Origin of the sequence: Saliniferula longa (assembly GCF_050789285.1) — a bacterium.
Lineage (GTDB): Bacteria > Pseudomonadota > Alphaproteobacteria > Rhodobacterales > Rhodobacteraceae > CAVPWP01.
Window position 1 is genome coordinate 1,010,929 of the sequence record NZ_JBOUVX010000001.1, and the last position, 112,027, is coordinate 1,122,955.

107 protein-coding genes and 1 pseudogene (2 of these 108 running past the window's edge) are annotated in these 112,027 nt (G+C 68.1%); 60 read left to right on the forward strand and 48 right to left on the reverse strand.

Annotation, left to right across the window (positions count from 1 at the left end; all coding sequences use genetic code 11):
* The 5 genes in view from ACRDNQ_RS04735 to ACRDNQ_RS04755 are tightly spaced (at most 3 nt apart) and all read left to right on the forward strand, a layout consistent with a single transcriptional unit that may run on beyond the window.
* Positions 1-779, forward strand: partial view of an ABC transporter permease gene (locus ACRDNQ_RS04735; protein WP_431827479.1) — the 3' portion only. 235 nt of this gene lie to the left of the window's left edge; 779 of the gene's 1,014 nt are visible here — the last part of the coding sequence; its start codon lies beyond the left edge, outside the window; its stop codon occupies positions 777-779.
* 3 nt (positions 780-782) lie between these two features.
* Positions 783-1,715, forward strand: coding sequence for an ABC transporter permease (locus tag ACRDNQ_RS04740; protein ID WP_431827480.1), 933 nt, complete (start codon positions 783-785; stop codon positions 1,713-1,715).
* On the forward strand, positions 1,715-3,028 hold the full coding sequence (locus ACRDNQ_RS04745) for an ABC transporter ATP-binding protein (protein ID WP_431827481.1): 1,314 nt from the start codon (positions 1,715-1,717) through the stop codon (positions 3,026-3,028). Before ACRDNQ_RS04740 ends, ACRDNQ_RS04745 begins: the two co-directional genes overlap by 1 nt.
* Positions 3,025-4,404, forward strand: coding sequence for an ABC transporter ATP-binding protein (locus ACRDNQ_RS04750; protein WP_431827482.1), 1,380 nt, complete (start codon positions 3,025-3,027; stop codon positions 4,402-4,404). Before ACRDNQ_RS04745 ends, ACRDNQ_RS04750 begins: the two co-directional genes overlap by 4 nt.
* Positions 4,401-5,309, forward strand: coding sequence for an alpha/beta hydrolase family protein (locus ACRDNQ_RS04755; RefSeq protein ID WP_431827483.1), 909 nt, complete (start codon positions 4,401-4,403; stop codon positions 5,307-5,309). The genes ACRDNQ_RS04750 and ACRDNQ_RS04755 overlap by 4 nt, the downstream gene beginning before the upstream one ends.
* 50 nt (positions 5,310-5,359) lie before the next feature.
* On the opposite strand, the gene ACRDNQ_RS04760 is transcribed toward ACRDNQ_RS04755, so the two are convergent.
* Positions 5,360-6,328 carry an amidohydrolase family protein gene (locus tag ACRDNQ_RS04760; RefSeq protein WP_431827484.1) on the reverse strand — a complete coding sequence of 323 codons (969 nt, stop codon included), beginning with the start codon at positions 6,326-6,328 and terminating at the stop codon, positions 5,360-5,362.
* Between the two features lie 318 nt (positions 6,329-6,646).
* Between ACRDNQ_RS04760 and ACRDNQ_RS04765 the strand changes: the two genes are divergently transcribed.
* Together ACRDNQ_RS04765 and ACRDNQ_RS04770 are read left to right on the forward strand one after the other, a co-directional pair.
* Complete coding sequence (locus tag ACRDNQ_RS04765; RefSeq protein WP_431827485.1) at positions 6,647-7,309, forward strand: J domain-containing protein; 663 nt, start codon at positions 6,647-6,649, stop codon at positions 7,307-7,309.
* A gap of 223 nt (positions 7,310-7,532) precedes the next feature.
* The gene (locus ACRDNQ_RS04770) at positions 7,533-8,036 is read left to right on the forward strand and encodes a Crp/Fnr family transcriptional regulator (RefSeq protein ID WP_431827486.1); all 504 of its coding nucleotides are present in this window, start codon (positions 7,533-7,535) and stop codon (positions 8,034-8,036) included.
* Positions 8,037-8,039: 3 nt separating this feature from the next.
* Here ACRDNQ_RS04770 and ACRDNQ_RS04775 read toward each other — a convergent pair whose 3' ends face one another.
* The 9 genes from ACRDNQ_RS04775 to ACRDNQ_RS04815 form a co-directional block, all read right to left on the reverse strand.
* Positions 8,040-8,816, reverse strand: a complete 777-nt coding sequence (locus tag ACRDNQ_RS04775) for a metallophosphoesterase family protein (protein ID WP_431827487.1) — start codon at positions 8,814-8,816, stop codon at positions 8,040-8,042.
* A gap of 52 nt (positions 8,817-8,868) precedes the next feature.
* Positions 8,869-10,233, reverse strand: a complete 1,365-nt coding sequence (locus ACRDNQ_RS04780) for an enolase C-terminal domain-like protein (protein WP_431827488.1) — start codon at positions 10,231-10,233, stop codon at positions 8,869-8,871.
* Positions 10,230-11,072, reverse strand: a complete 843-nt coding sequence (locus tag ACRDNQ_RS04785) for a sugar phosphate isomerase/epimerase family protein (RefSeq protein WP_431827489.1) — start codon at positions 11,070-11,072, stop codon at positions 10,230-10,232. The genes ACRDNQ_RS04780 and ACRDNQ_RS04785 overlap by 4 nt, the downstream gene beginning before the upstream one ends.
* A 5-nt stretch (positions 11,073-11,077) precedes the next feature.
* On the reverse strand, positions 11,078-11,740 hold the full coding sequence (locus ACRDNQ_RS04790) for a TetR/AcrR family transcriptional regulator (RefSeq protein WP_431827490.1): 663 nt from the start codon (positions 11,738-11,740) through the stop codon (positions 11,078-11,080).
* A gap of 51 nt (positions 11,741-11,791) precedes the next feature.
* Positions 11,792-13,315 carry a tripartite tricarboxylate transporter permease gene (locus tag ACRDNQ_RS04795; RefSeq protein WP_431827491.1) on the reverse strand — a complete coding sequence of 508 codons (1,524 nt, stop codon included), beginning with the start codon at positions 13,313-13,315 and terminating at the stop codon, positions 11,792-11,794.
* Positions 13,315-13,842, reverse strand: a complete 528-nt coding sequence (locus tag ACRDNQ_RS04800) for a tripartite tricarboxylate transporter TctB family protein (protein ID WP_431827492.1) — start codon at positions 13,840-13,842, stop codon at positions 13,315-13,317. The genes ACRDNQ_RS04795 and ACRDNQ_RS04800 overlap by 1 nt, the downstream gene beginning before the upstream one ends.
* An 80-nt stretch (positions 13,843-13,922) precedes the next feature.
* Positions 13,923-14,936 carry a Bug family tripartite tricarboxylate transporter substrate binding protein gene (locus ACRDNQ_RS04805; RefSeq protein ID WP_431827493.1) on the reverse strand — a complete coding sequence of 338 codons (1,014 nt, stop codon included), beginning with the start codon at positions 14,934-14,936 and terminating at the stop codon, positions 13,923-13,925.
* A 178-nt stretch (positions 14,937-15,114) separates the two neighbouring features.
* Positions 15,115-16,275, reverse strand: coding sequence for a dihydrodipicolinate synthase family protein (locus ACRDNQ_RS04810; protein ID WP_431827494.1), 1,161 nt, complete (start codon positions 16,273-16,275; stop codon positions 15,115-15,117).
* A gap of 3 nt (positions 16,276-16,278) precedes the next feature.
* A complete protein-coding gene (locus ACRDNQ_RS04815; protein WP_431827495.1) occupies positions 16,279-17,439 on the reverse strand; it encodes a Gfo/Idh/MocA family protein in 1,161 nt (386 codons plus the stop codon).
* A 260-nt stretch (positions 17,440-17,699) separates the two neighbouring features.
* On the opposite strand from ACRDNQ_RS04815, the gene ACRDNQ_RS04820 reads away from it, so the two are divergent.
* The 4 genes from ACRDNQ_RS04820 to ACRDNQ_RS04835 are packed head-to-tail and all read left to right on the forward strand — an operon-like array spanning position 17,700 to position 22,663.
* Positions 17,700-18,725 (forward strand): BMP family lipoprotein, encoded by a 1,026-nt coding sequence (locus tag ACRDNQ_RS04820; protein ID WP_431827496.1) that lies wholly within the window; start codon positions 17,700-17,702, stop codon positions 18,723-18,725.
* Between the two features lie 13 nt (positions 18,726-18,738).
* Positions 18,739-20,250, forward strand: a complete 1,512-nt coding sequence (locus ACRDNQ_RS04825) for an ABC transporter ATP-binding protein (RefSeq protein ID WP_431827497.1) — start codon at positions 18,739-18,741, stop codon at positions 20,248-20,250.
* Positions 20,247-21,392: an ABC transporter permease gene (locus tag ACRDNQ_RS04830; protein ID WP_431827498.1), complete on the forward strand. Its 1,146-nt coding sequence runs from the start codon at positions 20,247-20,249 to the stop codon at positions 21,390-21,392. Before ACRDNQ_RS04825 ends, ACRDNQ_RS04830 begins: the two co-directional genes overlap by 4 nt.
* Positions 21,389-22,663, forward strand: a complete 1,275-nt coding sequence (locus ACRDNQ_RS04835; RefSeq protein ID WP_431827499.1) for an ABC transporter permease — start codon at positions 21,389-21,391, stop codon at positions 22,661-22,663. Before ACRDNQ_RS04830 ends, ACRDNQ_RS04835 begins: the two co-directional genes overlap by 4 nt.
* Before the next feature lie 7 nt (positions 22,664-22,670).
* On the opposite strand, the gene ACRDNQ_RS04840 is transcribed toward ACRDNQ_RS04835, so the two are convergent.
* A complete protein-coding gene (locus tag ACRDNQ_RS04840; protein ID WP_431827500.1) occupies positions 22,671-24,845 on the reverse strand; it encodes a cyclic nucleotide-binding domain-containing protein in 2,175 nt (724 codons plus the stop codon).
* Positions 24,846-25,112: 267 nt separating this feature from the next.
* Between ACRDNQ_RS04840 and ACRDNQ_RS04845 the strand changes: the two genes are divergently transcribed.
* Positions 25,113-25,508 (forward strand): DUF3307 domain-containing protein, encoded by a 396-nt coding sequence (locus ACRDNQ_RS04845; protein WP_431827501.1) that lies wholly within the window; start codon positions 25,113-25,115, stop codon positions 25,506-25,508.
* Here the strand turns inward: ACRDNQ_RS04845 and ACRDNQ_RS04850 are convergent.
* From ACRDNQ_RS04850 to ACRDNQ_RS04865, 4 genes are all read right to left on the reverse strand, one after another.
* Positions 25,481-27,688, reverse strand: coding sequence for a CHASE2 domain-containing protein (locus tag ACRDNQ_RS04850; protein ID WP_431827502.1), 2,208 nt, complete (start codon positions 27,686-27,688; stop codon positions 25,481-25,483). The genes ACRDNQ_RS04845 and ACRDNQ_RS04850 overlap by 28 nt on opposite strands.
* A gap of 56 nt (positions 27,689-27,744) precedes the next feature.
* Positions 27,745-28,527 (reverse strand): FecR family protein, encoded by a 783-nt coding sequence (locus tag ACRDNQ_RS04855; RefSeq protein ID WP_431827503.1) that lies wholly within the window; start codon positions 28,525-28,527, stop codon positions 27,745-27,747.
* Entirely contained in the window at positions 28,524-29,603 is a 1,080-nt protein-coding gene (locus ACRDNQ_RS04860) for a hypothetical protein (RefSeq protein WP_431827504.1), read from the reverse strand. The genes ACRDNQ_RS04855 and ACRDNQ_RS04860 overlap by 4 nt, the downstream gene beginning before the upstream one ends.
* Before the next feature lie 328 nt (positions 29,604-29,931).
* Positions 29,932-30,636 carry a Crp/Fnr family transcriptional regulator gene (locus ACRDNQ_RS04865; RefSeq protein WP_431827847.1) on the reverse strand — a complete coding sequence of 235 codons (705 nt, stop codon included), beginning with the start codon at positions 30,634-30,636 and terminating at the stop codon, positions 29,932-29,934.
* Between the two features lie 145 nt (positions 30,637-30,781).
* Here ACRDNQ_RS04865 and ACRDNQ_RS04870 point away from each other — a divergent pair, with 145 nt between their 5' ends.
* Positions 30,782-31,642, forward strand: coding sequence for an IclR family transcriptional regulator (locus tag ACRDNQ_RS04870; protein WP_431827505.1), 861 nt, complete (start codon positions 30,782-30,784; stop codon positions 31,640-31,642).
* Here the strand turns inward: ACRDNQ_RS04870 and ACRDNQ_RS04875 are convergent.
* Entirely contained in the window at positions 31,629-32,702 is a 1,074-nt protein-coding gene (locus tag ACRDNQ_RS04875) for a Gfo/Idh/MocA family protein (protein ID WP_431827506.1), read from the reverse strand. The genes ACRDNQ_RS04870 and ACRDNQ_RS04875 overlap by 14 nt on opposite strands.
* Positions 32,699-33,151 (reverse strand): MaoC family dehydratase, encoded by a 453-nt coding sequence (locus ACRDNQ_RS04880; RefSeq protein WP_431827507.1) that lies wholly within the window; start codon positions 33,149-33,151, stop codon positions 32,699-32,701. The genes ACRDNQ_RS04875 and ACRDNQ_RS04880 overlap by 4 nt, the downstream gene beginning before the upstream one ends.
* A 133-nt stretch (positions 33,152-33,284) precedes the next feature.
* Between ACRDNQ_RS04880 and ACRDNQ_RS04885 the strand changes: the two genes are divergently transcribed.
* The 19 genes from ACRDNQ_RS04885 to ACRDNQ_RS04975 all read left to right on the forward strand — a co-directional run bounded on the left by ACRDNQ_RS04885 (position 33,285) and on the right by ACRDNQ_RS04975 (position 50,324).
* Complete coding sequence (locus ACRDNQ_RS04885; protein WP_431827508.1) at positions 33,285-33,851, forward strand: MaoC family dehydratase; 567 nt, start codon at positions 33,285-33,287, stop codon at positions 33,849-33,851.
* A complete protein-coding gene (locus tag ACRDNQ_RS04890; RefSeq protein ID WP_431827509.1) occupies positions 33,844-34,971 on the forward strand; it encodes an extracellular solute-binding protein in 1,128 nt (375 codons plus the stop codon). Before ACRDNQ_RS04885 ends, ACRDNQ_RS04890 begins: the two co-directional genes overlap by 8 nt.
* Positions 34,968-36,188: a CaiB/BaiF CoA transferase family protein gene (locus ACRDNQ_RS04895; protein ID WP_431827510.1), complete on the forward strand. Its 1,221-nt coding sequence runs from the start codon at positions 34,968-34,970 to the stop codon at positions 36,186-36,188. Before ACRDNQ_RS04890 ends, ACRDNQ_RS04895 begins: the two co-directional genes overlap by 4 nt.
* 26 nt (positions 36,189-36,214) lie before the next feature.
* Positions 36,215-37,537 (forward strand): extracellular solute-binding protein, encoded by a 1,323-nt coding sequence (locus tag ACRDNQ_RS04900; RefSeq protein WP_431827511.1) that lies wholly within the window; start codon positions 36,215-36,217, stop codon positions 37,535-37,537.
* A 73-nt stretch (positions 37,538-37,610) separates the two neighbouring features.
* Positions 37,611-38,522, forward strand: a complete 912-nt coding sequence (locus tag ACRDNQ_RS04905) for a carbohydrate ABC transporter permease (RefSeq protein ID WP_431827512.1) — start codon at positions 37,611-37,613, stop codon at positions 38,520-38,522.
* An 8-nt stretch (positions 38,523-38,530) separates the two neighbouring features.
* The gene (locus ACRDNQ_RS04910; protein WP_431827513.1) at positions 38,531-39,376 is read left to right on the forward strand and encodes a carbohydrate ABC transporter permease; all 846 of its coding nucleotides are present in this window, start codon (positions 38,531-38,533) and stop codon (positions 39,374-39,376) included.
* A 2-nt stretch (positions 39,377-39,378) separates the two neighbouring features.
* On the forward strand, positions 39,379-40,473 hold the full coding sequence (locus tag ACRDNQ_RS04915; RefSeq protein WP_431827514.1) for an ABC transporter ATP-binding protein: 1,095 nt from the start codon (positions 39,379-39,381) through the stop codon (positions 40,471-40,473).
* The gene (locus ACRDNQ_RS04920; RefSeq protein WP_431827515.1) at positions 40,473-41,633 is read left to right on the forward strand and encodes a mandelate racemase/muconate lactonizing enzyme family protein; all 1,161 of its coding nucleotides are present in this window, start codon (positions 40,473-40,475) and stop codon (positions 41,631-41,633) included. The genes ACRDNQ_RS04915 and ACRDNQ_RS04920 overlap by 1 nt, the downstream gene beginning before the upstream one ends.
* A complete protein-coding gene (locus ACRDNQ_RS04925) occupies positions 41,596-41,925 on the forward strand; it encodes an L-rhamnose mutarotase (RefSeq protein ID WP_431827516.1) in 330 nt (109 codons plus the stop codon). Before ACRDNQ_RS04920 ends, ACRDNQ_RS04925 begins: the two co-directional genes overlap by 38 nt.
* On the forward strand, positions 41,918-42,571 hold the full coding sequence (locus ACRDNQ_RS04930) for an RraA family protein (protein WP_431827517.1): 654 nt from the start codon (positions 41,918-41,920) through the stop codon (positions 42,569-42,571). Before ACRDNQ_RS04925 ends, ACRDNQ_RS04930 begins: the two co-directional genes overlap by 8 nt.
* 4 nt (positions 42,572-42,575) lie before the next feature.
* A complete protein-coding gene (locus ACRDNQ_RS04935; protein WP_431827518.1) occupies positions 42,576-43,688 on the forward strand; it encodes an enolase C-terminal domain-like protein in 1,113 nt (370 codons plus the stop codon).
* Positions 43,689-43,997 carry a UxaA family hydrolase gene (locus ACRDNQ_RS04940; RefSeq protein WP_431827519.1) on the forward strand — a complete coding sequence of 103 codons (309 nt, stop codon included), beginning with the start codon at positions 43,689-43,691 and terminating at the stop codon, positions 43,995-43,997. It begins immediately after the preceding gene.
* Positions 43,994-45,178, forward strand: coding sequence for a UxaA family hydrolase (locus tag ACRDNQ_RS04945; protein ID WP_431827520.1), 1,185 nt, complete (start codon positions 43,994-43,996; stop codon positions 45,176-45,178). The genes ACRDNQ_RS04940 and ACRDNQ_RS04945 overlap by 4 nt, the downstream gene beginning before the upstream one ends.
* A 19-nt stretch (positions 45,179-45,197) precedes the next feature.
* A complete protein-coding gene (locus ACRDNQ_RS04950; RefSeq protein ID WP_431827521.1) occupies positions 45,198-45,929 on the forward strand; it encodes an SDR family oxidoreductase in 732 nt (243 codons plus the stop codon).
* Between the two features lie 15 nt (positions 45,930-45,944).
* Positions 45,945-46,805 (forward strand): fumarylacetoacetate hydrolase family protein, encoded by an 861-nt coding sequence (locus tag ACRDNQ_RS04955; RefSeq protein WP_431827522.1) that lies wholly within the window; start codon positions 45,945-45,947, stop codon positions 46,803-46,805.
* Positions 46,802-47,650, forward strand: coding sequence for an amidohydrolase family protein (locus ACRDNQ_RS04960; protein WP_431827523.1), 849 nt, complete (start codon positions 46,802-46,804; stop codon positions 47,648-47,650). Before ACRDNQ_RS04955 ends, ACRDNQ_RS04960 begins: the two co-directional genes overlap by 4 nt.
* Before the next feature lie 95 nt (positions 47,651-47,745).
* Positions 47,746-48,057, forward strand: coding sequence for a Dabb family protein (locus ACRDNQ_RS04965; protein ID WP_431827524.1), 312 nt, complete (start codon positions 47,746-47,748; stop codon positions 48,055-48,057).
* Positions 48,054-49,358 carry a glycerate kinase type-2 family protein gene (locus tag ACRDNQ_RS04970; RefSeq protein ID WP_431827525.1) on the forward strand — a complete coding sequence of 435 codons (1,305 nt, stop codon included), beginning with the start codon at positions 48,054-48,056 and terminating at the stop codon, positions 49,356-49,358. The genes ACRDNQ_RS04965 and ACRDNQ_RS04970 overlap by 4 nt, the downstream gene beginning before the upstream one ends.
* A 120-nt stretch (positions 49,359-49,478) precedes the next feature.
* Positions 49,479-50,324: a sugar phosphate isomerase/epimerase family protein gene (locus ACRDNQ_RS04975; protein WP_431827526.1), complete on the forward strand. Its 846-nt coding sequence runs from the start codon at positions 49,479-49,481 to the stop codon at positions 50,322-50,324.
* A 28-nt stretch (positions 50,325-50,352) separates the two neighbouring features.
* Here ACRDNQ_RS04975 and ACRDNQ_RS04980 read toward each other — a convergent pair whose 3' ends face one another.
* Entirely contained in the window at positions 50,353-50,796 is a 444-nt protein-coding gene (locus tag ACRDNQ_RS04980; protein ID WP_431827527.1) for a DUF3775 domain-containing protein, read from the reverse strand.
* 192 nt (positions 50,797-50,988) lie between these two features.
* On the opposite strand from ACRDNQ_RS04980, the gene ACRDNQ_RS04985 reads away from it, so the two are divergent.
* On the forward strand, positions 50,989-51,447 hold the full coding sequence (locus ACRDNQ_RS04985; protein WP_431827528.1) for a host attachment protein: 459 nt from the start codon (positions 50,989-50,991) through the stop codon (positions 51,445-51,447).
* Positions 51,448-51,454: 7 nt separating this feature from the next.
* Here the strand turns inward: ACRDNQ_RS04985 and ACRDNQ_RS04990 are convergent, their stop codons facing one another.
* The 5 genes from ACRDNQ_RS04990 to ACRDNQ_RS05010 all read right to left on the reverse strand — a co-directional run bounded on the left by ACRDNQ_RS04990 (position 51,455) and on the right by ACRDNQ_RS05010 (position 55,230).
* The gene (locus ACRDNQ_RS04990) at positions 51,455-52,480 is read right to left on the reverse strand and encodes a hypothetical protein (RefSeq protein WP_431827529.1); all 1,026 of its coding nucleotides are present in this window, start codon (positions 52,478-52,480) and stop codon (positions 51,455-51,457) included.
* A gap of 23 nt (positions 52,481-52,503) precedes the next feature.
* Positions 52,504-52,929 carry a DUF2267 domain-containing protein gene (locus ACRDNQ_RS04995; protein ID WP_431827530.1) on the reverse strand — a complete coding sequence of 142 codons (426 nt, stop codon included), beginning with the start codon at positions 52,927-52,929 and terminating at the stop codon, positions 52,504-52,506.
* A 65-nt stretch (positions 52,930-52,994) separates the two neighbouring features.
* Entirely contained in the window at positions 52,995-53,642 is a 648-nt protein-coding gene (locus tag ACRDNQ_RS05000) for a BON domain-containing protein (RefSeq protein WP_431827531.1), read from the reverse strand.
* Between the two features lie 32 nt (positions 53,643-53,674).
* Positions 53,675-54,247 (reverse strand): Hsp20/alpha crystallin family protein, encoded by a 573-nt coding sequence (locus ACRDNQ_RS05005; protein WP_431827532.1) that lies wholly within the window; start codon positions 54,245-54,247, stop codon positions 53,675-53,677.
* A 137-nt stretch (positions 54,248-54,384) separates the two neighbouring features.
* The gene (locus ACRDNQ_RS05010; RefSeq protein ID WP_431827533.1) at positions 54,385-55,230 is read right to left on the reverse strand and encodes a Crp/Fnr family transcriptional regulator; all 846 of its coding nucleotides are present in this window, start codon (positions 55,228-55,230) and stop codon (positions 54,385-54,387) included.
* Positions 55,231-55,500: 270 nt separating this feature from the next.
* On the opposite strand from ACRDNQ_RS05010, the gene ACRDNQ_RS05015 reads away from it, so the two are divergent.
* Positions 55,501-56,256, forward strand: a complete 756-nt coding sequence (locus ACRDNQ_RS05015) for a Crp/Fnr family transcriptional regulator (protein WP_431827534.1) — start codon at positions 55,501-55,503, stop codon at positions 56,254-56,256.
* 13 nt (positions 56,257-56,269) lie between these two features.
* On the opposite strand, the gene ACRDNQ_RS05020 is transcribed toward ACRDNQ_RS05015, so the two are convergent.
* From ACRDNQ_RS05020 to ACRDNQ_RS05035, 4 genes are all read right to left on the reverse strand, one after another.
* Positions 56,270-57,661, reverse strand: a complete 1,392-nt coding sequence (locus tag ACRDNQ_RS05020) for a sensor histidine kinase (protein WP_431827535.1) — start codon at positions 57,659-57,661, stop codon at positions 56,270-56,272.
* Positions 57,661-58,320 (reverse strand): response regulator transcription factor, encoded by a 660-nt coding sequence (locus ACRDNQ_RS05025; RefSeq protein WP_431827536.1) that lies wholly within the window; start codon positions 58,318-58,320, stop codon positions 57,661-57,663. The genes ACRDNQ_RS05020 and ACRDNQ_RS05025 overlap by 1 nt, the downstream gene beginning before the upstream one ends.
* 45 nt (positions 58,321-58,365) lie before the next feature.
* Positions 58,366-58,956: a PepSY domain-containing protein gene (locus ACRDNQ_RS05030; protein ID WP_431827537.1), complete on the reverse strand. Its 591-nt coding sequence runs from the start codon at positions 58,954-58,956 to the stop codon at positions 58,366-58,368.
* Positions 58,957-59,285: 329 nt separating this feature from the next.
* Positions 59,286-60,476 (reverse strand): hypothetical protein, encoded by a 1,191-nt coding sequence (locus ACRDNQ_RS05035; protein ID WP_431827538.1) that lies wholly within the window; start codon positions 60,474-60,476, stop codon positions 59,286-59,288.
* Positions 60,477-60,978: 502 nt separating this feature from the next.
* Here ACRDNQ_RS05035 and ACRDNQ_RS05040 point away from each other — a divergent pair.
* From ACRDNQ_RS05040 to ACRDNQ_RS05050, 3 genes are all read left to right on the forward strand, one after another.
* A complete protein-coding gene (locus ACRDNQ_RS05040; RefSeq protein ID WP_431827539.1) occupies positions 60,979-61,359 on the forward strand; it encodes a TadE/TadG family type IV pilus assembly protein in 381 nt (126 codons plus the stop codon).
* Positions 61,359-62,828 (forward strand): TadE/TadG family type IV pilus assembly protein, encoded by a 1,470-nt coding sequence (locus ACRDNQ_RS05045; RefSeq protein WP_431827540.1) that lies wholly within the window; start codon positions 61,359-61,361, stop codon positions 62,826-62,828. The genes ACRDNQ_RS05040 and ACRDNQ_RS05045 overlap by 1 nt, the downstream gene beginning before the upstream one ends.
* Positions 62,829-63,005: 177 nt before the next feature.
* On the forward strand, positions 63,006-64,400 hold the full coding sequence (locus ACRDNQ_RS05050) for an efflux transporter outer membrane subunit (protein WP_431827541.1): 1,395 nt from the start codon (positions 63,006-63,008) through the stop codon (positions 64,398-64,400).
* 45 nt (positions 64,401-64,445) lie between these two features.
* On the opposite strand, the gene ACRDNQ_RS05055 is transcribed toward ACRDNQ_RS05050, so the two are convergent.
* The 4 genes from ACRDNQ_RS05055 to ACRDNQ_RS05070 all read right to left on the reverse strand — a co-directional run bounded on the left by ACRDNQ_RS05055 (position 64,446) and on the right by ACRDNQ_RS05070 (position 72,900).
* Complete coding sequence (locus ACRDNQ_RS05055) at positions 64,446-65,813, reverse strand: HlyD family type I secretion periplasmic adaptor subunit (RefSeq protein WP_431827542.1); 1,368 nt, start codon at positions 65,811-65,813, stop codon at positions 64,446-64,448.
* Between the two features lie 4 nt (positions 65,814-65,817).
* Entirely contained in the window at positions 65,818-67,917 is a 2,100-nt protein-coding gene (locus ACRDNQ_RS05060) for a type I secretion system permease/ATPase (protein ID WP_431827543.1), read from the reverse strand.
* Positions 67,918-67,944: 27 nt separating this feature from the next.
* Positions 67,945-70,089, reverse strand: coding sequence for a hypothetical protein (locus ACRDNQ_RS05065; protein WP_431827544.1), 2,145 nt, complete (start codon positions 70,087-70,089; stop codon positions 67,945-67,947).
* 105 nt (positions 70,090-70,194) lie between these two features.
* Entirely contained in the window at positions 70,195-72,900 is a 2,706-nt protein-coding gene (locus tag ACRDNQ_RS05070; RefSeq protein WP_431827545.1) for a hypothetical protein, read from the reverse strand.
* 703 nt (positions 72,901-73,603) lie between these two features.
* Between ACRDNQ_RS05070 and ACRDNQ_RS05075 the strand changes: the two genes are divergently transcribed.
* The 3 genes from ACRDNQ_RS05075 to ACRDNQ_RS05085 are packed head-to-tail and all read left to right on the forward strand — an operon-like array spanning position 73,604 to position 75,878.
* Positions 73,604-74,437: a helix-turn-helix transcriptional regulator gene (locus tag ACRDNQ_RS05075; protein ID WP_431827546.1), complete on the forward strand. Its 834-nt coding sequence runs from the start codon at positions 73,604-73,606 to the stop codon at positions 74,435-74,437.
* Positions 74,434-75,006 carry a hypothetical protein gene (locus tag ACRDNQ_RS05080; RefSeq protein WP_431827547.1) on the forward strand — a complete coding sequence of 191 codons (573 nt, stop codon included), beginning with the start codon at positions 74,434-74,436 and terminating at the stop codon, positions 75,004-75,006. The genes ACRDNQ_RS05075 and ACRDNQ_RS05080 overlap by 4 nt, the downstream gene beginning before the upstream one ends.
* A gap of 32 nt (positions 75,007-75,038) precedes the next feature.
* Positions 75,039-75,878 (forward strand): ExeA family protein, encoded by an 840-nt coding sequence (locus ACRDNQ_RS05085; protein ID WP_431827548.1) that lies wholly within the window; start codon positions 75,039-75,041, stop codon positions 75,876-75,878.
* A gap of 4 nt (positions 75,879-75,882) precedes the next feature.
* On the opposite strand, the gene urtE is transcribed toward ACRDNQ_RS05085, so the two are convergent.
* From urtE to ACRDNQ_RS05130, 9 genes are all read right to left on the reverse strand, one after another.
* The gene (gene urtE, locus ACRDNQ_RS05090) at positions 75,883-76,578 is read right to left on the reverse strand and encodes an urea ABC transporter ATP-binding subunit UrtE (RefSeq protein ID WP_431827549.1); all 696 of its coding nucleotides are present in this window, start codon (positions 76,576-76,578) and stop codon (positions 75,883-75,885) included.
* Positions 76,579-76,581: 3 nt separating this feature from the next.
* Positions 76,582-77,322: an urea ABC transporter ATP-binding protein UrtD gene (urtD, locus tag ACRDNQ_RS05095; protein WP_431827550.1), complete on the reverse strand. Its 741-nt coding sequence runs from the start codon at positions 77,320-77,322 to the stop codon at positions 76,582-76,584.
* Positions 77,319-78,548, reverse strand: coding sequence for an urea ABC transporter permease subunit UrtC (urtC, locus tag ACRDNQ_RS05100; RefSeq protein ID WP_431827551.1), 1,230 nt, complete (start codon positions 78,546-78,548; stop codon positions 77,319-77,321). The genes urtD and urtC overlap by 4 nt, the downstream gene beginning before the upstream one ends.
* A 133-nt stretch (positions 78,549-78,681) precedes the next feature.
* Positions 78,682-80,673: an urea ABC transporter permease subunit UrtB gene (urtB, locus tag ACRDNQ_RS05105; protein WP_431827552.1), complete on the reverse strand. Its 1,992-nt coding sequence runs from the start codon at positions 80,671-80,673 to the stop codon at positions 78,682-78,684.
* A gap of 93 nt (positions 80,674-80,766) precedes the next feature.
* Complete coding sequence (urtA, locus tag ACRDNQ_RS05110) at positions 80,767-82,053, reverse strand: urea ABC transporter substrate-binding protein (protein WP_431827553.1); 1,287 nt, start codon at positions 82,051-82,053, stop codon at positions 80,767-80,769.
* Positions 82,054-82,373: 320 nt separating this feature from the next.
* Positions 82,374-84,392, reverse strand: a complete 2,019-nt coding sequence (locus ACRDNQ_RS05115; RefSeq protein WP_431827554.1) for a TRAP transporter permease — start codon at positions 84,390-84,392, stop codon at positions 82,374-82,376.
* Positions 84,389-84,856, reverse strand: a complete 468-nt coding sequence (locus ACRDNQ_RS05120) for a DUF1850 domain-containing protein (protein WP_431827555.1) — start codon at positions 84,854-84,856, stop codon at positions 84,389-84,391. The genes ACRDNQ_RS05115 and ACRDNQ_RS05120 overlap by 4 nt, the downstream gene beginning before the upstream one ends.
* Positions 84,853-85,812 carry a TAXI family TRAP transporter solute-binding subunit gene (locus ACRDNQ_RS05125; protein ID WP_431827556.1) on the reverse strand — a complete coding sequence of 320 codons (960 nt, stop codon included), beginning with the start codon at positions 85,810-85,812 and terminating at the stop codon, positions 84,853-84,855. The genes ACRDNQ_RS05120 and ACRDNQ_RS05125 overlap by 4 nt, the downstream gene beginning before the upstream one ends.
* 109 nt (positions 85,813-85,921) lie before the next feature.
* The gene (locus ACRDNQ_RS05130; protein ID WP_431827557.1) at positions 85,922-86,875 is read right to left on the reverse strand and encodes a TAXI family TRAP transporter solute-binding subunit; all 954 of its coding nucleotides are present in this window, start codon (positions 86,873-86,875) and stop codon (positions 85,922-85,924) included.
* A gap of 201 nt (positions 86,876-87,076) precedes the next feature.
* Here ACRDNQ_RS05130 and cls point away from each other — a divergent pair, with 201 nt between their 5' ends.
* Together cls and ACRDNQ_RS05140 are read left to right on the forward strand one after the other, a co-directional pair.
* Entirely contained in the window at positions 87,077-88,483 is a 1,407-nt protein-coding gene (gene cls / locus ACRDNQ_RS05135; protein ID WP_431827558.1) for a cardiolipin synthase, read from the forward strand.
* Between the two features lie 254 nt (positions 88,484-88,737).
* Complete coding sequence (locus tag ACRDNQ_RS05140) at positions 88,738-89,424, forward strand: Crp/Fnr family transcriptional regulator (RefSeq protein WP_431827559.1); 687 nt, start codon at positions 88,738-88,740, stop codon at positions 89,422-89,424.
* A 189-nt stretch (positions 89,425-89,613) separates the two neighbouring features.
* On the opposite strand, the pseudogene ACRDNQ_RS05145 reads toward ACRDNQ_RS05140, so the two are convergent.
* The 8 genes and pseudogenes from ACRDNQ_RS05145 to ACRDNQ_RS05180 all read right to left on the reverse strand — a co-directional run.
* Positions 89,614-90,213 (reverse strand): annotated as a pseudogene (locus ACRDNQ_RS05145) (adenylate/guanylate cyclase domain-containing protein); the annotation flags it as partial.
* A gap of 3 nt (positions 90,214-90,216) precedes the next feature.
* On the reverse strand, positions 90,217-91,011 hold the full coding sequence (locus ACRDNQ_RS05150; protein ID WP_431827560.1) for a hypothetical protein: 795 nt from the start codon (positions 91,009-91,011) through the stop codon (positions 90,217-90,219).
* Between the two features lie 175 nt (positions 91,012-91,186).
* A complete protein-coding gene (locus ACRDNQ_RS05155; RefSeq protein WP_431827561.1) occupies positions 91,187-91,777 on the reverse strand; it encodes a hypothetical protein in 591 nt (196 codons plus the stop codon).
* Complete coding sequence (locus tag ACRDNQ_RS05160) at positions 91,774-92,721, reverse strand: pyridoxal-dependent decarboxylase (protein ID WP_431827562.1); 948 nt, start codon at positions 92,719-92,721, stop codon at positions 91,774-91,776. Before ACRDNQ_RS05160 ends, ACRDNQ_RS05155 begins: the two co-directional genes overlap by 4 nt.
* Positions 92,722-93,023: 302 nt before the next feature.
* Entirely contained in the window at positions 93,024-94,079 is a 1,056-nt protein-coding gene (locus ACRDNQ_RS05165; RefSeq protein ID WP_431827563.1) for a YeeE/YedE family protein, read from the reverse strand.
* A gap of 68 nt (positions 94,080-94,147) precedes the next feature.
* Positions 94,148-94,483, reverse strand: coding sequence for an ArsR/SmtB family transcription factor (locus tag ACRDNQ_RS05170; RefSeq protein WP_431827564.1), 336 nt, complete (start codon positions 94,481-94,483; stop codon positions 94,148-94,150).
* Between the two features lie 16 nt (positions 94,484-94,499).
* Entirely contained in the window at positions 94,500-95,012 is a 513-nt protein-coding gene (locus ACRDNQ_RS05175) for a GlcG/HbpS family heme-binding protein (protein WP_431827565.1), read from the reverse strand.
* Positions 95,009-95,386 carry a thioredoxin family protein gene (locus ACRDNQ_RS05180; RefSeq protein WP_431827566.1) on the reverse strand — a complete coding sequence of 126 codons (378 nt, stop codon included), beginning with the start codon at positions 95,384-95,386 and terminating at the stop codon, positions 95,009-95,011. The genes ACRDNQ_RS05175 and ACRDNQ_RS05180 overlap by 4 nt, the downstream gene beginning before the upstream one ends.
* A 65-nt stretch (positions 95,387-95,451) precedes the next feature.
* Between ACRDNQ_RS05180 and ACRDNQ_RS05185 the strand changes: the two genes are divergently transcribed.
* From ACRDNQ_RS05185 to ACRDNQ_RS05270, 18 genes are all read left to right on the forward strand, one after another.
* The gene (locus tag ACRDNQ_RS05185; RefSeq protein ID WP_431827567.1) at positions 95,452-96,183 is read left to right on the forward strand and encodes a cytochrome c biogenesis CcdA family protein; all 732 of its coding nucleotides are present in this window, start codon (positions 95,452-95,454) and stop codon (positions 96,181-96,183) included.
* Between the two features lie 17 nt (positions 96,184-96,200).
* On the forward strand, positions 96,201-96,791 hold the full coding sequence (locus tag ACRDNQ_RS05190; RefSeq protein WP_431827568.1) for a thioredoxin family protein: 591 nt from the start codon (positions 96,201-96,203) through the stop codon (positions 96,789-96,791).
* 125 nt (positions 96,792-96,916) lie between these two features.
* Positions 96,917-97,396, forward strand: a complete 480-nt coding sequence (gene soxX / locus ACRDNQ_RS05195) for a sulfur oxidation c-type cytochrome SoxX (RefSeq protein WP_431827569.1) — start codon at positions 96,917-96,919, stop codon at positions 97,394-97,396.
* Positions 97,397-97,430: 34 nt separating this feature from the next.
* Complete coding sequence (gene soxY / locus ACRDNQ_RS05200; protein ID WP_431827570.1) at positions 97,431-97,850, forward strand: thiosulfate oxidation carrier protein SoxY; 420 nt, start codon at positions 97,431-97,433, stop codon at positions 97,848-97,850.
* A gap of 14 nt (positions 97,851-97,864) precedes the next feature.
* Entirely contained in the window at positions 97,865-98,194 is a 330-nt protein-coding gene (soxZ, locus tag ACRDNQ_RS05205; RefSeq protein ID WP_431827848.1) for a thiosulfate oxidation carrier complex protein SoxZ, read from the forward strand.
* 30 nt (positions 98,195-98,224) lie between these two features.
* Entirely contained in the window at positions 98,225-99,079 is an 855-nt protein-coding gene (gene soxA, locus ACRDNQ_RS05210) for a sulfur oxidation c-type cytochrome SoxA (protein ID WP_431827571.1), read from the forward strand.
* 90 nt (positions 99,080-99,169) lie between these two features.
* The gene (gene soxB, locus ACRDNQ_RS05215; RefSeq protein WP_431827572.1) at positions 99,170-100,867 is read left to right on the forward strand and encodes a thiosulfohydrolase SoxB; all 1,698 of its coding nucleotides are present in this window, start codon (positions 99,170-99,172) and stop codon (positions 100,865-100,867) included.
* Between the two features lie 25 nt (positions 100,868-100,892).
* The gene (gene soxC, locus ACRDNQ_RS05220) at positions 100,893-102,161 is read left to right on the forward strand and encodes a sulfite dehydrogenase (protein ID WP_431827573.1); all 1,269 of its coding nucleotides are present in this window, start codon (positions 100,893-100,895) and stop codon (positions 102,159-102,161) included.
* The gene (locus tag ACRDNQ_RS05225) at positions 102,145-103,269 is read left to right on the forward strand and encodes a c-type cytochrome (RefSeq protein WP_431827574.1); all 1,125 of its coding nucleotides are present in this window, start codon (positions 102,145-102,147) and stop codon (positions 103,267-103,269) included. The genes soxC and ACRDNQ_RS05225 overlap by 17 nt, the downstream gene beginning before the upstream one ends.
* A 54-nt stretch (positions 103,270-103,323) precedes the next feature.
* Positions 103,324-103,992: a c-type cytochrome gene (locus ACRDNQ_RS05230; protein ID WP_431827849.1), complete on the forward strand. Its 669-nt coding sequence runs from the start codon at positions 103,324-103,326 to the stop codon at positions 103,990-103,992.
* A gap of 38 nt (positions 103,993-104,030) precedes the next feature.
* Entirely contained in the window at positions 104,031-105,293 is a 1,263-nt protein-coding gene (locus ACRDNQ_RS05235) for an FCSD flavin-binding domain-containing protein (RefSeq protein ID WP_431827575.1), read from the forward strand.
* A gap of 56 nt (positions 105,294-105,349) precedes the next feature.
* Positions 105,350-105,793 carry a DUF302 domain-containing protein gene (locus ACRDNQ_RS05240; protein WP_431827576.1) on the forward strand — a complete coding sequence of 148 codons (444 nt, stop codon included), beginning with the start codon at positions 105,350-105,352 and terminating at the stop codon, positions 105,791-105,793.
* Positions 105,794-105,878: 85 nt separating this feature from the next.
* Positions 105,879-106,952 (forward strand): YeeE/YedE family protein, encoded by a 1,074-nt coding sequence (locus ACRDNQ_RS05245; protein ID WP_431827577.1) that lies wholly within the window; start codon positions 105,879-105,881, stop codon positions 106,950-106,952.
* Positions 106,949-107,605, forward strand: coding sequence for a Crp/Fnr family transcriptional regulator (locus ACRDNQ_RS05250; RefSeq protein WP_431827578.1), 657 nt, complete (start codon positions 106,949-106,951; stop codon positions 107,603-107,605). The genes ACRDNQ_RS05245 and ACRDNQ_RS05250 overlap by 4 nt, the downstream gene beginning before the upstream one ends.
* 82 nt (positions 107,606-107,687) lie before the next feature.
* Positions 107,688-107,897, forward strand: coding sequence for a YgaP family membrane protein (locus ACRDNQ_RS05255; RefSeq protein ID WP_431827579.1), 210 nt, complete (start codon positions 107,688-107,690; stop codon positions 107,895-107,897).
* Positions 107,898-107,927: 30 nt separating this feature from the next.
* A complete protein-coding gene (locus tag ACRDNQ_RS05260; RefSeq protein WP_431827580.1) occupies positions 107,928-108,809 on the forward strand; it encodes an MBL fold metallo-hydrolase in 882 nt (293 codons plus the stop codon).
* Positions 108,810-108,826: 17 nt separating this feature from the next.
* On the forward strand, positions 108,827-110,500 hold the full coding sequence (locus ACRDNQ_RS05265; protein WP_431827581.1) for a bifunctional protein tyrosine phosphatase family protein/NAD(P)/FAD-dependent oxidoreductase: 1,674 nt from the start codon (positions 108,827-108,829) through the stop codon (positions 110,498-110,500).
* A gap of 59 nt (positions 110,501-110,559) precedes the next feature.
* Positions 110,560-112,027 carry the 5' portion of a SulP family inorganic anion transporter gene (locus ACRDNQ_RS05270; RefSeq protein ID WP_431827582.1) on the forward strand. It continues 293 nt past the right edge of the window, so the window shows 1,468 of its 1,761 coding nt (coding positions 1-1,468); it begins with the start codon at positions 110,560-110,562; its stop codon lies off the right edge, out of view.

The following is a 112,027-nucleotide window of genomic DNA, read 5'->3' on the forward strand; positions in this document are numbered from 1 at the left end:
GCTGGTCGGGCGTTTCGGCCGCACCGGTCGCCGATGTCTTCCCCGAGAAATTCGCCGCCACGATGGAGCTTGCCATCGCTGCGGGCCTTGTCGCCGTCGCCATCGGCATCTTCCTTGGGACCTATGCCGGCGCGCGACGCAATCGATTGCCCGATCACATCACCCGCGTCGTGGCGGTCAGCGGGTCGAGCCTTCCGATGTTCTGGTTCGGCATTCTGCTGCTGATCGTCTTCTGGGCGCAGCTTGGCTGGGCGCCGATCGGACGAAGCACGGCCGAGATCTGGTCCTCGATCCCGCATCCCACCGGCTTCTACACGGTCGACGCCATCCTCGCGGGCAGTCCGACGGCCCTGTGGGACGCGATTTGGCACCTGCTTCTTCCCGCGATCACGCTGGGCTACGGCGCAACCGCGATCATCGCGCGGATGATGCGCTCGGCCCTGGTCGAGGAGTTGCAGCAGGACTACGTGGACGCGGCCCGCGCCAAGGGCCTGGCCGAGCGGCTTGTGCTGCGCCGTCACGCGCGCCGCAACGCCATGGTGCCGACGGTCACGGTGATCGGCCTGACCTTCGGCTTCCTGCTGCAGGGCACCATCACCGCCGAGATCATCTTCCGCTGGCCGGGCCTCGGCCGCTGGATGGCGGCCTCGGTGGTGCGGGGCGACCAGGCCACGCTGATGACCTATGTGCTGTTCACCAGCGTCCTCTTCCTTCTCGTGAACCTGATCGTCGACGTGGTCTACGCCCACCTCGACCGTCGCGTCACGCTTGGAGACTGATCCATGGCAGATATCACGACTTCCAGCCCTTCGGCCGCACGCCCCGCCACGCGCGAGACGGCGTTCCGGGTCCGGATGCGCCGCCTCAACGGCGTGCTCCTGCGGCTGCTGTCCGACCCGAGCGCGGCCCTGGGCCTTGCCATCATCGCGGCGCTGCTTGGCATGGCGATCTTCGCCCCGCTGATCGCGCCGCCGAACATTCCCGATCCCTACCAGATGCCCCGCGACTGGAGCGCGGTGCGGATGCCGCCGGGCACGCCGGGCTTCCCGCTGGGCACCACGAACGAAGGCGGCGATGTCTTCTACGGCGTGGTCTGGGGCAGCCGCACCTCGCTGCAGCTGTCGCTGATGGTGGTCGGGATCACGGTGGTCATCGGAACGATCGTCGGGTCGCTCGCCGGCCTTCTGGGCGGCTGGGTCGACGAGGTGCTGATGCGCGTCGTCGACGTCTTCCTGTCGATCCCCGAACTGATCTTCGCGCTGGCGATCGCCGCGGTGCTTGGCCCGTCGTTCACCAACATCATCATCGCGCTGTCGATGGTGCTATGGGTGAAGTACGCCCGGATCATGCGGGCGCAGGTCATCCAGATCAAGCAGAACGACTATGTCGATGCGGCCCGGGTCATCGGGGATTCGAAGCTCAACATCTACCTGCGCGACATCCTGCCCAACTCGATCACGCCGGTCTCGGTGCAGGCGACGCTCGACATGGGCAACGTGGTGCTGATCGGCGCGACGCTGTCCTTCATCGGGCTGAGCCAGGCTGGCATCGCCGAATGGGGGGTGCTGGTGTCCGAAGGCCAGGCGGGGATCGCCTCGGGCCGGTGGTGGGCCTCGACCTTCCCGGGCCTGATGATCTTCCTCTGGGCGCTTGCCTTCAACCTTGTGGGTGACGGTCTTCGTGACGCCCTCGATCCGCGGACGGAGGGGCGGTGATGATGCAAAGAAAGCTTGACCCCACGGGCGAGGCGCATTCGGTGCCCGCGACCGTCGCCACGGTCCAGGACCTCAAGGTTCATTTCCAGTCGAAGCGCGGGATCGTCCATTCGGTCGATGGCGTCAGCTTCGAGATCCGCGACGGCGAGACGCTTGGCCTCGTGGGCGAGACCGGCTGCGGCAAGAGCGTGACCGGCCGGTCCTTCCTGCGCCTGCTGCCGGTGCCGCCCGGCATCATCGCGGGCGGCGCGGTGACGTTCCGTCCCCACGCCGTCTGCGCCGACTGCGAAGGTTCGGGCTGCGCGAAATGCAGCGAGACGGGCCGCCGCGCGGTGGCCTGCCCGAAGTGCGCGGGGCAGGGCTGCAAGACCTGCGACGGGACCGGGGCCGAGACGATCGACCTTCTGGGGCTTTCGGACGACGACATGCGGGCGATCCGCGGCGACCGGATCGCGATGATCTTCCAGGACCCCGGCAAGGCGCTGAACCCCACGATGACCATCGGGATGCAGCTGTCCGAGGTGTTCCTGCAGCACCGCAGCGCCGAGATCCTCGAACGCGCCGGGCTGTCGCCAAAGGACGCCGGGCCGCTTCTGCGCTATGCCTCGCAGCGCGATCGGTTCCTTGACCGGCTGCTGCTGAGGTTCCCGCCGCTGCGCGGGCGCAAGGCGCGGATCGACGCGGCGCTGGCCGACATGGTGGCCGACGCGCTGGCCGAAACGCAGGTGCCGAACCCGGCGAAGCTGATGGGGCGCTATCCGCACGAGTTGTCGGGCGGCATGAAGCAGCGCGTGATGATCGCGCAGGCGCTGTCGTGCAACCCCGACCTGCTGATCGCCGACGAACCGACGACGGCGCTCGATGTGACGGTCGAGGCCCGCATCCTCGAGCTGATCCGCGACCTTCAGATCCGCCGCCGCACCAGCGTGCTCTACATCAGCCATGACCTGTCGCTGGTGCGCCGGGTCTGCGACCGGGTCGCGGTGATGTATGCCGGCCGCGTGGTCGAGATCGGGCCCACCGACGAGATCTTCCGCAATCCCCGCCACCCCTACACACGGGGCCTGCTGGCGGCCGTGCCGACGGCCGGCACGCCGCGCGGCGGGCTTGCGGCGATCCGCGGCACGGTGCCCGAGCTTGTCAATCCGCCCGCGGCCTGTCGCTTCGGCGGCCGCTGCCCGCATGAGACCCAGGCCTGCCGCAGCTTCGACCCAGGTCTTGCCCAGGTGTCGGATGGCCATTCGGTGGCCTGCTTCATCGATCACGCGCCGCCCTCGGGGCCGCGTCCAAGCTTCGAGGAGGTGACGGAATGAGCGCCGATCCCCAACCGTTCGATCCGGCGAACCGGGCCGGCGCGGCCGACGACGTCGTTCTGGCCGTGCGCAACCTGCGCAAGTACTACCCGATCCGCGAAGGCGCGTTGCAGCGGGTGGTGGGCCATGTCCGCGCCGTCGATGGCGTCAGCTTCGACATCCGCCGGGGCGAGACCCTGGGCCTTGTCGGCGAAAGCGGCTGCGGCAAGACCACGCTGGGCCGCTGCGTGAGCGGCCTGTCTTCGGCCACCATGGGCGGGGTCTACTACGACATCTCGTCGTCGGAAGCCGACCGTCTGGACCGCCTGACCAGCGTCGCCGAGACCGCGCTGGATGCCGCCGACGCGCGCGAGTTGCAGCGCCTTGACGCCGGCCATCGGATCGACCGGCTTGAGGGACAGACGGCGCGACGCTTCCGCCGGAACTGCCAGATGGTGTTCCAGGATAGCTTCGCCTCGCTCAATCCCCGGCATCTGGTGGTCGACCTCGTGGGCCGGCCGCTCAAGGTCTATAACGAGGCCTCGGGCGCGGACCTGACCGAACGCGTGGTCGAGCTGCTTGAACAGGTGGGTCTTGGCCGCCAACACCTTTATCGCTATCCGCACCAGTTCTCGGGCGGCCAGCGCCAGCGCATCTCGATCGCGCGCGCGCTGGCGTTGAACCCCGAGGTCATCGTCCTGGACGAACCGACAAGCGCGCTCGACGTGTCCGTTCAGGCGCAGATCCTGAACCTTCTCAGCGAGTTGCAGCGCGAACGTAATCTTGCCTATCTGTTCGTCACGCACGATCTTTCGGTCGTCCGGCACATGGCCGACCGGCTGGTGGTCATGTATCTGGGCAAGGTGGCCGAGGCGGGCGAGACCCAGCAGGTCTTCGACGCGCCGCAGCATCCCTATACCCGCGCGCTGATGGACGCAAAGCCCGACCTCGAGGAACAGGACGACGGCACCGAGGTGCGTGGCCTCGAAGGCACCGTGCCCGACCCGGCGCGACCGCCGCAGGGCTGCCGCTTCCACACGCGCTGCCGAATGGCCACATCCGATTGCGGCTGGGAAATCGACGATGTCGTGCGCTGGCTCGAGGACGAGGGCGGCCACTTCGACCGCCTGTCCGGCGTGGCCCGTTCGACCGAGTTTGCCGCGGACCTCACCTTCGAGAACGACGTGGCGGCATCGGGCCTCGTCTCGGCGCTGCGCTCGGACGCTGTGCCCGGGGCGATGCGCGGGGCGCTCGAGACGCTGGAACAGAAAGGCACGACCGTGCGGATTGCTTTCCGCGAGGTTCCCGAGGTGCCGCTGACGTGGCGCGGGGCGTCTCATCAGGCGGCCTGCCTTCTTGACCCAGACACCACCCCGGAACTTGGAAAGACCACATGACCCAGATCGACCCCGAACACGTGCATCTGACCGAAGAGGTGGACGGCAAGACCATCCACCTGATGTATGTCGAGACCTGGGATGGGCTTTACGCTCCGATCGGCCTGCGCCTGCCCGAAGGCGAGGGGCCGTTTCCCGTGGTGCTGATGGCCGCCGGCAATGGCGGCGAAGGGATGCGCTGGATCCGCGACGCGGTGCGCAACCGCGCCTATACCATGGACAAGCTTGCCGAGGCGGGAATGGCCGCTGTCTGGCTGCGCTATCGCACCGAGGTCGAACTTGGCTACAACAACGGCGGCCCGCTGGTGCGCGACAAGCGGCAGGGGCGCGAGATGTTCAACCGCTCGCCCCTCGAGTACGAGGACGAGATCGCGATCATCGAGTATCTCAAGACGCTGCCCTTCATCGACGGCGACAAGGTCGGCCTGATCGGCATGAGCCACGGCGGCGAGATGACGCTGAAGATCGCGTCGGAATACCATGGCGTCGCGGCGGCGGTGGCGAGCGAGCCTGCATCGCACGAGTATCTTGCCCTTACGCCGGACGACACGGCCTTCGTCAACGAGGAAACCCAGCTTCGCAACATCGAGAACATGGAGATGGCCGAGGTTGACAAGGTGCGCCGGCGCATCGACATGGATATCGCGAAAAAAAGGATCGCGCCGATCGACACGCCGTTCCTGGTGATGGGGCGCGACGAGGACCATCTTCAGGGCATCTTCCGCACGTCCTACGACCTTCTGGCCGAGGCCGGCAAGGACGCCGAATGGGTCAGCTATGACCACGACTACCACGGCTACGTCTTCCCGATCCGCGGGGCCGACGGGAACTACATCCTGAACGACGTCCAGGTCGCCGCGATCGACCACGTCATCGCCTGGTTGAAGCGCCGCCTCGGCGCCTGAACCGAAAGCCCCCGCCGATCAGGCGGGGGCCTTGCCTGCCGCGGGCAGGCTCAGAGCCGCAGAAGCTTCTTCGCGTTCCCGTTGAAGACATCGGCCTTCAGGCCGTCGTCGATATCCATCGCGTCCAGCCAGTCGACCCCGTCGGCGTTGTCCATGTAGGGCCAGTCGATCGCGAAGAGCACGCGGTCGCGCGGCATCACGTCGAGGCAGAACCGCAGCGACGCGTCCGAGAAGAAGCCGCTGGTCGTGATCCAGAAGTTCCGGAAGAAGGTCTCGGCGAAGCGCACCGGCGCGTTGCCGGGGCGGGTCAGGGATTCGTCCACGCGGGGCAGCAGGAAGGGGATGCCTTCGCCCAGGTGACCCAGCACGACCTTGAGGTTGGGATGTTCCTCGAAGACGCCGCTCAGGATCAGGCGCACCGCCTGCGTGCCGGTCTCGACGCCAAAGCCCCAGGCCGAGCGGACGAAGGCCGAGTGGCTTTCGTCGTAAGGCGCATAGTAGCGCTGGATCACCGCGCGGTCGGGCATCGCGGGGTGCAGATAGACCGGCACGCCAAGGCGTTCGGCCCGGGCGAAGATCGGCCAGTATCTTTTTCCGTCGATGAACTCGCCATTGCTCAGGCCGTGGACCAGCGCCCCCTTCAGCCCCAGGTCTTCGACCGCGCGCTGCAATTCGTCGGCCGCGGCGGCGGGCTGGGTCGTGGGGATCATGGCGAAGCCGGCGAACCGGTCGGGGGCGTCCGCGATCACCGCCGCGAGTGCGTCGTTCGAAGCCCGGCAGGCCGCCACGGCGATGTCCTCGGGCAGGCGCTGACTGCCGGGCGACTGGTGCGAAAGCACCTGCATGTCGACGCCGGCGGCGTCCATCTCGGCCAGCCGGATGCCCGCGAAGTCATAGAGCCGTTCCTTGATCCGTTCGGGCTGATGCAGCGCTCCGGGGTTGAAGTGGTCGGTGAGGGCCGGGTGCATGAAATGCTCTTCGACCGCGATCACCTGGTGCGTCAGCCTCTTGCGCGTCATGGGTCTTGTCCTTCCTGCCTTTTGTCCGTCAGCGGTGGGGTGCCTGCGACTCGGCCAGCGCCGCCGTGTCGTCCCAGCTGACTCTATCCGTTGCCCGATGTATCCGCAAACGATTGCGCGCGGCATCCCTGCGTCTGAAGAAGCCTTTGCGCGGGCAACGACACGCCATCCTGTCGCCGCATTTTGCACCGCGATCGGAACCTTTCCGCCAGATGGCGGCAGACTGTCGCACGATGCAGGACAGTCTGACAAGAAATTGGACTTTCCGGGCCTGGCCGGGCAGGGTCGGGGCCGTAACCAGTTGCCGAGTTTGTAGAAATGACGCCGATCGAGAGAACGCGGGCAAAGTCCGTCGCCTTGCAGACGCTTGGCCTTGGGCTTTACGCCAATCCTTCCGAAATCCGTGACGCCTGGCGTCGCATCGCGTTCGAAACGCATCCCGATCGCAACGCCGAGGCGCAGGCCGAATTCGCCCGCGCGAAAGAGGCGTACGACTATCTGCGCAACGAGATCCCCGGCGGATACGACGCGAACGGCGGCGCCTGGGGGCGTCCGCGTTCGGCGGCCCAGAAAGTGGCCAGCCGCCCCGCGATCATGGCGCGCATCACGCGGCTGCCCGAAACGGCCATCGACGAATGCGCCGGCATTCTTGCGGCCGAAACCACGCCGCGTCAGGTCATCGACCTGCGCGGCGCAGACCGGGCCGCCGCCGATCCGGCCCGCGCGACCGATCACGTTCCCGATGCCGTTCACCGCCACGGCCGGCACCTGACCTTCATCGTCGAAGCGCCGACCGGCCAGGGTCTGAACCGCGTCGCCCTGCCGACTGCGCTTCTCGAGGACAGCCGCAAGGTGAAGCCCGTGATCGTCTGCTTCGAAGCCAGGCTTGAAGGCGAGGGCGAGGTGCGTCTGCCGGACGAGGTCGTGGCTTCGGTCTTTCCCGGCGCGCGCGGGGTCGAGATCCGCTTTTCACACCGCTGACGGTCCGATCGGGCGCCGGGCGTCGTTCCGGGCAGGCCGGGCTGACTTCAGCGCGCAATGGGCGGGGTGTCGCCCCTGGCGTTCCCGAACGCCCGGCGCGGTTCCCCGCAATCGATCAATCTGCCGCGACCGGCCGGGGATCTCTGCGACCAACGGGAAAGCGGCTTGAGCCCGGCGCGGCGCTTGCGTAGCCTTCGCCGTGGCGGGGCCGACCCGTCCGACCGTGAAGGAGACCCCGGCGATGGAATGGATCGTGCGCGCGTCCGCAGCCCACCCCGAGGTCCGGTTCGCGGAGGGCGAGATCCTGATCCGCGAAGGCGAGGCCACGCCCAGCCTGCATGTCCTTCTCGACGGGACCGTGTCGATCTATCGCGGCGCGGTGCGCGTGAACCGCACCAGCGTTCCGGGCGCGCTTTTTGGCGAGATGTCGTCGCTCCTGTCGATTCCAAGCAGCGCCTCGGTCGTCGCCGAAGGTCCGGTGCGGGCGCTGCGGATCGTCGATGGTGGGGCTTTCCTGGCCTCGGACCCCGAGATCGCGCTGCACGCCGCACGCCTTCTGGCGCAGCGGCTTTATGACGCCACGACCTATCTGGCCGACCTGAAGGTGCAGTTCCAGGACGAGGCGTCGCATCTGGGGATGGTCGACCGGATTCTCGGCTCGCTTCTCAACCAGCAGGTCGAAGGCGCGGCCGCCCCCGATGAGACCCGCCACGACCCCAGGCTGTGAGCGTCAGGCCTTGAGCCAGTCCGGGACGGCGGAAAGGCTGGCATAGGGGCGTTCAGGCGTGTCGCCCATCGACACGATCTCGGCCCCGGCAAGCGAGAACCAGACGGCTTCGCCTGATTCGAGGTTGAGCGCGACATGCGCGGGCGTCGCGCCGATCTGCTGGCCCGAGTTGAAGACCCAGGTCCGTCCGATCCGGTCGGCCCATGACCCGCCGTCGATGAAGGGCGACTGGTGAACGTGGCCGCTCAGCACGAGGTCGGGCTGATGCGTCCCGATCCAGGCGGAAAGGTCGGCGTCTCCGAAATGGCGCTTGCCGCCCCAACTGACCGGGCTGTCCGAAGGCGGCGCGTGATAGACCCAGATCCAGCGGTCCTTGGCGATGGCGGCGTCGGCGGCAAGCTGCTGGCCGATCGCGTCGCGCGTGGCCGGGCCGTCCCACCATGGACAGACGGTGATCAGCGTCGTGCCGACCATGACCCGGCCCCAGTCCGTGACGATGCCAAGTTCGTTGAGGTCCTGCACCCAGCCGGCCACAAGCTCGCCCCGCGCGTCGTGGGTATCGAGGTCGTGATTGCCCGAACAGACGACCACGCGCGTGGTCCGCGCCAGCTCTTCCAGATAGGTGCGCACGACGACGATCTGCGTGCGCTTCTCGACCGCCGACGAGATCTCGAGCAGGTCGCCCGCCAGCACGACAAGGTCGAAATCTGCGGACACGCTTTGCAGCCAGTCGAACTGCTTGAGCGCATAGTGAAGATCGGCGACCAGAAGGCATTTCATGGCGTGACGCTAGGCGTCGGCCACGGCGCTGTCGAGGGGGTTGCTGCCGGCCTCAGGGCGCAAGACCCACGCCTGCAAGCGAGCCAAGCGCCACCTCGCCGTCGCGGATCGCCAGATGAACGCGGCCGGCCGCGTCGGTTCGGTAGAGATCCGGGTGGGCGGCCACCAGCGCGGCCTGGGATTTGGGCGCATAGCCCTGCATCCCGCCGCCGTGGAAATGGCCGTTGCGCTCGATGTCCGGGCAACCCAGAGTCGCCGCGATCCAGGTGTCCTGCTGCCAGGCAAGGCCAAGCTGGCAGGTCAGGTCCTCGGCGCTCAGGAACAGCGGCTGGCCGATCGACCGGCCCTGCATCACGCGCGCATGGTTGAGCAGCGCGCGCAACACGCCCTTGCATGTCTTGATCGACGTGCCGCTCCACCCCTGGCCGATGGCCGTCGCGAAGGCGCCTTCGTGGTCGTCGCTTTCGTCGATCATCAGGGGCAGCCCGACAAGGCGGGGGGCAAGGGGGGCGGCCAGCGCGGCCTCGCGCGCGAAGGGCTGTTCGATCGCGACAAGGCCGGCGCGCAGGGGCGCAAGGCCCGCGTCGGCGTCCAGCGCGTCAAGGAAGGCGGCGAAGGCCGGGGCGCCGTATTGCTCGTTGGCGTCCAGCGTGACGCGCAGGCCGGGCAGGGGGCCGATCAGGCCGGTGATGGCGCGCAGCCGCGCGATGTCGGCGTCGGGGTCGCCCTTCAGCTTCAGCTTGAAGGCGCGAATGCCGGTTTCGGCGATCACGTCCTGAAGGCATACGGGCGCGCCGTCGCGCGGATGATCCTCGGTCAGGTCGGCCCGCGACAGCGGCGCGTCGTAGCCCACGGTATGGCGGATCGCGATGCGGTCGTGTGGGCCAAGCGCGCCAAGCGCCGTCTGGACCGCCCCGGTGCTCAGGTCGGGCGGCGCGTCTTCGGCCAGACCGAAGAGGTCGGCCCGTGCGGCAGCCGCGAAGGGCAGGCCGTGGGCGCCGCACAGCGCGTCGATCAGCGCGACCTCGAGAAGCGAGGGGCCGAAGCCGGCCGCAAGGCGGGGCGTGTCGGGGGCAAGGCGCGCGGTGGCGTCGGCCCGCAGCGCCGTCATGGCCCTGGCCAGCAGGGCCGGGCGCTGCCATACGCCGGCGGCGGCAAGGGCGGCGTCGCAGGTGGCGCGCAGATCGGCGACGGTCTGGTCGTTCGTGCGCTCGGGCCGCTTGTCGAACCAGCGCGGCACGAGCAACTGGGCCGAGCGGCCGGTGGCGCGGGTTCCGTTCGCTTCGATCTCGACTGTCGCGAAGGCCTGGTCGGTGCCGGTCACGCGGGTATCGCCGAAGCGGAACGGCAGGCGGAAGCGGACCGGGGCGTAGTCGATGCGGGCCGAAAGGATGCGAAGGGCGCGGCTGTCGGTCATGGCGTCCGTCCAAGGGTGGAAAGATGCGCGCGCACCGTGGCCGCGCCGATGGCAAGGGTCGCGGTGCCGTTCACGGCGATCACGAAGGGCTCGATCGAGAGCGGCCCCTGCCAGCCCGCATCGGCGAGCGCGGCAAGGATTGCATGGAAATCGTCCTGGCCCATCCCGGGCGCGCCGCGGTTCGTGTCATTGAGGTGGACATGCCCGATCAGGCCCGTGGGCAGCCAGCGGCGGATCAGGTCGGGCACCGCTTCGGCCTCGGCAAGGCCGGCTGACGACGTGTCGATCATGGTGACGAAGGCGGGATGATCGACGCGGGCGACAAGCTGGGCGGCCTCGGCCAAAGTGGTCAGGAACGGCGTCTGGTCCGGCGACAGGGCCTCGATGCAGTAGGTCAGGCCAAGGGCGCCTGCATGCTCGGCCACCGGGCGGAAGAGCCTGCCGACCCGGTCCAGAAGCGCCTCCGTCGCCTCGTCCGGCGGCGGCACGCGCTGCCGGGGCGAGCCATGGACCATCACGCTGCCGCCAAGCGCCGCGCAGATGTCGCAAAGCCGCAGCATAGCAGCCTGCGTGGCGGCGGCGCGGGCGGGATCGGTGATCGACAGGTCGGGGAAGGGCGTAAGGAGCCAGTGCAGCCCGGCGATGATCAGCCCGTGGTCGGCGGCGATACGCGCCATCCTTGCCAGCGCCGCGTCGCTGACCCCAAGGGGATCGGGGCCAAGGGTGGCCGGGGCCAGCTCGAGCCCGCCATAGCCAAGCGCCGCCGCCACCCGGCACTGTCCTTCGAAATCCAGGCCGTCGCCGGCCAGCAACTCGTTGCAGGCGACGAGCGGGCCCATCCCGCTCAGGTCTTTCGCTCGAGCCAGGCCAGAACGATGTCGGCCGCGCGCAGGGCATGGTCGCGCAGGGTCTCGGGCGTGAACTCGACCCCGAAGACGGCGGCCAGCGTGAACCGGTTCGACACCGGAAAATAGCACAGCGACGCGATGTAGATGTACAGCGTCACCGGGGTCACGTCGTCGCGGAAGCGTCCTTCGGCCACGCCGCGTTCCAGCACGCGGCCCAGCTTTTCCAGAAGCTTCGACTGCACCTCGCGTCGGTCCTCGAGCTTCGAGATCGTGGCGCCGTGGCGCAGGTTCTCGGTGTTGAGCATCGTGATGAACCAGGGGTTCGTGCGGAAATGCTCCATCGTGAAGGTGCACAGTTCGCGGATCGCCGTGGCGGGGTCGAGCGCGTCGAGGTCAAGCGCCATCTCGCCCGAGCGGATCTGGACATAGGCCTCGCGCAGGGCGACGGCGTAAAGCTCGTCCTTGTCGCCGAAGTAGTCGTAGAGAAGCGGTTTGCTGACCCCGGCCTTCGCGGCGATCCGGTCGATCCGGGCCCCGTCGAAGCCGACGCTCGAGAATTCGTCGAGGGCCGCGTGCAGGATCGCGGCGCGCGAGGCGTCGGCATTGCGCACGCCGCGCTTCTTCTTGGCGACAGGGCGCAGGGAACTTGAGATCGGCACGGTTGGCTGCTCCTCTTTTCCTGCCCTATGGACCTGTCCCGGCACGCGGCGTCAATGCCCCCCGGTGTCCGGGGCCGTGCGGCGCCTGCGCCGAAACAGCCCACGCACGGCGGGAATGCTGAAGACGATCGTCACAAGGATCAGGATCGCGAAACCGGCCGAGATGGGCCGGGTGAAGAAGGGCGACAGGTCCCCGTCGCTCAGCGTGAGGCCCCGGCGCAGCGACTTGTCGAGCAGATCGCCCAGGATGATGCCCAGAACCAGCGGCGCCATCGGATAGTCGAGGCGGCGCAGGACATAGCCGATCAGCCCGAAGGCCAGCATCACCCATACGTCGAAGAGCCGCTGGGTCAGGGCGAAGGGCCCGATCACGCACATGACGAAGACCACGGGCATGAGCCAGCTGCGCGGGACCCGCAGCACCTGGATGAAAAGCGGCGTCAGAGCCAGGCCGAAGACAAGGATCGCGACGGTCGCGAAGACCAGCATGACCGCCACGCGATAGATGAAGTCCGGCTGGTCGAACATGATCATCGGGCCGGGCCGGACGCCATGGATGTAAAGCGCCGCGATCAGAACGGCCGCCGCAGCGGACCCCGGGATGCCCAGCGTCAGCGTCGGGATGAGCGATCCGGGCACCACCGCGCTGTTGCCGGTTTCGGCGGCGGTCAGCCCCTCGACGCTGCCCTTGCCGAAGTCCGCGCGCTCGGGCGAGGTACGCTTGGCGGCGGCATAGCTGCCCCAGGCGCCGATATCCTCGCCCACGCCGGGGATGATGCCGATGCTGGTGCCGATCGCGCCCGACCGCACGATCGTTCCCTTGTAGCGCCAGGCGCGGTTCCACAACTCGCGCAGGCGGACAGGCTCGGGCTTGCGGTCGGTCACTTCGGCGGCGGGGCGGGTCATCGTGAACAGGATCTCGGCAAAGCCGAAGGCGCCGACCATGGCGGGGATCAGCCCGATGCCGCCGTTCAGCTCGGGAAAGCCCATGTTGAAGCGGATGTGCGAATGGATGCCGTCGCTGCCGATCATCGCGACCGACAGGCCGATCACGCCGGCAAGATACCCCTTCACTGGCGATCCCGCCTGGGTCAGCTGGCCCGAGATGATGATCCCGAACAGCGCAAGCCAAAAGAACTCGAACGACCCGAAGTTGAGCGCGGCCTCGGCCAGGGGCGGGGCCAGCACGATCAGCAGGACGATGCCCACGAGGGTGCCAAGCGCCGAGCCCATCGTCGCCACCCCAAGCGCCAGACCTGCCTTGCCCTGCTTGGCAAGCGGAAACCCGTCAAGCGTTGAGGCCGCGCTGGCGGGCGTGCCGGGGATGTTCAGAAGGATGGCGCTGCGCGAGCCGCCATAGATCGCACCCACGTACATGCAGATCAGGACAAGGATCGCCGCGTCGCGGTCAAGCGAATAGGTCAGCGTGGTCAGAAGCGCCACGCCCATGGTGGCGGTCAGGCCGGGCAGGGCGCCCACGAAGATACCCAGAAGCGTCGCCCAGACGACGTGAAACAGCATCGTCGGCGCAAGGAAGTCGGCGAAGGCCCCGCCCAGGGTCGCAAGCACCCCCATCACGGCAACCTCACCAGGAAGGCCTTCTCGAACAGGATCGAGATCGCGCCGCCCATCACCACCGCGAAGAGGGCGATGGCAGCCAGGCGCAGCGCCTTCCGGCGCGAGGCAAGGTCGGGCGCGGCGTCGAAAAGCGATGTGAAGACCCCGATGAAAAGGCTTGAGGCCAGCCAGAAATGGACATTTCCGACAAGGACAAGGGCATAGAACAGGCACAGCCCGCCCACCGCCGCAAGGCGCCGGATCTCGTCGCGCGCGAAGTCGCCGTCGTCGCCCGTTGCAGCGGCGCCCGTTGCAGCGGCGCCGGTGGTCGTGCCGGTCGGTGCGCGGCGCAGCCCGATCAGCAGCAAGACCGACATGCCCGACATCACCGCGCCCAGGATCATCGGCACGAGGCCCGGAAAGCTGGCCGGATGAATGTGGCGGTTCTCGAGCCGGTCCATCGTCAGACCGCCCGTGAACAGCGCGATCCCGATGGTCAGAAGGATGAGGGCGACGCCGATATCGGCCGCGCGCTTGGTCAGCACGTCAAGGCTCTCCCCGGTTGTGATGCGGGGCCGGCGTGAGGCCGGCCCCGCGTGTCATGCGAAAGGGCAGGCGCTGCGGCCTACTCGCAGGTGATGCCGAACTCGGACGGGTCGCGCACGGCTTCGCCTCGGCCCTTGAGCGCGCAGGCTTCGCCCGCGATGACCGGCATCGCCGCGGCCATGGCGCCTTCGCCGAAGCTCGGGGCGAAGATCGCGCCGCGTTCGCGGGCATAGGACTGAAGCTCGGGCGAGGTCATGATCCGCTCTTCCCAAACCTTCGACACGGTCGCATAGACCTCGGCGGGCGCGCCCTTCGGGATAAGGATGCCGAAGTAGTCCGACGCCACCTCCATGTCGGGGATGAATTCGGTGATCGGCGGCACCGGGTCGAGGCCCTCGATCTCAAGCGGGGTCGATGCCAGAACGGCCAGTGGGCGCACGCGTCCGGCGCGGACCATCTCGGTCTGCTCGACCGCAAGCTGCGTGGTCGCGACCACTTCGCCCGAGGCCGTCGCGGTCACCGCCGGCGCGCCGCCGTCATAGGTGACCATGCGCGCGCCAAGCGCGCCGCCCATCGCGTCGTTGATCGCCGCCAGCGCCATGCCGCCCGACGAGGTCACGCCGGCGGTGCCGACAGTGACATCCGAACCCTTCATCGCCTCGAGCAGTTCGCCGAAGTTCTGGTAGGGGGCGTCGACGTTCACGCTGACCATCGGCACGTTGGCGACGTGCAGGTAGATCTCGTAGTCGTCGATGCTGGTGTTCTCGAGCAGGCCCGAGATCGCGTAGGTCGCGTTGTTGGCGACCGCGTTCGCGGTCCAGGTGTAGCCATCGCGGGGCGCGTCGAGCGCGGCCTGCGTGCCGATCGAGCCCGAGGCCCCCGGCTGGTTGACGACCACGACCGGCACGCCCAGTGCCTCTTCCAGGATCGGGGCGACGACGCGGGTGACCTGGTCGGTCGATCCGCCCGCCGACCAGGGCACGATGATGTTGATCGGGCGGTCCGGGGTCCACTCCTGCGCGACGGCGGCGCCGCCGGCGAACGAGGTGAAGACTGCCAGGGCAACGCCCTGCAACAGGTGACGACGGTTCATGAGGCTCCTCCCAAGTTACCTACTGGTAGGCTAGGTTGCCGAAGGGTTAAGTGTCAAGGGCTCGTTTTTATTTGTTTACAGTCGGTTATGTGGCGGTTCAGGCGGGCGGGCGAATGCCGGAAAGGCCCCCCTTTCGGAAGGCTTGCGCTGGGCGGTCGGGGTCTGGCGTGGCCGCGCGTCAGCCGGCGACGCCCCGAACCGCCATCGCCGCCGCCGCGCGCCGTGCGGCCAGGTCGGGGTCGGGGAACAGGCCCGCCGCGCTGCCCAGCCGCACGATGTCGGCCAGATGCAGGGTCGAGCGCGCGCTTTCCTGCCCGCCCAGCATCGTGAAATGGTCCTGGTGGCCGTTGAGATAGGCCAGGAAGACCACCCCGGTCTTGTAAAAGCGCGTGGGCGCCTGGAAGACATGGCGCGACAGCGGCACCGTGGGATCGAAGGCGGCGCGATAGGCCGCGCGGTCACCCGTGGCAAGCGCGGACAAGGCCCGCGCGGCCGCCCCGGCGATCGGATCGAAGATCCCCAGAAGCGCGTGCGAGAAGCCCGTTGCATCGCCTTCGATCAGGTCGGGGTAGTTGAAGTCGTCGCCGGTGTACATCCGCACGCCTTCGGGCAGGCGGCGGCGCATCGCCACCTCCTTTTCCGCCGAGAGAAGCGAGATCTTGATGCCGTCGACCTTCGCGGCATTGGCCGCGATCACGTCAAGGCAGGCGTCCATCGCTGCGGCGTGGTCGGCCGATCCCCAATAGCCTTTCAGCGCGGGGTCGAACATCTCGCCCAGCCAGTGCAGGATCGCGGGCTGCGCCAGCCCTGACAGCACCCGATCATAGACGCGCTGGTAGTCCTCGGGTCCGCGCGCGATCGCCGCCAGCGCGCGCGAGGCCATCAGGATCACGCGCCCGCCGGTGGCCTCGACCGCCTCGCACTGGTGCTCGTAGGCCGCGATCACGTCGTCGATCGAAAGGTCGGGTGCGGGGGCCAGGTGATCGGTGCCCGCGCCGCAGGCGATGAGGTGCCCATCCGCCTTCGCTTCCGCCACGCTGCGCCGGATCAGGTCAAGCGAGGTGGGCCAGTCCATCCCCATGCCGCGCTGCGCGGTGTCCATCGCCTCGGCCACGCCGAACCCCAGCGACCAGAGGTGGCGGCGAAAGGCCAGAGTCCGGTCCCAGTCGACCGCGCAATCCAGCCAGGGCGAGGCGTCGGCCAGCGGATCGGCCACGACATGCGCCGCGGCATAGGCCGTGCGTGTCCACGGGGCAGCGCCGGGGGTGGGGGTGGGACCGGCGGCGATCTCGAAGGTCTCGAGGTGGCGGTCGGCGGTGGGAAGGATCACGCGTGCCATGGCTCAGATCTTCAGGTCCGGAAGGTCGACCCAGCGGCGTTCCCGCGCGCTTTGATAGCCGGCTTCGGCCAGCTGCACGCCCTTGGCGCCTTCGGTCAGGGTATAGCTCCACGGCCCGTCCTCCAGCACGTGGCGCAGGAACTGCTCCCACTGGACCTTGAAGCCGTTGTCGAAGACCTGGTTGTCGGGCACTTCCTCCCAGTCCGAGAAGAAGTCCATCGTCTGCGGTTCGTCGGGGTTCCAGACGGGCTTCGGGGTGTTCACGCGATGCTGCGAGAAGCAGCGATGCAGCCCGGCCACGGCCGAGCCATGCGTGCCGTCGATCTGGAAGGTGACAAGGTCGTCGCGGCGCACGCGGGTGCACCAGCTCGAGTTGATCTGGGCGATGATGTCGCCGTCCAGAAGGAAGGTCGCGTAGGCCGCATCGTCGGCGGTGGCCTCATAGGGCGCGCCGGCCTCGTCCCAGCGCTTGGGGATGTGGGTCGCGGTGGTGCACATCACCGACCGCACCGGCGCCACGACGTTGTCGAGCACATAGCGCCAATGGCACAGCATGTCCGACACGATGCCGCCGCCGTCCGCGGCGCGATAGTTCCACGACGGACGCTGCGCGGGCATCCAGTCGCCCTCGAACACCCAGTAACCGAAATCGCCCTTCACCGAGAGGATGCGCCCGAAGAAGCCTGAATCGCGCAGCCGCTTCAGCTTGCGCAGGCCGGGCAGGTCGAGCTTGTCGTGGACGATGCCGTTCTTCACGCCCTTCGCCTTGGCATAGCGCGCGATCTCGACCGCCTCTGTCAGCCCTTCCGACACGGGCTTCTCGGAATAGACATGCTTGCCCGCGTCGATGGCCTTCTTCAGAAGCCCCGGCCGCAGCTTGGTCGAGGCGGCGTCGAAAAAGATCGTGTCGTCGGGGTTCGCGAGGGCCGCGTCGAGGTCGGCGCTCCACCGCTCGATGCCAAGGCGCCGGGCCAGGGCTTCGATCTTGGCGGCGTTGCGGCCGACGATGATCGGGTCGGGAAGGACGCGCCGTCCGTCCGACAGAAGCACGCCGCCCTCCTTGCGGATGGCCAGCACCGAGCGGACAAGATGCTGGTTCAGGCCCATGCGTCCGGTGACGCCGTGCATGATGATTCCGATGCGGGCAGCTTGCGCCATTTTCATCACTCCTCCCTGTGCTTAGCCATGTTACTTACTTGTTAGTAGCAAGTATGGCAAGCCACTTGGAACATCCTTCGCCACCCTTGTTCGGAGGGCCGCGCGGGCGGGGGTCCGGGCGGCGTTGACGGCGGTCAATGCGGGTCCAGGACCGGGCCCCTAGCCTTCGATCGAGCGTCCGTCACGGACGCCCGCGGGGTCGATGCGGCCCTGGCGCGCCATCCGTCGCGCGCCGGCCCAGCCTGCGGAACCGGGAGGAGGGAACGATGCATGCATTTCGCCTGAACACGCTTGCCGCGGCCATCGCCGCGGGGCTGGCGGCCTTTGCCCCGCAGGGCGCGGCCGCCTTCACCGCCTGCCAGGTCACCGACACCGGCGGGATCGACGACAACAGCTTCAACCAGACTGCCTGGAAGGGGGTTCAGGACGCGATGTCCGGGCTTGGGATCGAAGGGCGCTTCCTCGAAAGCCAGGCCGAGACCGACTATGAGGCGAACATCAACTCGCTTCTGGGCGGGGGCTGCGACATCATCGTGACGGTGGGCTTCCTTCTGGGCGATGCGACCAAGACCGCCGCCGAGGCCAACCCCGACCAGAAGTTCTCGATCGTCGACTTCGCCTATGACCCGCCGATCCCGAACGTGCTGGGCCAGGTCTATGCCACCGACGAAGCCGCCTTCCTTGCGGGCTACCTGTCGGCCGGAATGACCAAGTCGGGCATCGTCGGCACCTTCGGCGGGATCAACATCCCGCCGGTGACGATCTTCATGGACGGCTTCGCGCGCGGCGTGGCGCATCACAACGCCACCAAAGGTACCGAGGTGCGCGTCCTGGGCTGGAACCCCGACACGCGCGAGGGGCTGTTCACCAACAACTTCGAGTCGCTCGACGACGGCCGGGCTTTCGCACAGAACCTTTATGACGAGGGCGCCGACATCGTGCTTCCGGTCGCGGGGCCCGTGGGCCTTGGTTCGGCCGCTCTGGCGAATGAACTGGGCACCGAGGCGCTGAAGATCATCGGCGTCGACGCCGATCTTTACCTGACCGACCCCGAAAGGGGCGATGTCTATCTGACCTCGATCATGAAGAACATGGATGCCACCGTGTTCAACGTGATCAAGGCCGCGATGGACGGCAGTTTCGAAGGCGGGGTGATCGTCGGCACTCTGGCCAATGGCGGCGTCGGCCTTGCCCCCTTCCACGATTTCGAGGGCGCCGTGCCCGAGGGTCTCAAGGCCGAACTCGACGCCATCCGCGAGGCCATCGTCGCGGGCGAGTTGTCCGTGAACTGACCGGCAGGGCCCCTTGGACATCGACCTGATCGGGATCACGAAGCGCTTCGGGCCGGTGACGGCCAACGAAGAGGTCGATCTGTCGATCCGCGGCGGCGAGGTCCTTGGCCTGCTCGGTGAAAACGGCGCCGGCAAGTCGACGCTGATGAACGTGCTGTCGGGCCTTTACCGGCCCGACGCGGGCGAGATCCGCGTCGATGGCCGCCCGGTCAGCTTCGCCGGCCCGGGCGATTCGATCGCGGCCGGAATCGGCATGGTGCACCAGCACTTCATGCTCGTGCCGGTCTTCACGGTGGCCGAAAACGTGGTGCTGGGGGTGGAACCGACCGGGCGGTTCGACCGCCTTGACCTTGGGCGTGCGCGCGCGCAGGTGCGCACGATCAACCAGACCTACGGGCTGGAAGTCGACCCCGACACCCGGATCGAGGATCTGCCCGTTGGCCTTCAGCAGCGGGTCGAGATCATCAAGGTCCTCTTCCGCGAGGCCGAGGTGCTGATCCTCGATGAACCCACGGCCGTTCTGACCCCGCAGGAGGTCGACGAGTTCTTCGGCATCGTCAGGGGCCTGCGCGATCAGGGCAAGGCCATCGTCTTCATCACCCACAAGCTGCGCGAGATCCTCGAGATCGCGGACCGCATCTCGGTGCTGCGCGCCGGCCGCATCGTCGGCGGCGGACGCCCCGGAGAGATGACGCCGGAAAGCCTGGCCGTGATGATGGTCGGCCGCCCGGTTCATTTCGACGTCGAGAAGGCGCCGCGCGCCCCGGGCGAGCCGATCCTCGAGGTCGCCGACCTCACCGTTCTGGGCGAGGACGGCAAGACCACGGTCGACACCCTGTCGCTGACCGTGCACAGCGGCGAGATCGTGGGCATCGCCGGCGTTCAGGGCAACGGCCAGTCCGCGCTGGTCGAATGTCTGACCGGGCTTTCGCCCGCCCTTTCGGGCAGCGTGCGCTACCAGGGGCAGGACATCACCGGGGCCAGTCCCCGCGCGCGCCATCGCATGGGCATCGCCCATATCCCCGAGGACCGTCAGCGCATGGGCCTGATCGGCAGCTTCAGCGTGGCCGAGAACATGGTGCTCGACAGCTATTACGGCCCGCCCTACGCGAAGGGACCCGTCATCGACTGGCCCGAGGTCGAGCGCCGCGCCGCGCGCAACGCGGTGGACTTCGACGTGCGCACGCCGTCGGTCTTTCTCGAGGCGCGGGCGCTGTCGGGCGGCAACCAGCAGAAGCTGATCGTCGCCCGCGAACTGATGCGCGACACCAAGCTGGTGATCGCCGCGCAACCGACCCGCGGCCTTGACGTGGGTTCGATCGAATACATCCATGCCCGCCTTGTCGCCGCGCGCGACGAAGGCGACGGTGTGCTGATCGTGTCGTCCGAACTCGACGAGATCCTGGGCCTGTCCGACCGCGTCCTCGTCATGTTCAAGGGCCGCATCGTGGCCGAGTTCGACAATGCCGGCGGGGCGGCCGACCGGGGGCGTGTGGGTCTTGCGATGGCGGGGGCGGCGGCATGAGCCTGTCTGACGCCAACGCCCGCGTCGACGAGGCCGTGCAGGCGCTCTTGACCCGCGCCGCGCCGGGCCGGGCGCGCTTCGAGGATCTGGTGGTCGTCCCGGTCTTCGCCGTGATCGTGGCGTTGATCCTAGGCGCGCTCGTGATGCTGGCGACAGGGGTCGATCCGGCGACTGTGGGCCAGTCCTACGTCGCGCTCCTGCGCGGGTCGCTTGGCTCGGTCAACGCGCTGTCGGAAACCGTGACGTCGGCGATTCCGCTTGTGATCTGCGGCCTGGGCCTGGCGCTGGGGTTCCAGGCCGGGCTGTTCAACATCGGGGCCGAGGGGCAGCTTCTGATGGGTGGCATCGCGGCGGTGATCGCGGGCTTCACCTTCGCGGGTCTTCCCGCGGGGCTTCTGCTGCCGCTCTGCCTTCTGGTCGGCGCGGCGGTGGGCGCCGCCTACGCCTCGATCGCGGGGGTGCTTCGGGCGGTCACTGGCGCGCACGAGGTGATCACCACGATCATGCTCAACCTCACGTCCTACCGCATTCTCGACTACCTCCTGCGCCTGCCCTATGTGCAGCGCGAAGGGCGCTCGGACCCGATCTCGAAATCGGTGCCCGACGGGGCGGGCCTGCCGCGACTTCTGTCGGCGATCGACCCGAACCTCAGGCTGCATGCCGGGGTCTTCCTGATGCTGGCCTGCGTCGCGCTGGTCTGGTTCGTCATCTACCGCACGCGGCTTGGGTTCGAGTTCCGCGCCAGCGGCGCCAATCCCGACGCGGCGCGCTATGCCGGCATCCGGGCGGGCGTCATCATCGTCGCGGCCATGGCGGCGGCGGGCGCGCTGGCGGGGCTTGCGGGCGCCAACCAGGTGCTGGGGGTGCTGGGCCGGGCATCGCCGGGCTTCTCGGCCGGGATCGGGTTCGATGCCATCGCGGTGGCCCTGTTGGGGCGGTCGCACCCGGTGGGGGTGCTCTTCGCGGGGCTTCTCTTCGGCGCGCTCGAGGCCGGCGGGCGGCAGATGCAGGTCGACGCGGGCGTCAGCGTCGACCTGATCGGCATCATCCAGTCGCTCATCATCGTCTTCATCGCGGCGCCGCTGCTGGTCCGGGCGCTGTTCCCCTGGGGCTTCCGGCGGAACGGAGGAGGGGCGCGATGACCGACGTCGCAACCCCCGGCTTCGGCACCCCCGGCGCGGCCGACCCGGTGCGGATGCGCCAGACCCGCGTGGTGGGCGTGATCCTGCTGCTGCTCTCTGCCTTCGTGGCCTGGGTCTTCGGCGGCGGGAGCGAGGGGGTCGCGACCTTCAACCTGACCCGCCCGACCGACGCCCTGCCGATCGGGCCGCTGGTCGTGCCGGCCGCGCCCTTCGCCTATGCTGCCTCGGCGATCCTCGCCTTTCTGGGCGCGCGGCAGTTCCTGCGCGGCGGCGGGCGCTGGACCGGGCTGTCGCTGGGCCTGGGCCTGGCGCTTGCGGTCTTCGCCTTTCTGGTCTGGGCGACGGCGGGCAAGTCCTTTTCGCTGACGGGCATGTTGCAGGCCACGGTCGTGCGCGCGGTGCCGATCGCGCTGGGGGGGCTCGCCGGCACGCTCTGCGAACGTTCGGGCGTGGTGAACATCGCGATCGAGGGGATGCTGCTGGCCGGCGCCTTCACCGGCGCGCTGGTCGGCTCGGTGCTGGGCGGGATCGGCGGGCTTGCCGCCGCGGTCGCCATCGGCGGGCTTTTCGGCTTCATCCTGGCACTTCTGGTCGTCACCTACCGGATGGATCAGATCATCGCGGGCGTGGTGATCAACCTCTTCGTGCTTGGGCTTACGTCCTATGTCTCAAGCCAGGTCTTCGCCGAGGCGCGATGGCTGAACAACGCCCCCGTCTTTCGCGCGATCCCCATCCCGATCCTTTCGGACATTCCGGTGATCGGGCCGACGCTCTTCCAGCAGAATATCTTCGTCTACGGCGCGCTGGTGATGGTCGCGGTCGCGACCTACTACCTTTTCCACACGCGGATCGGCCTGCGCACCCGCGCGGTGGGCGAACACCCCCGCGCCGCCGATACCCTTGGCGTCAACGTCTATCGCATCCGCTATCTCAACGTGACGCTGGGCGGCATGGTGGCGGGCTTCGGGGGCGCCTGGTTCACGCTGGGCTCGGTCGGCCGCTTCGACGAGAACATGACCGGCGGGCGCGGCTTCATCGGGCTTGCCGCGATGATCTTCGGACGCTGGCACCCGGTGGGCGCGCTGGCCGCCGCGCTCGTGTTCGGCTTCGCGGATTCGCTTCAGCAGAAGCTCGCACTTCTGGGCACGCCGATCCCGTCCGAGTTCCTGGCCATGGCGCCCTACATCGCCACCATCGTGGTCGTTGCGGGGCTGGTCGGGCGGGCGAAGCCGCCGGCCGCGGACGGCAAGCCCTACGTCAAGGAAGAGTGATCCCGCCTCAGGCGTCCATCGCGAAGACAAGCGCCGTCGTTCGCCCCAGGCGTTCGGCCAGAAGCCGGGCGATCGCCGCCTGGAAGCGCGCGGCAAGGGCCGGGTCCTCGGCCGCCGCCCGTTCGAGCGAGCCGCGCGAGACGCGCAGGATGACCGAAGGTTCGTCCGCGACCACGCTGGCGGTCCGGCTGGTGCCGGCGGCGAAGGCGATCTCGCCCACGACGGCGCCGGGCAGGAAGCTTGCCACCCGCGCCCGGCTTCCGTCGGCCTGGGTGATCCAGGCCGACAGGCGCCCTTCTGCCAGATAGGCCAGGTCGTCGCCCGGATCGCCCTGGGCGTAAAGCACCCCGCCGGCGCCAAGCGCGGCACGTTCCTCGACCAGCGGCAACCCGCGCGCCGTCGCCTCGGCCAAAAGCGCGCCGAAGGCGGACATCGGGTCGTCGTGGCCGCCCCCCTCGGTCCCGTCGCCGCCGGCCAGCAGGTCGTCCTCGGCCCGCTGCAAGCCGTCGGCAAGGGTCGGATAAAGCGCAAGTCCCGCGTGCCCGGCGAGCGGGCCCAGCGTGTCGCGCAGCCGGTCCGAGACGCCGGTGAACCCGACCTGAACGCCGCGTTGCACCGCAAGGTCGACCAGCCGCCCCAGCGCGAAGGAGGCCGAGACATCCAGCCCGCTGACCCGGCGGAAATCGATCAGCAGGTGATGGATGCTTGCGCCAGGGCGGGTGATCTCGGCGCTGACGCGCTCGAACAGGCCGTTCGCCGTGCCGAAGAACAGGAACCCCTGCAACTCGAAGATCAGCGTCTGCTCGCCCTTGGCCACAAGCGTCGCGATATCGCGTTCGGGGCGCTCGGTCGGCGACAGGCGCAGCCGGCCCGAGACCCGGTTGCGCACCACGTCCACCCGGGAATAGGCCAGCGTGAACAGCACCGAAGCCGCGATCGTTCCCAGGATGATCGCCACGACGAAATCGAAGGCGATCGCCGTTGCAAGGATCGTCGCCACGATGGCGAAGTCGATCCGCGGCATCGACCGCCGCGCGACCACCAGCCAGTGCCACAGGAACTCGATCCCCAGAAAGACGAGGATCAGCGCGATCGCCCCCTTGGGCACGAAGGCGACATAGCCAAGCCCGCCCCACAGCACCGCCACGATCACCGCCCCGGCTGTCAGCCCGATGGCGGGCACCGGCACCCGCACCAGCGCGCGGCTCAGCTGATAGACCGACACCGAATGAAAGCCCACGAAGCCGCAGCCGGCCGAGGCGGCCATGCTGGCCAGCCCCGCGCGCGTCATCTCGCGGTCAAGGTCGAAGGACCGGCCCATCTGCACCTCAAGGGCCGAGACGCTCATCACGATGCCGAGGATGGTCAGAAAGGCGATCGCCCCGATCGTCCAGACCTGCCCCGTGACTGCGGCGAAATCCGCCCGGCCGGCCTCGGACAGCGCCAGCACGATCCCGGTCCCGTCGCCCGGCCCGCCCAGAAGTAGGCCCATCGACGCCGCCTCGGCCAGGCCCAGCCCGTTGAACGCAAGGAAGGCCGCGAAGCCAAGCAGATACAGCGCCACGCCGCCAAGCAGCGTCGCCGACGGGCCAAGCCAGCGCGACGCCAGCATCATGCCCGCCCCAGCAATCACAAGGGGACCCCACCGGAAAAGCGCCGCGGGATCGGCAAGCGACGCAAGGCCAAGGGGCGCGCCGGTCACAAGCTCGATCCCGCCTTCGAGAAGGAAATAGCCGGTCGCCGCCAGGAAGCCGCCGATCACCGGGTAGGGGATGAACCGTGCCTGCTGGCCAAGGCGTGCCCGCCCGATCAGGAAGATGGCAAGGCCCGCGACGAAGGTCGACAGCGCGGTGAAGACCGCCACGGTGGCGAACAGGGTGGCCGGCGCCGCGTCCGCCAGCGCCGCCGCGATCCCGGACGCGGCCAGGGCGACCAGCACGACGGGCGAGGCCTGGTTGCCCCACCACGTTCCCGGCACCGACCCGGACAGGGCCGAGGCGAAGGCATAGACCGCGCTGCCGAAGACCGCCATCGAGATGCCGGCGTCCCGGAAGGGCGCAAGCGGGCCGCTGAACACCACCGCCGCATAGGACATCGAGAAGGCCAGCGACATCAGCGCGACAAGGACGCCGGTCCCGGCGGCGCGAAGCAGACCTGGCCCTGCGGCAGGTTCGGTCGCCAATCGTCGGTCCCTCGTGTCTTGTTCAAGGCGTCTTCGGGGGTCACAGCATAAGCGCGCAGGGCGATCTGTAAACCGTTAATCCGCTTTGGCTTTTCTCGTCGGGACATGGGGGCCTTGCGGGGGCGTCCGGCGCGGCGGCGCATGGCGGCGTCGTGTCTGTCGTGCTTCCCTTGCGTCACCCTGCCGACAAAGGCCGCGCCGCGGGGTGCATCGCGGTCCAACATGTGCTTGTGTGCCGAAAAACATACAGGCAAAGGAAAGGTGCGAGTGAGAGACGTCCTTGTTCCGACGCTGGGTCTACTGGCGTTACTTCAGCTGAAACACGTCCTTGCGGACTTCGTCTTCCAGTCGCCCTACATCATCTCGAACCGCTGGATCTACGGGCACCCCGGGGGGCTGCTGCATGTCGCGGTACATGCGGCCGGCAGTCTTGCGGCCGTCGCGATCATGGGGCTTCCGGGTCTTGCCGCGCTGTCGGTCCTGCTGATCGGCGAGGCGGTGGTGCATTACCATATCGACTGGACCAAGGACAACGTCGTGCGGCGCTATGCGTGGACGCCGAAGGACGCGAAGTTCTGGTATGCCACCGGGGTCGACCAGGGGCTGCACCAGGCGACCTACCTTGCCATGGCGGGTTACTGGGCGGCCAGCCTGCCGCTTTGACGCGCGGGGCGGCCTGACACCGCGTCGCCGCCGGGCGCGTCGGCGATGAAGTCCGCGATCCGCCCCGGCAGCCTGTCGTAAAAGCCCGCCAGACCGGGGCACAGCGCCTCGCCCGCCTCGGCGCAGCGCGCCCTGAGTTCGGCATCGTCCTGCCCGGACGCAAGGCCGGCCAGAAGGGCGCCATGCATCTCGCGCAGGCGCACGAAGGCTGGGCTTGCGGCCATGGCCTCGTCGCCCACGGCGATTGCCACCGGGATGCGGTCGCTCACCCCCTTCAGGGCCAGATCGCCGGCCTCGAGCATCGCGAACCCCGGCACCGCGCGCGCCACCTCGTCGCTGACGAGGATGTCGAAGGCCACATGGCGGCAGTTGGCCTCGATCCGCGCCGCCTGGTTCACGGTCTCGCCGATCACCGAATAGTTGTAGCGCGCCCGCGACCCCATGTTGCCCACGCAGGCGCTACCCGAGGCAAGGCCGAAGGCCACGTCGATCGTGCGCAGACCCTGCGCCTGGCGCGCCGCGTTGAAGCGCGCAAGCGCCGCGCGCATCGCCAGCGTCGCCCGGCAGGCCGCGACCGGGTGATCGGGCATGTCGAGCGGCGCGTTCCAGAACGCCATGATCGAATCGCCGACATACTTGTCGATCGTGCCGCGGGTCTTCAGGATCTCGTCCGTCAGATCGGTGAACAGCGCGTTGAGCAGCGCCACCAGATCATGCGCGGGCATGGATTCGCTCAGCGGCGTGAAGCCGCGGATGTCGCTGAACAGGATCGTGACCTCGCGCACCTCGCCGCCAAGCTCGAGGCTGTGTCCCCGCTTCTCGATCTCGCCCAGGACGTCTTCCGAGACGTACTTCGAGAAGGACCGCCGGATCAGGCGCTTCTCGCGGTCCGAGGCGACGAACTGAAGCATCGCAAGGCCCGAAAAGGCCAGAAACCCGCCCAGCATCGGAAAGGTCACGTCGAAGAGCACGCCCATGCGGTTGAACATGAACCAGCTCGACGACAGCAGAAGCGCGCCCGCCGAGGTCCCCGCAAGAAGCGATCCGCCCGCCGTCGTGACCGCCATCACCACCGATACGATCACGCCGATCAGGATCAGCGCGAGGATCTCGAACCCGCCGATCAGGTCCGAGCGGATCAGGTAGGTGTCGGTCAGGATCTGCTCGATGATCTGCGCGTGGATCGACACGCCGGGCACGGATTCGCCCAGCGCCGTGGTGCGGATGTCGAGAAGCCCGGCCGCCGAGGTGCCGATCAGCACGACATGCCCCTCGATCGCGGGCAGAAGCGCCTCGGTCAGCTCCGGGTTCAAAAGATCGACCGCCGAGACATAAAGCGACGGGTCGTCGCGGCGATAGCGGACGCGCAGTTGCCCGTCGTCGTCGGTGGGGATGTCGTAGCCCGCCACCCGCAGGAAGCTCAGCCCGCTCGTGTCCTCGTTGCCCATCAGGACATAGGTGGATTCCCCCAACGCCAGGCGGATCGCCTCGACCGCCAGCGCCGGGATCGGACCGTTCGGGCCCGCCCAGACCAGCGGCACCGTGCGCACGATGCCGGAATCGTTGCCCTCGGGGCTTACGTTGATGGCGCCAAGCCCAAGCGCGGCCTCTTCCAGCATCGGCACGATGGGGGTCGTGGTCGGCATCTGCGCCAGATAGGCCGACGGCGCCGGTCCGACCTCGACGAAGCCTGCAAGCGTGCGCGTATCGGTGCTGCCCGCCGCGCCGGCCGAGGCCGTGCCGAGGCTGACGAAGCCCTGCAGCATCGCATCGGCGAAGACGCGGTCGTTGTCGACCGACGCCAGGCTTTCCAGCCAGGGCGCCGACCCCGCGGCCGCCCGCACCAGCGGGTCATCGACCAGCCGCGCCGCGGACAGGCGGTCGGGTTCGGCGAAGATCACGTCGAAACTGACCGAGGCCGCGCCCAGAGCGGTCAGCCGCTCGACGATCTCGGCCATCCGGTAGCGCGGCCAGGGCCACTGTCCCAGCGCGGCGAGCGAGGCCTCGTCGATGTCGATGACGCGCACCGGGATGCCGGGCTCAAGCTGCCGCGGCGCCAGGCGCTGCAGCAGGTCGAAATAGCTTTCGCGCACCGCTTTGACCGGCCAGGGATCGGCCGCGCGCACGGCCACCAGCGCGGCCAGAAGTCCCAGGGCGACAAGCAGAACCAGACGGCGCATGGGATCAGCCCCCTGGCCTTGCCGGGCGCGGGTCGCGTGGCCGCGCCCTCATCGGATCAGTCCGCCGGGTTTCCGGTCTGCGGCTCGTCCGCAGGGGCGCTGTCGCGGGTGTTGACGCTTGACGCTGCGGGAAGGGCGATCTGGCGCACTGGCTCCAGCGCAGCCGACGAGCCGCGGCTGTCGCGGCAGTTCACGGTCGAGGCCCGGAAGACCGGCCGCAGGCGCTCTTGGTCGTCGACATAGGGAAAGCGCGCATCGAGCTTGGCGTCCCGTTCGCCGACCGTCGCCGGCTGGGTGAAGACGCCGCGGCGATCAAGGCGCACGGCCTGGCAACCGCCGGGAACACGGGCGCAGCGGCCGCGTCCGCACATGCGCACTTCGCCGTTGTAGACGACAAGATCGGTGTCGTCGCGTCCGGCGACCGCGAAGTCGAACTCGGTCCCGCGCACGCCCATCGTCGCGGTGGGGGTGCGGATGTTGTAGGCGCTTGGCGGGCTTTCGCCGCTGAGGAAGCGGAAGGTTCCCCGAACCGCGTTCACCGACAGCCGCCGCGCGGTGCCGTTGTCGCGGAACAGAAGCCGGGTGATCGAAAGCTGCGAGTTCGGCCCGACGACGATGCGCGTCTGGTCGGGGAAGATGATCTGCGCCTCGCCGCCTTCGCCCGTGGCGATCGTGTCGCCAAGGGCGACCGGGGCGCCTTCGCTTAGCGTCACGGTATTGCCGTCGCTGTTGAGGACCGCGCGCTGCACGACTGCGACCGCCTCACCCGTAACGGCCAGGGCGGGCAGGCCGGCAAATGCCACGGCCGCGACCGCAAGCCAGAGTTTCAGTCCAGTCATCGCTGTGGTCTCCTTTGGGGGCGTCGAAAACCCATGCCGGCCAGCATCGCGAGCCCCGCGATCAGCCCAAGCGCCGGGGCCGGCAGCGGAACCGGCGGAACCGGCGGGTATGGGTCATAAAGCGAGTACCGGAAGTTTCCGTAGGCGAAGCCTCGGGTGGCAAGGCTGCTCTGGTCAATCAGCTGGATATGCGAGATTCCGGCGAAGCCGAAGAAGCTGACCAGCCCGGCCGAGGTGATCGTGCGTTCCGTCAGCAGCAGATCGCCCGAGAACAGACGCACCAGCGCCTGGTCGCCCCTGCGGAAGAAGTAGGTCTCGAAGGACAGGTCCTTGATCAATTGGTCGAACACGACCAGGGCGTTGCCAAGGCAGTTGAAGCCTTCGTCAAGCGCGCAGAAGCCGCCAGGCGCGGGCATGAACTCGTCGCCGCGATAGACGAAGATGCCGTCGCCCGCCGTCAACGACACCGTCGCCCCCGGAAGGCGGATGGTGCGCGCGCCGTTGCGAATGCCCAGGGCCTTGCTGAAGTCGAGGAACTCGGTCTGGATCGGGGGCACCGCGGGGGGCGGCGTGCCCGGGGCGGGCACGATCGGCGCAAAGCCGGGCAGGGGCGGGGCGCTGGTGTCGTAGGTGATCGACCTCAGGCTGCCGCCCGCGCGCGGCATCGTCGCGGGGATGCCCGAGAAGTCGAGCTGGGCGCGCGTCACCTGGCCCGAGGTTCCCGACACCGGCAGCGCGACGGTTCCGCCGCCCACGGTTCCCTGCGCCACGATGCGCGTGCCGTCGAACAGGGTCAGCGCGACGGCCTTTGCGGGGATCTTCGGATCAAGCGAGAAACGCAGGTTCGTGACAGGGCCGAAGAAGATGATGCTCATCTCCGCGCGGCAGGCACGCGCCCCCGCGCTTGCACAGGCGCCGGGCAGGGTGGCGTTGGGGGCATAGACGATGATCGATCCGCCGGCGGTCGCCGCGACAAGGCCATGCTGAAATCCGATGGCGGTGCCCCGGTTGCCTGCGGCGAAGTCGGCGAAATCCACGGTGCTGGCCGCCGCGGCCACCGCCAGGCTCCAAAACATCACCGCCAGACCAATCACCAAGCGCACCGAACAGCCCCCTATGGCGCAACTCCTGACTTGTAAGTCAAATCGCGAAATTGATCAAATACAATGATTTCACTTTCGACCCCGCTGACGGCGAATTGGCTGGACTCACCCGTCAAAACGTCGCCTGCGCGGGCCGCCCCCTATGCGTCGGCAGCCCGACGGATCGGACAGACGCGCGCCCTTTGGCGTGTCCAAAGACAATCGGCGATCTGCCGGTCGATTGTTGATGAAATTGGGAGAATCGATTGCCCGTTGCGCTGGCTCGGGTCGCCCCCGCCCGCAGGCCCCGGACCCGCGACGCTCAGCCAGCCCTGTGCTTGCCCGCGGCGCGGGGCGCGATCGTGTCGGCGTCAGGGGGCGCGAGAGGCCCGTTCCGCATCTCCGGCGCCGCGTCCTCGAGGACGCGCGAGTTCCTCAGAAGGCGGGCGGTGATGATGCGGATCAGGCTGTAGGCGAAGCGGGGATTGTCGAAGTAAAGTTCGCGCACGCGCCGGTCGGTCAGTTCTGCGACCTCGACCGGCCCATCGGCCTCAGCGCTCAAGGTGCGGATCCCGTCGCCCGAAAACAGGCTGATCTCGCCCAGCAGGGCGCCCTTTTCCAGCGTCACGCCGATCTCGGGCAGGCGAATTCGTCCCTTGGTCAGGATGTACATGCTGCGCCCCCGATCGCCCTTGCGAAAGATCGTCTCGCCCGCGGAAAACCGTCGACGCCGGCCGATGGGCACCAGCCAGTCGAAGGATTCCTCACCCCCGGTATGCTCTTCGGCCGCCCGGGCGGCGCGAACGAAGGCGTGAAGCTGCCAGAGCCGGGCAAGGTTCAGCGGCAGGAGCAGCCCGTGCAGCACGAGGATGGGCGCAAGTCCGGCCGATGCCGCGTAAAGGATGAAGGCAATGTTGCTGGCGATCGCAATGATCCGCAGCGTGACCATCGTCTTCATCAGGAAGGTCAGAAAGACCAGCGCCGCGGCGACGTATCCCAGCGCGTCGGCCGAAACCGTTTCGAACATGGTCACTGTCCGCTCATCCGGTCGATCCCCCCACGAAGCCAAAGGAATATCGCGCCCGGCGCGTCCTGCATAGATCCACGGAAACAAATGCGACCGTCGCATCCGGCATTTGCCAATCGGTCCCGCGCACCGGTATTCTTCCGCCATGAAGGACAGCGACCCCGCACCGAAGCCCCCGAAGCCCCCGAAGCCCGCGCGCTACTCGGCGCCCGCGCTCGAGAAGGGTCTCGACATCATCGAGCTTCTCGCCCGCGAGGAACGCGGCCTCAGCCAAAGCGAGATCGCCCGGGCCATGGGCCGGTCGGTGGGCGAGATCTTCCGCATGCTGGTCGTCCTGACCGAGCGCGGCTATGTCGTTCAGGACCCCGATACCGACCGCTACGGCCTGACGACGAAGCTGTTCGAGGTGGCCCATCGCACCCCGCTCATCCGGCGCCTGACGGCGCTGGCGGGGCCGCTCATGCGGCGACTCACCGCGGCGATCAACCAGTCGGCGCACTTGGCGATCATCAGCGACGACGCGGTGCTGATCGTGGGGCAGGTGGACCCGCCCGGGCACCACGTCATGTCGATCCGCCTTGGCGCACGTATCGATCTCTGGCGGGCGTCCTCGGGCCGGGTCATCCTTGCCTTCGCCGACGACGAGACGCTGTCCGAGTTCTTCGCCACCGTTCCGCTGCCGCCCGACAAGTCCGAGGCGCAGGTGCGCGCCGAACTGGGACAGATCCGCGCGCGCGGGCACGAGATCACCGACAGCTTCACCGCGCGTGGCATCGTCAACATCGCCGCACCGGTCTGCGACCATACCGGCCATGCCATCGCCGCGCTGACCGTGCCGCATCTGGAACGCTTCGACGACCCGGTCAGCTTCCAGACCTGCGCGCGCCAGGTGATCGACACGGCGAACGCGCTCAGTGTCTCGCTGGGCGGTCCGACGGTGCCCGCCTACGACGGCCCCCACGGCGGCCCCAATGGCAGCCCCAGCGGCGGCCTCAGTCGAGCGTGAGGGGCTCGGACGGGCGCTCCATCGCGCGGAAGCAGGCCTCGACCAGCGCCATGGTCTGATACGCGTCCTCGACCCCCGAGTGCAGGTGGTCGTCCTCGCCCGCGTCGAATCGCTGGACGTTGCGCATCGGGCCCATGAAGGCCTCGATGAACCAGCTTCCCGAAAGCGGGATCTGGTGCCACTCGCCGCCGTTCGGGCAGAACCACAGCTCGTCCGCCTCGCCGTTGGGATAGTCGTAGCAGACGCCCAGCTTGACCATCATTGCGCCCGCGGTCCCCTCGAACCGGAACCAGGCCGACTGGAACTTTCGCCCGCATTGGTGGTTGTGGTTGATCGACATCAGGCCGCGCAGTTTCGGCCCGTAGTCTAGGATCACCGAGGTGCGGGTTTGCTTGAAGTCGCCGGCGCGCGGGTCGTGCAGGCTGCGCGCGAAGACGCCCCGCGGGTTGCCCGCCACCGCGCGTATCGCGTCGAGGTAGTGGATCGAATGCACCGCGATCTCGACCCGCTGCATCGGGATGAGGAAGGGAAACAGCGTCCAGGGCGTGAAGATGTTCAGGTGCACCTCGATCTCGAGCAGCTCGCCCAGCATCCCGCGCCGCACCGCGTCCTGCACCGCCAGCATCATCGGCGAAAAGCGCAGCTGGAAGTTGACCGCCGCCTTCAGCCCCTTGTCGCGGCAGATCGCGCGGATCTGGCGGGCCTGCGCCTGATCTGCCCCCATCGGTTTCTGCATCAGCACCGCGGCCCCGTCGGGCAGATGCGGCAGGATGTCGGTCAGCGCGTGCGGCGGGACCGCGATATCATAGACCGCGCCCTTCCCCTGATCGGCCACGGCGGCGGCAAGGTCGGGGTAAAGGTTCGGCAGACCATAGTCCGACGCCAGCGCGCTGGCCCGCGCGCCATCCACGTCGGTGACGCCGGTCACGGTCAGCCCGGCCTTCGCGTAGGCCGGCATGTGCGCGTCGCGGATGATGCCGCCCGCGCCCACGATGACGATGGGCTTGGGGGTGGCCGGGGCCGGCCAGTCCTGGGCGAGATCCTTCGTCAGATCGGTCATTGCGCGGCCTCCCTCCGTTCGGCAAGCAGGATATGCTCGCAATACATCACCGTCTTGCCGTTCTGGTTCTTCGTCTCGCAGATTTCGGTCACGCGGCCGTAGCCGGGCCGCTTGGGGTCGTCGTCAAGCGCGCCGATCGTCACCGTGGTGCGGATCGTGTCGCCGGCATGGACCGGCGTGGGAAAACGCAGCCGTTCGTAGCCATAGGTGAAGGCGCGCGGATTGATCTGGGTGGCGGTCAGGCCGATGCCGATGGCGAAGGTCATGGTGCCATGGGCGATGCGCGCCCCGAAGGGCTGGGTCCGGCACCACTCGGCGTCCATGTGATGGGGGAAGAAATCCCCCGAATGGCCGGCGTGAAAGACGATGTCGGCCTCGGTGATCGTGCGGCCGAATGTCTGGCGCGCTTCGCCCAGCACGTAATCCTCGAAGAACTGTTCGCGTTCCATCGCCCCTCCCTGACCGGCCCTGCGCGGTTTGGCGCCACTGCTGCTTTTACATATACAAAAACATTTGACAGATGAAAAGCAATCCGTGACGATATAGCCAACCCGCAGGAAGCGGGACGACAGGGGGGAAGCGATGGCCGAGATCGGAGTGCACGCGCGGGGGCTTCCCGGCCTGCCCGAAGGGCATGCCGAGATCCCGGTCTGGAACGCCGAGAACTGGTATTTCGAGGATTTCGAGGTCGGCGACAAAATCCGCTCGATCCGCCGGACGATCTCGGAAGGCGAATCGATGCTCTTCAATTCTCTGGTCATGGACCATCACCCCTATGTCAGCGACGAACGCTTCGCCGCCGAGGAAGGCGTCTTCGGCCGCCGTCTTGTCGCCGGGGCCATGGTCTTTTCCTACGGGCTGGGCCTTGCGGCGACCAATTGCCTGAACTCGTTCTCCTACGGCTACGACCGGCTGCGCTTCATCGCGCCGGTGTTCATCGGCGACACGATCTACACAATCCGCGAGAACCTGTCGAAAGAGGTCAAGGACCACCGCATGGGCAAGGTTCGCGTCAGCTATTCGGTCTTCAAGGGCGAGGGCGAGCAGGTGCTTTACTGCGAACACCTGATGACCGCGCTCTACCGCGACCCGGCGAAGTTCAAGGACGACGCCGACGCCGCGATCAAGGCGAAGACGCGCCGTGGCTGAGCTTCTTGGCATGACCTGGGATCATTCCCGCGGCTTCGACCCGATGGTCGCCACGTCGCGGGCCTGGGCCGACGCGCATCCCGGCGTCACGATCCGCTGGGAAAAGCGGTCGCTTCAGGCCTTCGCGGACCGCCCGATTGAGGAGATGGCCGACCGCTATGACCTGATGGTCATCGACCACCCACATGTGGGCGAGGTGGCGCGCTCGGGGCTGCTGATGGCCTTCGGCGGGATCGGGCGCGACGACGATCTGGCGACGCTTGCGGCGCAGTCGGTGGGTGTTTCGCACCCGTCCTACGACTTCGACGGCCGGCAGTGGGCGCTGGCGATCGACGCGGCCACGCCGGTCGCCGCGCACCGGCCCGACCTACTGGCCGAGGCCCCGCGCGACTGGGCTGGCGTGATTGCACTCGCGCGGCAGGGCAGGGTGGCCTTCGCCCTGATCCCGATCAACGCGTTGATGACTGTCATGGGGCTCGCGCGCAACATCGGTGCCGAGGTGGCCGCCGGCGCGCAGTTCCTCGACGCGGCGGCAGGCGACGAGGTGCTGGGCTGTCTGGCCGACATCCTGCCGCTGATGGACGCGCGCTGCCTCACGCTTGACCCGATCGGGATCTACGAATGGATGGGCCGCACCGCCGAGGCGCCGGCCTATTCGCCTTTCGGCTATGGCTACACGAACTACAGCCGCGAGGGGTACTGCCGCTTTCCGCTGCAGTTCACCGACGCCCCCGGCGTCCATGCCGACGACCCCTCGGGCACCGTGATCGGCGGCACCGGCATCGCTGTCAGCGCCGCGTCGCCCCACCGCGACCTTGCCGCCGACTATGCCTTCTGGATCGCCGGGGCCGACTGCCAGAAGGGGCTTTACGTCGACGCGGGCGGTCAGCCCGGCAACGCCGCCGCCTGGGAGGACGACCGCTGCAACGCCCTGACGCGGGATTTCTTCCGCGCCACGCGGCGCACGCTCGACACCGCGTGGCTGCGGCCGCGGTATGACGGCTACATGGGCTTCCAGGACCGGGGCGGCGACATCGTCCATGCTTTCCTGCGGGGCGAGGCCACGCGCGCGGCGACGCTCGATGCGCTGCAGGCGGCCTACGAGGAGAGCCGGTCATGAACGTAATGCCGGACGCCGACCGTCCCCTTGCGGGCCTCGTGGTGCTTGATTTCAGCCAGTTCCTGTCGGGGCCGCTGGCCTCGCTGAAACTGGCCGATCTTGGCGCGCGGGTGATCAAGGTCGAACGCCCCGGCACCGGCGACCTGTGCCGCAACCTCTACCTGTCGGACACCGACATCGACGGCGACAACTCGCTGTTCCACGCGATCAACCGCAACAAGGAAAGCCTGTCCGCCGATCTGCGCGACGAGGCCGACCGCGCCATGCTGCGCGGCCTGATCGCGCGGGCCGACGTGATGATCCAGAACTTCCGCCCCGGCGTGATCGAACGCCAGGGCTTCGGCTATGACGACGTGCGCGCGATCAATCCGCGCATCGTCTATGGCTCGATCTCGGGCTATGGCGAGGACGGGCCCTGGGCCGCGCTGCCCGGGCAGGACCTGCTGGCGCAGGCGCGGTCGGGGCTTTTGTGGCTGACCGGGTCGCAGGACGATCCGCCGATGCCCATGGGGCTTGCGGTGGCCGACATGCTGGCCGGAAACGCGCTGGCGCAGGGCATCCTTGCGGCGCTTGTCGGACGCGGGCTTCACGGGCGCGGTGCGCACGTGCAGACCAGCCTTTTCGAGGCCATGATCGACTTCCAGTTCGAGGTGCTGACCACGCATCTGAACGATGGCCGGCGGATGCCCCGGCGCAGCGCCGTCAACGGCGCGCACGCCTATCTGGGCGCGCCCTACGGCGTCTATCGCACGGCCGACGGATACCTCGCGCTGGCGATGACCCCTTCGCTCGACCGGCTGGCGGGGCTGATGGGGATCGCGGGGCTCGAGCGGTTCTTCGGCGACGCGGGCGCGCTCATGCGGCATCGCGACGAGATCAAGCGCGTGATCGCCGACGCGGTCGCGACCCGGACCACCGCCGACTGGCTGGCGGTGCTGCAACCGGCCGACATCTGGTGTTCGGAAGTGCTCGACTGGCCGCAGATGCTGGCCTCCGAAGCGTTCCGAAGCCTCGATCTGACCCAGGTGATCCGCCGCAACGGCGCGGTCGAGCTTGCCGCCCTGCGCGGCCCGATCCGCGTCGACGGCCAGACCCTGAAAAGCGCGCGCGCGGCGCCCGCCCTTGGCGCGGACCGCGACGCGATCCTGAAAGACCTGCTTCCCGATTTTCCGCCGGCGGGAAGCGGTGCCAACCAGAAGGCCCGGCAGCGGGCATGAACCGGCAGTCAACCAGGGAGGACCACATGTCCAGACTGACAGCGAAGGCCCTTGTCGCCACGGCGCTTGTCCCGCTTCTTGCGGGGCCGCTCGCGGCGCAGGACTATGGCAATTTCGACGGCTACACCCTGCGGGTGAAGCTGATCGGCGGCGCGCAGTACGAACCGCTTTACGCCGAGATCGCGAAATGGGAGGAGATGACCGGCGCCAAGGTCGAAATCCTGAGCCGGAAGAACCACTTCGAGCTTGATCGTGAGATCAAGCAGGACATCGCGGCCGGCACGCTTGACTGGTGCGTGGGCTCGAACCACACCAGCTTCGCGCCGCAATACGGCAACATCTATGCCGACCTGAACGAGCTGATCGACGCCGAGACGCTGGCCGGGTTCGTGCCGCTTGTGCTGGAGCACTCCACCGTCGACGGACGGCTGGTGCAGTTGCCCCGGCATTCGGACGTCTCGAACCTGTTCTACATCAAGTCGCTTTACGAAGACACTGAAAAACAGGCGGCTTTCAAGGCCGAGTACGGCTATGACCTGGCCCCGCCCGAGACCTGGGCGCAGGTCGCCGACCAGGCCAAGTTCTTCGCCAACCCGCCCGATTTCTACGGCACCCAGTACGTCGGCAAGGACGAGGCGATCACCGGCCGCTTCTACGAAATGCTCGTCGCCGAGGGCGGCCAGCTTTTCACCGAGGACTGGGAACCCGCCTTCAACTCCGAGGCGGGCGTGCGCGCGCTCAACTGGTTCGTCGATCTCTACAACGCGAACGCGGTGCCCAAGGGCGTGCCGAACTACCTGTGGGACGACACCGGTCTTGGCTTCGCCAGCGGCACGGTCGCCATGAACCTTGACTGGGGCGGCTGGTCGGCCTTCTTCAACGATCCCGCGAACTCGAAGGTCGCGGGCGACGTCGGGCTGATCCGCGCGCCCAAGGGCAGTTCGGGCCTGCGCACGGGCTGGTCGGGATCGCACACCTTCTCGATCACCGAGACCTGCGACAACAAGGAGGCGGCAGCGTCCTTCGTGTCGTTCCTGACCGACTACGACCGTCAGATGGTCGAGGCGCGCAAGGGCCTTCTGCCGACGCGCACGCAGGTCTGGGAAGACGCCAAGGCCGAGTTCCAGTCCAGCGGGCAGGACTTCCTCGTGGAGGTCTTCGACACCTTCCAGGCGTCGATGGCCGAGGATGCCTTCACCCCGCCGCTGATCCCCGAGTGGATCGAGGTCTCGAACGTGCTCTGGCCGCGCCTTCAGGCCGCGATCGTGGGTGACATGACCGCGCAGGAGGCGCTCGACGAGGCCGCCGCCGAGGCGCTGATCATCATGGAAGACGCGGGCTACCGCTAGGCCCGCGGACGCCGGCGCGGCGGTCGTTCTCCCGCTGCCGCGCCGGCCCCCGAACAAGACAGGTTGAAGGCCCGTGATCCGCTATTTCCGAACCCGGCAGGCGGCGATGACACCGCTTCTGTTGTTGGCGCCCGCGATCCTCACCATGATCCTGGTCGTGGCGCTTCCGCTTGTCTTCTCGTTCTATACCTCCCTCACGCCCTATCGCCTGACCCGGCCCGAGACGCTGAACACCTTCATTGGCTTTCGCAACTATGCGCGCCTGTTCACGGATTGGGATTTCTGGGAGGTCTTCGGCCGCACCATCCTGTTCCTGACGATCGCGCTCAACGTCGAGTTCCTTCTGGGCCTCGGCATCGCGCTGCTGATCAACAAGATCACCTGGGGCCAGCGCACGCTGCGCACCATCATGATGTTTCCGATGATGTTCTCGCCCATCCTGGTGGGGTTCCAGTTCAAGTTCATCTTCAACGACAACATCGGAATTCTCAACAACGCCCTGCAAAGCCTTGGTTTCACTGACCAGGCGATCCCCTGGCTGGTCGACGGCCGGCTGGCGATGTTCTCGATCATCTTCGCCGAGGTCTGGATGAGCACCTCGGTCTTCGCGATCCTGCTGCTGGCGGGCCTTTTCGCGATGCCGCGCGATCCGCTCGAGGCCGCCAAGGTCGACGGCTGCAACCCGTGGCAGGTCTTCCGGCACATCACGCTGCCGTTCATCATGCCCTTCGCCTTCATCGCGATGACCATCCGGTCGCTCGACGTGGCGCGCGCCTATGACATTGTGGCGGTGATGACCGACGGCGGCCCGGCGGGGCGGACCGAGCTGCTGTGGACGCTGATCGCGCGCGTGGGCTACGAGAACGCGCGCATGGGGCAGGCGAACGCCATGGCCTATGTCTCGACCCTGCTGTCGATCGCCTTCACCTATTACTTCTTCCGCAAGCTTGTCGCTGCGCGCCGCTACATGGGGGGCGCGGAATGAGCCGGGCGATGAAGAAAAAGCTCCGCGCGACAGGCCTTTGGATCACGACATTCGTCTTGATGGTGATCATGTGCGTGCCTGGCCTGTGGGTAGTGCTGTCGGCCTTCCGCCCCAACCGCGAGATCCTGGCGAAACCCCCGGTCTGGATTCCGCAGGAACTGACGCTCGACAACTTCGCCAAGATCTTCGGCTTCGGGCAGGAGCAGGTGGCGATCCCGGTCCTGTGGTATTTCTGGAACTCGCTGGTGATCGCCACGACATCCACCCTGATCGCGCTGACCATCGGCATGGCGGGCGGATACGCCTTCGCGCGCTTCCGCTTCCGCTACAAGAACGCGTGGTTCCTGTCGCTGATGCTCTTCCGCACGGTGCCGGGCATCGCGCTGTCGCTGCCGGTCTTCATGATCTGGTCGCGGCTGGGCATCATCGACACGCAGATCGGGCTGATCATCGTCTATGTCTCGCTCAACGTGCCGTTCACGATCTGGCTGATCGACGGCTTCTTCCGGCAGATCCCGATCTCGCTCAGCGAGGCCGCGCAGGTCGACGGCTGCACGCGCTGGCAGGCGTTCTGGAAGATCGAGTTTCCGCTGGCGCGCTCCGGCATCGCGGCGGCAGGCGTCTTCGCCTTCCTGACAAGCTGGAACGAATTCGCGCTGGCCAGCCAGCTGACCCGCTCGACCGACAGCAAGACGCTGCCGGTGGGGCTGATGGACTTCACCGCACAGTTCACGATCGACTGGGCGGGCATGTGCGCGATGGCGGTGATCATCATCGTGCCGGCCCTGATCCTGACGTTCCTCGTGCAGAAACACCTGATCGCCGGGCTGACCTTCGGCGGAGTGAAAGGCTGACAATGGCAGGCATCACGCTGGACAACGTGGTCAAGCGCTACGGGCGGCTCGAGGTCGTGCACGGCATCGACCTTGAGATCGCGCATAACGAATTCGTCGTGCTGGTCGGGCCGTCGGGCTGCGGCAAGTCGACGACGCTGCGCATGATCGCGGGGCTCGAGGATATCTCGGACGGCGAGGTGCGGATCGGCGACCGCGTCGTGAACGACCTGCCGCCCAGAAAGCGCAACATCTCGATGGTGTTCCAGAACTACGCGCTTTATCCGCACATGAACGTGCGCGACAACTTGGGTTTCGGCCTGAAGATCGCCGGCCAAAGTCCTGCGGTTATTGAGGAACGCGTGAACGAGGCGGCCGAGATCCTGGGCCTGTCCGAGCTTCTCGAACGGATCCCGGCCGAGCTGTCGGGCGGCCAGCGCCAGCGCGTCGCCATGGGCCGCGCGATCGTGCGCCACCCCGACGCCTTTCTCTTCGACGAGCCGCTGTCGAACCTTGACGCCAAGCTGCGGGTGCAGATGCGCACCGAGATCAAGAAGCTGCACGCCAAGGTCCGCACCACCGTGGTCTACGTCACTCATGACCAGGTCGAGGCGATGACGCTGGCCGATCGCATCGTGGTGATGAAGGACGGCCACATCGAACAGGTCGGCCGCCCGATGGAGGTCTTCAACCATCCGGTCAACACCTTCGTGGCCAGCTTCATCGGTTCGCCGCCGATGAACCTGATCCCCGCGACCGTGGCGGCGGGGCAGGTGCGGTTCTCGGATGGCACGACCGTGCCGGTGCCCACGCGCCTGGCCGATCTGGTGGCCGAGGGGCAGGACGTCGTCTTCGGCATCCGCCCCGACGATCTGACGCCGGTGGGCCACGGCATCCACGAGGCGCGCGAGACCGCCGACATCGAGCTGACCGTCGAACTGGCCGAGCTTCTGGGAACCGAGACGCTGATCTACACCCGCTTCGCCGGGCAGGAGGTGCAGGGCAAGATGTTCGACCCGCGCGACGTCGTCCCGGGCGAGCGGCTGACCTTCCGCCTGTCGCTCGACAAGGCGCACGTCTTCGACGCGACCACGCAGAAATCGGTGAGGGCGCTCTGATGGCGCGGATCGACCACGTCGAGATCCTGATGGTTGACCTGCCACCCGCCGTCGAGCGGGTCGACGCCATCCAGTCCTTCGTCAGCCAGGAAACGCCCATCGTGCGGATCACCGACGCCGACGGGGCCGTCGGCACCGGCTATGCCTATACCATCGGGACCGGCGGGCCGGCGGTCATCAGCCTGCTCGAACGCACGCTGGTCCCCCGACTTCTGGGGCGCGAGGCCGAGGCGGTCGAGGGCATCTGGCGCGATCTGCTGTTCGCCACCCACGCCACGGCGGTGGGGGCGATCACCTCGCTGGCGCTGGCGGCCGTCGACACCGCGCTGTGGGACCTGCGCTGCCGCCGGGCCGGCTTGCCGCTTTGGCGCATGGCGGGGGGCGCGAAGGCGTCGGTCCCGCTTTACACCACCGAAGGCGGCTGGCTGCACCTGCCGGCCCAGGCCCTGGCCCAGGACGCGGCGGCGATGAAGGGCCGGGGCTTCGCCGGCGCGAAGCTCAAGATCGGCAAACCCTCCATCGCCGAGGACCGCGCCCGCCTGCGCGCGGTGCGCGACGCCGTGGGCGAGGATTTCCGCCTCATGGTCGACGCAAACCAGGCCTTCGATCTGGCCGAGGCCCTGCGCCGCGCCGACATGCTGGCCGAGGCCGGCATCCACTGGTTCGAGGAACCGATGCCCGCCGACGACGTCGGCGCGCACGCCCGCCTTGCGCGGCACTCGCGCGTGCCGATCGCGGTGGGCGAAAGCCTGTATTCGCTGTCGCAGTTCAAGGATTACCTCGAACAGGGCGCGGCCAGCATCGTGCAGGCCGACGTCGCGCGCATTGGGGGCATCACGCCCTGGCTCAAGGCGGCGCACCTGGCCGAGGCGTTCAGCGTCCCCGTCTGTCCGCATTTCCTGATGGAACTGCACGTCAGTCTTGTCTGCGCGGTGCCGAACGCGCCGATGCTCGAATACATCCCCCAGCTTGACGCGATCACCACCTCGCGCCTCGATATCCGCGAGGGGCGCGCGCATCCGCCCGACAGCCCCGGCCTTGGCATCGACTGGGACTGGGACGTGATCCGCGGGCGCATCGTGCCGGGCACGCATCACAGGTTCACCACAACGGGAGGGGCACATGCAGCGCATGGGCATGGTCATCGGGCTGAAGCCTGAGAAGGTCGCAGAGTACAAGCGCCTGCACGCCGCGGTCTGGCCCGAGATCCTGACCATGATCTCGGCCTGCAACATCACCAACTACTCGATCTACCTGAAGGAACCCGAGAACCTGCTTTTCGGCTACTGGGAATACACCGGCACCGACTTCGCCGCCGACGCCGCCAAGATGGCCGCCGATCCCAGAACGCAGGACTGGTGGGACGTCTGCATGCCCTGCCAGCAGCCGCTCGACACCCGCAAGCAGGGCGAGTGGTGGGCGATGATGGACGAGGTCTTCCACCATGACTGACGCCGACCGCCTGAACGCGCTGCGGGGCTGCTATACCTCGGTCCTGCACGACGTGATGCGCGCGCGCGGGCTGCGCAACTTCACGCTGCCGCCGCGCCTGCGGCCGCTGCAGCCCGAGACGGTGCTGACCGGGCCGGCCTGGACCGTCGAGGGCCGCATCGACGAGACCGCCGATCCCCACGAGACGCTGCTGGCCTGGACCGGGCTTCTGTCGAAGGCGCCCGCGGGCCATGTCTGGACCGCCCAGCCGCACACCCAGCTTGTCGCGCAGATGGGCGAGTTGTCGGCCGAGACGCTGCACCGCAAGGGCGTTCTGGGCTGCGTCGTCGACGGGGGCCTGCGCGACACGAACTTCATCCTGCGGCTGGGCTTTCCCTGCTGGGGCACCTTCCACACGCCGCGCGACGTGGTGGGCCTGTGGCTGCCCACCGCGACGGATGTCGAGATCATGATCGGCGAGGTTGCGATCGCGCCGGGCGACTGGCTGCACGGCGACCGCGACGGCATGGTGCGCATCCCGGGCGCGGCGCTGGACGAGGTGATCCCCGCCGCCGTCACCGCGATGAACACCGAAAGCAAGGTCCGCCGCGCCATCCTGGACGGGATGGACCCGCAGGAGGCCTATCTGAAATGGGGGAAATTCTAGGGCCATGAAGATCGCGGCCCTCGATATCCGCGCCTGCCGCCACGATGGCGCGGCCATCGCCGGCGCGGCGATGCGCGACGGTCAGGCGCGGCAGGGCCTCGAGTTCCTGGTCTTCACCCTGCGGACCGAGGACGGCCGCGAGGCGTCGATGTTCGGCTTCGCGGGCCGGTCGGCGGTGGGGGCGGCGCACACCGCCGCGGCCTCGCTCCGTCCGTTCCTTCTGGGCCGCGACGCCCGCGACCGCGAGGCGATCTGGCATGACTGGCGCACCGCCGACCGCTGGTGGCACCACCTGCCGATCCATGCCTTCGGTCCGGTCGACTGCTGTCTCTGGCTTCTGGCGGCCGAGGCGGCGGGCCAGCCGCTCTGGCGGTTCATCGGCGGTGCGCGGAACAGCGTGCCCACCTATGCCTCGTCGCTGGTGCTGGCCGATGCCGACGCCTATGCCGCCGAGGCGCTGGCGGTGCGCGCGGCGGGTCTGAAGGCCTACAAGATCCATCCCCCGGGCAAGTCGCTGGCCGAGGATATCGAGATCCACCGCGCGGTCCGCGCCGCCGTGGGCGACGACTTCCCGCTGATGTCCGACCCGGTGCAGCCCTATGCCTTCGACGAGGCGCTGCGGCTGGGGCGCGAGCTTGAGCGGCTGAACTTCCTCTGGCTGGAAGAACCGCTGCCGGACGAGGCGTTCGGCGCGCTGCGCGAACTGACGCGCCGCCTCGACATTCCCGTGGTGGGGACCGAGGTGCTGGCCAAGCATCCCTATTCGGTGGCCGAATGCATCGCCACCCGCGTGGTCGACGCCGTGCGCGCCGATCCAAGCTGGAGCGGGGGGGTGACCGGCACGCTCAAGACCGCGCGGCTTGCCGAGGCGTTCCACATGAATTGCGAACTGCACACCACGATCTTCCACCCGCTCGAGATGGTATCCCTTCACCTCGCGGGCGCGGTCCGGAACAACACCTATTTCGAAGTTCTCTGGCCGATCCAGACCTTCGCTTTCGGGCTTGACCGGCCGCTGCCCGTCGAGAACGGCGTGGCGCACCTGCCGGATACGCCGGGGCTGGGCGCCGCGCTTGACTGGGACATGATCGACGATGCAACGATTGCGAGGGTCTGAATGACCGATACGCGCCTTCTGCTGCTGTCCCCCGACGACAACGTCTTCGTCCTGCGCGGTGCCATCGACGCGGGCGAGACGGTCGCGCTGGAGGCCGGGCAGGCCACGGTGCCGGTGCGCCTTGGCCTTGGCCACAAGATCGCCCGGCGCGCCATCGCGGCGGGCGAGAAGATCGTGAAGTACGGCGCGCCCATCGGATCGGCCACGCAGGCGATCCCGGCCGGCGCCCATGTCCATCTGCACAACGTCAAAAGCGACTATACGCCGACCTACGCGCTGGAAGCGACGTCCGAGGAGGTGCCGCGATGAAGGGCTATCTGCGCAGCGACGGGCGCAAGGGCATCCGCAACCTTGTCGCCGTGGCCTATCTTGTGGAATGCGCCCACCACGTCGCGCGACAGATCGTGGCGCCGCAGGGCGACGTTGCGCACCTGATCGGGTTTCCGGGTTGCTTTCCAAACCCTTACGCCCAGAAGATGATGGAGCGGCTCTGCACCCATCCGAACGTCGGCGGCGTCGTCCTTGTCTCGCTTGGCTGCGAAAGCTTCGACCGGCACGCCCTGTCGCAGGTCATCGCGGCCACGGGCCGCCCGGTCGAGACGCTGGTGATCCAGCGCGACGGCGGCACGCGCGCCACGATTCAGGCGGGGCGCGCGGCGGTGGCGCGGATCGCGGCGCAGATCGCTGAGGCGCCGACGGTGCCGATGGAGATCTCCGACCTGGTGGTCGGCACCGTCTGCGGCGGCTCGGACGGCACCAGCGGGATCACCGGCAACCCCGCCGTCGGCCGCGCCTTCGATCTTCTGGTCGAGGCCGGCGCGACCTGCATCTTCGAGGAGACGGGCGAACTGATCGGCTGCGAGGGCATCATGGCCGGGCGCGCCGTGACGCCCGAGCTTGGGCAGGCGATCCGCGCCTCGGTCGACAAGGCCGCGGCCTATTACGCCACGCTGGGCTACGGCAGCTTCGCGGCGGGCAACGCCGAGGGCGGGCTGACCACGATCGAGGAAAAGTCGCTGGGCGCCTATGCCAAGTCCGGCCAGTCGCGGATCTCGGGACTGATCAAGCCCGGCGACATCCCGCCCAAGGGCGGGCTTTACCTCATGGACGTGGTGCCCGACGGCGAGGTGCGCTTCGGCTTTCCGAACATCTCGGACAATGCCGAGATCGTCGAGATGATGGCCTCGGGCGCGCATCTGACGCTGTTCGTCACCGGGCGCGGATCGGTCGTGGGCTCGGCGCTGGCGCCGGTCATCAAGATCGCCGCGAACCCGCACATGTACGACCGCCTGCGCGAGGACATGGACGTGAACGCCGGCCGCATCATCAGCGAGGGCGCGACCGTGGACGAGGTCGGACGCGAGATCGTGGACCTTGTCGCAGGCGTCGCCGCCGGCGCGCGCACGAAATCCGAGGATCTCGGCCACACCGAGTTCATCCTGACCTACAAGAGCTTCGAACCGATCGGGCCGGCCTGTCTGCCGGTCTGAGACACGCAAGGGACACACAATGGGACGACTGGACGGCAAGACCTGCCTCGTGACGGCGGCGGCGCAGGGGATCGGGCGGGCCTCGGCGCTGGCGATGGCGGCCGAGGGCGCGCGGGTGATCGCGACCGACGTGAATGAAGCCGCGCTGGCGGGCCTTGAGGGGTGCCAGACGCGGCGGCTCGACGTGCGCGACGGCGCCGCGATCGCCGCGCTGGCCGCCGAGATCGGCGCACCGGACGCGCTGTTCAACTGCGCGGGCTTCGTGGCGCACGGCACGATCCTTGACTGCGACGAGGCGCAGTGGGCCTTCTCGGTCGATTTGAACGTCACCGCGATGTACCGGATGATCCGCGCCTTCCTGCCGGCCATGATCGCCAACGGCGGCGGCTCGATCATCAACATGTCCTCGGTCGCCTCGTCGATCATCGCCGCGCCGAACCGCTTCGTCTACGGCGCGACCAAGGCGGCCGTCATCGGCCTGACCAAGTCGGTCGCGGCCGATTTCGTAGGGCAGGGCATCCGCTGCAACGCGATCTGCCCGGGCACCGTGGAATCGCCTTCGCTCGAGGACAGGCTCAAGGCCACGGGCGACTATGCCGCCGCCCGCGCCGCCTTCACCGCGCGCCAGCCGATGGGCCGGATCGCCCGCGCCGACGAGATCGCGGCGCTTGTGGTCTATCTTGCCTCGGACGAATCTTCCTATACGACCGGGGCCGCGCATGTCATCGACGGCGGCTGGTCGAATGTCTGAACGAGGGAGAACACGATGAAACTGATCCGCTTCGGCGAACCCGGCGCCGAGAGACCCGGCCTGATCGATGCCCAGGGCGTCGCCCGGGACCTGGGCGGCGTCGTCCCCGACATCGCCGGTGCCGTGCTGTCGGACGCGGGGCTTGCCGCGCTGCGCAAGATCGATCCGGCAGGCCTGCCGAAGGTGCCCGAGGGCGCGCGGCTTGGTCCCTGCGTGGCGGGGACGACGAAGTTCATCTGCATCGGGCTCAACTATTCCGACCATGCCGCGGAATCCGGCATGGAGGTGCCGAAGGAGCCGATCCTCTTCATGAAGGCCAACAGCGCCATCTGCGGGCCCGACGACCCGATCATCGTGCCGAAGGGATCGCAGAAGACCGACTGGGAGGTCGAGTTGGCCGTGATCATCGGCACGCGCGCCAAATACGTCTCCGAGGCGGAGGCGCTGAACCACGTCGCCGGCTACGCGGTGACGAACGACGTGTCCGAGCGTGAATTCCAGATCGAACGCGCCGGCCAGTGGACCAAGGGCAAGAGCTGCGACAACTTCGGGCAGATCGGCCCCTGGCTTGTGACCCGCGACGAGGTCGCCGATCCGCAGGACCTGCCGATGTGGCTGACCGTCAACGGCGAGACGATGCAGAAGGGGTCGACCCGGACCATGGTCTATGGGGTCGCGCATCTGGTCAGCTACATCAGCCAGTTCATGACCCTGCACCCGGGCGACGTGATCTCGACCGGGACGCCGCCGGGCGTGGGGCTGGGCATGAAGCCGCCGCGCTATCTCAAGGCCGGTGACGTGGTCGAGCTTGGCATCGAAGGCCTTGGCCGGCAGCGGCAGGAGGTCATCGCCGACCCCGAGGGAGGACCCGCATGATCGAACTGATCGATACCCACCAGCATCTCGTCTATCCCGAGGTCGCGGGCTATGGCTGGACAAGCGGCATCCCCGCGCTGGAAGGGCAGGCCTTCACGCTGGAGGATTACCAGGCGCTGACCGCGGGCCTTGGGATCGGCGGCAGTCTCTTCATGGAGACGGCCGTGGACGAGGGCGACATCCGTGTCGAGACGGCCCATGTCGCGGCCCTTGCGCGCGACCCGGCCAGCGGCATCCGCGGCCTCATCGTTTCGGCCCGGCCGGAAGAGGACGACTGCTTCGCCGAGTGGCTGGACGAGGCGGTGGAGATGGGCGCGGTGGGTGTCCGGCGCGTGCTGCACGTGGTCGACGACGCGTTGTCCACCTCGGACGTGTTCCGCGCCAACGTGCGCCGGATCGGCGCGGCGGGGCTGGCCTTCGACATTTGCGTTCTGGCGCGCCAGCTTCCGCTGGCGGTCGAGCTTGCGAAGGCCTGCCCGGACACGCGGCTTGTCCTCGACCATTGCGGCGTGCCCGACATCGCGGGCGGCGGCCTCGATCCCTGGCGCGACGTCATCTCGGCGCTGGCCGAACTGCCGAACGTCACCTGCAAGCTGTCGGGCCTTCCGGCCTATTGCGCGCCCGGCGCCGCCACCTACGAAGCGATCGAGCCCTACGTCGCGCATGTCCTTGACCGGTTCGGTCCGGCGCGAATGCTGTGGGGCAGCGACTGGCCGGTGGTGAACCTTGCGCGCGGCGTGCAGGACTGGATCGCGGCGACGCGGCGCATCCTGGACGGCCTGTCGCAGGACGAGGCCTGCGCCATCGCCAACGGCACCGCGACCAGCGTCTATCGGCTGGGCTGATTGGTGCGGGCAGGGGCGCGGGGGATTGCGGTCGGCCGCGCGGGTCGTGTAGGCGCAATGCGGGAACGCGAGGGCAGGGCGCAAGAGGGCATGGCATGATCCGGCATCTGGTTGCGCTGAGGTTCCCTGCGTGCACGCCAGCGGCGGCGAAGGCCGCGCTGATGCAGGATCTGTCTGGCCTGTCGGACCGGATCGACGGCATCCTCGACTTCCAGGTCCGCGCCAACCTCAGCCCCGAGGACGCCATGGTGCGCGGCTTTCGCGACCTGTTCTGGTTCGATTTCCGGGATGCCGCCGCGCGCGACGCCTATCTGTCCGATCCCGGACACCGCGCCATCGGCGCGCGCCTGGTGGCGGCGCTTGACGGTGGTGCGGACGGGGTCCTTGTCTGCGATTTCGCGCCATGACCGACACACCGATCGACCCCGCCGACCGCGCCTTCCTGACCGGCCTCTTCGATGCCGCCGTCGCCGCCGCTGACCCCAGGACGGCGCTTGCGCGGGCCTTGCCCAAGCGTCCGCGCGGTCGCACCGTGGTGATCGGCGCGGGCAAGGGGGCGGCGCAGATGGCGGCCGCCTTCGAGGATCTCTGGGGCGACCCGGTCGAGGGGGTGGTCGTCACCCGCTATGGCTATGGCGCCCCCTGCCGCCACATCCGGGTGATCGAGGCCGCGCATCCCGTCCCCGACGCGGCGGGGCTTCAGGCCTCGGCCGCGCTGCTGGCGGCGGTGGCGGGGCTTGGGCCGGACGATCTGGTGGTGGCGCTGATCTGCGGCGGAGGCTCGGCGCTTCTGCCGGCGCCGCCCGCGGGTCTGACGCTCGAGGACGAGGCGGCGCTGAACCGCGCGCTGCTGCGCTCGGGCGCGCCGATCTCGGCGATGAACGCGATCCGCAAGCAGGCAAGCCGCATCAAGGGCGGCCGGCTGGCGGCCGCCGCCCATCCCGCGCGCGTGGTCAGCCTTGTGGTCTCGGACGTGCCGGGGGATGACCCGGCCGAGGTCGCCTCGGGCCCGACGGTGCCAAGCGTCACCGATCGCGCCCATGCGCTGCGTCTGGTCGGGGCCTATCGCATCGACCTGCCGGCCGCCCTTCGCCGCCACCTCGAGACCGCGCCCGAGGATGCGCCGCACCCCGGCGACGCGGCCTTCGCACGCGACGAGGTGCGGGTCATCGCCTCGTCTTCCCTGTCGCTCGAGGCGGCGGCGGCCGCTGCGAAGGCCGCGGGCATCGACGCGGTGATCCTGTCGGACGCGATCGAGGGCGAGGCACGGGACGTGGGCCTTGTCCACGCCGCCATCGCTGCCGAGGTGCGGCTGCGCGCGCGTCCCTTCGCGCCGCCGGTCGTGATCCTGTCGGGCGGGGAAACCACCGTGACGATCACCGGCGCGGGTGGCAAGGGCGGGCGCAACACCGAGTTCCTGCTGTCCTTCGCCCGGGCCATCGAGGGGCGCGGGGGCGCTTCCGGGGCCGGGCAGGGCAGCCTTGTGGCGCTTGCCGCGGATACCGATGGGATCGACGGGTCCGAGGACAACGCCGGCGCCTTCGCCGACGGGCGGACCGCGGCGCGTCTGCGCGCCCGCGGCCTCGACCCCGCCGCGCTGCTGGCCGCCCATGACGCGTGGAGCGCCTTCGACGCGCTGGGCGATCTCTTCGTGCCGGGTCCCACGGGCACCAACGTCAACGACTTCCGCGCGATCCTGATCCGGTGATCGGGGGCGCGGAGTGCCTGTGCGGCGGTCGCGCCGGGTGGCGCGCGGGCGATCCGCCCGCTAGGCTGCCGCGACCGGGTCGTTCGGCCCCCTGACTTTTCCCAATCCTGACGGTGCCCGATGCGCAACTTCTCGAACGATCATTCCGCCCTTGCCCTGAACACGGCCACGCTGGGCCACAACCTTGACGGCCGCGGCGCCGGCTGGTCGCCCGAACAGGTGATCGACGCCTGCGCGGCGCGCGGCATGGCCGGGATCGTGTTCTGGCGGCGCGAGATCGGCCCCCGCGCCGTCGAGATCGGCGAGCGGGTGCGCGCGGCCGGGATGGAGGTGGTGGGCCTGTGCCGCACGCCCTACATCGTGGGCGCGGAGGCGCCGCGCGATCTGGACGAGGCGCGCGCCTCGATCGACATGGCCGCGGGGCTGGGCACCTCGATCCTGACCATCGTCAGCGGCGGGACCGAGCCGGGGACGAAGGGCGTCCTCGAAAGCCAGAAGATCCTGGCCGACCGACTTGCGTCGCTGGCCCCCTATGCCGCCGAGCGCGGGGTCAAGCTGGCGCTTGAGCCGCTAAACCCGATGTTCGGCGGCAACCGCACCGTGCTGATGACCGTGCGCGACGCGCTGCGGGTCTGCGAAATGGTGGGTGCGCCGAACCTGGGCGTGGCCGTCGACGTCTACCATGTCTGGTGGGACGCCGACCTGCGCGACAGCTGCGCCAGGGCCGGCGACCGTATTCTTGGCTATCACCTGTGCGACTGGCTCGAGACGACGCGGGACATGCTGCTGGACCGCGGCATGATGGGCGACGGGGTGGCCGACCTCAAGGCGATCCGCGCCGCGGTCGAGGATGCGGGCTATGCCGGGGCCTGCGAGGTCGAGATCTTCTCGGCCGCCGACTGGTGGATGCGCGATCCCGCCGAGGTGCTGGACGTCATGGTCGAGCGGTTCCGCGCGGTCTGCTGATGCCCTTCGCGCTGCGCCGCGCCCCCGTTCAGGGGTGGTCGCGCTCGAAGGCCCGGCAATCGAGGCCAAGCGTGTCCAGCCCCGCCGACAGGTGGTCGGACAGAAGCGGTGTCCCCATCAGATACTCTGCCGTGTGCCCGGTGTGTTCGCTTTCGGCGGTCGCGCGGTAGTCGTCCCATTCCGCCAGGTCCGCGCCTTCGCGGCCCAGCCACATGAGCGTGACAAGGTCGATCTGCCCGTCGTCGGACAGGTCCGAGATGGCCGCGACCAGTTCCTCGAAGACCGGGTCCGAGGGGCGGTCCTCGAGAACCGCTGCGGGCATGTCGTCCTCGTCGAGGGCGTCGGCGTCGGGGTCGCTCTGGGCGGTCTTGACGTCGAACTCGCGGGCGCGCGCGATGATGCGGCAGATCGTGTCAAGGTCGACGGAAAGCTCGGGCAGGTCGGTCTCGGTCTCGGTGTCGGTCTCGGGCATGGCTGTGCTCCTGCGCGGGGTGCCCCTGACTTGCGCGGGGGGCGGCGTGCGTCATTGACCGGCGTCAAGGGCGGCCATGGGTCGAATGGCTTGACGGTGGTCAATGAAAGATCGGCCCGCCGCGCGAGGATGGAGCCGATCCCGATACGCAAGGATGTCGGGCGTCCCGATCATGAGGAAGGCCGATCTGCGATGGACAAGAAACACACCTGGGCGCTGGTCATGAACGCGACGGTCGCGCGGATCCTGCGGGGGTTTGCCGATGGCGATTTCGTGCCGCCCCCGGAACTGGTGCTGAAGACCGAACACCGGAACCTCAAGGAGATCATGGCCGACAAGCGCGGCCGAAGCTTTCAATCCACCGCCGACGGACGACGCTCGGCGATGGAATATGCCTCGGACCCGCTGCACGACGACGTCGTGGCCTTCGCGCGCAAGGCCGTGGAGTTGCTGAATTCCCATGTGCTGGCCGGCGATTTCACCGCGCTTGCGATCATCGCCGACCCCAAGGTGCTTGGCATCCTGCGCGAGGAGCTGCCCGAGCGTCTGCGCAAGCGCAGCATCCTCGAGGTGCCCAAGAACCTTCTCCACTTGTCCGAGGCCGATCTTTCGGACGCCGTCGAGGCGGAATTGCGGGCGGTCGGGACCTGATCGGGGTCTAGGCGTCGGTCGCGGCGACGATCCGGCGGGCTTCGTCGACATAGGCCATGGCGCGGGCGGGCCATTTCGCCGGCGTCCGCGGGTCGGCGTCCAGCAGATGGTCGATGGTCAGCCGCGCCCGCGTCAGGCAACGGTTCAACGCATAGGTCGCCAGAAGCGGCGGCGAAGGCGTGGGGAAGCCTGCCGTGACCAACCGGGCGGCCAGGTCCGGCCCAAGCGAGGCGTCGCCCATAAGCCGCGCCTCGAGGCCGAGAAACCCGATCTCGTCATGCACGTCGACAAGGCGCACCAGCTTCGAGAACTCGACGCGGTCGAAGATCACCGGCGGATCGGTCAGGCAGACGTGTTCGGGCCGAAGATCGCCATGGCCGTCGACCACAAGACCCGCGGCCTCGCGCGCGGCGATCTCGTCCGCCGCCAGGTCAAGCCGGCGCAGGGCCTCGGCGCAAAGGGCGCGCCCGTCGGGGCCCAGGGCGCCTTCCCAGCACAGAAGGTGGCGTTCGTTAAGCAGACCCTCGTGCCGAAGCCGCTCGAGATAGCGCCCGCGGTCGGTCGGTTTCGCCCGATGGTGGCGGTAGAAGGGCGTCAGCAGCGCAGCAAGCGCGTCGAGGTCGCCGGGGGTCGGCCTCTCGCCCCGCGCCAGCATCCGGTCGAGCAGGCGGTCGTCGGGCAGACGGCGCATCACGACCAGCCAGTCGATCGGCTGCGTCCGGTCGCCGGCCGGGGCGTCGGGCAAGTTGTGGGGCAAATCATCGGGCGCGTCGACAAGGTCGACCTGTCCGGCAGGATTGCGCACGACGGCCTTCAGCCCAAGATAGACATGCGGGGCCAGCGCGCGGTTCACCGCGATCTCGGCCTTGCAGCCCTTCAGCCGGCTGGCGACATCCAGATTGTCGGCGAAGGGGGTGCGCGCTGTCCGGCGCAGCTTGTAGGCATGCGTGTCGTTCAGAAAGACATAGGCCGCATGCGTTTCGATCACGCGTCGCGGCTGCAGGAGCCGCACCAGCCCCTGCGGCACCGGCATGGGGGCCGGCAGGGGAGATGGCGTCACAACCAGAGGTCGCGGAGCGGCTTGCGCATTGCGTTGGCGACCTGACCGAACTCACCTTCCGAGATCTTGCGGCGCAGGACGTCGAACACGGCGCTGGCGGCGCGTTCGGCGTCGTCAAGCGGCGTCTCGGTGAAGGGCGCCGAGATGCGGCCAAGGAAGTCCTCCTTGCTGCGCGGATGGGCCGGGGTCCGCGACGGAATCCAGCCGTCGAAGTAGATCCCCCGGATCAGCACCGGAAGCTGCGCCGACAGGTCGGCCGCCTCGTCCACGCTGAGATAGTCGCGGACCGCATGCAGCGTTTCGCGCAAAAGCATGTAGGCCCGCCCCTGATCGTCCCATTCGAGATCCTCGCAGATCAGGTTGACCCATTCGGCCACGACCTGCGGCGCATGGTTGACGGTGCTCAAGGCATGGTTGGCCATTGTCGTTCTTCCCTTTCCTGATGTTGGCGCGCGCGACGGTCCGGGGCAGGGGCCGGGGCAGGGGCTCAGGCCACCTGCAGCCGGTCCTCGACCCGCTTCACCCCCGGGGCGGCCCAAGCCGCGTTTTCGACGGCGCGTCGCTCGGCATAGCTGTGCACCTTGCCCTCGAGCGTCACGGTCCCGTCGCTGATCGAGACGGTGATGCCCTGCGCCTCGATCTCGGCGTCGCGTCGAAGCGCCTTCTCGATGCGCTCGCGCACGTCCCCGACCGAGGCACGCGGGCTGACCGCCAGCTGGTTGATCAGGCCGGTGAGCCCCGTCATACTGCGCAAGGCGCGTTCGGCGGCTTCGCGCTGATAGTGCCACTCGACGCTGCCCTTCAGCGTGACGATGCCATCCGAGACGCGGACCTGGATGCGGTCTTCGGGCACGGCGGTGTTCCAGCGCAGAAGGTTGACCGCGCGCGCGGCGATCTCGTCGTCGGCGGTCAGGTCGCTGTCATGCGGGCGCACCTCGATTTCTTCGGCGATGCCGCGCACGCCCTTCACGCGCGCGACCACGCGTTCGGCGCGAGCACGCTCGGCGAAGGTCGCCACATGGCCGGTCAGCGTGACGATGCCATTCTCGACGGTGACGCCGATATGGGCGGCCTCGAGGCTGGGGTCGAAGTCGAGCGCGTCGAGAATGTCTTGCTTGAGAGACAGATCGCTCATCCTTAGCTCCTGTGCTGAGGGCGGGGCCGCCCTCAGGCGGCCGTCACCTTGATCGTGCGCTCGCTCTCGCGCGCCTCGTCGGTCTTCGGCATCCGCACCTTGAGCACGCCGTTCTCGAACCGCGCCTCGACCTTGTCGGCCGCGATCCCGCCGGGCAGGCGGAAGGCGCGCTGGAAGCTGCCGTAGCTGCGCTCGGAGATGTGGGTGTTCTCGTGCTCTTCCTTGTGTTCGGCGGTCTTCTCGCCGCTGATCACAAGGGTGCCGTCGGTCATGCGGATGTCGATCTCGTCGGCCGATAGGCCCGGAAGCTCGACCTGCACTTCGTATTCGCCGGCGCGCTCGACCAGATCCATCGCGGGCGCGCCGCCCCGCATCAGCGACCGCCACGCCGGTGGCAGGCCGCGGCCGAGTTCGCGGCCGGTCTGGGCGCCGAATTCGGGCCAGGAGAAGTCGTCGAACAGGCGGTCGATCTCGTGGCGCAGCATCCCGAAGGCCGAGGGTCGGGGTGCGGGCTCGGGGGACGGCGCACCGGACGCGCCCGCCTGTCCAGCGGGCTGATCCTTCGCCGTGTCGGTCCTTACGGTGACGTTCCTGGGATCGGTCATGTCAGTTCCCTCTGCGATGAAACGCTCGTGCACGGTCACGCACCGAAAGGCGCCGGACACCGGCAAATCGCCGATGCGGATCTTTCGGGCCGTGCCCTGCCTCAGGCCGGAACCGATGGCGGCGCCGGCCTGCGCGGTCAGCTTGCGCGGGCTGGCGCCCCGTCCGCATTGATCGGCATCATCGCGCGAAGCTCGCGCAGCGGCAGCGGCCGGGCCGATCGCGCCATCCGCACGATCCGCGGAAAGCTTGGCCGGTCGCCCAACCGCTGGATTGCCCCGCGTTCGGCCAGGGCGGCAAGGTCGGGGATGTGGATGTTGCGGGGATCGAGCATCTCGATCAGGCCGTCGCGCTCGAGGCTCTTGAGGATGCGGCAGGTCGATTCGACCGTGGTCGCAAGAAGATCGGCGATGTCGCGCCGTCCCAGCATCACGCTCAGCACGCAGCCGCCCTCGGGGTGGGGCTGAACCGGCATGTAGTCGGTGCCGATGACGAGGAAGGCCGCCACACGTTCTTCCGGCGACAGCGCGCCGATTGCCCAGGTCAGCCAGCGCAGGCGCTCCAGTCGGTTCACGTTCTGGCGATAGACCTCGGCCCGAAGCCGGCGATCCTTGGGCATCAGGCGGTCGAAGACATGGGCGTCGAACCGGCACAGCCGCACATCCGTCGCCGCCTCGATCGTATAGCCCGCGCCCAGTTCGTTCTCGACCCCGAAGATCTCGCCCGGCAGAAGCAGGTTCAGCACCTGCCGCCGGCCCTGGCTGTTCGAGCGTTCGAAGCGCAGGATGCCGCTGAGAACCACGCCGACGAAGGCCGGCGCGTGATCGTCATGCCACAGGATCCGGTCGGCGGGCAGGTCCTCGAAATGGGCCGAGGCCGACAGCGCCTGGAACGTGGCCGGGTCGATCCGGCCGCACAGGCCCAGCCGGTACGAGATGCATTCGGGCGCAAGCCCCGCGCATTTGCAGGCTGGCGATCTTGTCATGACTCCCCCTTTTCCACGGTTTCCCGCGCAGGTTCGCGGCGCGGGCGGTGCCGGCAGCGAAAGGGGCGCATGCAAGCGCCGTCTCTGCCCCAGTCACCAATGCGTCGGCGGCAGCGCCGACGCCCATACCACGCCCGTTGGTTTTCCTAGCACGTCCGTCGGCTTCTCGAATTGATGGAGATCAACAAATTCATACTTTGAGATACTTTTACGCTGGAGTAGATTATCCGCGTGGTGCGGATTTCCGGTTCGCGACAGGGGGAATGGGAAGTGTTCGACGACAACCTTCCGCACGAATTGCGCGGCCATCGCAGCCGCCTGCACCAGATGCTTGAACTGCTTGCCCCGCAAGTGCGCGACGACCTTCTTCAGACCGGGTTGGTCCACCGCTTTTCCGAAGGCGAGGTGGTCGTGCCCGAGGGTGTCCACGCCGAGCGCATCGGCTATGTGCTTGACGGAGCGCTTGGAATGCAGAAGCGGCTGTCGGACGGGCGCACGCATCTGATCGGCCTTCTGGTTCCCACGGACATGTATGGCAGGGTCTTCGACGGCGAGTCAGGCTATGATCTGGTCGCCCTGTCCGAGACGCGGGCCTTCAGCTTTCCCCGAGACGCCTTCGAAGAGGCGATGGGCAGTTCCCCCGAGGTCGAGCGGCGGTTCCTTGTCAGCCTTCTTGACGAGCTTGACGCCGCGCGCGAATGGATCCTGCTTCTGGGCGGCCACAAGGTGATCGAACGGGTCGCCTCGTTCCTTCTGGTGATGCTGCGCCGGACGCTGAGGGCCGAGACCGGGCATGGCCCGGCCGGCGCGGGGGCGGGCGGCAAGGTGCTGAAGGTGCGCATCCCGATCCGGCGCAAGGATCTTGCCCACCACCTTGGCGCGCGCTCCGAAAGCATCAGCCGGGCTCTGCACGAGCTTGAGGACCGCGGCACGATCGTGCTCGAGGATGCCTATACGGTCCGGGTGACGAATGTTCCCGCCCTGGTCGAGGTTTCCGGCGTCGACCTTATCGTCGACGATCTCTGAGCGGGCGCGCGGCTCAGGCCGCGCCGACCGCGGGGCGGCCCGGCGCGCCTTCGGTCGAAGCCGCGGGAAGACGCTCGGACCGGGGCAGGGCGGCCAAAACGTGCAGTCCGCCCAGACGATCGGACCGGTCAAGGACAAGGCGCCCGCCGTAGGCGTGCACGAGATCGCTGACGATGGCGAGGCCAAGGCCGGTGCCGGGTTTCGCGGTGTCCAGCCGGAAGCCGGAATCGATCACCTTGGCGCGGTCTGCCGCGGGGATGCCGGGGCCGTCATCCTCGACCTCGATGCGGGCCTCGGCGCCTTCGGCGGACAGGCTGACGCGGATCGTGCCGCTGGCCCATTTCACCGCGTTCTCAAGCAGGTTGCCTAGGATTTCCTCGACGTCCTGGGCGTCCGCCGCGGCGAAGACCGCGGTGCCGCAGGGGGGAAGATCGAACTGCAGGGCGCGGGCGTCGGGCATGGTGCGGAACAGCCGCATGAGCCGGTCGCGGGCATGACCGAGGTCGGTGGAAAGGCGCACCGTGCCGCGGCTGCTTTCGGCGCGGAAGCGCGCGAGCGAGCGGCTGATCTGCGCGTCGATCCGCCCCATCGCCTCAAGCGCCGGATCCACGGCGTGGCCCTGCGCGCCCAGGCTCTCGATCTCGTTGCGCAGGGCCGCCGACGGGGTCTTCAGCGCGTGGGCAAGGTCCGAGGATTGCCGGCGGGCGCGGTCGACCACCGACTGGTTGCGCAGAAGAAGGTCGTTGATCTCGGTCACGAGAGGGCCGATCTCGTCGGGGTAGTTGTCCGGCACAAGCGCCGCCCCGCTGTCCGAGCGGCGCGCCAGATCGCGGCCGAGCCGGCCAAGCGGCTGCAGGATCGCGGTGGTCAGCAACAGCGCCCCGGCGACACCCAGCGCACCGACCAAGCCGAACGCCACGACGACGCTTCGCCTGAGCTGCGCCTGGTCGGCCCGCAGCGCGGCCAGGCTTTCGGCCACATCGACGGTCCAGGTGGACCCGTCGTCCAGCGTCACCGCCTGCCGCAGGCCGCGCAGGGCGCCGTCCGGCCCGGCGCCGTCCCAAAGCCGTGGCGTGGGCCCGGGCGCGGGCGCGCCCTCGAGCACCGAGTCGAACAGCGAGCGTGACGCAAACGTCCGCTCGTCCGGACCCGTGATCTGCCAGTAGCGGCCGCTGTAGACGCGCCCGTAGGCCGGATCGGTCAGCAGAAGCTCGATCCCGTTTTCGGGGTCGCCGATGGTTCCCAGCGCCACGATCACCTGCAGGTGCCGGTCGGCGAGGGTCTGGTCGAAGCGCCGGTTCGCCGCGGCGTCAAGGATCGTGGTCAGGGCGATCGCGCCGACGACGGTCGACAGCACCGCCCAGAGGACGGCGCCAAGGATCGTCCGGGAGCGAAGCGAGCGCATCACTCGAGCGAGATGCTGTAGCCCCGGCCGCGGACGGTTTCGATCAGGTCCTTGCCCAGCTTGTTGCGCAGGCGGTTCACGAAGACGGCGATGGTGTTCGAGTCGCGGTCGCCATCGTATTCGTAGATGTGCTCGCTCAGCTCCGTGCGCGAGACATTGCGGCCCGCGTTGTGGAACAGATAGCTCAGCACCGCGACTTCCTGCGCTGTGAGCGTCACCGGCACGCCGTTCTTCAGCACCCGCGCGTTGCGGGTGTCGAAGGTGACCGGGCCCTTGGTGAAGACCGGGTTCACATGCCCCGCCTGCCGGCGCAGCATGGCCCGGATGCGGGCGCTGAGTTCGGGCATGTGAAAGGGCTTCGACATGTAGTCGTCGGCCCCGGCATCAAGACCGTCCACGCGTTCCGACCAGGCGTCGCGGGCGGTCAGGATCAGCACCGGGGTCGTCACGTTCGACCGGCGCCATTCCTTCAGAACGGACAGGCCGTCGCGTTCGGGCAGGCCGATGTCGAGGACGACAAGATCATAGGGTTCCGTCGAGCCGAGGAAAAACGCCTCCTCGCCATCACGGGCGGTGTCGACCGCACGCCCTTCCAGCGTCAGGATCGACTTGATCTGATCGCTCAGGGCCTGGTCGTCTTCTGCAAGCAAGATACGCATGCCCCCCGAATATTCGGTCACTCGGGCGCAATTGTGGCATTGTTTCTATTTCTTTCCGGCACCGTTTCCGTTGCCGCCACCGGAATTTCCGCCACCCGAGTTGCCACCCGAGTTGCCACCGGAGTTGCCGCCGCCGGAATTGCCACCGGAGTTCCCGCGATTCGAGTTGCCGCCGGCCTTTCCGTTCGCGTTCCCGCGGCCGTTGTTCTGGCCGCCCTGTCCGACGGCATTGCCGCGGCCGGGGGTGCCGGCCTCGCTTGCGCCGCGCGTGCCGCCATTGAACAGCGACCAGCCCGATTGCGCCCGCGCCGCTTCGGTGATTTCCCGCGCCACGGCGGACCGGGCCGACACGAACTGACCGCTTTCGGCATCAAGGATCACGCTTGCCAGCTTGCCGTCCGGCGTCTTGATCAGCACCCGATAGAAGATGCCGCCCGCCCGGTAGGCGCGGGCGTCGACAAGTTCGCCGGCGACCTGACGCTCGACCTTCTGGACAATGGTGGCAAGCGACTGCGCCTTGCCGGCGGCCACGCTGTCGCGAAGCTCGGCGCGCGACAACTCGTGCACGTCCGCCGCCGCCGTCGTGGCCGCGACGACTGCAAGCAGCGCAAGTCCAAAGGCTGTCCGAGTTGTCATGTCACCAAATTAGGGATGCGCGGATGAACCCGCGATGAACACTGCCGCCCGGCACCGCGCCGGGCGCGTATCGGGTGCCACATCGACGCGCCGAAGTCCCGTCGAATCGGCCTGAAAGGTCCAGATGAAAGAAACGGCGTTGTCGGAAAGCCTCACCCGTCGGCCGGTCCGGGTCGGCGTTCGCCCAAACGGAAAGCCGGGCCCTTTCGGACCCGGCTCCCTCCGTGCCGCGACCCCACCCATTGACGTCACCCACCTAGTCGCTCCTACGCGGCACGGAATGTGTGGTGGCGGAAACGCATTGAGGCGTCGTCCAGCGGGGATCTCGGTCAGGCGTCTTCCTCGGTGTTGCCGGGGATCTCTTCTTCTTCTTCTTCCTCCACAGGCACCTCCGGCTCGTCGGGAACGGGAGGCACGAACTCGGGCGTTTCGATCGCCTCGATGTCGAGAAGGTCCTTCACGTCGGCCAGCATCTGCGCCTGAAGATCGGGGTCGCCGGGCGTGAACTTGGGCTGCACCAGCGCCTCGGCGGCCAGCCTGTCGGCATCCGCCTCGGCGTAGGCGTCGCGCGCCCCGGCCAGATCCGCGCCATCCTCCGAAGCCAGGAAGGCCAGCGCGTCGGCATCTTCCTGCAGGGCGGCCAGAACCTCGGGGTCGCAGACCGCGCCCTCGGCACAGGTCACGACGCCATCGACGACCTCGACATCCTCGCCCAGGGCGTCGACCGCGTCCTGAAAGCTGTCCTCGGTCAGCGATCCGTCGAGCAGCCGTTCGGCCGCGCCGACCGTGATCCGTTCGTCGGTGACGGCCTGTTGCAGGCCGTCGAAATAGGCCGTCGTCGGCTCGGCCATCTGCTGGTGCGACCACACGAGGAAGCCGATCGCCCCGCCCGCGCCCGTCACTTCGCGCGATGCATCGTATTTCGCGACCATGTTGGCGATTGCCTGCGGGCTGCGCCGGGCCGAGTTCCACATGCCCAGCTCGCGCGGGTGCGTGTCGAGCCTCCCGTCGTCAAGCCGCGACTTCCAGCTGTTGCCGTACCGCGCCAGATCGTCGACGTCCTCGTCCGAATCGTCTGTCCGGGGCGTGGGGCGAGGGGCCGATTTCGGCGCGCTTTGCACCGACGTGCGGGTTGCCGACTTCGTGGCGCCGTGCCCGTTCCCGCCCGACTGATGCGCGGGAAGGAAGCCGAAGAGCTTGCCGTTTCCACCGCCACTTCCACCGCCGTTCCCGCCGCCATTGCCGCGGTTCTCGCTGCTGCGGGTGCCGCCTTGGGACGATCCCTTCTGCCCGCCCTGGCCGCCGCGCGTGCCGGTTTGGGCCGCGTCACCGCCCGACTTGCCCGCGCGCTGGTTGCCGCCGTTGCCGTTTCCGCCGCGGTTGCCGCCGCCGGAGTTGGCCTTGTCGCTTTTGGCGATCGCGAGTCCCGCGGTCGACAGGGTCACTATGGCCGCGCCGCCCGTGGCAAGCGCGAAGGAAAGCGTCGTGGCCACAAGGGCGCTTCTGACGGTGCGTTTCATCTGTGTCTCCGTATCTCCGGCTGGATCGTCGCCCGCGACAGGTGTCCGGGGCCGACGTCCCCCCTCCCAGAGGCTCTGCGTGTGTCTCGCGCTGACCTAATCCGAAGTGATCTGAACCGGCGTTCAACGGCGCGTTCACCTTGCATTCATCGGCGCCAATCTGCCGGCCTTCGGTGTGGGGCCGCGCGGTGCGCAACGATGAACCGAGGTTGAACGGACCATTTCGCGCCGGTTCACCAAGGGTCTGGCAGGTTCCCCGGGTAATGGTTCAGCGCGGCCGCCCCGTCGGCATGCCGCAAGTCCGAGTGCCACACCTTGACGCAAGGAGGGGCAGAAGATGCTGGATCATTCACGGGACCTCGAGACCGAGGGCTTTTCCGATCGGTCGGAAAAGCGGCGCGACCGAGGGGGGGCAGGACGGACGTCGGGGCAGGGGTGTCCCGGCGACCATTCAGCGAAGACCGACCGCACGTCGCGGCGGTTTCAACCCGTGGAGGAATTGATGAAACGGTTCATGTCGCAGGAAAGCGGAAGCACGACGATCGAATTCGTGCTTTGGCTGCCGCTGCTGGTCGCCGTGCTGATCGTGGCGGTCGACGCCTCGGTGCTTTACATGCGCCAGTCGAACCTCTGGCAGGTGTCGCGCGACACGGCCCGGATCGTTTCGCGCCACGGCATGACCGAAGCCGCGGCCGAGACCTATGCCCGCAACGAGGCGATGTTCGGCAGCTACGTCCCCGACGTCGACGTGCAGGTCAACGGCCAGATCGTGACGGTGACGATGGCCGCCAACCTCAACGAAATCGCCCCGATCGGTATCTTCAATTTCGCCCTGAACGAGGAACTCGTGGCCTCGATCTCGCACGCAGTGGAGCCCCGCTGATGACCATGCTTCTGAACCCCACGTCACGCGCCGCGGCGCGCTTTGCGCATGACGAGGACGGCGCGGGAACCGTGTTCGGCCTGTTCCTGTTCATGGTCTTCGTGATCCTGGGCGGCGTCGCGCTTGACAGCAGCAACGCCTGGCGCAATTCGACCCACCTGAACGCAAGCGCCGACAGCGCCGCCCATGCCGGGGCCGTGGCCCTTGCCAATGGCGGCGATCTCGACGACGTGCGCGCGATGGCGCAGGCCGCCGCCGTCACGAACATGCCGCAGCAGCGCTATGGCACCGTCGTCGGCAACGCGGTCAACAACATCCAGCTGATGCATTTCGACACCGCGACGCGCGAGCTGTCGTCGACCGGCACGCTGAACGCGGTCGTCGTGGATCTTGGCCAGACGGCCACCAACGCGAACGCCGTGCGCACCTATTTCCTGCGCCTGATGGGCGTCAATTCCTGGGATGTCACCGGCCGGTCGATCGCGGTCTACGACGCCAGCGCGGAATGTAACAACACCGACGGCATCTATGCCGAGGACGAGGTGTCGCTGAGCTCGCAGAACTCGGTCGGCTCGGGCTTTTGCGTGCACAGCCAGCACGCGGTCTGGCTGCCCCAGCAGAACAGCTTCGGGCCGGGCAGCATGGTCAGCATGCCGAACCTTGCCGATTGCAAGTCGAAGTGCACGCAATCCGCCAACCCCGGGATCAACCCGATGGCGATCAACATGATCCTGCCGGACTTCCGCGACTACATCGAGAACACCTATGACGCCTTCAATGCGTCGAGTTCGGCGCTGAAGTCGGCCTGGTTCAGCCAGAAGGGCCTGACCGGGATCAACTGGACCCTGAACATCAAGCCGCTGAAGGATGCGGGCGTCGTCCCCAAGAACAAGAGCCTCGACATCGGCAGCGTGGTCACCATGACCTGGGATCAGTTCCACGCGATGCCCGCCCTGCCGCGCGGCCTTGTCTACAACATCGACTGCCCCAACAACGGCAACTCGTCGAAGACGCGGCTGACCTTCAACGCCACCACCGGCGTAATGGACGACTCGGCCCTGCTGACCGACTGCTCGATCCGGTTCGACGATGGTGCAATGGTCCTGGGCAGCCTTGTCGTGACGATCCGCGAGCAGTCGACCGCAACCGTGACCTCGGGATCGAAGGTCACGGTCGCGGACCCGACCAAGCAGTGCAACAACGCCGATCGCACCACGGTGATGGCGCTTGGCAAGGTCAGCGCCCCGGCCGAATTCGTGATGTCGAACGTCACGCTGGTCTCGGACGACGACGTCGACATCGCGTCGGCCACAAGCAGCGGTGTCGTCAGCCGGGGGCTGAGCATCTATGCGACCGGCAAGGTCAGCCTGTCCTCGCAGCACACGCTTGAGGTCTGCGGCGGCACGAACCTTCTTGCGCCCGAGGGCAAGGTGATCCGCCACGTCATGGCGTCCGCGGCGAACCTCTGACAGGTGCTGCGGACGCGGGGCCGCCGCGGGAAGGACACCCGGCGTTCCGGCGACAGACAGCGGCCGGCAAGGGCCGCCAGCCGCCCCGGTCTTCGGGGCGGCTCCGTTTTTGGTGAAATGATCGCGGAAATGTGATATGGTTCTTGCATATATTTCGCATTTTTCATTGGTGCCAACGTGTTACGGCCATTTTTCTATCTGTGTTCCGCCGGCGTCGCCTTGCAGGCCTGCAGCCCGGTCGGCCCCGATTACACCGAACCCCGGATCGAGCTTCCCGCCACCTTCGTGAACGGCGGTTCGACGGCGTTGCAGGACGCCTCGCGCACGGTCTGGTGGAGCAGCTTCAGCGACGCGCTTCTCAACGACCTTGTCGAGATCGGGCTGGCGCAGAACCTCGACATCCGCACCGCGACCGAGCGCATCCGCGCCGCGCGCGCCAACATCGACCGCTTCGGCATCCCCGAGCAGTTCGACGGCGGCATCGCCGCCGAGGCGCGGCGGATCGATACGCCGGGCGGCCCCATCATCGAACAAAGTGGCGGCACGGCCGACGCGTTCTTCGTCTTCGATCTGTTCGGGCGCTTCACCCGATCGCGCCAGGGCGCGGTGGCCGATCTCGAGGCGGTGCAGTTCGACGCGGGCACCGTGCGGCTGGCCTTCCTTGCCGAGGTGATCGACGCCTACAACGAGGCGCGCTACTATCAGGCCGCAGCCGGCATCACGCGCCAGTCGATCGCCAGCCGGCGCCAGACGCTTGACCTTGTGCAGCGCCGCGCCGACGCGGGCGAGGCGACCGCGCTGGAACTGGCGCAGGCGCGCTCGCTTCTGGCGACGGCCGAGGCAAGCCTGCCGATCCTCATCGGGCGCTACGAGGAAAATGTCTTCCGCATCGCGACGCTGGTCGCGCAGCCGGCCGCGCTGGTGAAAAGCCGCATGGACCCCGCGCGCGGCCAGTTGCGCCCGCGCGGTGGAACCGCGACCGGCATTCCCGCCGACATCCTGCGCAACCGTCCCGACGTGCGCGCGGCCGAACGCAGCTTCGCCGCCGCGACCGCGACCGTTGGCGTGGCCGAGGCCGAGACGCTGCCGGCGCTGTCGCTCAGCGGCTTCATCGCGATCGGCACCAACGACACCTGGAGCTTCGGCCCGACGCTGTTCGCGCCGATCCTGAACCAGCCCCGGTTGCAGGCGAACCGCCGGGTGGCGGAATCGAACGCGCGCCAGGCCGAACTGATCTGGCGCAGCGCGGTGCTGAACGCGGTGCAGGACACGCAGACGGCGCTGGCGCTGACCCGGCAGTGGCAGAACCAGGTGGCCGCCTTCGGCCGTGCGGTCACGGCCTCGACCGAGGTGCTCGACCTGTCGACGCGGGCCTATGACGTAGGCGCGACGACCCTTCTTGACGTCATGGACGCCGAGCGGGTGATCTTCGAGAACCGCCTGTCGCAGGCCAACGCCATCCGCAACTGGACGTCGAGCTATGTCCAGCTTCAGGTCGGCACCGGGAAGGGCTGGCTTGTCGGCGTGAACGAGATCTACGTGGTCGATCGCCGGACGCGTTCCACGAACTGAGGCGGGGCTTGCGACGTCACGCGAAGGGCAGGGGACAAGCCCCGGTCATTGTTCGCGAAACGCGCGTGACATGCTGTCGGCGACTGGCTTGACGATATACTGGGCAAAGGTCCGCTCGGCGGTCTGGATCATCACCTCGGCGGGCATCCCCGGTGTCGGCGCGAAGCCCCGGACGCGGGCCAGTTCGTCAGCGGGAAGCGACACCCGCACGATGTAGACTTCGCGCGGGGTGCCCTCGGCGGCCTCGGTGATCGCGTCGGCCGAGATGTAGTCGACCGTCCCGTTCAGCACCGGCGTGGTCCGCGCGTTCAGGGCCGACAGACGCACCACGGCGTTCTGGCCAAGATGCACCGCGTCGACGTCGTTGCGGCGGATCAGCGCCTCGACGATCAGCGGCGCGTCGGCGGGCAGGATCTCGGCGATCGGCTTGCCGGTCTCGATCACGCCGCCAGAGGTGAAATAGTGCATCCGCACCACGGTGCCCGACACCGGCGCGGTCACGTCCGAGCGTACCAGCACGCTTTCGGCCTTGCGGTATTTCTCGCGCACGCTTTCAAGCTCGGCCTGGATCACCTGCAACTCGTCCAGCGCCGTCTCGCGGTACAGGCTGCGCGCCTTGGCGATCTGGGTCTGGAACTGAAGCCGCATCTCCTCGATCTCGTTCACCTGCGCCTCGAGCCGGCCGATCTGGCCCTGCGCCTCGACCACGGCGCGGTGCAGGGCGTTGACTTCGGACTGCCGGATCAGGCCGTCCTTGAAGAGGGTCGACTTGGTCTCGAACTCCTCGGTCAGAAGCTCGACCAGCTTCAGGTGCGACTTGAGTTGCGTCTGATACCCCTCCGACCGGATGTCGAGGGCGTTCATGTTGCGCTCGAGCAGGGCGATGTCGTTCTCAAGCGCCGATTTCGCGCTTTCGAAGGCGATCCGCTGGCCGTCGAGGATCGGCCCGATCTCGGGGTCCTGCCAGGCCTGCTCGAGCAGGGCTTCGGAAAAGCGGATATCGCCGATGCCGTTGTATTCGGCCAGAAGCCGCGTCGCCGTCGCCTCGAGCCGGGCCTTGCGGATGCCAAGCTCGCGCCGGTTGGCAAGGGCCGCCGTCTGGTCAAGCCGCAGCAGCACGTCGCCGGCGGCGACCTCGTCGCCTTCGCTGACGAGGATCTCCGAGATGATCCCGCCCTCGAGGTGCTGGACGATCTTGTTGCGCCCGGTGGCCACGAAGCTGCCCTGGGCGATGACGGCTGCCGCAAGGGGCGCGCCGAAGGCCCAGACGCCGAAACCGCCGAAGGCCAGCACCATGAGCGAGAGGCCGAAGATCACCTGCCGGCGGATCGAGCGCGGCACATCGCGGTACCATTCGCCGGGGTCGGGCAGGGACGGGGGCGCGGGCGGCGCGACGGGCAGGGACCTGGTCATGGCGTCAGGCGTCTCCGATGGGTTTGGGGGGCATGGACTTGCGCGTCGCGGCATCTTCGCGGATGCGCTGGAGCACGACGTCGCGGGTGCCGAACAGCGCCACCGATCCGTCGGTCAGCAGCATGATCTTGTCGACCACGTCCAGAAGCGCGGGCTTCTGGGTGATGACGACGACGGTGATGCGGTTGTCCTTGGCGTGCTGGATCGCGCGCGCCAGCGCCCTGTCGCCGGCGGTGTCGAGGTTCGAGTTGGGTTCGTCCAGAACGATCATGCGGGGGTTGCCGAAGAAGGCGCGTGCCAGCGCGATGCGCTGCTTCTGGCCGCCCGACAGCGGCGAGCCATCGGATGCGACCACGGTTTCATAGCCTTGCGGCAGGCTTGCGATCATCTCGTGGACGTCGGCAAGCCGCGCGGCCTCGTAGATCTGGGCGTCGGTGGCGTCGTGCCGCATCCGGCCGATGTTGTCCTTGATCGTGCCGGGAAAGAGCTGCACGTCCTGCGGCAGGTAGCCGATGTTCTCGCCGAACTGGCGTGGGTCCCAGTTGCGCAGGTCCATCAGGTCAAGCCGGACATTGCCCGAAGTGGGCAGGATCGAGCCCACCAGCATCTTGCCCAGCGTCGTCTTACCGGCGCCCGAGTTGCCGATGACCGCCAGCGTCTCGCCTGGGTTGAGGTGGAAGCTGAGGCCGTTCAGCACGACCTGCTTGGTGCCCTGCGGGACATAAAGCAGCCGCTCGACGTCAAGCCGCCCCTCGGGGCGGGGCAGGCGCAGCTTTTCGAATTGCAGCTTCGAGCCGCGCAGCAGCGACGAGATCCGGTCATAGGCGCCGCGGGTCAGCACAAAGGCGTTCCAGCCCTCGATCGACCCTTCGATCGGCGCAAGCGCCCGGCCCGCGATGATCGAGGCGGCGATCACCATTCCGCCGGTCAGTTCGCCCTGCAGCGCAAGATAGGCGCCCCAGCCCAGCATCGCGATCTGCGTCAGCAGCCGGACCGCGCGCGAGGCCGCCGCCGAGACGATGTTGCGGTCCTGCGCCTGCACCTGCGCGGTCAGCGAGGCGGCCGTGTCGCGGCCCCAGATCGCCACCGCCTCGGGGATCATGGCCAGCGCGTTGATGATCTGGCTGTTTCTCGACATCGAATCGAGGTGCATGTTGGCCTTGGCCTGGGCGACGTTGGCGCGTGCGAAGGGCGCGGCAGTGGCGCGCTGGTTGATCACGGCGATCACCAGAAGCAGCAGCGAGGTGACGATGACGATCATCCCGAGGTCGGGGTGGACAAGGAAGATCGCCAGGATGAAGAGCGGCGTGAACGGCACGTCGAGAAACGAGATCAGCGTGCCCGAAACGATGAAGCTGCGCAGTTGCTGCAGGTCGCCCAGCGTCTGATACTCGCGCCCCGACCCGTGCAGAGAGGCCGCGGCTGCGGCGCTCAGGATCGGCGTGCCAAGCTGGGCCGCCACCTCGACCGCGGTGCGCATCAGGATGAAGCGCCGCACGGCGTCGAACACGGCCTGAAGGATCACCGCCCCCGCGATGACGATGGTCAGCATGATCAGCGTGTCGATCGAGCGGCTGGTGAAGACCCGGTCGGAGATCTGGAAAAGATAGATCGGGATGGCAAGGATCAGCAGGTTCGTCGCGCAGGTCAGCGCCATGACGAACATCAGGTTCGACCGGACCGCCGTCATCCCCTCGCGCAGCGATTTCGAGAAGTCCTGCGGCCCGATCCGCTTGTGAAAGCCCGGCCCGCGGCCGCCCCCGCCGCCGCCGCCGGGGGCATCGGGCGGGGGCGGGGGGGCGGCGCGAACCGGTTCGTTGGCGCGGCCTTCCAGCGTGACGCCGATCCGGCCCGTCGGGGCGGGGTCGGCGCGCGCTTCGGGTTCGGGCCGGGGCACGGCCTTCTCCCTTTCCCGGTCTCGGGCCGCGGGATCGGGGCGCGCGTCGCTGCGGGGGGCTGTGTCCGCCCGCGTTTCGGCGACCTCGTCCTCGGGCCGCAGCACCAGGCGCGAGGACCGGAAGGCGGGATTTGGCGGGGTCGCGCGGCCGGCTTCGAACGCGGGACCGGCCGGATCGCTGGACAGGGGGTCGGGGATATCTTTCACCGGGCTACTCGCACTTCTGAAAAGGGCTCAGGCGGTCATCGTCTGCATCACGTCGAGGGTCGGTCCGACGGTCGAGCTTTCGTCGATCGCGCCGGCGTCGTCGAAGGCCTTGGCGATCTGTGTGCTCAGCATGTCGTCGGCCAGAAAGGCCACGGCTTCCGAGGCCAGCGACGCGATGTTGACGCCCGTCGGCATGGCATCGGTGTCGATCAGACCGGCCTGGTAGAGCACCGCATCCTCATAGACCGTGCCCTGCGTCATGATGGTGGAGTCGAGGCCCGCCGTCTGGATCTTCACGAGATTGGCCAGCGCGTTCGCCCCGGTCGAGACCGAGACCGACGCGCCCTCGATCATGGCGGAGACCGCGTCGGCGGCCATGTGGACCTGATCCTGGTCGCCAAGGTAGTTGACCTGTTCGATCACGTTGATCTGCGTCAGGTCGCCCTTGATATGCAGGGCGCGCAGGGTCTCGAATCCGGTGAACAGCTCGTTCTCGGCCACCTCGCGGGCGAGATCGCCGGTGCCGGCGGCCATGTCGCGCAGCGCGTCGGCGAAGGCCTTCGCCATCTCGGCGTGGGTGTCGATGCCGTCCTTCAGGATCTCGGCCTTGTTGAAGGCAAGGTTGTCGTCGCCCGACAGCGCCGCGTCGGCAAGACCCGCGCCGCTGAAGGCATCGTCGTCGAGAAGGACGTTCGTCTGGCTCACGAGGTTCAGCGTCACCATCGAGCCGCCGACCAGGATCAGGTCGTAGCCGAAGCCGAATTCGTTGGCGGCAAGCAGGTTGAAGACCTGGTTCTCGCCGGCCACGATCGTGGTCGAGGCGGCGGTGAAGGTCAGGTCCAGCCGGTCGTTGTCGGTGACGAAGCTGTGCTGCGAGATGTGGTTGGCCAGCAGGACGTCGCCCGAGATGGTCTTGACGTTCCAGGTCGCGGGCAGGATCGCGCCGCCGACCTCCGAAGGACGCTGAAACGTCGCCTCGCGCGTCTCGATCTGGGCCGCGTTGACCGCCTTGCTTGCTGAAGTCCCCGGCACGGCAAGGCCGTTCACGCTGTCGCGGTCCATCAGCACGTTGACCTGCGAGACCGCGTCAAGCGTCACCACGTCGCCGGCCACCGCGATCACGGGCGCGTCGATCCAGTTGGTATAGATGGCCGCGACGTTCGTCATCTCGTTGCCGCCCGCGGTCACGCTGTGCAGCGCCGCGTCGCCGTGGGGCGGCGTCTCGTCCCGGCCAAGGTCGCGCAGGTCGCGTTCGTGCAGGAACAGGATGTCCTTGTCGGCCCGGGCGTCGCTGCGCGCCGCCTGCCACGCGGCGTCGTCCGAGTCTTGCCCTGCGCCTTGGCCCGTGCCCTGGCCCGCACCTGACCCCGCCTCGTCGTCGATCCCGTATTTGCGGGCCAGATAGGCGGGAAGCAGGTCGTCGCGCATCGGCAGTTCGGCGCTATCCTCGAGGCCGTCCCCGCCCTCGAGGCCATCGTCCTCCAGCGCCGTGCCGTCGACGATCGGGCCGGTTGCCGCGTCGCCGCGCAAAAGCACGGCCACAAGGCCGTCGGCCTGCGGCGCCTCGACGGTCTGAAGCGTCTGGAAGAATTCGACGGCGGCCTCGGGGTCGGCGATCACCGCCCCGGTCAGCCCGTCAAGCGACCACGGCGTGAAGGTCCGTGCAAGCGCGATCGCCTGCGCGAGGAGCACCTCGTAGACGGCGGGATCGACGAAGCCGGCCGCTTCCGGGTCGCCGTAAAGGTCGTTGTCCGACAGCCGGATCGTCTGCAGCGTGACGGTCGCCAGCGATGACGGCGTCGGCACATAAGGCAGCAGCGAATAGCCGGCGCCGCGGTCGTCGCCGGGCACCTCGCCCGGCGGAGAAAGCGCCACGAAGTCCAGCGCCGGCATCTGCAAGGCGGGCGCGGGCGGGGCCGGGGGGCTGGCGATGCCCTGGCCCAGCACCGGGTCCTTCGCGCCCGGCAGGGGCCCCGTGTCGGGATCGTAGTCGCCCAGCCGGTGGGGCGCGTCGAACCGGACCGGCGCGAACTCCTGGCGCGCGTCGTCCTCGGCCTTGCGTTCGGATGCCTTGAAGCTCTGGTATTCGGTTCGAAGCCTGGCTTCCTCGGTCGCCAGCTCGAAAAGACCGACGAAATGGGCGATGGAGTCTGTGATCGGATCGAGGCTCATCGGGTCGCCGTATCCCTGGCTTCATCTTCACATCGGGGCGCGGGATGTCGCTGTCCCCGGAACAGGATGCCGGGGCCGCGTTGGCGGCCCCGGCGGTTGGTCGTGTCAGACGTCGTTGCTGTCGTCGCCGACCACGGTCGAGCTCATCGAGCCGCCGACCACGGTCATGTCGACCGAGTTGCCCAGCACGTTGGCCCCCAGGATGATGTCCTGGTTGAAGGCCATCGTGTCGACAACCGCCGCGGCCGAGGCATAGGACTCGCCGGTGACATAGCCGTCGTCACCGTTGTTCGAACCCCAGGTCCCGGCATCGGCATAGCCGCCCGCGCCGTTCATGGCGTCGCCGCCCATGCCGCCCATGACGTCGCCGACATCGGCGCCGCCGCCGGTCGCCGTGCCGCCCATGGCGTCACCGGTCGACCCGCCCGTCGCCGAGGCCGTGCCTCCGGCGCCGCCCATGCCGCTGGTCGCGGTGTTGGAGCCGCCCGAGTTGGTCCCGCCGGTGCCGTAGGCGTCCTGGGTCGAGTCCGCGGCCCCGCCGTAGCCGGCGATCGCCTCGGCCATGCTGTCCGCGGACCCGTCGGTGAACGAATCCGAGAACACGTCGGCATAGCCGCCCGCCCCCGACGCCGCGTCGGCGTTGGCTTCGCCGTTCACGTCGTTGTCGGCGTTCGACATGCCATCGGCCGCCCCGCCATTGCCGCTGTCGGCCGTGGCGCTCGAGGTGCCGTCGACATCGCTGCTGGCCGAGGACGAGCCGTCGGTCATGCCGGTGTCGCCGCTGTCGGCGCCGGCATCGGCCGTGCCGTCGGCGCTGGCCGTGCCGTCGGCCGAGCCATCACCGCCCGCGCCGCCGGTTCCCGCCGCGTTGGCGTCGCCGGCGCCGTCGCCGTCAGCCGTCGCGTCGGAGCGCGCGTCGTTGGTGCCGCCGGTTCCCGCGGTGGCCACCGGATCGGTCATGCCGGTTCCGGTCGCCGTGGCGGTGCCTTTGCCATCGCCGCCGGCACCCGCGCCGCCGTCGCCGCCGGCGGCATTGCCACCGTCGCCGTCGCCGCCGCCCGCACCGTCGCCAGCGCCGCCGTCACCGCCGGGTCCCTTGGCGGAGGAGTCGGCATCGCCGCTTCCGTCGCCGCCGGCGTCTGCGTTGCCTTCGGTCGTCGGATCGCCGCCGGTCTTGGCATCGGACGCGCTGTCGGCGTTGGCCTCGTCGGCCTCGGCTTCGGCTTCGGTCTCGCTCAGGAAGCCAAGCCCGGTGATGGCACCGGCCGCGGCACCCGAAGCGGCGTTCGCGTCGCCCGAGCTGCTGTCGGCGTCGTTGTTGCTGCGGGCGTCGTTGTCGGTGCTGGCGTCGTTGTCGCTCGACCCGGTTCCGGTCGCCGTCGACGCGGCGCTTCCGTTGCCGCCGTCTCCGCCGTCGCCGTCACCGCCGTCGCCGCCTTCACCTTCGCCGCCGTCGCCACCGTCGCCGTCGCCGCCGTCACCGCCGTCGCCGTCGTTGTCGGTGCTGGCAAGTCCGCCACCAAGGCCAAGTCCGATCGCACCGGCGTCGCCGCCGTTTGCGTCTTCGGCGTCGGCTTCCGACCCGGCCAGGCCTGCCCCGATACCGACGCCGATCGCGCCGGTGTCGCCGTTGTCGCCACCGTCGGCGTCGCCATCGGCTTCGGTCTCGGCCTTGCTTTCGACGTCGGCATCGGCATCGGCATCGCCGCTGTCGCCGCCGTCGGCATCGCCGCTGCTGTCGGTCTCGGTCTTGCTTTCGACCTCGCTCTCGGCATCGGTGTCGCCGCTGTCGCCGGCTTCGGTGTCGACCGTGCTTTCGGCCTTGATGTCACCATCGTTGGCGTCGCTTTCGGCGTCGGCATCACCGGTGTCGCCACCATTGCCCTCGGTCGAGTTCTCGGTCTCGGCTTCGGTCTTGGTGTCGGTCTCGGCCTTGGCGTCGCCGCCGTCGCCACCGTCGGTATCGCCTTCGGTCTTGGCGCTCCCGAAGCCCATGGCCTCGCCTTCGGCCTTGGCGTCGCCGGTGTCGCCACCGCTGCCGCCGTCGGCCTTGACGTCGTCGTTGTCGCCGCTTTCGCCGCCCTTGGCCATCGCCATGCCGCCCATGGCATGACCGCCCTTGGCGTCGCCGCCGTTGGCATCGGCATTGCTGCCGCCGGCGCCGCCGTCTGCGGCGGCCTTGATGCCTTCTTCGGCATGGGCCGAGCCGCCCGTGGCATTGCCGCTCTGGCTGAAGCTGCCTGCGTTCGTCACCGAGGCGGTGCCAAGGTGATCGTTGTCGATCAGGCTTGCGGCCTGGACGTTGACGATGCCGGTGTCGTTGCCTTCGCCGTTCAGCGCATCCGTGAGGATGTCGCCGAAGTTGACGTCGTCACCGGGGTCATAGTCCATGTCGCCCTGCGAGGTGACGACATCGTTGACCTCGCTGCCGTGCGACACGTCCACGTCGACGAAGTCGTCGTCCGACCACGGCATCTCGCCGTTGCCGATGTCGATGTCGATCGAGTTCGAGTTCGAGTTGTCGTTGCTGTCGTCACCACCGTTCGTCTGCTGGTTGGACGAGGTTTGCTGCTGCTTCTGGTCCTGATCCTGATCCTGGTCCTGTTTCTGGTCCTGATCCTGATCCTGTTTCTGGTCCTGTTCGTTCTCGTTCTTGTTCTCGGACTGCTGCTGCTGCTTTTGCTGCTGCATGTTCATGTCGATGTCGGCTTTCTCGACCTCGACTTCCTCGATGTTGACGTCGAGTTCCTTGACGTTGACGTCGTCGATCATGAACTGGTTGTTCTGCGTACTGCGATGATCTTTGCTCATCGTTCACTTCCCATGATGGGCCGGCGACGCCGCAGCTCATCTACAACGCGGTCGTTCGCAGGCGGTTTCGATTGGAATGTCGGGATTGCTCCGAAGCGTCGGTGCGCGCGCATCTTCTGCGCCTTGCCGTGACTGCCCGGAGTTCTGTGTCCGAGTGCAGCACCTCCCTTCCATACGCGTCCCGACAGGATCGCCCGGGTCGCCTTCGCGGCCGGACGTTGCCCCGGGAATGCGGGGCAGTCGGAACAGGGTCTAATCAGGTCTCACCACACGCCCTGGAATGCGGGCGTTGGGGGAAGTGTCCGGCGCATCGGGGCGTGCGGATAGCCGGAAAAACGGTTAGCCGCGCCCAAGTGACTGAAACACCGTCAGCAATTCCCGGTGGCGGCAGGCATGCCGTCGGGCAGGTGCACAACTCTTGGGCGCGCAATCACCAGGCCCGCCGATTCTGGCTAGTCCCTTTGGTGCGGTCCCCGGCGGCGGCGCGGAAAGCCGGGTCGAACCCTGATCGAAGGTCTAGCCCGTTCGTGCTGCAAGGGCCCGATTCCAGCGATTTGTTGGATTCGGTCACGGGCTGTGGTATTCATTCCGTGCTGCTTTTTTAGAGACTTTTCTGTACCGGGATCCTTCCGTCGGCTCGACGGCAAAGCGATTGACCAAAGGCTGATGGACGAGAATCCCCTGATTGCCAGTGGGGGACACTGTGACCTACCATTCCAACAGCGCCGACGCCGGCGACACTGTTCGCTTCTCTGCCATTTCTGCTTCCAGGACCGATGCGCGGTACACGCGCAGTCCGCTGATCGTCTTCATCGGCAATTGCGTCGTCTTCTCGGACAGGCTTCTGCGCCTTGTTGAGGCCGAGTTCGACGCGGTGAGTGTCCTGCGGCTTGGCGACGCCGACGAGCTTGACGCACTCGATCCCGACCTGCGGCGCGCCGTTCAGATGATCGTCATCGACGAGGCGCACCTCGACTGTCTGCCGCTCCTCTTGGCCGAGTCCCTTCCCGGGCTTGTCCATCCGCGCTGGGTGCTGGCCTACCGGACGACCGACGAGGCGCGCCGCCTTCTTGGGGCCCTGGGCGAGGGGCGGCCGGTGGGGTTCCTGCCGATGAAGGTCGCGCTCGACGCGTGGCTGGCGGCGCTTCGGCTTCTGTCTCTGGGCGAGGACTTCCTGCCGGGCGAACTTCTGGACGCGCCGCCGCCCGGCCATGTGCCGCAACCGCTGGTGGCCCCGACGCAGGCACCGACGCTGGCCCCATCGCAGGTCCCGCCGCGCGGCCCGGGGCCGGCGGCCGCCGCGACCCCGATCGACACGCTGACCGGGCGCGAGGCCGAGATCCTCGATCTTGTTGCCCGGGGACGCCGCAACAAGGCCATCGCGCGCGAACTGGGCCTGTCGGAACATACCGTCAAGCTTCACGTGCACCACATCTTCGGCAAGCTGGGCGTCCGCAACCGAACCTCGGCCACGCACTTGTACCTGTCGCGCGCGTCCGGGATCGCGGCGGGCGCGCCCGGCAGGGGCGGATCATGACGCCCGCCGGCCGACACCCGGCCACCGGAGGGGCCACGCCTGCGGCCGCGCCGCCTGCGCCCCAGCCGGCCGCATCGCCCGCGACGCAACCGGCGTTCGAGCGCTTCCTGTTGCTTCTGGGGCGGCTCAACTACAGCTGGACCAATACCGAAAGCCTGCTGATCCACCTGATCGCGGGGCTTGCGCGCACCGACAAGGAGACGGCGGTCGTGCTGTTTCTCACACTCAACACCACCCGCGCGCGCATCGACCTGGTGGACCGTCTGGCCAAGCTTGACCGCGTGGCCCCGCCCGAGCGCGAGGCAGTGCTGGCGCTGACCCGGCGGATGCTGCGGCTGGCGGGGCTTCGCAACACGCTCAACCACTGCATCTACGCCTTCGATGCCGAAAGCGGCGATCTGTCGACGATCCGGATGCGGGTGGCCGACCGGCGCAAGGAGATCCGGATGGGCGAACGTGCGGCGCTGGACGCCGGCACCTTGCGCGACATCGAGGTGTCGCTGTCCGAGATCGCCCAGCTCAACAACGATATCTGGAGACATATCAAGGCCTTCGGCTATCCCGCCTGAGCGTGGGACGGCCGGCTGAACGGGAGGACGCGATGACCATGCCCGCCGATGCCCCGCCGCAGAGCCCGTTTCTTTCGTCGGACCCGCAGTTCGACTACTGGAGCGCCGCGCATCGGCTGGCCTATGAGCAGGTCGACTTCGCGCTGAACAGCGGGCTTCTGTTCGCGGCGTTTACCGGCGACACAGGGGCAGGCAAGACCACCGTCATGCGCCAGGCCGTGGCGCTGGCGCAGGGCCGCAGGCTTCTGGGGGTGCTGGCGCCGGACGACGGGCTTGCCCGGGCGCCGGCGCGCGCGATCCTTGCCGCCTTCGGCGCCGATCCCGGACCGGGCGACGACGACCGTCAGACCGCGCGGCTGGCGCGCAGCCTGGCCGAGGTGCGCGATGCGCACGGGCTGGCCACGCTGGTCGTCGACGACGCGCAGGCGCTGGGACCCGCGGCACTTGCGCGCCTTGTCGCGCTGTCGGGGATCGAGGCGGCCGAGGGGCCGCTTTTCCGGCTGATGCTGGTCGGGCGTCCCGAGATCGAGGCGCGTCTGGCGGCCGAACTGCCCGGCGTGATGGGGCCGCTCGTGCGTCTTGAAGCGATGTCGCGCGAAGATACAGCGGGGTTCGTGCGGCATCGGATGGCCGTGGGCGGCCTGGCTGCACCCCGCTTCGCGGCGGCGGCGCTCGAGGCGGTTCACGAAGCGACCGGGGGAAATCCGCTGCGCGTCAACCTTCTGTGCCTTTTCTGCCTGGACGAAGCCTGGGAGCGGGGGGTGGACACCATCGACGCCACGCTCGTGCGCGACTGCGACGTGGCGCCCGAGGCGGTCCTGGGCCCGCCCGATTTCGCGGTGCGCGGCCTCTCCGTGGCGGTGCCGGCCTGACCGGTCAGATCGTCACGGCGGCCAGCAGACGCTCGCGGTCGGCGGTCGCGGTGTCGGTGCGGAAGCTGACCTCGCCCCGTGTCATCACGGTGACGGTGTCGGCCAGCCCCACGGCGAAGTCGAAGAACTGTTCGACCAGGACGATGGCGATCTCGCCTTCCTCGCGCAGAAGCCCGATCACGTCGCCGATCTGCTTGATGATGTTGGGCTGGATGCCTTCTGTGGGCTCGTCCAGAAGCAGGACCCTGGGCCGCGTGACCAGCGCGCGGGCGATGGCGAGCTGCTGTTGCTGGCCGCCCGACAGGTCGCCGCCCCGACGGTGCAGGAAGTCCTTCAGGATCGGGAACAGGTCGAAGATCCGCCCGGGCACGGTGCGGTCGCCGGGCGGCAGGCAGGCGAAGCCCGTCTCGAGGTTCTCGGCCACGGTCAGAAGCGGGAAAATCTCGCGCCCCTGCGGCACATAGGCGATGCCGGCGCGCGCAGCCGAGAAGGGCGATGGGTGGCCAAGGTCGGTGCCGTCAAGGCTGATCGAGCCCTTCGTGAAGGGATGGCGACCGGAAATGGCCTTGAGCAGGCTCGTCTTGCCGACGCCGTTCGTGCCCATGACCACGGTCACGGCGCCGCGGCGCGCGGTCAGGTCGACCCCGTGCAGGATCTGGCTTTGCCCGTAGCGCAGGGTCAGGTTCTTCACGTCCAGCATCGCTCAGCGCCCCAGGTAGACGTCGATGACGTCCTTGTTGGCGGATACGTGATCCAGGCTGCCTTCGGCCAGGACTGATCCTTCGTGCAGCACCGTCACCTTGCAGTCGAGACGGCGGACGAACTCCATGTCGTGCTCGACGACGACGACGGCGCGGGTCTGGGCCGCGCGCTTGAGCAGGTCGGTGGTGTGCTCACGCTCGGACGGCGTCATGCCTGCCGCTGGCTCGTCCACCAGCAACAGCCGCGGGTCCTGGGCCAGGAGCATCCCGATCTCAAGCCATTGTTTCTGTCCGTGCGACAATTCCCCCGCCATGCGGGTCAGCTGGTCGGAGAGGCCGATCTCGTCGGCGATCTCCTCGATCCGCTGCGCGCCTTGGGCGGTCTTGCGGTAGAACAGGACGTCGAACGGCCCGCGCGGGTTTCTCAGCGCAAGCGCGAGGTTCTCGCGCACGGTCTGCGCCTCGAAGACGGTGGGCTTCTGGAACTTGCGCCCGATGCCTTCGCGCGCGATCTGGCTTTCGGACATCGACAGAAGCGACACGCCCCTGTCGCCCCACATCACGCGGCCCTCGTCGGGCTTCGTCTTGCCGGTGATGATGTCCATGAAGGTGGTCTTGCCCGCGCCGTTCGGCCCGATCACCGCGCGCAACTCGGGCTCGCCGATCTGGATCGACAGGTTGTTGATCGCGCGGAACCCGTCGAAGCTGACCGAGACGCCGGAGACTTCGAGAAGCGTGCTCATGCCGGGCCCTCCTCCTGGCGCAGGGCGCCCTTGTCGGGGCCATAGTCGCCGTCGCGGTCGGGCGCGCGGCGGTCGGCGAACCAGTCGAAGATCCCGCCGATGCCCTTGGGGAAGAACAGCGTCACCGCCACGAAGGTCAGGCCCAGAAGCACCAGCCACCAGTCGGTCCAGCGGATCGTGTAGACGCCAAGGTCGATGTCCGGCGCGCCGCCACCGGTGAACCAGCTGGACAGAAGCGACACGAGCGCCGCCCCGATGACCGCGCCGTAAAGCCGGCCCCGCCCGCCGATGGCGACCCAGACCGCAAGATAGATCGAGGCGATGGGCGCGATCTCGGCGGGGTTGATGATACCGGCCTGCGGGTAGTAGAGCGCCCCGGCGATGCCGGCGACGATGGCCGTGAGCGTAAAGACGAAGAGCTTGAAGCTTTCGACGTGGTAGCCGAGGAAGCGCACCCGCGCCTCGTCGTCGCGGATGCCGCGGATGACCGACCCCATCTTGCCCGACACGACCCAGGCGAAGAGGACATAGCCCAGCCCCAGCGCCAGGGCCGAGGCCCAGAAGAAGACGATCGAGATCACGTCCTGCGAGGTGGCCTCGAACCCGGGGATGTTCTGAAGCCCCGAAAGCCCGTTGTTGCCGCGAAGCCCGCTGTCGTTCTGAAAGAGGTACAGCGCCAGCGCCAGCGTCATCGCCTGGGTCAGGATCGACAGGTAAACGCCGGTCACGCGGCTGCGGAACGCCAGCCAGCCGAAGACCAGCGCCAGAAGCCCCGGCACTGCCACGACCATCAGAAGCTGTAGCGGCAGGCTGTGGGCGAAGCCCCAGAGCCACGGCAGGTCGGACGAGCCCACGACCCCGAAGATCTGCGTGGCGACCGCGCTTTCGACCTCGGCCGGGGTGGGCGGGATGGGCGAGGCGGCCAGGCTTTCGACCACGATGATCTCGGTGCGGGCATACATCAGCCACATGCCGATGGCGTAGCCGCCGATCCCGAAGAAGGCCATGTGGCCCAGGCTGAGGATGCCGCAGTAGCCCCAGACCACGTCCATCGCGATGGCGACGAGGCAGAGGCACAGCGTCTTGCCGAGCGTCTTGACGAAGGAGGTCGAGACAAGGCCCAGCCCCGTCGCCTCGGCCAGCACGGTGACGCCCACGGTGAAAAGCGAAAGCGCGAGCAGGAACCACAGGACCGAGGGGTTTCGGGCGATGAAGCTGCGTCTCATGCCGGGGCTCCGTTCAGGCGGGGCAGGAGGGGCGCTGCCCCTCTGCGCGCGGGGCGCGCGCATTCACCCCGAGGTATTTCGGGCCAGAAGAAGCGCCGTGCGGGGACAGGGGCGGGCGTGGGGGCCGGCATCGTCAGTCCCCCGCCGCGCGGCCCCTGAGGGCGACGATGCCCTTCGGCCGGAACTGGATGAAGAGGATGATGAAGAGGATCATGTAGGTCTGCGCGGCCAGGGTGTTCGAGGGATTGAAGAACTCGATCCCCTTTTGCAGGAAACCGATCAGCGTGGCGCCCGCGAGCGTGCCCCAGACGTTGCCGACGCCGCCCACGACCACGGTCATGAAGCTTTGCACGATGTAGGCCTGCCCCATCTCCGAGGTGACCTGCGCGTAAAGCCCGATCGCCACGCCGGCGATCCCGGCGATGCCCGAGCCCAGGCCGAAGGTCAGCATGTTGATGCGGTCGGGGTTGATGCCCATCGAGGCCGCCATGCCGGGATTCTGCGTCACTGCCCGCACTTCGAGCCCCAGCCGCGTGCGCTTGAGCACGTAAAGGATGAGCGCGAGGAAGATCAGCGACAGCACGAAGATCGCGATGCGGATATAGCTGATCGCGACCACCTCGTTCACGACGAACTGCCCGTCGAGCCAAGCCGGCGCGGTCAGCGGACGGGCCTGGGTGCCGAAGATGTTCTTGGCGAGCTGCTGAAGCGCGATCGAGATGCCGAAGGTGGCCAGAAGCGTCTCGAGCGGGCGCTTGTAGAGCCAGCGGATCACCAGCCGCTCCATCGCGACCCCTGCGCCGAAGGTGACGGCGAAGGCAAGCGGCAGGGCGATCAGGATCGAGAGCGTGTAGTCGGGCACGAAAAGCTGCACGACATAGCCGGTGTAGGCGCCCATCATGATGAACTCGCCATGCGCCATGTTGATCACGCCCATCACGCCGAAGGTGATGGCAAGGCCGATGGCGGCGAGAAAGTAGATCGAGGCGAGAGAGAGCGCGTCGAGCGACAGGTCGAGCGCCTGGTTGACGGCCAGGCGCGCCTCGATCCCGTCGAGCGCGGCCTGCGCGGCCTCGGTGATGGTGCGGTCGGGTTCGGCGTAGAGGATCGCGAAGGCTTCGGACGCGACGCGGTCTTCCTGCGACAGGGCCTGCCCGTCGCCGCCGCCGCTGCCCGACGGGTCCGAGACCGCGCCCGAGGCGAGCAGCGCGAGGTAGGCGCGGTCGCGGGCTTCCTCGTCCGACAGCTCGGCCAGCGGCACGCCGCCCACCGCGCCGTCGACGATGTTGGCGGCCAGCACCGATTTCAGCGTGCCGGGATCGGGAATGTCGGGGGCGCGGCCGTCGGCCACCAGAAGGTCGTAGGCGGCCGCGACCGACAGGTCGTCGGTGCCGGGCTCGAGCATCCGCGCGATGTTCGCGGTCTCGTCGAAGGGACCCGCCACGGGGCCGGTGGTGGCGAGGATCTGGGCCAGAACCGCGCGGCTGTCGACCGAGAGGTCGCCGCCCAGCGCCTCGATCGCCGCGATCCGGTCGTCGAGGGTTTCACCGAAGCGGGCGGTGAGGCGGGTGACGATCAGTTCCTTGCGGGCGCGGATCGCGGCGTCGGGGTCGTCCTCGATCGAGGCCGCGAGGGGTTCGATCTGGTCGGCCGAGGGGCTGCGCAGGATCGCGTCAAGCGCGGCGCTGCGGCGCGCGGGGTCGGGATCGGACAACTGGAACCGCACGAGGGCGGCCGCGATCTCGCGCCGGACGCCGCCGTTGGGGCGGATCTCGCTGAGCTCGGTCGAGGCCGCGCTGCCCGCGGGCTGGCCGGTGTCGATGTCGATGAGCGTTCGCGCCCCGCCGTCGCCGGGTTCGGTGTAGAAGAACAGACCGTCGGCGGTGCGCACCGAGACTTCGCGGTTCTGCCAGCGGTCGAGGAACTCGGGCACCGCGGGCAGTCCCGAGGCCAGCAGCGCCTCGAGCACGACGCCCACGCCCGAGCGGCTGGGGCTGGCGACTTCGGCCTGATGGGTCTGGAGCACGGCCTGAAGGCCGGGAGTGGGGGCGGTGTCCTGGGCGCCCGCGGGGGCGGACAGGGCAAGGCACCAGACCGTGACGGCGGCGAGTAGGGCGCGCAGCATGTTCGGGGGCTTTCCGGGAAGGGGCCGGGAGGGGCTGGAACGCGGTGGGGCGGAGGGGACCGGGCGCGCGTCGCCGCGCGCCCGGCTTCGGCCTCAGTAGTTCGAGGTCAGCTGGACGCAGGACTGCGTCTGGGTGTTGTACATCCCGCAGCCAAGGTCCTTCCAGTCGGACTCGAGCACCGCCGATTCCGGCAGGAAGTCGGTCCAGGCGTCGCCCGGAACCTCGGTGGTCTGGCTGATGATGTCGAACTGGCCGTCGGCGCGGATCTCGCCGATCAGCACGGGCTTCGAGAGGTGGTGGTTCACGCCCATCACCGCCATGCCGCCGGTGAGGTTCGGGAATTCCTGGCCCCACATCGCCGCGCGCACGGCGTCGACGTCGGTGGTGCCGGCCTGGGTCACGGCGTTCACCCACATGTTGAAGCCGATGTAGTGGGCTTCCATCGGGTCGTTGGTCACGCGCGCGGTGTCGCCGATGAACTCGTGCCAGGCGGCGATGAATTCGGCGTTGGCGGGCGTGTCGGCCGACATGAAGTAGTTCCACGCCGCGAGGTGGCCCACGAGGTTCGAGGTGTCGAGGCCCGACAGTTCTTCCTCGCCGACCGAGAAGGCCACGACGGGGATGTCGTCGGCCGAGACGCCGGCGGCGGCCAGTTCCTTGTAGAAGCCGATGTTGGCGTCGCCGTTGATGGTCGAGATCACGCCGACCTGCTTGCCGTCTGCGCCCAGCGCCTGGACGTCAGCCACGATCGTGGCCCAGTCGGAGTGGCCGAAGGGCGTGTAGTTGACGAAGATGTCCTCGGCCGCGATGCCCTTGGACTTCAGATAGCTTTCAAGGATGTTGTTGGTGGTGCGCGGATAGACGTAGTCGGTGCCCAGAAGCGCGAACTTCTCGACGCCAAGTTCTTCGAGGAAGTAGTCGACCGCCGGGATCGCCTGCTGGTTCGGCGCGGCGCCGGTGTAGAAGACGTTCTTCGAGCTTTCCTCGCCCTCGTACTGGACGGGGTAGAACAGCAGGCCGTTGAGTTCCTCGATCACCGGAAGGACCGACTTGCGGCTGACCGAAGTCCAGTTGCCGAACATCACGTCGACCTCGTGGACGGTCAGCAGCTCGCGCGCCTTTTCCGCAAAGAGCGGCCAGTCGGACGCCGGGTCGACGACGACGGCCTCGAGTTCGCAGCCGAGCAGGCCGCCTTTCTTGTTCTGCTGGTCCACGAGCATCAGCATCGTGTCCTTCAGCGTGGTCTCCGAGATGGCCATGGTGCCCGACAGCGAGTGCAGCACGCCCACCTTGATCGGGCAGTCCTGGGCGAAGGCTGCCGCGCCCGAGGCGAGAAGCGCCGTGGCAGACAGCGCGGCAAGCGATTTGACGGAAGTCATCGGATGAAAGTCCCCTTCATAAGCGACGGCGCCCCCGGCCCGCCGCTTGAGCAGGCGGCGTGGAACATGCTACGGGGCAGCCGCAGCGATTGAGTTGCTGCCCGTGCGGCGGACGTTGTTTTTCCAGGACGGCGCCGCCGCGCGGTTATCGAAGGCCGCAAGGCCCGGCCTTCACTATGAAACGGCCGTTTCTGCGGCGCAGCAGGTATTCATCAATCCGTCACGAACTGGGCGCCGGTCTGCTGCTTTCTTGGGCGCATGGGATTTTTCGCACAGGAAATAGGCTGATCTGACTCGGCAGGGGCCCCGCGCCCCGGCCTTCAAGCCGAAGCGCCGATCTTTCGGGCATCCCCGGGGCGCGCCGCGTGCCGGTTGAGCAGAAGAATCGCAAGGATCACCGTGGCCCCTGCGGCCTCGGCCCAGATCGCGGGCCAGAAGACGCCCAGGATCGCCGGAAGAAGGACTGCCCGCTGCCACAGCGGCATGGGGGCGAACAGGAACCCTTCGAGCACGGCCGCGAAGGCCACCAGCGCGAGGATCGCGATCGCGCCGTTCCACAGCAGCAGCGGCAGCGGACCGCCCAGGATGATGACCTCGTTGAAGACCATGAACAGGGGAATGAGGTACAGGCCCTTGGCGAACTTCCAGGCCTGCATGCTTGTCTCCATCGGCTTCGAGCCGGCGATCGCCGCGCCCGCGAAGCCCGCCAAGGCCACCGGGGGCGTGACGTTCGAATCCTGCGAGTACCAGAAGACCACCAGATGCGCGATCAGCAGCGGAATGCCGAAGTCCTCGGTCAGGGCGGGGCCGACGAGGATGATGAGCACGATGTAGGCCGCCGTGACCGGCAGGCCCATGCCCAGCACCAGGCTTGCAAGCAGCACCAGCAGAAGCGCCAGCACGATGTTGCCGCCCGAGAAGGCGATCATCATGGCCGAGAACTTGAGGCCAAGCCCGGTCAGGCCGACCACGCCCACGATGATCCCGGCGACCGCGCAGGCCATCGACACGGCCACCGCGTTGCGCGCCCCGAGTTCAAGCGCGTCGAGCGTCAGCCTGAGACCCCGCAGCGCAAGATGTCCCAACCCGGCGGCGGTGGGCGCGCCCGAGAAAAAGGTCCAGAGCGCCCGCGCCGCCGCCGCGACAAGGATCGACACGATGGCGTAGAAGCCCACGCGCATCGGCGAATAGCCCGCGACCAGAAGCCAGGTCAGCACGACCAGCGGCAGCAGGAAATGCCAGCCTTCGGCCAGCACCTGGCGGACGCGCGGCAATTCGTCTGCCGACATGCCGGTCATGCCCTGCTTCACGGCGGCGATGTGCACCAGCAGATAGACCGCGCCGAAGTAGAGGAAAGCCGGGAAGATCGACACCAGCACGATGTCGACATAGGGCACCCGGGTGAACTCGCTCATCAGGAAGGCGCCGGCACCCATGAGCGGGGGCATGATCTGCCCGCCGGTCGAGGCCGCGGCCTCGATCCCGCCGGCCTGCGCCGGGCGGTAGCCCAGCTTCTTCATCAGCGGGATGGTGAAGGCGCCCGTGGTCACGACGTTGGCGATGGCCGAGCCCGAGATCGACCCCATGCCCGCGCTGGCGATCACGGCGGCCTTCGCGGGGCCGCCGCGCTGGCGGCCGGTCGCCGCATAGGCGAGGTCGATGAAGAACTTGCCCGCGCCGGTGGCCTCGAGGAAGGCCCCGAAGAGGACGAAGATGAAGACGAAGGTCGCGGCGACGCCCAGAGGAATGCCGAAGATGCCCTCGGCGCCCAGCGTCAACTGGCTGGCCAGCCGCTCGACCGAATAGCCGCGGTGGTTCAGGATGCCGGGCATCCAGTCGGCAAGCCAGGGCAGTTCGCCCCGGCTTCCGGCGAAGGCATAGAGGATGAAGAGCGCGCCGATGATCGTCATGCCAAGCCCGACTGCGCGTCGCGCGGCCTCGAGCACGACAAGCGTGGTGACGATTCCGACGGCCACGTCGATGGGGCGAGGAAAGACGGCGTTGGCGATCGCGTCGATGTTCCACGGCACCCAGAAGCCGACCAGCACCCCGCACAGGATCAGGGGGGCGTCGATCGCCCATCCCAGGGCGCCGCGCGGCCGGTCCGGGCCGGTGACCGGAAAGATCAGGAAGCACAGGACAAGGATGAAACCCAGGTGGATCGGGCGCTGGAAGAACAGCCCCAGCGGCTGCACGCCGGCGGCATAAAGCTGGAACAGCGACAAGGCGATGGCCACGACCGTGATCAGGCGCAGCACGAGCCTTGGCTGATGCGGGCTGGCGCGCTGGATCGCCGGGGGGGCGGCCGCAGGCGTGGGCTCGGGGGCGGCATTCGTCATCCGTCGTCCTCGGGCAGAAGGGCGATCCGCACCCGTTCGTGTTCGGCTACCGCCGACAGCGACACGACGCGCGGACCCACCCGGATGCGGTGGTCGACCGCCATGGTGCCGGGGCGCAGCACGTAGGCGTCGCCGGGCACCGGTTCGTCGATGTCGAGGATCCAGTACCCGCCCGCGCCGTCCGACACCTGCCGCCCGCGCCCGGGGATGTGGTCAAGCCCGGCGGCGAAGTCGGGCAGGTGCGCGCGCACCAGAACCATGCGGCCGGCACGGTTCTCGTAGCAGTCGGCGACCTCGAAGCCCTTGACGGAATGACGCCACAGGACGCACCACTCCGCGCCCTCGGGCACGGCCGCGCGCAGAATGACGGCGCCATCCTCGCGCGCGGCGACCAGCGTGCCGGCCGCCGCCGTCAGTGTGGACAGGAGGAGGACGCCAAGCCCCCCTCCAAGCCGCGCGATCACGGGCGCAGGCGGTCCGGGATGGCGGCGCCGATTTCCTCGTAATAGCGGATCGCGCCGGGATGCAGCGGGACGGGCGTGGCGCTCATCGTGAACTCGACGGTGGTCTCGTTCGCCGCCGGATGGACGGCCTGAAGATCGGCGATGTTCTCGAACATCGCCTTGGTGATCGCATAGGCCAGGTCGTCGGGCATGTCGGACGAGGCGACCAGCACGTTCGGCACCCCCAGCACGGCGATGTCGGCGTCGACGCCCGTGTAGGTGCCGCCCGGCAGGGTAGTGACCGCGAAGGTCGCATCGGCCGCCTGGGCTGCGGCCAACTCGGCCTCGCTCAGCGCGATGACGACGATGTTCTGGGTCGTGGCCAGGTTCAGGATCGACGAGGTCGGGGCCCCCACGCTCCAGAAGCCGGCGTCGATGTCGCCGTTGGCAAGCGCGTCGGCGGTTTCGTTGAAGTTGAGCCGCTGCTCGTCGATGTCGTCATAGCTGATGCCGTTCGCGCTCAGGATGGCTTCGGCGTTCACCTCGGTGCCCGATCCGGGCGCCCCGATCGAGACGCGCTTGCCGCGCAGATCCGCGAGCGAGGCGATGCCGCTGCCTTCAAGCGCTACGATCTGCACCATGTTGGCGTAGATCGACGCGAGGCCGCGCACCATCTCGAGCTGTTGCCCCTCGAAGCGGCCGGTGCCGGTCTGGGCCTGGAACACGGTGTCCGCCAGCCCGATGGCAAGATCCGCGTCGCCGGTGGCGATCAGTCCCATGTTCTCGACCGAGGCGCCGGTGACTTCGGCGGTGGCCGAATAGCCTTCGACATGGGCGTTGATCACTTCGGCCAGTCCGCCGCCCATCGGATAGTAGACGCCGCCGGTGCCGCCGGTGGCGATCGACAGCTGTTCCTGAGCGATGGCCGGGGCGGCGGCGACAACCGCGGTCGCGGCAAGGATCTTGAGCATCTTCATGAGTGTCCTCCCAGACGTTTCCGTTGTGTCCAGAGGTTGTAGCCGCCGATCCCCGGAAATCCAACCCATGGATGCCCGATGGGGGCGGGGCGGCGTCCCGCCGCCGGCGTCAGTCGATCAGACCGGCCGCGCGCAGCGCCCGTTCCGCGCTTGGGTGCAGCGGGATGGTCAGGCCCTCGGTCGCCATGATCCGCGCGTCGAGGCGGGCGAAGGCCGGGTGCAGGGCGCGGAACTGGTCAAGCTCGTCAAGGACCGAGTTCACCACAAGCGCGACGATCTCGTCGGGCTGACTGGCGTCGGTGACAAGGACCGCGCCCACGCCGAAGGTTTCGGTGTCGTCGGGGTTGCCGCGATAGAGATCGCCCGGAATGGTGGCGCGGCGGAAATACGGGCGGTCGGCGAGCAGCGCGTCGATCTCGGGTCCGGTCACGTCGACCAGCACCGCGTCGCAGGCCGTGGTCGCCTGCTGCACGCTGGCCGAGGGATGACCGACCAGGACGATCATCGCGTCGATCGTGCCGTCGCACAGCGCCTCGGTCTGTTCGGTGGTGGGAAGTTCGAAGGCGCGGGCGAAATCGCCGGTGGTCCAGCCGAAGGCCTCCATCACCACCTCCATCGTGGCGCGCTGGCCCGAGCCGGTGTTGCCGATGTTGACGCGCTTGCCCTTCAGGTCCTCGAACCCCGCGATGCCGGCGTCGGCCCGGGCGACGACGGTGAAGGGCTCGGGGTGGAGCGCCAGCACCGAGCGCAGCGTGTCAAGGCGCGTCGCGCCGTCCGCCCCGGTCAGGGCGTCGTGGGCCGCGTCCGACTGCACCACCGCGAAGTCGGCCGTGCCGCCGGCGATTGCCGCGATGTTGTCGCGCGAGCCGCCCGTCGCCTCGACCCCGCAGCGCACACCGTGCTCAAGCCGCCCGCGGTTCACGAACCGGCAGATGCCGCCGCCTGCGGGGTAATAGACCCCGGTCACGCCGCCGGTCGCGATGCCGATGAAGGCGCTGTCCTGCGCCGGGACGGGGCTGGCGGCGACGGTCAGGGCGACAAGAGCGGCGGCAATTCGCGTCATCGGAAGGTTCCATGATCGACGGCGACGCGGCGCGCGCCTTCCGCGCCAGTCTGACGCCGCCGGACGCGGGGTCAAGCCCCCGGGCAGGCGGGGCGGCGACCGCGACGCCGACGCGGCCCCTTCGACTTGCGTCCGTTCGTTCCCATCTGGCAGGGAGAGATGGCGCGCGGCCGTCGAAGCGGGAAGGGAAGTGTTCCGGGCATGTGGGTCTGGCTTTCGTTCGTCCTTGCAGGACTTCTTTACGTCGCGGCGGCGGTCTGTGCCTGGCGCGCGATCCGCACCGCGCGCACGCCGCAGGGCGCGGTGGGCTGGGTCGTCTTCCTTCTGGCCGCGCCCTATCTCGGGGTGCCGCTTTTTCTGCTGTTCGGCGACCGCCGCTTTCGCGGCTATATCATCGCGCGCACCGACAGCACCCGCGTGGTCGAGGGGCTCAATCGCTTCGCGGCCACCCATGCGCCGGTGCCGCCGGTGTCGAAGCCGGCGCGCGCGCTCGAGCGGCTGGCCCACATGCCCATCGTGCGGGGCAACGACCTTGAGCTTCTGATCGACGGCGACGCCGCCTTCGAGGCGATACATGCCGCCATCGACGCGGCCGAACACTATGTCCTGGCGCAGTTCTACATCATCCGCGACGACGCCTGCGGCCAGGCCTTCGCCGAGCGGCTGAAGGCGGCGGCGGCACGGGGGGTGCGCGTCCATCTTCTGTTCGACGCGATCGGATCGAACCGGCTTTCGAACCGCTATCTCGACGATCTGCGCGCCGCGGGCGTCGACGCCGTCTATCCCGAGCGCATCCGCGGTCCGAAAAGCCGGCTGGCTCTGAACTTCCGCAACCATCGCAAGACGCTGGTGGTCGACGGGCAGGTGGGCTTCACCGGCGGGATGAACCTTGGCGTCGAGTACCTGGGACAGGACCCCGCCTATGGGCCCTGGCGCGACACGCATGTGCGGTTGACCGGTCCGATCGTGTCGCAGCTGCAGCTTGTCTATCTCGAGGACTGGCACTGGGCCACGCGCGACCTGCCCGAGGATCTGAACTGGGACCCGGTCCGCGCAGAGGCCGACATGAACGCGCTGATCCTTGCCTCGGGCCCCGGCGACCGGACCGAGACGGGGGCGATGTTCTTTCTGAGCATGATCACCGCGGCCGAGGACCGGATCTGGATCGCCTCGCCCTATTTCGTGCCCGACGCCGAGGTGCTGAGCGCGCTCAAGCACGCGGCGTTGCGCGGGGTCGAAGTGCGCATCCTTCTGCCCGAAAGCGCCGATCACTGGCTGACCTGGCTGGCCGCCTTCGCCTATTTCGACGAGGTCGCCGATGCCGGTGTCGAGATCTGGCGCTATGGCGAGGGCTTCATGCACCAGAAGGTGGTTCTGGTCGACGGGGCCATGTTCGCGGTGGGGACGACCAACCTCGACAACCGGTCGTTCCGGCTGAACTTCGAATCGATGGCCATCTTCTTCGATCCCCGCGCCGCCGCGGCGGGCGAGGCGATGCTGGCGGCCGATTTCCAGCGCGCCACGCACCTGCGGCGTCCGCTATCGGCCCAGCCCGCCGCGATCCGCATCGGCGCGCCCATCGCCCGGCTTTTCTCGCCGCTGCTCTAAAACCGTGCCGGGGCGGGGGCGAAGGGACCGGCCGCCGGGAAACCTGGGGAAACGCAATCGCACGGGACACGTCCCGGACCTGCTCCCGGGTCTTGCCCGGGACGCGGCGGACTGGTTGGGGACAGGCCGCCGCGCCGGTCCCTTCACCAGCGATTCTGGCGCAAGGGGCCGCACCCGGGTGTGACGCGCGTCACAGTCCGGCGGGCGCGATCGTCGGAATTGAAAGCCTGGAGGCGACGTGACACCTTCGCAGGATGGATGACGACTGGGTGCCCGAGACCGGACTGCTTATCGGGGCGCTGACGCCCGACCAGCGCGACGCGCTTGACGCGCGCGGGCAGACGCGCCGGTTCCATGCCGGGCAGACCATCTTCTGCCGGGGCGAACCGGGCGAGCATTTCTTCGTCATCCTTGAAGGCGATGTCGAGATTTCGGTGACGTCGTCGCAGGGGCGACGGTCGGTGCTGAACCACATGGGCCCCGGCGAGGTGCTGGGCGAGATCGCCTTTCTCGACCGCGGGACCCGCAGCGCGGACGCGGTGGCGACGACCGACGTGGTGCTGTCGGCGATCGACCGGCGGGCGCTGGCGGGGTTCCTCAACGACAATCCCGACGCGCTTCTCGACCTCATGGCGGCGCTTTGCGCCAAGGTGCGCAATGCGTCCGAGATGGCCGAGGGCTATGCCCTGTCTTCTGCGCCGGCGCGGCTTGCACGCTGCCTCATTCACATGGGCCGCAAGTGGGGGCAGCCCGACGACAACGGCGATCTGGTGCTGAGCCGAAGCTTCTCGCAGGGCGATCTGGGCCAACTGGCGGGGATCGCCCGCGAAAACGTCAACCGGCACTTCCGCGCGTGGGAGAAGGCGGGTCTTGTCGCCATGGACCGGGGGATCATCACGTTGCGGGATCCCGAGAGCCTGGCCGAGATCGCCGAACTCTAGCGGTCGCAGCCGCGCGGCGGCCACTGCATCGGCAAGTCCCTTGAGGCTGTGCGCCACCGTGTCCACCGCGGCGGCGTCGCTGGCGGCCTCGAGCGTGGCCCGCGCCGCAAGGCAGGTGTCGGCGTCGGCGGCGGCAAGGCGGGCCGCGACGTTCACCTCGCGCCCGAAGATCGACACGTTGCGGAAGGTGCCGCGCCCGGCATCGACGGTGCCGATGCAGATCGGGCCCGTGTTGACGCCGACGCCAACCGGGATGGCCCTGTCTCCTGCGCCGAGACCGGGATGCGCCAGAAGCGCGCGCGCCGCCGCCAGCGCCCTGGCGGCATGGTCGGGGCCGCTGAAGCCCGGCGGCCAGGCCGCCACCACGCAGTCTCCGTAGAAGGCCATGACGAAGCTGTCGTGATCGGCGATGACCGCCGTCGCGCTGCTGAGGAAGCGGTTCACGCGCGCGCGCACGTCGGCCGGCGGGGCACCGTCGGCATAGGCGGTCGAGTTGCGGATATCGACGAACAGCACCGTCATCTCGACCTCGGCGCCCCCGGGAAAGGCGTCGAGGAACTTGTCGCAGGCCGAGCAGTAATACGGATTGCGGCTTGAGGGGGCCTTGCCCTTGCGCCGCATGTACCAGCCGCCGACGCCGCCGAAGGGCGCAAGACACAGCCGGCAGCGCGGGTCCTTCGGCAGAACGCGGTGGGTGCGGTGCTGGGCCAGAAGCTCGGGGTGGCCATCGGCGAAGATCGTGCGCCAGAGGTCTTCGTTTCCGGTCTTCTGGGCGAAGGTCTCGGTCATGGGTCAGGTCCAGTATTTCTTGGGCATTTCGGTGATATGACAGCCCCGCCCGCCGCAAGGGTCGATGGCGGGGCTGTTGCAGACGGCGGTGCAGTAAAGAGACGACGGTCCCGCCGTCACCGGCCAGGCCGGCCCCGTGCCGCGGTAGAGAAGCTCGATCCTGCGGTCGGGCCTGAGCGGCGTGTCGCAGGGGATCGTCGGCGTGCCGGTCGCGGGATCGCGCAGCCGCACGGCGGGCACCGTCACCACGATCCCCGCCTCGAGAAGCGCGGGGTCAAGCCAGTCGGCGGTCGACCCGTCCAAGCTGAGCACATGGTCGTAGTCGGGACCGAAGCCTTCGACCTCGAACGGCCCGGTGGCGAGGCGTGCCGTCTGAAGGTTGGTCATGTGCGCCTCGTCGCCCGACCCGAACAGGAGATACGGGGCGACATCGGGCAGGCTCAGGAGGTGGGCGAAGGGGCGGAAGGTCACGACGTGCTCGATCGTGACCTCGATGCCCTCGATCGCCGGGCGGCAGAGGTCGCGGCTCCAGGGGAAGAAATGGTCGCCCGGCTCGCCCTCGAAGGGACGCATCCCGTGAAAGATGTCGGCGACGATGGTCTTGCGCCGGCCCGAGGCAAGCTCGGGGATGGTCATTTCAAGCGTGGTGTCGTCGTCGGTGTTCTTCTGGTTGCAGAGCACGAAGAAATCCGACGGATAGGCGGTGCGCAGGCGGCTGAGTTCGCGGTGGGCGTCCGTCGGCAGGCCAAGCCGCAGCGCCAGCTGGTACTTGTGGATCTCGCAATGGAACTGGGTCATGTGGACCCCGAAGATCGTCTTGCCGCCGACCAGCGTGGAGGCGTGCTGGTGTGGATCGTTTGCGATCCGGGGGTGGGGTGCCCGTGGTGTGGCCCGTTGTGTGGCCTATGCTTGGCGCCTTTTCGGGTGTCGTTCGGCGGTTTCGTCATGCGGAACATGGAAGTCTTCCTGTGGGTCAGGGCGGGACTAAGGGATCAAGGCCATGGCGGTGCAAAAGATCGCCGATCTCGCGCATGACCGTCCGGCGCAGCACCTCCATCAGCCGGGGAATGAAGTTGCCCCGCCCGTCCGGCGCGGCCGTGTCCGTGAGCCAGGGGTTCTGCGTGGTCGAGATCAGGACATTCGCGGCGACCCCGGGAGACGGGTCGCCGCCCGCGCGGGCGGCGAACCGGTCCACGAAGCCCTGGCCGAAATCGGCCGGATCGAAGCGCGACGCGGTCAGGAACATCTCTTCGCGCGGAACGCCGCCGCCGTGGTCGGACTGGTGGCTGAGCGCCTGGAAGACCGCATCGTTGAGCTGGTTCATCAGGCCGAGGTCGCGATTGACGCCGTGGGCGGTGCGGAAGTTGAAGGCGTAGGTCAGGATCGACAGATCCGCGCCCAGCCCCCGGAACAGGTCCAGAAGGTTCGGGTCGTCCTCGATCCGGGCCAGAAGGGCGGGGTTCTCGAGCGGGACGATCTCGTGTCGGATCCTGTCGACCTCGTCCCGGATCTCGGCCGCGTCCTTGCCAGCGCGTTCGGCGGGCAGGCGCTGAAGCAGGGTCACGGTGAAGGGATCGTCGTCGCCGGCCAGGGCGACGAGGGCGGCGTGGAAGCGCTTGTTGTTGAAGATGCAGCGCCCCAGAAGCCGGCCATATCCGCTTTGATCGGCCGGGATGACGCTGTGCGACAGGAAGACGCCGGCCGGAGCTGCGCCGGGCTTCGACCCTTCGATCCCGAAGACGCCGACCGAGTCTTCGCTGCCGTCGTGGAAGACCACCGGCGCGGCAAAGGTGACAAGGTCGCGCATCGCCCCGTTGCGATAGCACAGCGCCCCCGCGAGGTAGGGCAGAAGCCCGACTTGTGCGGGTCAAGCGTCACGCTGTCGGCCCCCGCGATCGCCTGAAGCTGGCGACGGACGTAAGGCGAAAGCTGGATGTCGGGGCGGCGGTCGATGAGATCGGGCGCCGTCAGCGTCGCCATCGCGCCGCTGTCGCGCGGCGGTCGCACCATCGCGGCGAAGTAGCCGCCCCCCGCGGCATCCGCGTGCACCGCGAAGTCCAGTCCCATCTCGCGGTATTCCTCGCGCAGCGACAGGATCCCGGCCAGGGGATCGACCGCGCTTTCGCCGATGCTGCCGAGAACCGCCACGACCTGCAGAACCGGACGCCGCGCCTCGAGGCAGTGGTCCAGCGCCCGGCGCAGGGCCACAAGGTCCATCCGCCCGACGTCGTTCACCGCCACCAGACGCAGCGCATTCGCGCCAAGTCCCAGAAGCGCCGCCGTCTTGGCCCAGCTGTAATGCGCCGTGGCCGGAGCCAAGACCACGGGCAGGCCGATGTCGTCGTCGACGTGTCGGCGGTAGAGGTCGGTCAGGCCGATGCGCTGCACCAGGAAAGGCGCCGCCGCGCGGTCAAGCGTCGCTGGCGCGATGCCCGCGGTGGCCATGATCCGCGCCGAAAGGCCGATGGCCGCGTCGACCGGAAGGTTCAGAAGCTCCCACGTCGTCATGTCGAGCAGGCGCTTGCGCCGGCCGTCGGCCGTGCGCGCGGTGACGCCGCGGGCGCGCGCCCGATGAGGCGTGCGAGATGGGCTTCATTCTCGGCCTTGGGCCCAGGGAACCAGGTCGCGGGCTCGACCGAGCCCGCTGTGGTCAGGGTCAATCCGGTCCCGGATGTCGCCCGATGTCGCGCGGCCTTCGCGGGCCGCCGATCGCTGCCTTCCGTGTCCGGGTCCCTTGTCCCGCGTCAGGACACCTTACCAATGGTCAACTTTCAGGAAAGGATAAATTCCCCGGCCGGGGCGGTGCCGGTTCAGGCCGAGGCGAAGCCCTGGATCAGCTGGCGCAGGCCAAGGGCCGCGCCCAGGACGATCGCGATCAGCGTGAGAGGCGCGCCATAGCTCAGCAGCGCAAGGGCCGAGACGCCCTGGCCGATGGTGCAGCCCATCGCGATCGCGGCGCCAACGCCCATCAGGCCCGCGCCCAGGATCTGCCGGCGCAACTCGCGCGGGTCCTCGCAGGCCTCCCACCGGAAGAGCCCGCGCAGAAGGCTGCCAAGGAAGGCCCCAAGCCAGACCCCGGCCACCGCCCCGATGCCGAAGGACACCGTGCCGCCCGAGGCGGTCATCGCGAAAAGCACCGTCTCGCCGATCGGGGCGGCGAAGGTGAAGGTCTCGACCGGGACGGCGCCAAGGCTGCGATCGGCGACCCACTGGGTACCGGCCAGCGCCCCGGCGACGGTGGCGCCGACGAGCAGACCCCAGACGACCATGCCCCGCTGGCGGCGGAACCCCGGCGAGGCCAGGATCGCCGCCATGCAGGCAAGGCCGATCGCGATGCCGAAGACGGGCGCGGCGATGCCCGTCGCGGACGCAAGCAGGTGGGCATAGCCCGGAAGGCTGTCGGTCTGGACAAGGTCGGGCGGAAAGAGCCAGAGCCGGACATGGGCCAGCGGACCGGACAGCGTCACCAGCGCCGAGATGCCCAGCACCAGCACGATCACGAAGCTGCGCAGGTCGCCCCCGCCCAGCCGCGCCAGCGCCCCGAAGGCGCAATTGCCGGCGATCGCCATGCCGTAGCCGAAAAGAAGGCCACCCGCGACGCTTGCCACCGGGTTCCAGCCACCGTCGAGGTAGATCGTCTCGGCCGGGTTCACGAATCCCGCCGCGATCAGCACGAAGCTGAGGACCATAGCGCTGGCCGCCGCCAGAAGCCACATCCGCATCCGGTGGTCCGAGCCGCCGTAAAGCATGTCCTCGATCGCGCCTAGGGTGCAGAACCGCCCGATGCGCGAGGCCAGACCAAGGACGATACCGCCCAGCAAACCGATGCAGGCGACGAGATACGCGTCGCCGAGGCCGTTCCACATGGCCTTCGCCCTCCCATGCGCGCCGCGCCGTGTCGGATCTTCGTCGTTTCGTCCGTTCCCGCGGCCGCTCAGCCGTTCTTGCAGAACAGCTCGTAGACGACTTCGAGTATTTGGCGGGGGCGGTCGTCCGTCAAGCTGTAGTAGATCGTCTTGCCCTCGCGGCGCGGCGTCACCAACCCTTCCAGCCTGAGCCGGGCCAGCTGCTGCGACACCGCCGCCTGACGCGCGGCAAGAAGATCCTCGAGCTCGGTCACGGATTTCTCGCCGGTCACGAGGTGGCACAGGATCATCAGGCGTCCCTCGTGGCTGATCGCCTTGAGGAAGTTCGACGCCTCGGTCGCGTTCGCCAGCATCCTGTCCATCTCGGTGTCCGAGATATCCTTGGTGAAGACCGGAAGTTCCATGATCCTGGTGCCGCCCCTAGAACGCGATCTGATCCGCGACCGCGTCGATGCCCGCCTGCGCACAGACATCGTCGGCCTCGGGCGAGGGCGCCCCCGAGACGCCGATGCCGCCGACCATATCGCCGGCGCCGGTCTCGACCATCAGCCCGCCACCCAGCGGCAGCGCTTCGGACAGATGGCGGATGCCCTGGCTGATCTCGCCCGGGCTGGTGGCGCGGTCCAGGTCGGTCGTGCTGCTGCGGAAGCTCACCGCCGACCAGGCCTTGCGGCGCGAGGTCTCGTAGACGTGCAGGCCCGCGAAACGGTCACGCAGGAAGACCTGCGGGATGCCGAAGCGGTCGACCACGGTGACGCCCACCTGATAGCCCTCGGCGCGGCAGGCCTCCATCGCGGCGGTCGCCATCTCGAACGCAATCTCGGGCTTGAGAACCTGGAAGGTGACGAAGGCGCCGTCGTCCTGCGCCGCGGCGGGGGCCGCATGGGTGGCGATCAGCGCCGCGGCGGCAGCGGCGGATGCAAGCGTCTTCATTGTGTTCCTCCCTCGAAATCGGTGTGTTGGTCCAGCATCACCCCAAGCAGGCCCCAGAAGAAATCTTCGCCCGGGTAGCCTTCGAGCCGCGCCAGTTCGACCCCGTTCTCGACCAGGACGAAGGTCGGAGTGATGCGCAGCGGCGAGGCGAAGCTCAGGTCGTCGGGGTAGGGGGCGTGCAGGTCGATCAGGCGCAGCGGCGCATAGGCGCCTTCGGGCGTGCGGGCGTATTCCTCGGGCCCGACGTGGTCGTTCCACATCTTGCAGTAAAGGCAGCCGCGCTGTTCGACCATGACCAGTTCGGCCCCGGCCGCGGGACCGAGGGGCAGGACGGCCACAGACGCCGCCACGAGAAGTCGGGTCCACTTCGTCATCACGCCATTGACGCTGTTCGCTTGAACTATGTAATTTGAATATGTGAATTGATCAAGGAAGTCCGATGTTCGACGTCTCATTCGCCGGCGCGCTTCTTGCGGGACTTCTGTCATTCCTGTCGCCCTGCATCCTGCCGATCGTGCCCTTCTATCTCAGTTACATGGCCGGTGTCAGCATGAACCAGATCACAGCCGACGGGCAGTTGACCCCGGCCGTGCGGCGGCGCGCGGTGATCTCGGCGCTGTTCTTCTCGGCGGGAATCATTTCGATCTTCGTGGCGCTCGGCGCGGCGTCGAGCCTGGCGGGGCAACTGGTGCGCGAATGGTTCGACGTGCTGCGATGGCTGGCGGCGGCGCTGATCTTCGTGATGGGGCTTCACTTCCTGGGCGTGGTGCGGATCGGCCTCCTGTACCGCCAGTTCCGCGCCGAACCGGGCGAGGTCAACCGGATGAGCTTCGTTGGCGCCTACCTGATCGGCGCGGCCTTCGCCTTTGGCTGGACGCCCTGCGTGGGACCGGTGCTGGCCGCGATCCTGTTCACCGCCGCAGGCGCCGAGACGGCCGCGCGTGGCGCGCTTCTGCTTCTGACCTACGGCATCGGGATGACCGCGCCGTTCGTGGTCGCCGCGCTTTTCGTGGGGCCGTTCATGCGCTGGATGAAGGGGTTCCGACGGCACCTGCCCAAGGTCGAGAAGGCCATGGGCGGGCTTCTGGTGGTCTTCGCGGTGCTGATCGCGACGAATACGATCAACTACATCGCAAACTGGATGGTGATGTTCTGGCCGCAGATCGGCTGACCTAGGGAGGAGCGACGATGAACAGACTGTTGACCCACGTGACCACTGCGCTGGCCGCGCTGGCGGTGGCGCTGCCCGCCTGGGCGGTCGAGATCGGCGACGACGGGCTGCACAAGACGCCCTGGATGCGCGACACCTTCAAGGATCTCGGCGAGGACCTTGCCGAGGCCAACGCCGAGGGCAAGCGCCTGATGCTGATCTTCGAGCAGCGCGGCTGCATCTATTGCACCGAGATGCACGAGACCGTGTTCCCCGATCCCGAGATCACCCAGTACATCGAGGACAACTATTTCGTCGTCCAGCTCAACCTGCACGGCGACATCGAGATCACCGATCTCGACGGCGAGGTGCTGAGCGAGAAGGCCGCCGCCCGCAAATGGGGAATCATGTTCACGCCGACGATGATGTTCCTGCCCGAAGAAGTGGGAAGCGATCAGACGGCGATGCAGGCGTCGGTCGCAACGATGCCGGGGGCCTTCGGGCGTGGAACCACGCTCGACCTGCTGACCTGGGTCAACGAAAAACGCTATGAAGATCAGTCGGAAGAAGACTTCCAGCGCTATCACGCCCGCCGTATCCAGGAACGCTCGAACGGGGGAATGGACTGATCGGGCGCTGACCGGCGGCGTGGGGAAAGGATGCCGAATTCAAGAAAATGAATTTGTTGTTGCATCGGGCCGCCTCGGTATATTAGCGTATACGAAATGATCTCGGACGGTCTTTGGGAGGAGCCATGAGAGCACTTGCAGCAATGGTTGGCGCCGCGGCGCTGGCGGCTTCGGCCGCGGTCGCGGACGAGGTCGCGCCGCAGGATGTGGTCTACGGCGAGTACGGCGAGATCGAGGTCTCGCTGTCTGGCCAGCCGGGCGATGCCGCGGCCGGCCAGAAGATCTACTCGGACCGCGCTCTGGGCAATTGCGTGGCCTGCCATACGGTCTCGCAGCTTCTCGAAAGCGTTGGCTTTCACGGCAATGTCGGCCCGTCGCTCGACGGTGTCGCCGACCGCTGGAACGAGGCCGAGCTTCGCGGCATCGTCGCGAATGCCAAGAACGTCTACGACGGCACGATGATGCCTGCCTTCTACAAGACCTCGGGCTATATTCGGCCGGGCGAGGGCTTCACGACCAAGCCCGCGACCGAGCCGCTGCCGCCGCTTCTGACGGCCCAGCAGATCGAGGACGTGGTCGCCTTCCTGATGACTTTGAAGGAGTGACCCGGACGGGTCGCTTTTCCAAGAGGAGAACGAAATGGAACTGACAAGACGCGGAATGTTCGCGCTGGGGGCGGGGGCCGCCGCCTTGGCGCTGATGCCGGCGCTGCCGGCGAATGCGGCCGTGGAAGATGCCATCGCGGCCTTCACGGGCGGCGCGCCGGTGGGCGAGGGCGGCATCACGCTCACCACCCCCGAGATCGCCGAGAACGGCAACACCGTTCCGGTCAGCGTGTCGGCCCCGGGCGCGGTCGCCATCATGCTGCTGGCCACCGGCAACCCGAATCCGGATGTCGGCACCTTCAACTTCGGTCCGCTCGCGGCAAGCCAAAGCGCCTCGACGCGCATCCGGCTGGCCGGCACCCAGGACGTCGTCGCGATCGCCAAGATGGCGGACGGGTCCTTCGTGCAGGCGACCAACAACGTCAAGGTCACCATCGGCGGCTGCGGCGGCTGATCTGAGGAGAGAACATCATGGCAGACGTCAAACCCCGCGTCCGCGTCCCCGACACCGCCTCGGCCGGTGAGACCATCGTCATCAAGACGCTGATCAACCACGCCATGGAATCCGGCCAGCGCAAGGACTCGAACGGAAATCCGATCCCGCGCCAGATCATCAATCGCTTCACGGCCGAGTTCAACGGCCAGATGATCATCGACGTGAAGATCGAACCCGCGGTTTCCACCAACCCCTACTTCGAGTTCGAGGCAGTCGTGCCGGAGACGGGCGAATTCACCTTCACCTGGTATGACGACGACGGCTCGGTCTACACCTCGACCGCGCCGATCACGGTCAGCTGAGGCGAAGGCAGCGCGAAAGGGAGGAAGCGCATGACTGGAACAACGCTGAAGAGCGGGCTTGCGGCGATGGCGATTGCGGTTGCCGGTGCGGCCGTCGCCGACCCCGTCGACGATACGCTCGTTCTGAACGGCGAGATCGAGATGACAACCCGGGCGCCCGCGTCCGAGTACATGTCGAGGATCTTTCCCGAGGTCATCTCGGGCTGGCACTACCGCGAGGACGACACGCGCGACATGCAGCGTGACGACTTCGACAACCCGGCGATGCTTTACGTCGACCAGGCGCGCGACGTCTGGAACACGGTCGAAGGGTCGGCTGGCCAGTCCTGCGCGTCCTGCCACGGCGATCCCGAAAGCCTGACGGGCTTCTGGAACACCCAGCCGAAGTTCAACGAAGAGGCCGGCACCGTCTGGGCGGCCGAGCAGTTCGTCAATAACTGCCGGACCGAACGGATGGGCGCCGAAGCCTGGGGCTGGGACAGCGGCGAGATGCGCAACATGACGGCGCTTCTGGCCTCGGTCTCGCGCGGGTTGCCGATGAACGTGGCGGTGGACGGTCCCGCGCAGCCCTATTGGGAGCGCGGGCAGGAGATCTACTATACCCGCTATGGCCAGTTGGAGCTTGCCTGCGCGAACTGCCACGAAGACAACAACGGCAACTACATCCGCGCCGACCACCTGAGCCAGGGCCACATCAACGGCTTCCCGACCTACCGGCTGCGCAACGCGGGCCTCGTGTCACGTCAAAACCGGTTCAACGGGTGCATCCGCGACACCCGGGGCGAGCCTTACGCCATCGGGTCGGACGACTTCGTCGCGCTCGAACTTTACGTCGCCTCGCGTGGCAACGGGCTTTCGGTCGAAGGACCGGCTGTCCGCAACTGAGAACATGGCCCGCGCGGGACACCGCGCGGGCCTTTGTCTATCCAAACGTATTCATGTTCGCGAATACGAATATGCACGAAAGGACCGGCGATGATCTCGCGGCGTGATTTCCTTCAGGCAAGCATGGCGGCCTCGGCGATCGTCGGGGCCAGCGGCTTTGGCAACTGGGCCCGACTCGCCGCGCAGCAGGCGCTGACGCAGGACCAGCTTCTGCAGTTCGACAGCTTCGGCAACGTGACGCTGATCCATCTGACCGACCTTCACGCCCAGCTCACCCCGATCTGGTTCCGCGAGCCCGAGGTGAACATCGGCGTGGGCGAGAACCGGGGGCAGGTGCCCCACGTCACCGGGGCCGACTTCCGGCAGCTATACGGGATCGAGGACGGCAGCCCGTCGCATTATGCGCTGACCTATGACGACTTTTCCGCGCTGGGGCGGACTTATGGGCGGATGGGCGGTGTCGACCGCATCGCCACCGTCGTGAACGCGATCCGCGCCGACCGGCCCGAGGCGATCCTTCTGGACGGCGGCGACACCTGGCACGGCAGCTATGGCTGCTTCCACACGCAGGGCCAGGACGTGGTCAACGTGATGAACACGCTGCGCCCGGACGCGATGACGTTGCACTGGGAGTTCACGCTGGGCACCGACCGCCTGCTGGAGCTGGTGGGCGGCCTGCCGTTCCCGGTTCTGGGCCAGAACATCTTCGACGCCGAATGGCAGGAGCCGTCCGAGGACTTCCCGCCCTACACCTTCTTCGAGCGCGGCGGCGCGAAGATCGCCGTGATCGGCCAGGCCTTCCCCTACATGCCGATCGCCAACCCCGGCTGGATGTTCCCCGAATTCAGCTTCGGCATCCGAGACGAGAACATGCAGGCCATGGTCGACGAGGTCCGCGCCGAGGGCGCCGAGCTTGTCGTGGTGCTCAGCCACAACGGCTTCGACGTCGACAAGAAGATGGCCAGCCGCGTGACGGGCATCGACGTGATCCTGTCGGGCCACACCCACGACGCCCTGCCCGAGCCGCTGCTTGTGGGCGAGACGATCATCGTCGCCAGCGGCTCGAACGGCAAGTTCGTCAGCCGCGTCGACCTTGACGTGCAGAACGGCCGGATGATGGGCTTCCGCCACAAGCTGATCCCGATCTTCTCGGACGTCATCACCCCCGATCCAGAGGTCGCCGCGGTCATCGAGGCCGAGCGCGCGCCCTTCAAGGACACCCTGGAAGAGGTCGTCGGCCAGACCGACAGCCTTCTGTTCCGGCGCGGCAACTTCAACGGCACCTGGGACGACCTGATTTGCGACGCGCTTCTGTCCGAGCGCGACGCCGAGATCGCCCTGTCGCCCGGCGTGCGCTGGGGGCCGTCGCTTCTGCCCGGCGATCCGATCACGCGCGAAGACATCTGGAACGTCACCTCGATGACCTATGGCAAGGCCTACCGGACCGAAATGACGGGCGACTTCCTGAAGGTCGTGCTCGAGGACGTGGGCGACAACATCTTCAACCCCGATCCCTATTACCAGCAGGGCGGCGACATGGTGCGCGTGGGTGGCCTTGGCTACACGATCGACATCGACAAGCCCCAGGGCGAGCGGATCTCGGACATGACGCTGATTTCCACGGGCGAGGCGATCGACCCCGCGCGCAGCTACGTCGTGGCAGGCTGGGCCAGCGTCAACGAAGGCACCGAAGGCCCCGAGATCTGGGACGTGGTCGAGGCGCATGTGCGCAAGCTCGGCACCGTCACCGTCGCGCCGAACACAAGTGTGAAAGTCCTTGGCGCCTGAGCGCCGCGACATAGGAGAGCAAGCGATGACCGATACCCCCTCGCTTCCCAAGCCGTCCCGGCGCGCCTTCCTGCGCGGCACGGCGATGGCGGCCGGTGCGCTGGCCGCGGGCCGCGCGGCGGCCGAAGGCCCCGACCCGCTGATCACCGAAGTCCAGCCCTGGGCGCAGGGCTTCGGCGACGGCGTCGACGCGGTGCCCTACGGGATGCCAATCCACTTCGAAAGCCACGTCGTGCGCCGCAACGTCGACTGGCTGACCGCCGACGTGGTTTCGTCGATCAACTTCACGCCGATCCATGCGCTGGAAGGCACGATCACGCCGCAGGGCTGCGCCTTCGAACGGCACCACTCCGGCGCGATCGAACTGTCGAAACCCGACTACCGTCTGATGATCAACGGGCTTGTGGAGCAACCGCTGGTCTTCACCTACGCCGACCTCGAACGCTTCCCGCGCTCCGTGCAGACCAATTTCTGCGAATGCGCCGCGAACTCGGGGATGGAATGGGGCGGCGCCCAGCTTCAGGGGGCGCAGTTCACCCACGGCATGATCCACAACATGGAATACACCGGCGTGTCGCTTCGCACACTGCTTCAGGAAGCGGGTGTAAAGCCCGAAGGAACCTGGGTTTATGTCGAGGGGGCCGATGCCTCGTCGAACGGCCGCTCGATCCCGATGGAAAAGGCGCTGGACGACGTTCTGGTGGCCTTCTTCGCCAATGGCGAGGCGCTGAGGAAGGAACACGGCTATCCCGTGCGCCTGGTCGTGCCGGGATGGGAAGGCAACCTCTGGATCAAGTGGCTGCGCCGGATCGAAGTGACCGACGGCCCCGTGGAGGCCCGCGAGGAGACCTCGAAGTACACCGACCTGATGCCGGACGGCCGCGCGCGCAAATGGACCTGGGAGATGGACGCGAAATCCGTCATCACCTCGCCCTCGCCGCAGGCGCCCTGGCGGCAGGGTCCGGGGCCGATGGTCATCACCGGTCTGGCCTGGACCGGGCGGGGCCGGATCACCCGCGTCGACGTTTCGCTCGACGGCGGCAAGAACTGGCAGGAGGCTCGGCTTGCCGGCCAGCCCGAGCCCATGGCGCTGACGCGGTTCTACCTCGACCATGTCTGGGACGGCTCGGAGATGCTGCTCCAGTCCCGCGCGATCGACGAGACCGGTTATGTCCAGCCCACGAAGGACGCGCTGCGCGACGTCCGAGGGTTGAACTCGGTCTATCACAACAACGGAATCCAGACCTGGTGGGTCAAGCCGAACGGGGAGGCCGAGAATGTCGAAGTGTCGTAACCTGCTGCTGGCCACGGCGGCCGCAAGCGTCCTTGCCGCCCCTGCCTTCGCCGAGCGGCTTGGCATCGGGCGGCCCGCGCTGCCCGAAGAGATCGCGGCCTGGGACGTCAACGTGATGCCCGACGGCACCGGCCTGCCCGCGGGCTCGATGAGCGTCGAGGACGGCGAGGCGGTCTTCGTCGACAACTGTTCGTCCTGCCACGGCGATTTCGCCGAAGGCATCGACAACTGGCCGGCGCTGGCCGGCGGCCGCGGCACCCTGACGAACGCGCGCCCGGTGAAGACGGTGGGGTCCTACTGGCCCTACGTCTCGACCGTGTGGGACTATGTCCACCGCTCGATGCCCTTCGGGAACGCGCAGGTCCTCGAACCCGACGAGGTCTATGGCATCGTGGCCTACATCCTCTATTCCGAAGGCCTGGTGGACTACGACTTCGTTCTCTCGAACGAGAACTTCACCGAGGTGCGTCTGCCCAACGAAGACGGCTTTTACGTCGACGACCGGGTCGAGACCGAGTTTCCGGTCTTCACCGCCGCGCCCTGCATGACCGATTGCAAGGCCGAGGTCACGATCACCCGCAAGGCGTCCGACCTCAAGGTGACGCCGACCGACGATCAGGGCCATCCCGCCGGCACGCTGCCCGACATCACAGTGGCCTCCGCGGAAGGCGCGGCCGCCGTGGTCGAGGCCGCTGCCGACGCCCCCGAGGCAGCCCCCGAGGCAACCCCCGAGACGGCCCCCGCCGAAGAGGCGGCCGAGTCGACGCCGGCGGCCGAGGGGCCCGATCCCGAACTGATCGCAGCCGGCGAGGCGGCGTTCCGCCAGTGCTCGACCTGCCACGAGGTCGGTGAGGGCGCGAAGAACAAGACCGGGCCGCAGCTGAACGACCTCTTCGGGCGTCAGGCCGGGTCGGTCGAGGGGTTCCGCTATTCGAAACCCTTCGCCGATGCCGGCGCCGGGGGGCTGGTCTGGACCGAGGAAACGGTGCACGATTTCCTCATGCAGCCGCGCGACTACATCAAGGGCACCCGCATGTCGTTCCGGGGCTTCCGGGACGAGGCGGACATCGCGGCGGTGATCGCCTATCTGCAAAGCTATTCGGAGTAGACCATGCCACATTCCTCTGCCGGTGCGTTGGCCGGTGCCTGGGCCGCCGTCGTGATGTCGGTCGTGCCCGCCCTGGCAGAGGAACTTGGAGATGCGGCGCGCGGGGCCGAGATTTTCGTCCAGTGCAGCGGCTGCCACGAGGTCGGGCCGGGGGCGGAGAACGCCATCGGTCCGCACCTGAACGGCGTGTTCGGGCGGCGGGCGGCAGCGTTCGAGGACTATCGCTATTCGAAAGGTCTGGACCGGGCGGGAAGTGACGGGCTTGTCTGGGATCTCGACACGCTGGACGCGTACCTGGAAAACCCCCGCATCCTTGTCTCGGGCACGCGGATGAGCTTTCCCGGCCTGCCCGACAAGCAGGACCGCAACGACGTATTGGCCTACCTGCGGCAGTTCTCGGCCAGCCCGCAGAACATCCCCGAGGCCGTGCCCACCGCCCGGCCGCGCGATCCCGACCTGACGCTCGAACCCGAGATCCTCGCCATTCAGGGGGATCCGGCCTATGGCGAATACCTGTCCAACGAATGCAAGACCTGCCACCAGGCCAGCGGCGCCGACGAGGGCATCCCCTCGATCACCAACTGGCCGGCCGAGGATTTCGTGCTGGCCATGCACGCCTACAAGCGCAAGATCCGGCCGCATCCGGTGATGCAGATGATGGCCGGCAGACTTTCGGATGAAGAAATTGCCGCTTTGGCCGCGTACTTCGAAGCGATAGAATGAAACCATAAGCCACAAGAACACACCAAGGGAGGACTGCCATGAAGATCGCCAGACGGACATTCCTGGGCTCTGCCGCAGCCGCATCCGCGATCCTTGCCGCGCCCATGCTGGGCGCTCAGGGCCGACCACGCGTCGTCGTCGTCGGTGGCGGGGCGGGCGGGGCCACCGCGGCGCGCTATATCGCCAAGGACAGCGCCGGCGCCATCGACGTCACGCTGGTCGAGCCGACCCGCGTCTACTTCACCTGCTTCTTCTCGAACCTCTTCCTCGGCGGCTTCCAGGAGCTTGACGACCTGGGCCATACCTACGGCACGCTGGCGGCCGACTACGGCGTCAACGTGGTGCACGACTGGGCCGTGGGCATCGACCGCGACGCGAAGACCGTATCGCTTGGCAGCGGCTACGCGCTGCCCTACGACCGGCTGATCCTGAGCCCCGGCATCGACTTCATCGAAGGCTCGGTCCCGGGCTGGAGCATCGCCGATCAGGACGTGATGCCCCATGCCTACAAGGGCGGCACGCAGGCGGGGCTTCTGCGCGCCCAGATCGACGCGATGCCCGAAGGCGGCACCTTCGTCATGGTCGCGCCGCCCAATCCGTTCCGCTGCCCGCCCGGCCCCTACGAACGGATTTCTATGGTGGCGCACCGCTTCACGCAGGTGAACCCGACCGCCAAGATCATCATCGTCGATCCCAAGGAAAGCTTCTCGAAGCAGGCGCTGTTCGAAGAGGGCTGGCAGAACCACTATCCCGGCATGATCACCCGCATCGGCCCCGACTTCGGCGCCGAGACCGTGACCGTGAACCCCGAGACGATGGAGATCGACGTCGACGGCGAGGTCATCAAGGCCGATGTCGCCAACATCATCCCGGCGCAGCGGGCGGGCACGATCTGCCAGCTCGCGGGCATCACCGACGGCAACTGGGCGCCAGTGGTTCCGGCCTCGATGCAAAGCCGCATCGACCCGAACATCTTTGTCCTTGGCGACGCCAGCGCGCAGGGCGACATGCCCAAGTCGGGCTATTCGGCCAACAGCCAGGCCAAGGTCGCGGCGATGATCGTGCGGGGCGAGCTGACGGGAAGCCAGGTCTTCCCGGCGCGGTATTCGAACACCTGCTGGTCGCTGATCGCCACCGACGACGGCGTCAAGGTCGGCGCCGCCTACGAACCGACCGAAGAGAAGATCGCCAGCGTGTCGAGCTTCATCAGCCAGACGGGTGAGGACGCCGCGCTGCGCAAGCAGACCTATGAGGAAAGCCTGGGCTGGTACGCCGGGATCACCTCGGACATGTTCGGCTAGGGCCGGACGAGGGCGCGCGCGGCCCCATCGCGCGCGCCGCAAAAGGGGGTGTCACCATGCGTCTTGCGATCACCGTTGCGGCCGCCGTTGTCGCGGCCTCGGCCCTCGTCTCGCCCGCGTCGGCGCAGGACGCCGTGACCTACGCCTTCGACGGCTCGTTCGACGACGCGGCCTTCGGGGTGGAGTCGGCGATCGTCGGGCGCGGCCTTGTCATCGATCACGTCAGCCACGTGGGCGAGATGCTGTCGCGCACGGCGTCCGACGTGGGCAGCGACGTCGAGATCTTTGCGCAGGCCGACGTCTATCAGTTCTGCTCGGCGGTGCTGTCGCGCAAGGTCATGGAGGCCGACCCGATGAACCTCGTCTATTGTCCCTACGGCATCTTCGTGGCCGAACGCGCGGGCGAGGTGACGATCGGGTATCGCGCCTTCCCCGACGGCCCGATGCAGGAGGTCCAGGCCCTTCTGGACGAGATCGTGCGCGAGGCCGCCGGCCTTTAGCGCCTGCGCGATTGACGCAGGTCAAGGCGGTCTCCGCGCCCCCGGCTAGGCTGGCTTCAGGGGGAACGGAAGGGAACGACACCCGATGCTTGAGGCGCTGATCGACCGGCACGGAGACGCGGCCGTCCTGTTCGGTGGCGGGCTGGCCGTGGGGCTTGCGTTCGGCGCGCTGGCGCAGCATTCGCGTTTCTGCCTGCGCGCGGCCACGGCCGAATTCGCGGGCCGCACCCTTGGCCCGCGCATCTCGGTCTGGCTTCTGACCTTCTTCGGTGCGGTCGTGGCGGTCCAGGGCGCAATCCTCTGGGGCTGGCTCGACACGTCAGACGCCCGGCAGATCGCCGCCGTGGGCAGCGTCTCGGGCGCGCTGGTCGGCGGGCTGATGTTCGGGGTCGGCATGATCCTGGCTCGCGGCTGCGCCAGCCGGCTTCTGGTCCTGTCGGCCACCGGCAACCTGAGGGCGCTTGTGACCGGCCTGATCCTTACCATCGTTGCGCAGGCGTCGCTTCGCGGCGGCCTTGCCCCCGCGCGCGAGGCGATCTCGGATCTCTGGACGATCCCCGGCGGGCAGGCACGCGATCTTCTGGGCGCCGTGGGCCTTGGTCCCGGCGCGGGTTTCGCGCTTGGGCTGGCCGGCCTTGTGCTGGCGGTGGTGCTGGCCGTCCGCAACACCGTCGGCATCAGCCGCGGCGTGGCGGCCGTCGGGGTCGGGCTGGCCGTGGCTGCCGGCTGGGTCTTCACCTACGCCATGACGCAGGTCTCGTTCGAGCCGCTGATCGCGGGCTCGGTCAGCTTCACGGGTCCTTCGGCCGACACGCTGATGGGCTTCGTGAACGAACGCTCGATGCCGCTTGACTTCAACGTGGGCCTCGTGCCCGGGGTCTTCCTTGGCTCGGCGGTCATGGCGCTTGTGACGCGCGAATGGCAGCTTCAGGGGTTCGAGGGCGGGCCGTCGATGCTGCGCTATTTCGCGGGCGCGGCGCTGATGGGCTTTGGCGCGATGCTGGCGGGCGGCTGCGCGGTCGGGGCAGGGGTCACGGGCGGGGCGATCTTCGCGATGACCGCCTGGCTGGCGCTTGGCGCGATGTGGTTCGGCGCGGTCGTCACGGTCCTGATCGAGGGTCGGATCGAGGCCGCGGGCACCACGGGCCAGCCGGCATGAGCTGGATCGACCGGTTTGCGGGGCTGTCGAAGCTGTCGCCGCCTATTCGCGAGATGCTGGAAAAACGCAGCGTCGTCGTCTCGGTGCCGCGCGACACGGTGATCTTCGGCCCCGGCAAGGCGCCCGAGAACCTGCTGCTGCTTCTGGACGGCACGGTGCGCGTCCAGCAGGTGTCCGAGTCCGGGCGCGAGATCGTCCTGTACCGCGTGCACGCCGGCGAAAGCTGCGTGCTGACCACCGCCTGCCTTCTGGCCTACGAGGATTATTCCGCCGAAGGCGTCGCCGAGACGGAGGTCGAGGCCGCCGCGATCCCCCGGCAGGTCTTCGACGACCTCGTCTCGGGTTCCGAGGTGTTTCGCCGGTTCGTCTTTTCGGCCTACTCCAAGCGCATCACCGACCTGTTCCTGGTGATCGAGGAAATCGCCTTCCGGCGGATGGACATCCGGCTTGCCCAGAAGCTGATCGAACTGGCCGGGACGGGGCGCGATGTGCGCGCCACACATCAGCAGATGGCGGCCGAGCTTGGCACCGCGCGCGAGGTCGTCTCGCGCCAGTTGTCGGAATTCCAGCGCCGGGGCTGGATCGAACAGTCGCGCGGCGCGATCGGGCTCAAGGATCCCGCCGCCATCGCGGCTCTGGCCGAGACGGCGTGAGCGCGCGTCTTGGTGACATCGTCACTGAACCGTCTGGCGGAAAGGCGTAGCAGGGCGGGGACAGATCGGAAGGAGTCGTCTGATGACTACAAATGTCGGAAGCCTTGACCGCGTGCTGCGCGCGCTTCTGGGGATCGTGCTGATCCTTGCCCCCTTCGTCAGCGGGGCCGCCTTGTTTCAGGGCGCGATGACCTGGGTCAGCGTCGTCGTCGGCGCGGTCCTTCTGTTCACCGCCGTCACGCGATTCTGCCTGCTTTACCGGGTGCTTGGCATCACCACCTGCCGCACCTGAGCGGACCTGCGACCAAAGGAGGAACCGGAAATGGCCTATCCCGCGAACACCGCCGTCAAACCCGAGGTCGAAGCCTTCTTCGATCCCGCGACCTGGACCATCAGCTACGTCGTGAAGGACCCCAATTCGAAGTCCTGTGCGATCGTCGATTCGGTTATGGACATCGATTATGCCGCCGGCCGCATCACCCATGACAGCGCCGACAAGATCATCGACTACGTCCGGACGCACGACCTCAAGGTCGAGTGGCTGATCGAAACCCATGTCCACGCCGACCACCTGTCGGCTGCGCCCTATCTTCAGGAAAAGCTGGGCGGCAAGATCGGCATCGGCGAGAATATCACCATCGTGCAGGACACCTTCGGCAAGGTCTTCAACGAAGGCACCGAGTTCCAGCGCGACGGCAGCCAGTTCGACCGCCTCTTCAAGGACGGTGACACCTACACCGTGGGCACGATGCAGGCCTTCGCGATCCATACGCCAGGCCACACCCCGGCCTGCATGACCCATGTGATGGGCGACGCGGCCTTCGTGGGCGACACGCTGTTCATGCCCGACATGGGTTCGGCCCGGGCCGATTTTCCCGGCGGCTCGGCCGAAGCGCTCTACGACTCGATCCAGCGCGTGCTGACGCTGCCCGACGAGACGCGGCTTTTCATGTGCCACGACTACGCGCCGAACGGCCGCGAGATCCGGTGGGAAACCACCGTGTCCGAGGAAAAGGAAAAGAACATCCACGTCGGCCACGGCAAGACGAAGGAGGACTTCGTCAAGTTCCGCACCGAGCGGGACGCCACGCTGGACATGCCGCGCCTGATCATTCCGTCGCTTCAGGTCAACATGCGCGCGGGCGAGGTGCCGACCGACAAGGACGGCAACCAGATGCTCAAAGTTCCCGTCAACAAGCTCTGAACCCGGAGACCGCGCCCATGGACCCCAAGGCCATCTCGACCCAGCTGTCGGTCAGCCCGCAGATCTCGATCGACGAGGTCAAGGCGCTGGCCGACCTGGGCTATCGCTCGATCATCTGCAACCGGCCGGACGGCGAAGGCGCCGACCAGCCGACCTTCGAAGAGATCGAGGCCGCCGCGACGGCCGCGGGCCTTCAGGCGCGCTACATCCCCATCGTCGCGGGCACCGTAAGTGACGAGGACGCCGAGCTCTTTGCCCGGGCGATGGACGAGCTGCCGAAGCCCGCGCTGGCCTACTGCCGCACCGGCACACGGTCGGCCACGCTCTGGTCTCTGAGCCAGGCCAAGCGGATGTCGGTGGCCGATATCCTGGCCGCGACGAAGGCGGCGGGCTACGACATGGCCGGCGTGGTGCGGCGCATCGTGAACGGCGGCAAGACGCCCACCGACACGGGCGACGCGCATTTCGAGGTCGTGATCGTCGGTGGCGGCGCGGCCGGCATCTCGGTCGCGGCCAGCCTTCGGGCGCGGCGGCCGGGGCTTGAGATCGCCATCATCGACCCCGCCGACATCCACTATTACCAGCCCGGCTGGACGATGGTGGGGGGCGGCATCTTCAACGCGGCCTCGACCGCCAAGACCATGGCCTCGCTCATCCCGGCGGGCGTGCACTGGATCAAGTCGGCCGTCGCCGCGTTCGAGCCCAAGGACAACGCCGTCGTCCTCGACGGCTGCCGGGTGGTGAAATACGACCGCCTTGTGGTCTGCCCGGGGCTGAAGCTGAACTGGGCCGGCGTCGAGGGACTGGTCGAAACGCTGGGAAAGAACGGCGTCACGTCGAATTATCGTTATGATCTGGCTCCATACACATGGGAGCTTGTGCAGAACCTGAAGTCCGGCCGCGCCGTCTTCACGCAGCCGCCCATGCCGATCAAGTGCGCCGGCGCGCCGCAGAAGGCGCTGTATCTGTCGGCCGACCATTGGCTGCGCAAGAGCCGTCTTGGCGCGATCGACATCGATTTCTACAACGCCGGCGGCGTCCTGTTCGGCGTGAAGGAATACGTGCCGGCGCTGGAAAGCTATATGGCGCGCTATGGAGCGGGTCTGCATTTCTTCCACAATCTCAAGCGTATAGATGGCCCGGCGAAGAGAGCCTGGTTCGAGGTGAAGACCCCGGATGCCCCGGTGTCCGAGGTCGAAGTCGAATTCGACATGATCCATGTCGTCCCGCCGCAGACCGCGCCCGACTTCATCCGCGTCTCGCCGCTGGCCGATGCCGCCGGCTGGGTCGATGTCGACCAGGCGACGCTGCGCCACAAGACCTGGGACAACGTCTGGTCGCTGGGCGACGTGATGAACGCGCCCAACGCCAAGACGGCGGCAGCGGCGCGCAAGCAGGCCCCCGTGGTGGCCGAGAACATCGTGGCCGACATGCGCGGCCTCAGCCCGCGCGCGCAATATGACGGCTATGGCTCGTGCCCGCTGACGGTCGAGAAGGGCAAGATCGTGCTGGCCGAGTTCGGCTATGGCGGCAAGCTTCTGCCCAGCTTCCCGACCTGGCTGATCGACGGCACCAAGCCATCGCGCGCGGCCTGGCTTCTGAAGGAACAGATCCTGCCGCCGGTCTATTGGCTGGCGATGCTGAAGGGCAAGGAATGGATGGCGAAACCTGAAAAGGTTTCCGTGGCCTGAGGGCCGAACCTCATGGTTCCGGGGCGTCCGTCGCCCCGGACTGAAAGAAAGATGCGAGCATGACAGGAACAGGCAGGCTGGCCGCCGCACGGCGGTTCTTTCCCATTCTGGAGTGGGGCAAGACCTACAACCGCGACACGCTGACGAACGATGCGGTGGCCGCGGTGATCGTGACGATCATGCTGATCCCGCAGTCGCTGGCCTATGCCCTTCTGGCGGGTCTTCCGGCCGAGGTCGGGCTTTACGCGTCGATCCTGCCGCTGGTGGCCTACGCCATCTTCGGCACCTCGCGCGCACTGGCCGTGGGGCCAGTGGCGGTGGTGTCGCTGATGACGGCGGCGGCGGTCGGCAACATCGCCGCGCAGGGCACGGCCGAGTATATCGCGGCCGCGGTGATCCTTGCGTTCCTGTCGGGCCTCATGCTGCTGGTGATGGGCGTCTTCCGGCTGGGATTTCTGGCGAACTTCCTGAGCCATCCGGTGATCGCGGGGTTCATCTCGGCCTCGGGCATCCTGATCGCGGCCAGTCAGCTGGGCCAGATCCTGGGGATCAAGGCCGGTGGTCACAACCTGGTCGAGCTTCTGCACGGAATCGTCGCCAACATCGGACAGACCAACCCGATCACGCTTGCGATCGGGGCGGGGGCGACGGCGTTCCTGTTCTGGGTGCGCAAGGGGCTGAAGCCGATGCTTCTGGGCGCGGGCGTGGCGCCGCGGCTTGCCGATATCCTGGCCAAGGCCGGCCCGGTGGCGGCCGTCGCGGTGACGACGCTGCTGGCGTGGGGCCTTGGGCTGGCCGATCGTGGGGTCGCCATCGTGGGCGACATCCCGCAAGGCCTGCCGCCCTTCACGCTGCCGCAGTTCGACGCCGATATCTGGATGTCGCTGGCCGGGTCGGCGGCGCTGATCTCGGTCATCGGGTTCGTCGAAAGCGTCTCGGTCGCGCAGACACTTGCGGCCAAGAAGCGCCAGCGCATCGACCCCGACCAGGAGCTTGTGGGCCTTGGCGCCTCGAACATCGCCTCGGCGCTGTCGGGCGGCTATCCGGTCACGGGCGGTTTCGCGCGGTCGGTCGTCAACTTCGACGCGGGCGCCGAAACGCCCGCCGCCGGCGCCTTCACCGCTGTGGGCATCCTTCTGGCGGCGCTTCTGCTGACGCCGCTTCTCTACTTCCTGCCCAAGGCCACCCTGGCCGCGACGATCATCGTCGCGGTGCTGTCGCTGGTCGATCTGGGCATCGTGCGCCGGACCTGGGCCTATTCGAAGGCCGATTTCTTCGCGGTGTCCGCGACCATCCTTCTGACCCTGGGCTTCGGGGTCGAGACAGGCGTCTCGGCCGGGGTGCTTCTGTCGATCGTGCTGTTCCTCTACAAGACCTCGCGCCCGCACGTCGCCGAGGTGGGGCTTGTGCCGGGCACACAGCATTTCCGCAACATCCGCCGTCACCGGGTCGAGACCGACCCCTCGATCGTCACGATCCGCATCGACGAAAGTCTCTACTTCGCCAATGCCCGCTATCTCGAGGATT

Bases quoted from the DNA above. Each gene is read 5' to 3' on its own strand.
- ACRDNQ_RS04740 (WP_431827480.1), top strand. From the start codon at position 783: ATGGCAGATATCACGACTTCCAGCCCTTCGGCCGCACGCCCCGCCACG.
- ACRDNQ_RS04745 (WP_431827481.1), top strand. From the start codon at position 1,715: ATGATGCAAAGAAAGCTTGACCCCACGGGCGAGGCGCATTCGGTGCCC.
- ACRDNQ_RS04750 (WP_431827482.1), top strand. From the start codon at position 3,025: ATGAGCGCCGATCCCCAACCGTTCGATCCGGCGAACCGGGCCGGCGCG.
- ACRDNQ_RS04755 (WP_431827483.1), top strand. From the start codon at position 4,401: ATGACCCAGATCGACCCCGAACACGTGCATCTGACCGAAGAGGTGGAC.
- ACRDNQ_RS04760 (WP_431827484.1), bottom strand. From the start codon at position 6,328: ATGACGCGCAAGAGGCTGACGCACCAGGTGATCGCGGTCGAAGAGCAT.
- ACRDNQ_RS04765 (WP_431827485.1), top strand. From the start codon at position 6,647: ATGACGCCGATCGAGAGAACGCGGGCAAAGTCCGTCGCCTTGCAGACG.
- ACRDNQ_RS04775 (WP_431827487.1), bottom strand. From the start codon at position 8,816: ATGAAATGCCTTCTGGTCGCCGATCTTCACTATGCGCTCAAGCAGTTC.
- ACRDNQ_RS04780 (WP_431827488.1), bottom strand. From the start codon at position 10,233: ATGACCGACAGCCGCGCCCTTCGCATCCTTTCGGCCCGCATCGACTAC.
- ACRDNQ_RS04785 (WP_431827489.1), bottom strand. From the start codon at position 11,072: ATGGGCCCGCTCGTCGCCTGCAACGAGTTGCTGGCCGGCGACGGCCTG.
- ACRDNQ_RS04795 (WP_431827491.1), bottom strand. From the start codon at position 13,315: ATGGGGGTGCTTGCGACCCTGGGCGGGGCCTTCGCCGACTTCCTTGCG.
- ACRDNQ_RS04805 (WP_431827493.1), bottom strand. From the start codon at position 14,936: ATGAACCGTCGTCACCTGTTGCAGGGCGTTGCCCTGGCAGTCTTCACC.
- ACRDNQ_RS04810 (WP_431827494.1), bottom strand. From the start codon at position 16,275: ATGGCACGCGTGATCCTTCCCACCGCCGACCGCCACCTCGAGACCTTC.
- ACRDNQ_RS04815 (WP_431827495.1), bottom strand. From the start codon at position 17,439: ATGAAAATGGCGCAAGCTGCCCGCATCGGAATCATCATGCACGGCGTC.
- ACRDNQ_RS04820 (WP_431827496.1), top strand. From the start codon at position 17,700: ATGCATGCATTTCGCCTGAACACGCTTGCCGCGGCCATCGCCGCGGGG.
- ACRDNQ_RS04830 (WP_431827498.1), top strand. From the start codon at position 20,247: ATGAGCCTGTCTGACGCCAACGCCCGCGTCGACGAGGCCGTGCAGGCG.
- ACRDNQ_RS04835 (WP_431827499.1), top strand. From the start codon at position 21,389: ATGACCGACGTCGCAACCCCCGGCTTCGGCACCCCCGGCGCGGCCGAC.
- ACRDNQ_RS04850 (WP_431827502.1), bottom strand. From the start codon at position 27,688: ATGCGCCGTCTGGTTCTGCTTGTCGCCCTGGGACTTCTGGCCGCGCTG.
- ACRDNQ_RS04855 (WP_431827503.1), bottom strand. From the start codon at position 28,527: ATGACTGGACTGAAACTCTGGCTTGCGGTCGCGGCCGTGGCATTTGCC.
- ACRDNQ_RS04860 (WP_431827504.1), bottom strand. From the start codon at position 29,603: ATGTTTTGGAGCCTGGCGGTGGCCGCGGCGGCCAGCACCGTGGATTTC.
- ACRDNQ_RS04865 (WP_431827847.1), bottom strand. From the start codon at position 30,636: ATGTTCGAAACGGTTTCGGCCGACGCGCTGGGATACGTCGCCGCGGCG.
- ACRDNQ_RS04870 (WP_431827505.1), top strand. From the start codon at position 30,782: ATGAAGGACAGCGACCCCGCACCGAAGCCCCCGAAGCCCCCGAAGCCC.
- ACRDNQ_RS04875 (WP_431827506.1), bottom strand. From the start codon at position 32,702: ATGACCGATCTGACGAAGGATCTCGCCCAGGACTGGCCGGCCCCGGCC.
- ACRDNQ_RS04880 (WP_431827507.1), bottom strand. From the start codon at position 33,151: ATGGAACGCGAACAGTTCTTCGAGGATTACGTGCTGGGCGAAGCGCGC.
- ACRDNQ_RS04885 (WP_431827508.1), top strand. From the start codon at position 33,285: ATGGCCGAGATCGGAGTGCACGCGCGGGGGCTTCCCGGCCTGCCCGAA.
- ACRDNQ_RS04895 (WP_431827510.1), top strand. From the start codon at position 34,968: ATGAACGTAATGCCGGACGCCGACCGTCCCCTTGCGGGCCTCGTGGTG.
- ACRDNQ_RS04900 (WP_431827511.1), top strand. From the start codon at position 36,215: ATGTCCAGACTGACAGCGAAGGCCCTTGTCGCCACGGCGCTTGTCCCG.
- ACRDNQ_RS04910 (WP_431827513.1), top strand. From the start codon at position 38,531: ATGAAGAAAAAGCTCCGCGCGACAGGCCTTTGGATCACGACATTCGTC.
- ACRDNQ_RS04915 (WP_431827514.1), top strand. From the start codon at position 39,379: ATGGCAGGCATCACGCTGGACAACGTGGTCAAGCGCTACGGGCGGCTC.
- ACRDNQ_RS04920 (WP_431827515.1), top strand. From the start codon at position 40,473: ATGGCGCGGATCGACCACGTCGAGATCCTGATGGTTGACCTGCCACCC.
- ACRDNQ_RS04925 (WP_431827516.1), top strand. From the start codon at position 41,596: ATGCAGCGCATGGGCATGGTCATCGGGCTGAAGCCTGAGAAGGTCGCA.
- ACRDNQ_RS04930 (WP_431827517.1), top strand. From the start codon at position 41,918: ATGACTGACGCCGACCGCCTGAACGCGCTGCGGGGCTGCTATACCTCG.
- ACRDNQ_RS04935 (WP_431827518.1), top strand. From the start codon at position 42,576: ATGAAGATCGCGGCCCTCGATATCCGCGCCTGCCGCCACGATGGCGCG.
- ACRDNQ_RS04940 (WP_431827519.1), top strand. From the start codon at position 43,689: ATGACCGATACGCGCCTTCTGCTGCTGTCCCCCGACGACAACGTCTTC.
- ACRDNQ_RS04945 (WP_431827520.1), top strand. From the start codon at position 43,994: ATGAAGGGCTATCTGCGCAGCGACGGGCGCAAGGGCATCCGCAACCTT.
- ACRDNQ_RS04950 (WP_431827521.1), top strand. From the start codon at position 45,198: ATGGGACGACTGGACGGCAAGACCTGCCTCGTGACGGCGGCGGCGCAG.
- ACRDNQ_RS04955 (WP_431827522.1), top strand. From the start codon at position 45,945: ATGAAACTGATCCGCTTCGGCGAACCCGGCGCCGAGAGACCCGGCCTG.
- ACRDNQ_RS04960 (WP_431827523.1), top strand. From the start codon at position 46,802: ATGATCGAACTGATCGATACCCACCAGCATCTCGTCTATCCCGAGGTC.
- ACRDNQ_RS04965 (WP_431827524.1), top strand. From the start codon at position 47,746: ATGATCCGGCATCTGGTTGCGCTGAGGTTCCCTGCGTGCACGCCAGCG.
- ACRDNQ_RS04970 (WP_431827525.1), top strand. From the start codon at position 48,054: ATGACCGACACACCGATCGACCCCGCCGACCGCGCCTTCCTGACCGGC.
- ACRDNQ_RS04975 (WP_431827526.1), top strand. From the start codon at position 49,479: ATGCGCAACTTCTCGAACGATCATTCCGCCCTTGCCCTGAACACGGCC.
- ACRDNQ_RS04980 (WP_431827527.1), bottom strand. From the start codon at position 50,796: ATGCCCGAGACCGACACCGAGACCGAGACCGACCTGCCCGAGCTTTCC.
- ACRDNQ_RS04985 (WP_431827528.1), top strand. From the start codon at position 50,989: ATGGACAAGAAACACACCTGGGCGCTGGTCATGAACGCGACGGTCGCG.
- ACRDNQ_RS04990 (WP_431827529.1), bottom strand. From the start codon at position 52,480: ATGCCGGTGCCGCAGGGGCTGGTGCGGCTCCTGCAGCCGCGACGCGTG.
- ACRDNQ_RS04995 (WP_431827530.1), bottom strand. From the start codon at position 52,929: ATGGCCAACCATGCCTTGAGCACCGTCAACCATGCGCCGCAGGTCGTG.
- ACRDNQ_RS05000 (WP_431827531.1), bottom strand. From the start codon at position 53,642: ATGAGCGATCTGTCTCTCAAGCAAGACATTCTCGACGCGCTCGACTTC.
- ACRDNQ_RS05005 (WP_431827532.1), bottom strand. From the start codon at position 54,247: ATGACCGATCCCAGGAACGTCACCGTAAGGACCGACACGGCGAAGGAT.
- ACRDNQ_RS05010 (WP_431827533.1), bottom strand. From the start codon at position 55,230: ATGACAAGATCGCCAGCCTGCAAATGCGCGGGGCTTGCGCCCGAATGC.
- ACRDNQ_RS05020 (WP_431827535.1), bottom strand. From the start codon at position 57,661: ATGCGCTCGCTTCGCTCCCGGACGATCCTTGGCGCCGTCCTCTGGGCG.
- ACRDNQ_RS05025 (WP_431827536.1), bottom strand. From the start codon at position 58,320: ATGCGTATCTTGCTTGCAGAAGACGACCAGGCCCTGAGCGATCAGATC.
- ACRDNQ_RS05030 (WP_431827537.1), bottom strand. From the start codon at position 58,956: ATGACAACTCGGACAGCCTTTGGACTTGCGCTGCTTGCAGTCGTCGCG.
- ACRDNQ_RS05035 (WP_431827538.1), bottom strand. From the start codon at position 60,476: ATGAAACGCACCGTCAGAAGCGCCCTTGTGGCCACGACGCTTTCCTTC.
- ACRDNQ_RS05040 (WP_431827539.1), top strand. From the start codon at position 60,979: ATGAAACGGTTCATGTCGCAGGAAAGCGGAAGCACGACGATCGAATTC.
- ACRDNQ_RS05045 (WP_431827540.1), top strand. From the start codon at position 61,359: ATGACCATGCTTCTGAACCCCACGTCACGCGCCGCGGCGCGCTTTGCG.
- ACRDNQ_RS05055 (WP_431827542.1), bottom strand. From the start codon at position 65,813: ATGACCAGGTCCCTGCCCGTCGCGCCGCCCGCGCCCCCGTCCCTGCCC.
- ACRDNQ_RS05065 (WP_431827544.1), bottom strand. From the start codon at position 70,089: ATGAGCCTCGATCCGATCACAGACTCCATCGCCCATTTCGTCGGTCTT.
- ACRDNQ_RS05070 (WP_431827545.1), bottom strand. From the start codon at position 72,900: ATGAGCAAAGATCATCGCAGTACGCAGAACAACCAGTTCATGATCGAC.
- ACRDNQ_RS05080 (WP_431827547.1), top strand. From the start codon at position 74,434: ATGACGCCCGCCGGCCGACACCCGGCCACCGGAGGGGCCACGCCTGCG.
- ACRDNQ_RS05085 (WP_431827548.1), top strand. From the start codon at position 75,039: ATGACCATGCCCGCCGATGCCCCGCCGCAGAGCCCGTTTCTTTCGTCG.
- urtE (WP_431827549.1), bottom strand. From the start codon at position 76,578: ATGCTGGACGTGAAGAACCTGACCCTGCGCTACGGGCAAAGCCAGATC.
- urtD (WP_431827550.1), bottom strand. From the start codon at position 77,322: ATGAGCACGCTTCTCGAAGTCTCCGGCGTCTCGGTCAGCTTCGACGGG.
- urtC (WP_431827551.1), bottom strand. From the start codon at position 78,548: ATGAGACGCAGCTTCATCGCCCGAAACCCCTCGGTCCTGTGGTTCCTG.
- urtB (WP_431827552.1), bottom strand. From the start codon at position 80,673: ATGCTGCGCGCCCTACTCGCCGCCGTCACGGTCTGGTGCCTTGCCCTG.
- urtA (WP_431827553.1), bottom strand. From the start codon at position 82,053: ATGACTTCCGTCAAATCGCTTGCCGCGCTGTCTGCCACGGCGCTTCTC.
- ACRDNQ_RS05115 (WP_431827554.1), bottom strand. From the start codon at position 84,392: ATGACGAATGCCGCCCCCGAGCCCACGCCTGCGGCCGCCCCCCCGGCG.
- ACRDNQ_RS05125 (WP_431827556.1), bottom strand. From the start codon at position 85,812: ATGAAGATGCTCAAGATCCTTGCCGCGACCGCGGTTGTCGCCGCCGCC.
- ACRDNQ_RS05130 (WP_431827557.1), bottom strand. From the start codon at position 86,875: ATGACGCGAATTGCCGCCGCTCTTGTCGCCCTGACCGTCGCCGCCAGC.
- cls (WP_431827558.1), top strand. From the start codon at position 87,077: ATGTGGGTCTGGCTTTCGTTCGTCCTTGCAGGACTTCTTTACGTCGCG.
- ACRDNQ_RS05140 (WP_431827559.1), top strand. From the start codon at position 88,738: ATGGATGACGACTGGGTGCCCGAGACCGGACTGCTTATCGGGGCGCTG.
- ACRDNQ_RS05150 (WP_431827560.1), bottom strand. From the start codon at position 91,011: ATGACCCAGTTCCATTGCGAGATCCACAAGTACCAGCTGGCGCTGCGG.
- ACRDNQ_RS05160 (WP_431827562.1), bottom strand. From the start codon at position 92,721: ATGACGACGTGGGAGCTTCTGAACCTTCCGGTCGACGCGGCCATCGGC.
- ACRDNQ_RS05165 (WP_431827563.1), bottom strand. From the start codon at position 94,079: ATGTGGAACGGCCTCGGCGACGCGTATCTCGTCGCCTGCATCGGTTTG.
- ACRDNQ_RS05170 (WP_431827564.1), bottom strand. From the start codon at position 94,483: ATGGAACTTCCGGTCTTCACCAAGGATATCTCGGACACCGAGATGGAC.
- ACRDNQ_RS05175 (WP_431827565.1), bottom strand. From the start codon at position 95,012: ATGAAGACGCTTGCATCCGCCGCTGCCGCCGCGGCGCTGATCGCCACC.
- ACRDNQ_RS05180 (WP_431827566.1), bottom strand. From the start codon at position 95,386: ATGACGAAGTGGACCCGACTTCTCGTGGCGGCGTCTGTGGCCGTCCTG.
- ACRDNQ_RS05185 (WP_431827567.1), top strand. From the start codon at position 95,452: ATGTTCGACGTCTCATTCGCCGGCGCGCTTCTTGCGGGACTTCTGTCA.
- ACRDNQ_RS05190 (WP_431827568.1), top strand. From the start codon at position 96,201: ATGAACAGACTGTTGACCCACGTGACCACTGCGCTGGCCGCGCTGGCG.
- soxX (WP_431827569.1), top strand. From the start codon at position 96,917: ATGAGAGCACTTGCAGCAATGGTTGGCGCCGCGGCGCTGGCGGCTTCG.
- soxY (WP_431827570.1), top strand. From the start codon at position 97,431: ATGGAACTGACAAGACGCGGAATGTTCGCGCTGGGGGCGGGGGCCGCC.
- soxA (WP_431827571.1), top strand. From the start codon at position 98,225: ATGACTGGAACAACGCTGAAGAGCGGGCTTGCGGCGATGGCGATTGCG.
- soxB (WP_431827572.1), top strand. From the start codon at position 99,170: ATGATCTCGCGGCGTGATTTCCTTCAGGCAAGCATGGCGGCCTCGGCG.
- soxC (WP_431827573.1), top strand. From the start codon at position 100,893: ATGACCGATACCCCCTCGCTTCCCAAGCCGTCCCGGCGCGCCTTCCTG.
- ACRDNQ_RS05225 (WP_431827574.1), top strand. From the start codon at position 102,145: ATGTCGAAGTGTCGTAACCTGCTGCTGGCCACGGCGGCCGCAAGCGTC.
- ACRDNQ_RS05230 (WP_431827849.1), top strand. From the start codon at position 103,324: ATGTCGGTCGTGCCCGCCCTGGCAGAGGAACTTGGAGATGCGGCGCGC.
- ACRDNQ_RS05235 (WP_431827575.1), top strand. From the start codon at position 104,031: ATGAAGATCGCCAGACGGACATTCCTGGGCTCTGCCGCAGCCGCATCC.
- ACRDNQ_RS05240 (WP_431827576.1), top strand. From the start codon at position 105,350: ATGCGTCTTGCGATCACCGTTGCGGCCGCCGTTGTCGCGGCCTCGGCC.
- ACRDNQ_RS05245 (WP_431827577.1), top strand. From the start codon at position 105,879: ATGCTTGAGGCGCTGATCGACCGGCACGGAGACGCGGCCGTCCTGTTC.
- ACRDNQ_RS05250 (WP_431827578.1), top strand. From the start codon at position 106,949: ATGAGCTGGATCGACCGGTTTGCGGGGCTGTCGAAGCTGTCGCCGCCT.
- ACRDNQ_RS05255 (WP_431827579.1), top strand. From the start codon at position 107,688: ATGACTACAAATGTCGGAAGCCTTGACCGCGTGCTGCGCGCGCTTCTG.
- ACRDNQ_RS05260 (WP_431827580.1), top strand. From the start codon at position 107,928: ATGGCCTATCCCGCGAACACCGCCGTCAAACCCGAGGTCGAAGCCTTC.
- ACRDNQ_RS05265 (WP_431827581.1), top strand. From the start codon at position 108,827: ATGGACCCCAAGGCCATCTCGACCCAGCTGTCGGTCAGCCCGCAGATC.